The sequence below is a fragment of the Vibrio sp. TBV020 genome (genome assembly GCF_046056895.1).
Taxonomy (GTDB): Bacteria; Pseudomonadota; Gammaproteobacteria; order Enterobacterales; family Vibrionaceae; genus Vibrio.
The window spans coordinates 806,757-922,099 of record NZ_JBEEAQ010000003.1 but is presented as its reverse complement, the minus strand read 5'-3'; the positions used below and the strand labels follow the sequence as shown (position 1 = coordinate 922,099).

Below are 115,343 nucleotides of genomic sequence, written 5' to 3'. Positions count from 1 at the left end.
TTACCACAAAGGTATTCGGGTTACTGACGAAACTTCACTCAACTATGTTATGCAAGCGGCTGGCCAGCTGCAGTTGGCCATTACAGCACAACTCTCGATGAGTTTGAGTAATACCCCTATGGCAGGGACACAACTTAACGTCGTCAGTGGTAATTTTGTTATTTCACAACCTTTAGGCATCGATGATGGTGTCGACTATTGCCACAGTGGTCGTATTCGTCGCATTGACGTAGAAGGCATCAACCGAATGCTCAACCAAGGTTCAATTGTCCTACTTGGCCCGATAGCAAGCTCTGTTACTGGTGAATCGTTCAATCTGTTATCTGAAGAGGTCGCAACTAAGGTAGCGATCAAACTCAAAGCAGACAAACTGATCGGCTTCTGTTCCGAACAAGGGATCATTGATGAAGATGGCAATGCGGTCGCAGAGCTGTTTCCTAAAGATGCAGAGAAAATGCTGTCGAATTTAGAAAGTCAAAGCGACTCTGATGCAGAGAATTCTTCAGGGACATTACGATTCTTACGAGCTGCCACAGCCGCGTGTCGTGCTGGCGTGCCACGTAGTCACCTGATCAGTTACAAAGTGGATGGCGCACTTATCCAAGAGCTGTTCTCACTAGACGGGATTGGTACTCAAGTCGTCGAAGCCAGTGCAGAGCAAGTTCGTGTGGCGGGCATTGATGATATTGGTGGTATCTTGGATCTGATCCGCCCGCTTGAAGAAGATGGCATCTTAGTCCGCCGCTCTCGAGAGCAATTAGAGCAAGAGATTCACCAGTTCACCATCATTGAAAAAGATGGCCTGATCATTGGTTGCGCAGCACTTTATCCTTATTTGGATGAACGAATGGCGGAGATGGCTTGTGTTGCCATTCACCCTGAGTACCGTGACGGAAACCGAGGATTGTTACTTCTTAACCATATGAGACTGCAATCCAAAGCGCAGGGAATTGAACATATCTTTGTATTGACTACCCACAGCCTACATTGGTTTAGAGAGCAAGGCTTCCACGAAATGGATGTGAACTTCTTACCGTCCCACAAACAAAATCTGTACAACTATCAGAGAAAATCCAAAATTCTGGCGCTCCAACTCTAACATCAAGCGTCAACAGGGAGAGTATTTAGGTAAATGTCGTGTCAATTCTTACTCTTAATACAAGCTTGCTGAAAACACCTACATTATTGCCTTTATTTCATATCGACAATTGGTTAAAATTTCAGCTTCCAATTTCGCTCATCATAGCGCGTAATTGGAAGTTAGATAGGATTCACTTTTCCACTGCGCAGGCTGATATCACAGCTTGCTAGGTTGCAAGGATTGCTTGAGGTTACATACAACGTCACTAAGAGCAAACTATCGATGAAAAAAATCATCTGTAACTCAGTACAGAGTTTCTGGGATATGGCTGACAATGAACTCCTAGAAAATCTAGATGTTCATTGTGTCTTTCCCGTCACTGAAGGCCTAAAAGCATTCATCCTCAACTATAAAGAGAAATACCGCATTCGCAGTATCTCATTCTCTTCTGCACTTTAGTTGAACGATAGCCATGGATGGTTATCCACTCACCTGTAATCGCTCAACTAACCCGCTCGCTCGCTCCGTTCGAACTTTTATTCCTCGCTTCATTACTCGATCATCGGCGTAAAAACTCAAACGCTTTTTCGCACGCGTAATACCGGTATAGATTAGTTCACGGGTCAAGATTGGGGTGAAATCTGGCGGTAAGATCATTAACGTGTGTTCAAATTCACTACCTTGAGATTTATGAATCGTCATAGCATAAGCCGTTTCATGCTCTGGGACTCGACTAGGCAATACTGACTTCACGCTCCCATCCGGCAATTCAAAAAATACTTTTAGCCTAGATTCACTTTCAGACTCATCGCGCATACAAATACCAATATCACCATTGTACAGGCCAAGAGCGTGATCGTTACGTGTCACCATTACAGGTCTACCGTGGTACCAAAGCTCATCTTGGGTGTGAATCAACTTCCGTGCTGCTAGTGCCCTTTCAATGCGATGATTTAACCCTTTTACGCCGAAGTCCCCTTCACGTATTGCGCACAACAACCGACAACGAGCAAATTGATCCAATACCGCTTTGGCGCGCTGTGGCTGAGTTTCTGGCTCACCCGTTTTTTCGTTTAGTTGCTGCTCTTCTATGCGTTTAAGGTAATGAGCGTATTCAGTCACTAAGGTCTGAATAAGCTGACTATAGTGCTGGCTATCAATCGGGTACTTACTAATATCAGCAAATTCTTTTTGCCATACCCAGTCGACCTTCTGAGCTAAGCCACTATTTACCGCTTGGGACAGCTGTCCTATGCCGGAGCGAGCATCAAATCGATAACTTTTTCTCAGCATGCATAGGCTATCGGCAATACTTGCCTGACCATTTGCACCATGTACCAAGGTGTCAAAACCTGTCAGTTTCGCAACTTGTGACGCTTGGTTATGACTAAAACCAAACTGATTAAACGAACAGATATCTCCCAACACTGCCCCCGCTTCGACGGATGCCAACTGATCCTTATCACCTAACAAAATAAGCCTAGCTTGACTTGGTAATGCATCAATCAATTTGTACATCATAGGCAAATCGACCATCGACGCTTCATCTACAACCAAGATATCTAGATGCAGAGGGTTTTCGCGGTTATGTCTAAACTCCGCACTATTCGGTATTGCACCTAACAACCTATGTAAGGTACTTGCATCAGTAGGAATACTCTCTTTCAGCTCTGTTGAAACTGGAAGCTGAGCGACTGCTTTACCAATCGACTCTGTCAAACGTGCTGCCGCTTTCCCTGTTGGCGCGACCAGTTTAATGGTTGGCTGACTGCCGTAACCTTGAGCCTGTTCAATTAATGCCGCCAGTAACTTGGTTACTGTGGTCGTTTTACCTGTTCCCGGTCCACCAGAAATCACCGCAAACTTTCGGGTCAGTGCGACAGCCGCCGCCACTTTCTGCCAATTGACGCAAGCAGACAATGGAACCAGCTCATCTAACACGTTTAACTGTTCAATAGTTGTCACCGATACAAGCTTTTGGTCTATGGTAGGCCAATCCAAACTATCTTCCGCAATCACGTCAAGATGGTCACACACCATCCGCTGACGAATTACCGGAGAGCACTCTCCAGAATTACGAGAATCAATCAAAGAATCAAATAGATAGCGATATGTTCTAGCAAACAGATGGTTAAGAAGTTCAGTCAACTTTTGCACTTCATTCGGCTTTAGGATCATAGGTGTCCCAAAGCTATTTAAACGTGCTGCCAATGTCACTTCATAGTGCCAATAACGATGAAGATACAATCGTGCTCCATCAAAAATCAGCGGCTGCGCTTCACCACTTGAACCTACAATCGGAGCACTATCTAACTTAGTTGCCCAGTCCGTCTTCACCAGTACTTCATTAAGCTCCAGTGCTGTATCTCCAAATAGCCCTAGCTTCGCAGGTAAGTCTACAGGCTGACCTTGAGCATCTGTAAGCGGTAAACAAACATGTCCTTTGCCAAGTTCACTACTGACGACACCTGCAATAAATGCCAACGCATCGTCTTGTACCTGCGCATAAATAAAACGCGCAAATTGATAATCTATTTGGCGAATATTGCCTTTTGCAGCAAGTTGTTTAAGCGTATGTAATAGAGAATTTGAAATCGAGACCATTACAGTAACTCCATTTGGCCAGCGTTATTTTGCTTGGTGTCGATGGGCTGTCCATCAATCAATTTGTCCATGTCATCAAGAAAATCAAGACTAGGTTTGGCCGAGAAAATACCATGGTCACTCGCACCATCCATGCCTCTTAGGAAGAGGTAATACACTCCACCAAAATGCTGCTCGTAGTCGTAATTTGCAATACGACTGCGTAAGAAACGGTGTAGAGCAAGTGCATAGATTTGGTATTGAAGGTCATATCGATGATCGGCCATCGCATTGCTAAGCGCCTGCCCATGGTAATAGCTGACCTCATCACCTAAATGGTTCGACTTCCAGTCCAATACATAATATTTACCTTGATGTTCAAACACTAAGTCGATGAAACCTTTCAACATCCCCTGAACTGTGTGAAACCCAAGATCGCCAGCTTTAGCTGATAGTGTGTCGTGTCGCTGAATCACTCGGTTCAAAGCTGGAGCGGCAAGCACTTCAATGGGTAACAAGAACTCCATCTCCACTAAGCGCTGACTTGCTCCTTTTTGATTAAGGCATAATTCCTTGCCATCAAGCGGAGTCGCTAAAACCGTATCAATGAGTCGTTGTAGAACTGGCAACCAGCTCTGTTCCAGTTGCTCACTTTCCAGAAGGCGAATGATGATTTCAGTATTTTCTTCACTACTCGCGCTCTGAGCAAACTCAACCTCTTCAAATAGCGTATGTAAGAAAGTACCTGGTCGGGCACCCCGCGGGAAGGTAAATATCGACTGCTCCGGCTCTACAAGATCGTCTTCATCATGTTCGTCTGATGAGTCAATATCCAAATGCATTAGGTCCGTAAAAGCATCATTACCATGATGAGAGCCCTGTTTAATTAGCCCCGAGTAACTTGTGATACGCCAGTTGCGGTCAATCTGGTTGCTCAACTCTTTCGCGGTGAGTATTTGCAGCTCAGAGTCCATTTGAGTGAAGACTTCTTGTTGTTCTTGTGGCAATGACGATAGTTCAACTGCTTCAAGGCCATCAACATGCTTTTGGATAGCCATGGTCAAATCACTGATGCCAGCTTCTTTACCATCTTGAAGCAAATAGCCCATCGCACTGTGATGAACACCAGTTGGCTCTTTCGTCGAACGACCATTACGCAGCGGTGCAGCGCCAATGAAACAACCATAAACAGCACGTGTTAGTGCCACATATATCAAGCGCAAGTCTTCTGCTAGACGCTCTTTATCAGCTTGCGCCAATGAAGCATCTTGATCTGTAATGTCTAAGATAGTTCGGTCTTGCTCTGCGTCATAATACTTGGCTTCACTCGCTTCTCGATAACTCAACACAAATGGTAAAAAGACAAGATCATACTCAAGCCCCTTAGATTTATGAATCGTAACGATCTGAACGAGATTCCTTTCGGATTCCAAACGTTGGATTTGGTCTTCGCTACCGCCCAGTCCGTTTTCTGCGTCACTTATCGCCTGAGCTAACCAGCGCAATAAGCCATGGTCACTATCAAGTTCTTGGCTAGCCTGTTGCAGCAATTCGCCGATATGCATTAAGTCTGTCAGTGATCGCTCACCACCCTCTTCTTCAAGCAGACGTTCAGCAATATGGCGTTTACTCATCACCGAGCGCAACATAGGCAGTACGCCTCGCTGAGTCCAAAGCTTGCGGTATTCTTTAAACTCATTGATGGCACTTTCCCACTCATTCTCATCGTTATTGAGTTTGTCGAGTGCCCCAGCATCAAGAGCAAACATTTCAGAGGCTAAGCTTGCACGTAAAGCTCGGTCATTTTCAGGGGTTAAGACTGCTTGAAGTAGGCGCTGTAGATCTTGTGCAACCATAGAGGTGAATACACTGTCGCGGTTTGATAGGTAAACACTTGCGATACCTTGTTTCGCCAATGCTTCTTTAACCATACGACCTTCATTACCGGTACGAACTAGTACTGCGATATCACCGGCTTGAATCTGGTGCTTACCTTTCCCGTCTTCGAAAAACGCCTGTTCTTGCTGAGCACTGGTCAACACTTGTTGAATCTGGTCAGCTGTCGCTTTAGACATTGCTTGTAGGTATTCACCTTTCGGAAGTGGCTTATCTTCAGCTTCCTGCAACCAATAAGTCAGTGCCGGTTGCTTTTGGCCCCCCATAGTCCAAATACGTTTTTCTGCGTTTGGGCTGTGGTTTACAGGGTGAAATGGAATATCTTGGTCATAGATAAATGGACTACTCGGTAAGGAAAACACTTGGTTTACCGCAGCTACCATGTCAGCACTTGAACGCCAGTTTGTCCCTAAGGTAAAGTGCGAAGAAACCTGATTACGAGCCTTAATATAGGTAAATATATCTGCGCCACGGAAACCATAAATAGCCTGTTTTGGGTCGCCAATCATAAACAGGCCACACTCAGGGTTATCTAAGTAAATACGACTAAAAATACTGTACTGCAGTGGGTCGGTATCCTGGAATTCGTCGATCATCGCCACCGGGTAAAGCTGACGAATACGCGTCGCTAATAGCTCAGCCTCATCTTGATCGATGGCAGCAGATAAGTTGGTAAGCAGATCATCGAACGATAACCACTGTTTTTGTTGTTTAGCTTTCGCTAGCATCTCTCGGCAATGTTCAATCGCATGAGCAAGAATCGGCGCTTTTAAACTGATAGGTGCCGCTAAGAAATCTTCGATTGCAGTGAATACTTGATGTTGAGGCGCACTGCCTTTCGGTGTTTTATCCGTCAAGACATTCTGAGCGAATTTCTCTAGCTTGTCTGGATAATCATAGCCCGTAGTTTCGGTCGCAGCCCATACAGACACAGCTTCTAGCCATGTTGGTAATGACTTTTTGGTATAGCTACGCTTGTTAATATCAGATTCACTAATCAAAGCTAAAAAGTCATCTTGGTGTTCACGCCATAACGCTTTTAGCTCATCAATTTTAGTTAAATTCTGTTGATGAAGATCCCCTAAACTTCCCGACATCGCTGCGACAGAAAGGCTCAATGGCGCTCCTGTCAGATAACCTGAGACATCGCTTAAGAGATTAGCTGGTGAATTCCAAATTCGACGAACTTCCCCTGCAAGATTAAGCGGTAACGGATAAAAGTTTTTACGCCAGTAGTCCGCCACAATTTGTGCTTTTAAATGGCTTTCATCCGTAACAAACTCATTGTTAAATCGACTGCCCGATTCAAATGCATTCTGCGTGAGCATTCGCTGACAAAAACCATGAATGGTGTAAACCGCAGCTTCATCCATTTGACGTTCAGCTTGAAGGAGGATGTCGGCCGCTTGCTTATGATCGACAACTTCTTCTAACAGTGGCTTTATAACCGGATCACTACTTTGGCCTCGTGCGAACGCTAAACGCGCATCATGAATTCTTGCTCGAATACGATCACGCAGTTCAGCCGTTGCCGCTTCAGTAAAGGTCACAACCAGTATTTGGTCGACCGTCAATGGCACTTGATGCTGAGTTTCAGGACTACCATGCCCCAAAAGCAACCGTAGGTATAAGCCTGCGATAGTAAAGGTTTTTCCGGTTCCCGCAGACGCTTCAATAAGCCTTGCGCCATGTAGGGGAAAAGTCATGGTATTAAGTGGAGTAACCATTGACGTTGTTGTCATAAAATTCTGCCTTTTCGCTGAAAACTTATGGATCCGATAAGGAATAAGTGTGATCCAGACTTAAAAACTGTTGTTATTCATATTTATCCTACAAAAGTTAGGATGTAATGAGATCTTTCTCACGGCAGAAACTGAGTCTAGCCGTTAGTATGCGCGCCATGTGTTGAGCAGCTTTAACGTTGCAACAAACCAAAAGAATCATGGTCCCTCTGACCTGTGGCCGTACAGCGAACGCCCTACACTATAATGATTTACTGGCGGCCACTTATTTTCCTTACTGCTCTGTTTCCAAAGACTTTATTGTAAATCTTCATTGTCTGTCGCTTCTAGGCGTGCGGTTTGCAGCACGAGCGCCGTCATTGTACGTAGCTGTGCGGCTAGCTCATCATTCCAGTTAGGCCAAATTCGGCTAATGTAAGGGTTGTTGCCTTCACCTGTCGCCATAAAGCTATCGTTGAAAGTATCCGCCATTTTCTTTAGAGACTTTTCTTCATCATCAACCCACTTACCACGACTAAAACCCGCTTCAACACAAGCAAGGGCCGTTTTAGGGAAATAAGCTAAGGGTTCAGTCATCCCTTGATAGAACAGTCTTACTAATTCAGAAAGCAGTGAAGTCGCATAGCTTGCATCTGAAATTGGCGGGTAGGCCAAATGCACCACACCCTCTTTCTTATCGTAACCAATCATATGAGTGCGTTTACTTTGCCCCATGGCTGACATCGCTAAATGATCAATCCATGCCGATAAGTAGTCTTGTGAGCGGATTTTCCCGCTGCGATAGCGTATCAACCCTGATTGATAGTGTTGGGTTAACCAACCTGTTAGAAAGATTTTCTTATCCTCACCTAACACATCAAGCGTTAACTTCACCTCTAGGTCATCGCTGGCCGCGCCACAAAGAAATGTGAGTTTATCCACCAGCTCTTCTGCTTGAACTCGGTTTGTTTCAAATTCAATATCGCCAAATGCACCGACAGGAAGTTTACCCTGAGCACGCTGTTCATCGACAAATGCCTTAATGACTGCTTTGGTGTCTTGCTCGTGATCTGCTTGTAGGTGTTGTTTTAATAGGCTGTCGAGCAAGCTATCGCGCATTTGGTAGCTTTCCAAACCGTTGAGAATGAAAGGTTCATCATCTTCCATCACAGGTAGCGGTGGCTCAAACATCACTTTCAAACGACGATTAAAGAAGTACTGGACTGGCAAGCGCCAAAAACGTTGCAGTTCAACAAGATCTAAATCGAGTGGATACGTCGCATCCAATAAGTAGTCTTGTAAGCGTTGATTAAACTCGCCACTCACCTGACCTTGACGATTGGCCGCAGGTAACCACTCCTTGGCATAGCTTGGTGAATCACCTAAAAATGCGCTACTACTGAATGGCACCATAGAGTGGTGTGTCACGAGTTCCTCTAACAAGTGCTTACCAGAATCATCACACGCTAATAGCTCATCACCTTGTAAGCAATAGTTCTGATGGCAATATTCCATAAGCTCAGAGACCAACACTGACGACACTCGCTCAGTGTTATCTTGGATAGAGCGGCCAACATAACTAATGTAAAGAGTTTGCTGAGCAGAAAGAATCGCTTCCAAAAATAGATAGCGGTCATCGTCACGACGGGAACGGTCACCAGGTTTAGTGCGACCATTCATTAAATCAAACCCTTCTGGCGGTACCGAACGTGGATAAACGCCATCATTCATACCGAGCAAACATACCGCCCTAAATGGAATAGAGCGCATTGGCATCAAAGTACAAAAGTTAACCTGTCCAGCAAGAAAACGCTGACTTACCCGAGTGCCAGACAATTTATTTTGCAGATATTGAGCAATAATGGCTGGTGCCAGAGGCTGCTCAAAGGCTGCATCGGATAACTGCTCTTTTAAGTTAGCTAATGTATCTCGAATCGACTTAAGCGCCGCTTCTCCTTCAAGCTCTACCGAGAAAAAGTCATCAAGAAGTAGAGTTAACACTTCCCGCCAATCATCAATAGATTGTGTTTGCACCAATTTTTGACGGTAATCGCTGATAGTTTCAATAAAGTGAGCCAGTTTCCCAGCCAGTTCTGCACCCAAACCTTGCACTTCGTTATAAGGTGCAAGAGTTCCTGTAGAAGATTCAAACAAACCTGCAGACTCAGGCATCGCATAGCCTAGCAACATACGCTCTATACCAAACTGCCAAGTATTCTGTGCCGTTTCAGGTAAATCAAACTCCTGCCCAGTCGAAGGGTTTAGCCCCCAACGAATCCCCGACTCTTCTACCCATTGTTTGGCGAGAATAAATTCATCTTCGGTAAGCGCAAATCGCGTCAATATCGCAGGTGTTTCTAGAAGTTCAAGTAATTCTGAGGCCAAGCAACGAGTATTTGGCAAATTAACCAACTGCATAAAGGCATTAAGTATTGGGCTTTCTTGATCAGCTGTTCGGTCAGAGATTGAATAAGGAATAAAACGCTCACCAGGCGCATTACCAAACACAGCCTGAATGGCAGGGCTATAAGCATTAATATCCGCTACCATCACAATGATGTCGCGTGGTTTTAGGCTAGCGTCAGCATCAAACATTGCCAAAAGTTGATCATGCAACACTTCCACTTCACGCATCGGGCTATGACAAGCGTGCAAGCTGATTGAAGTATCACCAAGCGTAACCACTTGTTTGTGTGAGCTGCTCTCTAATTGATTATCGTCTTGATGCTCTTCTAGGTTGAGAATGTCGGCTTGCAGTTGATGAAGCAGAGAATCGCGTTCTACATCAACAAACGCTTCTATCTCATGAGATTCTAATTGAGATAGTAGGTACATGTTATCGCGACCTAACTTACCCATCGACGCCAATAGGCTATTGCCCACCGCATCAGTATGAAGTTCATCAAGTAGGTTATCTTCCAACGAGCCTTTTAACTGTTCGCTTTCACCTTGTTGTTCTGAATGGTCTTGGTTCCAGACCACATGTTTACGATGCTTCGCTGCAAGACGAGCGAGGAACTTTCTATCTCGAACTTCACCCCAGTAATAACGACATGGGTTGGTGAACATCAAGTGGACATCAATATGCTCACCAATGGCCTTCAGCGCATCCATATAACGTGGTGGCAGTGACGTAATACCAAATACAAATAAGCGCTTCGGAAGATGTTCGAAACTGCTATTGTAGTTTTCTAGAGTATCAATGAAGTGCTCATACAAATTGGCACGATGATAAGGAGATTGACCTAAAGCGAGAGTGTGATCATAGAGTGCTTGCCACAATATAGGTTGCCACGGGTGCTCTTCTTCCAGTTCCATCACTGTTTGCCCAGCTTCCCAAGCGGCTATCCACTCAGGGCGATACACTAAATAACCATCGAAAATATCGGCAATTTTTTCAGATAGTTGATACAGCTTAGAACTGTCTTCATCTTGCTCTAAGTAGCGTTTTAATGGTTCAAACTCTGGCGTATTGAGCATACCAGGTAAGATATGCATTAACTTCCAAGTCATCGACTCTTTGTTAAATGCACTGCGGCTGGGTACATCTGGCAATACTTCAGTAAACATATTCCAAATGAAAGTCGCTGGTAGCGGAAAGTCTATGTTAGCGGCCACCCCAAACTCTTTCGCTAACTCCATTTTTAGCCATTGAGACATGCCTGGGCTTTGCACCAAGATCTGCTCTTTTTCAAATGGGTTTGCTAATGGGTTGAGCCGAACTAGCTCGACAAGTAGAGACTTTAAAACATCTACTTGGTTGGAATGGTAGACAGTAAACAAAATGCACTCACACTATTCTCGCCGTAATTAGGATTGAGATTAGCATAAGTGCACGGTTTTCTTGATAAATATAAGCTTAGAAAAACTCTACAGGTTACGAATTACTCACTAGAGCTCGATGAGGCTGATAGAAATGGAAGTACCGAATCGCAACGTAACTCACCACAATTGTCGCCATCAGTAACTCAAAACCAGCTAACCAATTTACCTGTGTCACATAATCACTAGCGACATTAACACCTTCCATCCAATCAGCAGTTTTAAATAGAGCTGTTGCACTAATCACTAGTGGGAAAGTAAAAGCTGCATAACCTGGGCTAAACGGTAAACGCATCAATTTCAAGAATGCGACATAAATAATCGATGTCATTAGAATCGCAATACCAAATAGCACACCAATAATCACAGGAGATGGTTCTGTGCTCACCGCTAAGTAACCAGCCAAAGACACACTTGCAGGCGCTGCCATAACCGCAATGGTTGGTTTCGCAGCATCAGGTACTTCATGAGTAAAGATCAAGCGATAGATCATCATTGGTAACATGATTAAATAAGAAGCCAAACCAAACCATAAAACAACATCAGCGATCCATTGCAATGCTGGCTCACCTGAGAAAGCCACATCTGCAACAACAATACCGATAGGTGGAACAAACCAACTAGGAACCATATGGTGTAGTTCAAACTCTTTTGCACGGTGATAAAAGAAACTCACAAGAAAAATGACATGTAATACTACCGCTGCTAACCACATTACATTCCCTGCTGTTGAATAAAATTGGCCAACCGAGTTAGAAACGACCATCAACCCCATCGCAAAGGTTGGTACCACGCTACCAACAACTGGATGAGCTAAATCTTTTGCTAATAAGTGACCATGAAATAAAAATTTCACCGCCAAGATAGCTAACAATACACTGCCAATACCTGCTGCAGTCCATTGTGCATAACCGTTAAATGGTGCAACGTTTTCCCAACACCAACCTAAACTGGCAATCCCTAGCGCTAAGCCTGCCATTGGAGTTGGCGCTCCCATTACTTTTGCTTTCGCTGCTTGAATCATAGTTGCCTCACAATCTCTTTAATACAAAGTAAGTTTACGCTTGCTATTCGTTCGATAATATCTAATTATTTAAAACAGTCGTTCAAACTAACTTAACAATCATTATGGCTACCAACATTTCCCTCAAACAGCTCAAAGTCTTTATCACGATTACACAGCACGACACGTTAACGTCAGCTTCAGAAGCTTTGTTTCTTTCTAAGGCAGCCGTCAGCATGGCGTTATCTGAACTGGAAAAACAAATCGGCCACTCTCTGTTTGATCGAGTAAATAATCGTCTCATACTTAATCAAGAGGGACAGAAATTACTACCATTAGCGGATGAACTGATTGCGCGCTCACAAGATATTGAACAACTGTTTGATAACGACCAAGCATTAACGGGGGAGCTTAAGATAGGAGCCAGTGACACAATAGGGAATCAAGTTGCTCCTTACCTTCTTCAAGATTTCCGAGCTGCAACCCAACACAAATCCCAGAGTCTATTTATCTCCAATTCCGCTCTGATTTGTGAAAAGCTGATCGACTATGAGCTCGATCTCGCTTTAATTGAGGGTAAAACATTACACCCTGAGCTTATTTCTACCCAGTTTAGTGAAGACGAAATGTGTATTGTCTGCGCGCCCAGTGAACCACTGGCTAGTTTAGAACGGCTGACTATTGGAGACCTAGAGAATAGCGATTGGATACTTCGCGAGCCTGGTTCCGGTTCAAGAGAGTTTTTCTTGCGTGCCATTGCGCCAAGGATTGAACACTGGCAAGAGTCATTTCAACTGAATACTACTGAAGCGTTGATCAATAGTGTTTCTGCAGGGTTAGGATTAGGCTGTCTTTCTAAACTTTCGGCAGAGCCCGCTATTAATGATGGTCGAGTTATAGAATTGGAACTTCCTCTCGATATGAAGCGACGATTCTGGCTGTTGGTTCACAAAGAGAAATACCAAAGCCCGCTGCTTAAAACATTTATCGAATACTGCCATCAATGGCGTAAAGGCTGACCACTTAGATCCCAGAATCAGTGCTTCACCTAGACTTAACTGCTCAAAAACTGTATAAACAGCCAGTAAATATTTTCAATAATTTGAGTTAGAGGACCAACCATGGCTGTAATCGTCAAGTACGTGGTAGAACGCAACGGAGAAGAGAAAATGACTTTTACCTCTAAAGCGGAAGCTGACGCATATGACAAGATGCTCGATATGGCTGATGAGCTTTTTGAGCTACTAGGTAAAAGTGAACTGCTAGAAGATGAAGGTAAGCAAGAAGACTTAGCTATGTTCCTAGCACAAAACAAAGAAGGAGTGCTTTACGCACTCGGTGCAAAACGTAAACCTGCACCAAAGAAAGCGAAGAAAGTGGAAGCGGTTGAAGATGACGCTGAAGCGCAAGACGACGCTGCGTAATCGGATTCTTACTCAAACTATTCAAACCTCAGCCCAGTGCTGAGGTTTTTCGTTTTTAGAGGAAACAAAACTCGCCATTTTTACCCTAATATCTTGCTCGTAGACTGCTAGAATAATTCATCATCTCCTTAATAGAGTGCCCCTTGATGAAATACCATATTGAAGTCTGCATTGATAATCTCGAGTCCTTACACTTAGCCATTGCTGGTGGTGCTACACGTATCGAGCTTTGCTCGTCTCTCGCACTCGGCGGATTGACCCCAAGCTTTGGTTTCATGAAGAAAGCCGCTCAAATATCAACGATTCCTGTCTATGCAATGATTCGTCCAAGACAAGGCGATTTCCTTTATGATCAAGATGATATCGATGCAATGCTGCTAGACATTGAAGCCGCTGCTGAAGCTGGATTACAGGGTGTCGTATTTGGTGTATTAAGAGCTGATGGTCATATAGATCTACCACTTGCCCAGCAACTGGCTGAGCGAGCAAAACTTTATGGGCTGGGCATCACCTTCCATCGAGCTATTGATCAAAGCAGTGATTGGCAACAAGCCCTAGAGGATGTCATTTCTCTTGGCGCAGAACGTATTTTGACTTCAGGCTTAGCTGCCAATGTAGAACAAGGTATCGAAGTACTAAAAGCCATGGTTGAACTTGCTGATGGCAAAATCTCAATTATGGCTGGCGCCGGACTTACCGCAGAGAATGTGCAAATGATCGTAAATACATCTGGGGTGAGAGAAGTTCACTTATCGGGTAAAACCACTCGTCCGAGCCATATGCAAAACGTGAGTGAAGAAGCAAAAATGGGCAACCAAAACATTGATGACTTCGTCGTTCCTATTACGAGCAGTATCGCAATTGAAAAGGTCGTCAAAGCACTCGGTTAATGTTAAAAAGGAATAAATACAGAAGGTAACGAGCCCTCTGTGGGTTGACTGAGAGTGAAGTGAGATATGGCAAAGGATTTGTTTTACAGCCTAGATTTGAATTTACTGAGAACATTTCTAGTCCTCTCGCAAGAGCTCAATATGCGAAAGGCTTCGCAAAGGCTATTTGTTTCTCAACCTGCAATCAGTCAAGCCCTACAAAAACTTCGCCATCATTTTGATGATGAGTTGTTTGTTAAAGTGCCATCTGGCTTAGAGGCTACCCACTTTGCCAATGAACTAGCAGAGCGCATCACTCCTCATTTAGATGGTTTATCTAATGCGCTAAACGCATCACAACAATTCGATCCAAGCCAATATGATGCGAAAATAAAAATTGCCCTTTCCCCTATGGTGTTGAGCTGTTTGTCTGGCACTTTATTTCATCAATTAAGAGAGCAAGCGCCATTAGCTGAAATCGAGATTGTTGGCTGGACACATTCAACGCTTGATAAGATAGGGAAAGGAGACACTTTAATCGGCGTTAACTACGACCTTGACGCACCGAAAGGCATCTATCTAAACCACCTTATCGATCTGAAAGGTAGAGTTTTTGTACGTCAAGGCCATCCACTAAATAAGCGCATCGCAGAGCCAAAAGACTTTGATGGATATGAGATTGCATCGTTTATTAACCCAGGTTGGAACGATCAGTACAGCGTTGCAGAACAAATAATGAAGTCTCAAGGCTATAGCACTAAGGTCGGTTTTCGTTCTGAAATGATCATTGCTATTATCGATGTCGTTCAACATACCGACATGTTTATGCCTCACTCCAACCTTTTCCCTATTGATCAATATCCCAATTTAAGGGCAATTGACGTCAAGATCGATGAATCCACCAAAACTATGCAGGTCTTTAGCCAATACCATTTGAAAAACCGTAACAACCCGCTTATTCATTGGCTGAACACAGAAATTCAAACGGCTCTTGAACACCAAGCAAACAAAGTCGACTCTATTCTCGCAATCTAATCCATTTAATAAGTAAAGCTTATTATCACTATAAGTAGTTTAGATTAGAACCAAGATTTCTTATTAACCATACTAGCTACCAGCAAATTAATTCAGCAATGGAACACGCTGAGTAGCAATACGCTATGGCTTTGGTGGTTCGCACTCTTTTTTTATTGCCCCTACCTCCAAGTCCTAGCCTATCAGGCAACGGAACTGACTGTTCAACGGTGGCTAATAGCAGTCACTAGAATTTTCTAAGACTTTAGGTAGTGGGTTATGAAAAAATCACTTATCGCATTAATTGTTGCCAGTTCATTTGCATTGGCTGGTTGTTCTTCATCTGGTGGTTCTGATGTCAACGACCGCGACATCGATCCTGAGTGGGGCGTCGTTCCACCACCAGTTCAGCCTCCAGTAGATAACACACCGGATCGCCCTCAACCTGAAACTGATCCAGACTTCGGTGTTGATACAACTCCTGATTGGGGTTTAGCACCTTGGCAGCCCCCTGTTGACGATACTCCCGATTGGGGAGGTGTTGTACCACCACCTGTGCAACCACCAGTTGATGATAACTCTCCAGAGCGCCCTCAACCGGATTTTGGTGACACACCTGACTGGGGTGGAGAAACCGGAGATATCCAAGTTGATCATAACGGTGTTATCCACTTTAACGGAGAGCAATATCAAATTACTGGATACGATGAAATGGATCGCGAGTTTCAATTGGTTGATAAAGACGGCGTAGAGTTTTTTGCTCGCTACGACGAGGGAATGCTAAAAGTCGCGTACAAGGGACAAGTATTTGTCTTCAATGGCCACCGCTTCATCTTTGCTCCAGACTTTGACTTTGGCGTAGATACAACTCCTGATTGGGGGGTCGTGCCACCACCAGTACAACCACCAGTGGATAACACTCCGGATAGGCCTCACCCAGACCTTGGTGATACACCTGATTGGGGAATCCCAAATACTGGGCATACACCTGAGCGACCACAACCTGACTTTGGAGAAACTCCGGACTGGGGAGTCGTGCCTCCTGCAGTTCAACCACCCGTTGACAACGCACCTGACAGACCAGAACCTGACTTTGGCGATACACCTGAATGGGGTATCAGTACAGCCCCAGAAGTCAGCCCTGCGATCAACAACATCGACCGCAATAAAGTACGTGACGCTGTTCGTTCTCGCCTAAACGGTTAACTCTCAATCGAGCCTCTAGAGTTCTAGAGGCTCTTTATCGAAATACATTATGAACAAACTTTCAATAGCTTGCTTAGCAGGACTTTTTAGTCACTCTGCAATGGCAAATATTACCGTATCTATTGAAAAGGACTTCCTAGAACTTGGTGTTTACGCTCCACTTTTTGATGATGCCTACCTGTTCGTTGGCGCTGATACCGATGATTGGTTAGGCGTTGGTGTCGGCTATTACTATGACATCAACCCACAATGGAAATTAGGCGCTTACTATGAGTACGGCTTATACGACGATTGGTTAATGCACGAGGTCGGGGTTGATGGCGTCAAAACATCTAGCCATCAAATCGATCTCTCAGCTACTCACTATTTTGGCCATAGCGCAGCGAAAGTTGGGGTCACCGCTGAACATGTTCGCAACGGATTCACATGGGTAACAGTGGACGATGTCGACAAGTACTCAATCTATTTAAGTGGTTCTCACTACTTTCAGCATGTCTATTTCACCGGAAAATATGAGCATTATTTAGCGATTGATCAGTCCGATATGGAAGACTTTAACCAAGGCCACGCCAATATATGGGAGCTATCTATTGGCTCAATGCACTCACTGTTCAACTTTTACCCCTATGCAAAAGTTAGCGTTTTTGATCCGAATGGTACTTATTACGGTCAGAATAATTCTGACGTCACTTTTTCGATAAACGGAACCTTTTCCTTTAGATAAGAAACGAGTGATAAGTATTAGTTATGAAAGACATAAGAGCTATTGATTAGTTCTTATCAGGCTCGACTCCTACTATACACACATCGGAACAAAGTCATTTCTAGGAAGGAAAGAACATTAACTTTAAGAGAAACGTAAAAATGAAATTAGTTTTCATAACCCTTTTAACTACATCTGTTTTATCTGCGCCTGTTCTAGCAAATAACGAAGGCCATCGAGTAGGTATAGGCTTTAATAAAACATCGATAGAACAAGTCTTAAGCCCATCAATTGACTACTCAACCAGTGGATTCAAACTGGAGTATGGTTATGAGTTTAACCATATTGTCGGTGTAAATATTTCATACAACAAAGGTTCAGGCGACTTCTTACCTTTTATAGATAGCAACAACTCAACCTTTAAGATCGATACAGATATTGGCTACACCTTTAACTTCGATGGTTTTTCAATCAAACCTTACGGGGTTATTGGTTGGGCTAAATTCGACGAAGAACTTAGCGTAGTTGGAGAAAATCTTGGCTCTTGGGATGATTCATCACTCTTTATTGGTACAGGTGTGAGAGGCACGTTTAACGAAAACTTCTATGCCGACTTCCGTGCTGATTTTATTAATCTCAAAGACGAAGGCGACGATATTTTTGTCGACCAGTTTTCGTTCACCGTCGGCTACAAATTCTGATAACCACATCGCCTTGATTTAACTTATACGCCATGGATGGCTATATTTAATCCACTGAGTATCCATGATGAAAAAACACCTTCTTGCACTTGCACTCTTAACTCCCTTTACCGCGTCAGCTTCAGGCTTACATCTTTCACCTGAAATAAAAATGGGACCTTACTTAGGTTCGGGAATATCAGGCGGTGGCTTACAGCTTGGTGTCACTGACGTACTAGGACTTGATGCACTTTACGTCAGCTATTCTCATACATCGGCAGAAATACTACTCGATAAAGATAGACTCAAAACCTATCGAGTTGGTGGGCAGTACCAATTTTTAGATCACCCGATGAAGATGGCACTGCAACTAGAAGGTGGTGTTGTAGAATACGAAGGGAAACGTGACTACGTGTTCTCTAATACAACTCGTTACGAAGAAGGCACAGGTGCAAGTATTTCGGCATCGTGGGTATTATTCATCAACGATAATGTTGGCTTTAGGCTAGGAACGGATTTCAACTATATCGATAAGAGCGATACCTTACTTGAATCGAACTGGTCGGCGACTATATCGTCAGGTATCGTTCTTCATTTTTAACGAAGTGCATCATCTATGCTCTGTTCGCCCAAGTGGCGAACATCTTTACCTTTGACAAAGTAGATGATGTATTCACAAATATTTTGACAGCGATCCCCTACTCTCTCAATTGCGCGCGCAGACCACATCACTTGTAAAATACTTGGAATATTCTTTGGGTCTTCCATCATATAAGTCATTAACTGGCGAATGACCGCTTCATATTCAGCATCAATCTTATCATCCAACTTGTACACCTCAGCGGCAGCGTCAACATCCATACGAGCAAATGCATCAAGCACTTGGTGAAGCATCGCGATAGCTTGACGACAAAGAGGTTCTAGGGATACTTGGAACTGTCGTTCTTGGGAAGATGGGCTTTCGATCGCCACTTCTGCAATCTTAGTAGCCACGTCACCGATGCGCTCTAAATCAGTAATGGTTTTGATGATCGCCATAATCAGACGAAGATCTTTAGCAGTCGGTTGGCGCTTAGCAATAATTCGCGTACACGCCTCGTCAATCGACACTTCCATTGAGTTCACTTTATGATCATCTCGAACAACCTTTCGTGCTAGCTCAATGTCTTCTTTATGTAGTGCTTGCATTGCAAACGACAACTGCTGTTCAACCAATCCACCCATAGTTAATACATGAGTTCGGATCGATTCCAATTCGACATTAAATTGGCCTGAAATATGGCGCCCAAAATTCATAGATAAAGTTAGTCTCTTTTGCTGATTAATAGGAAAAGTCGCACATTAGTTAAGTACCAAACTATCATTGTTCTAAATAGTTGGAACTGTAGCAAGGCAACAAGAAATTTCAGCCCTATGAGCATAGCTCGTCTATGTGATTAGGGGGAAATATCGCAGTTAACGCCGCTACAGCTTCAAATATGAAGAACAAACCTAGCCGTACCTACCAGTAATGTAGTCTTCCGTTTGCTTTTTCAATGGCGAAGTAAAAATAGAATCCGTATCTGAGTACTCGATCAACTTACCCATATGGATAAATGCCGTATGGTCACTCACTCGCGCTGCTTGTTGCATGTTGTGAGTGACAATCACAACGGTATATTTCGTTTTCAGCTCATTGATCAATTCTTCAATGGTCAATGTCGAAATAGGGTCAAGTGCCGACGTTGGTTCATCAAGAAGCAAAACCTCTGGCTCAATCGCAATCGCTCGTGCAATGACCAAACGCTGCTGCTGACCACCAGACAAACCAAACGCATTTTCATGTAAACGATCTTTCACTTCGTCCCAAAGAGCCGAAGCTCGCAGTGAACGTTCCACTGCATCATCTAAAGCACGGCTGTTGTTGACTCCTTGAAGACGTAAACCATAGACCACGTTTTCATAGATAGATTTAGGAAACGGATTCGGCCTTTGAAATACCATTCCAACACGGCGGCGTAAGGTGGCAACGTCAACATCCGGATCGTAGACATTCTTACCGTGCAGCTTAACCTTACCTTTCACACGACAACCTTCGACCAAGTCATTCATGCGATTAATACAGCGAAGTAGAGTTGATTTACCACACCCTGATGGCCCGATAAATGCCGTCACCTGACCTTTAGGAATACGCATAGAAATATCACTTAACGCCTGCGCCGTTTGATAGTGCAGGTTTAGCCCCTCAATAGAGATCGCCGTTAAATCATCACTAAGATTATTAACATCTAATGGAGTTGGATAGCCGAGTGTTTGATTAACAGAAAACATGTTTAATCTTGTCCTAAAGTTCGGTATTTCTCACGCAAGTTGTTACGAATACTAATTGCGGTCAGGTTGAGCCCTATGATGACCGTAACAAGTAAAAGCGACGTTGCGTAAACCAATGGTCGTGCACTTTCGATGTTCGTCGTTTGGAAGCCAACATCGTAGATATGGAAGCCTAAATGCATGAATTTGCGCTCCAAATGCAAAAATGGAAACTGGCTATCCACAGGCAAACTTGAAGCTAGCTTTACCGCACCAACAAGCATTAATGGTGCAACCTCACCGGCGGCGCGCGCAACCGCAAGTATTAATCCGGTAATCATTGCAGGGCTGGCCATCGGCAGTACGATTCGCCACATCGTCTCAAACTGGGTCGCGCCTAATGCCAAAGAGCCATGACGCACTGAACTTGGAATTCGAGTTAAACCCTCTTCGGTTGCAACAATAACCACTGGTAGAGTCAAAACAGCCAACGTCAGCGCAGACCATAACAGACCTGGTGTACCAAAGGTTGGAGCAGGTAAACGCTCTTGGTAGAACAATGAGTCAATTGAACCACCTAAGGTATAGACGAAAAAGCCTAAACCAAATACACCATAAACAATTGAAGGCACACCGGCTAAGTTGATCACTGCAACTCGAATCAAGCGTGTAAAAGCATTGTTTTTAGCGTATTCATGAAGGTAAATAGCCGCAATAACACCCAATGGCATCACAATCACCGACATGATCAATACCATAAGTACGGTGCCAAACATTGCTGGGAAAACGCCCCCTTCTGAGTTCGACTCACGTGGATTATCTGATAAAAACTTCCACGCTTGCTTACTCCAACGAAGGAGCTTGTCACCAACCGACATCTGGTTTGGGTACCATAAGTCTAAAATATGGCTGAGCGGAATGGTGACCTGCTGCCCCGTCATATCCTCGACCAACAAACCTTGATTTGCGAGCTTACTTCGTAGGTTATCTAATCTGGCTTCTACCTGAGCGAGTGCTTCAATGTATTCAGCACTTTTGCTCTCGTAGTAAGACAAAAATTCTGCGTCTAGATTGTCATTCAAACTGCGCTTACGTTTAGCTAGTCTTAATCGTTCCGCTTGCGCGTTAATTACACGAACTTCTTGCTTTATTAGTCGTTCAATTTCATCACGAAGCGTTTGCGCATAGGCAAGCCCGGAGGTGATATCTTGCGTCACTTCACCGCTAATACGACCATCAGGTTGTTGATAGCCAATCGGCTTACCAAAAAAGTCTCCGCCTCGAGTTCGCTCAATCACCGCCCAACCTTCAGGTTTAGTCGGCTGGCTCAAATCAAGTTCTAACAGCGAAACAAAATCCGCAGAGTAAAGATCACGGTTCGCTACTTTGATGTTGACGCGCTTGGCTAGACCTCGCTCTTTGACCTTTTCTGGTAGGTCGATATCCATTTCTCTTAGGTGGGTGATTGGAACATATTCTTGAGAATAGATTTGCCCAATTAGGATGTTTCCCTCTTTTGTCTCCCACTGATAAAGCGGTGCTGGCCAAAAGTAAGAAAGCCCTTTCCAACCGATAAGCAGCAAGAGTCCCAATACGGACAATAGACTGATGCTCACTGCACCGCCTGTTAACCATATCCAAGGAGAACCGGACTTTAACCACTTAAACACGTACAAGATTTCCTAATTCAAAATTAAAGAGAACGATACTTTTCGCGTAAACGCTGGCGAACCCATTCTGCCACCGAGTTAACCGCGAAAGTGAACATCAACAATAACAACGCCGCTAAGAAAAGAATTCGATAATGAGAGCTGCCTACTTCAGATTCCGGCATTTCAACCGCTATCGTCGCCGATAATGTGCGCATACCTTCTAGTATGTTCCAGTCCATTATTGGCGTATTACCCGTCGCCATTAACACAATCATAGTTTCACCAACCGCTCGGCCTAACCCCATCATGATCGCTGAGAAAATCCCCGGACTGGCAGTCAAAAGCACGACATGAGTTAAGGTTTGCCACTGGGTTGCTCCCAAAGCTAATGAACCATCGGATAAGTGTTTAGGCACAGAAAAAATCGCATCTTCTGCGATAGTAAAAATCGTTGGTATAACCGCAAAACCCATCGCAAAGCCGACAACTAGAGCATTTCTTTGGTCAAAATCGATGCCCTTATCGGCCAGGAATACTCTTACATCACCATTGAAGAACCATGCTTCTATGTTTCCACTTTGAGACAAAATGATGATACTTACCACCACCAGCGCAGGCATCAAAATCGCTGCATGCCAGCCATTTGAAAAGCGCCCAGTCCATTGTTTAGGAAGTGCATGCCAACCCATACCCAACAAAATGGTCGAGATTGGCAAAAACATCATCAAGGTTACGATGGCCGCTAAGTGTGTTTCCACAATTGGCGCAAACCAAAGTCCGGCTAAGAAACCGATGATAACAGTCGGCAATGCTTCCATTAATTCAATCGATGGCTTCACTACTCTACGCATCTTAGGAGTCATAAAGTAAGCGGTGTAGATTGCGCCAAATACAGCTATTGGCACAGCAAACAACATAGCAAACGCAGCGGCTTTCAATGTGCCAAATGCAATCGGCACTAAGCTAAATTTGGCTTCGAATTCATCGCTAGCAGACGTCGTCTGCCATACGAATTCAGGCTCGGGGTAACTTTCATACCAGACCTTTTGCCATAATGACGAAGGTGATACCTCAGGATAAGGGTTATCAACCTCTGCAACACTAAGCTCCCCTTTCTTGACGGCTAGCAAATACATTTCGTTTTGAGACATCGCAGCAAGTTGAGGCGCTTTTTTGTAGGCACGCTTAAAGATCACCAACTTTTCGCTAGTCGTATAATGACTTTGAATAGTGCCATTGATGTAGAAACTGTAGAAACCTTTGCGGTAGGTGTCAGGCAGCAGAAACTGTAGCTCTGAAGCAAGCTTGAATTGGCGAATATGAGTTAATGAACACTGACCATCGGCCAGTACATCAAACCACTGCGAGACTAAACCATCTTGGTGAGTCACCAGTACTGAGTACGCACCAGATAAAAGGTCAATATCCGTCACTGCATGTTGAGGCTTACCTTGACTAAGATCGACCACTTCTCGGACTGTAAAAGAGTCATATTGCTTAACTGCAACGATTAAATCAGATCCAGAACGAAGATAGATGGTGTCGCCTTCCGGTGTCACTAATATTTGGTCTACTTGCTCTATTGGTTGCGCAAACTCAAAGTCGTGAATACCACTTTCACTTTGCCAACGGACTCTAACACTGTTGTCTTGGTACCAACCGACAAGGGTGAGTTCTTTCTGACTAGCAAAGGCAAATTGCTTTAAAGAGCGCCCCTCAACATGTAAATCAAAAGGCATGGACATATCGATTAGGTTGGGTGCAAACTCTCGACTTTCTTTAGTTAACACCGAATCCATTCTCGGCTGAACCAGTCGAACCTTACCCTCAGGGCTTGCAAAACCATACCAACCAAACGCACTGAGCGACGGAGCAAACAAGCTATTCGGTTGGGCGATTTGTTCAGTTAAAACAGGTTGTTGACTATTATTAATTAGCGACCAAAAGTCGATCGTGCCATCCGCTGAAATGACGAATGCGTTTTCGCCATATTCATCAATGCCCGCAGCAATTGGCTGAGTCATTGTAACGGGAATACTTCTAACATTAGGTGTGATTTTGGCGTCACTAAACAGTGGCAAAACCATTATAGCTAGGTAGACAAAAATCAGAACCAGCGCAGCTAATACACCAACGCCTCCAGCAGATACTGCAAGCCGAATTAACCGATCTTTGATTAGTCGCTTTCGATCTCGCTCTCGCAATGAGAATTCTGCCTGGGTCATTCTTGTCTCTTACCTATTTTCGTCCAAGGATATAATATTTCTCTTAGATGACAATTATATTACAGTTTACATTAAACAACTGAAAACAATACCAAAAAGTACCAAACTAAGAACCTTAGGCCTTAGTACGCTTTGTGGTTAAGCATATAACTGTGGGAGGTGAACCCCAAATATACAACATGATTCATATCAGTAGGTCATCCATCATCAGACAAAACACAATGGTATTAACCGGCTAGACCTACTTAGTTAAGATACTGATAAAAACCAAGAGCGTGCGTAGCCAGCTTTAACTAAGGTAGATTTATTTGGGATAAGTACTTAAATACGCTTATTAAGCCAATAATAATATAGACGATAGAAAAATAAACTTAACAAAAACAGCTATATTAGCCCACCAAGATTTTTGTATAACTCATAATATGATTTAATATAATCTAGTTTGCTATTTATGTAATTAGACTCAGAGTTAATTAAATCTCGACTAGAATCTAAGACCGTTGAATAATCTGACACACCTTCTTTGTACAACAAATTTGAGTAATAAAATCTTTTTTCATCAAGGTTAAACTTTTTAACATTTTCATTAACAAAATAACTTGAAAACGACATATTAATTATTGAATCATTAACTTCAACTAACGCATTACTTACCACATCACTGTATTTAATATATGCACTTTCTTTTTTTTGGACGTTATAATCGATATTCTTATTTCTTTTCCCAAAGTCAAATATTGGAATATTTAAGCCAACACCGACATTCCACCCCTTTGAGTCTGATGAAAAAAGGTCACCGTATTTATATGATGCTAAAGAAGAAAGAGCCGTAATACTGATAGTTGGAAGCAAGTTAGCCCTTGCTACACCAATATTATAATTAGCTCCAATTAAAGAGTATTCTGAAGCAATAATATCATGACGTCGTTTTATAATACCTTCAGCAGAACCGATATTTACTGTCGGTTCAAGGCTTTCTGTATTAATATAACTTTCAATCTTTCCAGGTGTAATAACTTCCCCCGTTAGATATTCTAACTTATTTATATAACGCATCATTGTCTGTTCTGATTTTTTGATCTGAGTATTGGTCTCAACATATATTATCTTCGATTGAATAAGTTCATATTCACTCAAAGCTTTCTGCTTATATTTACTCTCATTTATATTAAGATTTCTTTTCGCCGAATTAAGTAGCTTCGTGTAAGATTTTATCTTCTCTTGTTCAGCAACTATTGAATAGTAAGTTGAAATTACATCATAAATTATATCCGATGATGCAAACTCTTTGTTATTTAATTCAGAATAATATTCTGACAAACGAGATTTACGTGTGTTATCTAACTTCCCCCAAAAGTCAATTTCAAAGTTATTAATCCCAAAGTCAATACTATAAGAATTACTAATCGTTTCAATACCAAGTGGAGACGTCGAGGTAGGAGTCTTTGATCTAGATGAGTTCCCTGATAAGTTAAAGTTTGGAAGTCGTTCTAGATTAGATATTTCATAAGAAATTTCTAATTCTTTAACTTTACTGTCATAGTATAATATCTCTGAATTGTTAACCTTAGTTGACTCAATCAATACCTTCAAATATTCACTATTAATTTTTGACAGAAGAACTTCTGAGTCTTTTCCTGAGTAAAAATTAACACTACTATCTATGTTGTCATTGTAATACTCGTAACCAATGGAATATTTTTTATTATTTTCACTTACATCTAACTCTGGGACTAAGGTACAACCTGCAGTAAATAGTATAATAAAAATCAATCCTATTTTATTTAAAAATTCCATTTTTCTTTCAACTCCTTTTCAGACAATTGATGTTGAAAATAATTTTCTGCACGATCTAAATAGGCCCAGTGTTCAGGATTTTTCTTAACAACACTCTCAATCACTTCGAAATTCTTAGTAACTGAAATGTCCTTACAACTAATGGTTTCAACATAAACAACTTTATTATCTTCTTTATCACTCGGTAGACTTGTCAAGTAGACCAATTCTAATTTAAATAGTTTTGCTAACTCTAACGCACCAGATGCAATACTGGCCCTCTTATTAAAAAACATGCCATAACCTGGAGTTCCAAAATAAATAGCACCTATACTTGGTGGAAGATCAGGAAAAATAACCAGCTTATATCCTTTTTTAATGAACTTCGCCATTTTTTTTGTAGATGAGACTCTTTCTGATATATCAATCACCACTAAATCTTCACAAAAAACTTTAAGCGACAAAATTGAACGTTTCGTTTGCCTATCATTTAAACTAAGTATTGGTATGATAAATTTTCCATTTCCTTGCGATAACTTAACTATTTTAGCAACTGTCTCCCAATAATTACCTACGTGTAATACTGCAATAGCAGACACATTATTATCAAGAGCATTAATCACTCTCAAGTCTTTATCTATTAAATTGAGCGAATCTATTTGTTTAGAGAGAATTTTTTCATTAGATATCCTATACCAATAACTATATATATCCCTTTGAAGCTTTGATTTGCTCTCTTTTATTGCAATGTTAGAACTAACTTGTTTTGAAAATCCCAAGTTAATTAAGTTATCTTCTACACCTTTAATTCCACCCCGTCTATATTTATCAACAATGAATGTGTAAAGTTTACTTTTCATTAAACAATCGAAACTCAAAATTCGACAAAAAACATGATAAAATAAATCTACAAGAAATATTTTAACTTGATACATGAACTATATTCCCTTTGTTTAACTCATATACTTTATCTGAATAATTACAAATATCCTTATCATGAGTGACAGATATTATCTTACATGACTGCTCTGAGAGAAGTTTCATAATCTGACTCTTCAACTCTTCATCTAGGTGAGATGTTGGTTCATCTAATATTAATAAATCAGGTTCTCTATATAACGCCCTGGCTAGCATCAACCTTTGAACTTGTCCAGATGACAATATAGTTCCACCATGCCCTACTCTAGTATGTAAACCTGCTGGTAAACTTATAACCTCATCATATAGCCCGACTTCCTTAATACATTTTATCACTTTCTCTATATTATAATTAACATCAGACATTGAAACGTTATCACAGATAGAGCCGACCAGAATGTCACTATTTGCAGTGACGAATGAAACTCGACTTCGATAGTTCTCTACACCATATTCTGTTATCTTACTTCCATTAACAAGTAACTCTCCTTTCTTAACTTCATACAAGCTTGAAATAATCCCCATCAAGGTAGACTTACCACATCCTGACTTACCTATTAAAGAGATATGCTCTCCAGGTGAAATTAACAAGCTAACATCTTTCAATATATCATCTTCAAAAGTCCCATAACTAAACGAAATGTTTTTAAGCTCAATTGTATCTATCGACTTTTGCTCACTTAGAGTCATGGAGTTAGTATTTATAAATTCAGGTTCAACAGCTAGAATATCGTCTAATCTATCTAGTTCCACATTAACAATTCTTAGATTCATATATCTATCTATAATCCTAAGAACTGAGTCTAAAAACAAATCCTTATACAATACGAAAGCAAATATATCACCAATTGAATTATCGCCATTTAAAATAGCGATAGCTCCAAAAAAACTAATTGCTAAAGATTGTGTATTAGATATCCCGCTAAAAACCACCGAATTCATTTCTTGGATATAATCAATTCTTGCTCTAGCATCAACGGATTTAGATTGCATTGAACTCCATGAAGAAGCCTTGTTGTTATTATTACCATAAAGCTTGTTAATCTTCATTTCATCCACTATTGATAATAGCGTACTATTTCTTTCAATCTCTCTATCTATTGATTCTTTTTGATATTTCTCTAGCCTTATTACTGATATCAATCTAAATATTATGAATATTGAACATACGAAAAGAGAAAGAAATGCTAACTTCTCATTTATATACGCCATTAGAGCAACAAAAACTAAGGAAAATATCGCATCTCCTATTATATCAGCCCACCCAGCAGTAAATTTCACATGCAATACATCTAAAGCCTGTAGCTTTCTTAGTATTGAAGCTGATGTCCTTTTTTCAAAAAATTCCAAAGGTAATCTAACCATATGCGACACAAAGCTGCTTGAAATATCATTTTCAACAATTTTCCTTATAGAAACATTGAGCTTGTTCCTGACATATTTAAAGGCAGTCAAAATTATGAAAGCCAACCCAAACATGTATATAATTAGATATAAAAGCTCTTTGTCATTTTTAGTTACCACTTCGTCAATTGTAAGCGAAAATAACTTTGGCGCAGCCAAAGAAAATAGATTCACACTCAAAACCAAGAGAAACAGAAGAATAATGTTATTGTAAAGCCAAGAACTATTTTTAAGTAAACTTACAAGAGAGAATGGATTCCTGTATTTTGTAAGTTTATTTTCTAAATTTTCATTATTTAATTTAACCGAATCAACATCATCTATCTCTAATGCAATGCCACTGAAGTAGTATTTCACTTCATCCAAACTATACGTTTTTCTACCCATAGCTGGATCAACAATAGTTATGGAGTCATTATTCACTTTTTCAAGAACAACAAAATGGCTTTTGTTCCAGAAAAGAATAGCAGGTGTATTCAAATCTTTTAATTGTTGGTAGTTACCACTTAAAGCGACAGAATTAATATTAAATTCCCCAAGGATCCTTATCAGTTGATACATCGATAAGCCATCTTTTGATACTTGGTATTTTCGTCTCAATTCAAAAAGACTCGTAGCTCCTCCGCTTGCATTAACTACCATAGCGATACATGCTAACCCACATTCTGAGACTTCATCTTGTAAAATGGGTTTAATCATTTACTTTTTCTCTCCAAAAATCAGGATTACGTTGAACTCCCTTAATTACGGGTAAGAACAACCATTCAATTAAAGATAGTTCAGGACCAGAATATGTTGCACTTATAGTCATTCCATCTCTAAGCCAAGATTTATCAATGTTTTCAAATTCATCAAAATTTGATATTATTGCTCTCACATTAAACATATCATCTCCGTTAGAATTTTTAATTTTTGATGGTGAAACACTTAAGATACTTGCTTTTAATACACCAAATTTTTCATAAGGAAATGCATCTATACGAACAATGACTTCTTTATTAATGCCTAGATAACTCATTGCTTTTGAGTTTGTATATAAATCAGCAAACACTTCATCATTTGAATAGTTAGAAATCGTACCTAGTTGTTCTCCGCTTGCAACAACTTGATTCTCTCTGACAACAGAATAACTAACAACCCCTGATGCTGGAGCATATACATAATAAACCTCACTCTTTTCCAATGAATACTTTCTATCATTTAGCGCCTCTAACTGACGTAAATAATTTGTTTCAGATTCATTTATAGAAGACTTAATTCTATCAATATCCCCTTCGCCACTAATTACTTCTTTTGATTTATTAGCAATTTCAATATGCAATCTATTCTTGTCACTTAAACGTTGTTGTAATGCCATTACAACTTCATTATATGAATCCAAAGATATAGCACCTACTTCGAATAATTTCTTAAACCTATTCTCTTTGCTTGTAATAATATCAATATCTTTCTTTATAAGCTTTAAGCTATCTTTTAATTTATCCACCTCAGATTTAATAATAGATACGTATTCCAGTTTGTCTTCAATCTCTTTTTCTTTGTCACGCTTAAAAATTGAGAAGCTATCACCTTCAGTATCAATAAGATTGTTAATTCCATACAATCTTTGTTGAACTGTACTTGATTCTAAATCACTTGAATAATTAGACGCATTGCTTCTAATCTTAAACAACAAGTCACCTTTAGAAACTTCGCTTCCAATTCTTTTATATACCTCTTCTACAACACCAGAGTCCTCTGAGTAAATCACCAAAGAGTTATTAATTCTAATTTCTCCTTCAACATCAATCTTATCAGCGTAACTACCAGTAAGAAGAATTATAAGAAACAACAAACCAACAATAATTAAAAATATCGACAGAAATTGTTTTTCTTTATTTTTTCTAGGTTTAATACTTCCTATAAACATAACTCACCATAAAAAATGGCATACAAACGTATGCCATTAGTTGATTAAATTAACAAATCACATGCCTTTATTAGAATGGCTGGTAAGTTAGGATTTACTACCGCCAACAATAAGACCAACAATGACAAGAAAGACAACAACACCAGCGATTAGAACACCTGCTCCACCACCACGAACTTCTTTAGTTTGCTCAATATTTAAAGCTTTCATGATTTTTCCTTTTAAATTTATTTTAATGACGTTCTCTTTGCGTTTCAGTTGTATAACTTAAACTTTATGAGTTACGTTTCCATTCAACTTATTATCTAAACTTCAGATTTATAAGTTGCGTCGAAATCTATCACCCCAAAATATTAATAACAATATCATCGACAACAACAAGAATTACCCCAAAACAACATCGGATTAAAGTTACAAAAAAATCAGAAAAACTAACAACCTAGTTAATATCTAAGTATAATTTTCATTAATTAATTGTTTTGAATATACTGACTTTGTATCGAAGACTCGATCGCTTCAGTCCCTCGCAAAGGTAAGATTATGAGTACAGAAAAACTGTATATCGAAAAGGAGCTCAGTTGGCTCTCTTTCAACGAACGTGTCTTACAGGAAGCTGCCGATAAAGGTGTGCCAATCATTGAAAGAATCCGATTTCTTGGCATATTTTCCAATAACTTAGATGAATTCTACAAAGTTAGATTCGCTGATGTGAAACGTAGAATTCTTATCAACCAAGAGCGTGGGCACAACGACAACTCCAAACATCTCCTCACTAAGATGCAAACCAAAGCCCTCAAACTCAATGAGCGGTTTGATGAACTATACAGTGAGTTAATCCGTGATATGGCGCGCCATCGTATTTTTTTGGTTAACGAGCATCAACTAAGTCCATCACAACACAAATGGATAAAAAAGTACTTCCGTAAAAAGCTACTTCCGCACATTACACCCATATTGTTACGAGAAGATATCGATGTACTGCAATTCCTTAAAGATGAATACGCTTATATTGCGGTCGACCTACGTCAAGCAGACCAGAGTCAATACGCACTGATAGAGATCCCCACTGATCACTTACCTCGATTTGTCATGGTCCCAGAGAAAAAAGGTCGGCAAAGAAAAACCATTATTCTGCTCGACAATATTATCCGCTATTGCTTGGATGAGTTGTTTAATGGCTTTTTTGATTACGATAAGCTCAATGGTTACGCCATGAAGATGACCCGAGATGCAGAATATGACCTTAATTACGAGGTGGAACATAGCCTCATCGAGCAAATGTCTGAGGGTGTAAACCAACGCTTGACCGCTATGCCAGTGCGCTTTGTTTATGAACGCGAGATGCCCGAAGCCATGCTTAGCTTCCTGTGCAGCAAGCTAAAAATCTCGCACTATGACAGCCTTATTCCCGGTGGACGCTACCACAACTTTAAAGATTTCATCGATTTTCCCAATGTTGGTAGAGAGTACTTAGAGAACAAACCACTTCCTCCAATGCAGTGCAAAGACTTTATCGGTTATGCCAATAAATTTGAGGCAATCAAAGCACAAGACATTTTGCTCTATTACCCTTACCACACTTTTGAACATATTAGTGAATGGGTACGCCAAGCCTCGTTTGACCCCAAAGTGACCAGCATTAAAATCAATATCTACCGCGTGGCAAAAGGCTCTCGACTGATGAGTTCCTTAATTGATGCCGTACACAATGGCAAGCAAGTGACAGTCGTCGTAGAGCTTCAAGCCCGCTTTGATGAAGAAGCCAATATTGAATGGTCAAAACTATTAACCGAAGCCGGCGTTCACGTCGTGTTTGGTGTCCCTGGGCTAAAAATTCACTCCAAGCTACTGTTAATTAGCCGTCGAGAGAATGAAGAGATCGTCCGTTATGCTCATATTGGTACTGGGAATTTTCACGAGAAGAACGCTCGTATCTATACGGACTTTTCTTTGCTTACAGCCGATCCCGAACTCACACACGAAGTCCGAGGTGTGTTTAATTACATCGAAAACCCTTACCGCCCAATCAAATTCCATCATCTGATCGTCTCACCTCGGAACTCTCGCAAGCAATTGTATCGACTGATTGAAAATGAAATAGCCAATGCACAGCAAGGCCTAGAAGCTGAACTAATACTGAAAGCCAATAATATCGTCGACAAAGGTTTGATCAATAAACTCTACGAAGCGAGTAGCGCCGGGGTAAAAATTAAGATGATTATTCGCGGAATGTGCTCTTTAGTACCTGGAGTGGAAGGCGTCAGTGACAACATTGAAATCATCAGTATTGTGGACCGATTCTTAGAGCACCCTCGTGTCATCATTGCTCACAATAATGGCGAACCACAGGTCTATATATCATCAGCGGATTGGATGACTCGCAACATAGACCATCGAATTGAAGTCGCAACACCTATCCTTGATGAACGCCTTAAACAGCGAATTATTGATATCATCGCAATCCATTTTACCGATACAGTCAAAGCAAGATGGATCGATAAAGAGATGAGCAATCAATACGTTCAGAGTGATACGCAAGATAAAGTCCGCTCACAAGTTGCCATTTACGACTATCTTAAAAACATAGAAAAACAAACCAAGAACCAGAAGCGAAAACACCATGACGCAAACACCTGACATCCGTGATGTCGCCGCAATCGACCTTGGTTCAAACAGTTTCCATATGGTGGTTGCTAAAGTCGTAGACCAAAACCTGCAATTGGTTAGCCGCCATAAGCAAAGAGTGCGATTGGCTTCTGGATTAGATTCACAAAAGAACTTAGATAACGCCGCCATTGAACGAGGCTTAGAGTGTCTGGCTATTTTTGCTGAACGTCTGAACGGTTTTGAACCTCACAATGTACGCATCGCGGCGACACATACTCTTCGACAAGCGAATAACGCCCACATTTTCCTACAACGTGCTCGTGAAGTACTGCCCTTTCCAATCGAAATTATCCCCGGCGTGGAAGAAGCTCGCTTGATTTATCTAGGTGTTGCTCATACTCAACCTCAGTCAAAGTCTAAATTAGTCATTGATATCGGCGGTGGTAGTACCGAGATGATCATTGGACAAGGTTTCGAACCAGAGCTTATCAACAGTAAACAAATGGGCTGTGTCAGCTACACCAAACGCTTTTTTGCCGATGGTAAGCTGTCGCAAAGCAACTTCGCAAAAGCTTCTCTCACTGCTGAACAGAAGCTCGAATCGATCGCTCATCGATACTGTAAAAAAGGCTGGGAAATCGCTTTTGGATCTTCGGGAACAATCAAAGCAATTAGAGAAGTCTTAGTTGGGGTTGGGTATGAGAATGGCGTTATTACCAGCAAACGCCTCGCTAAACTGATAGAAAATTTATGCCAGTGGGAGAGCATAGACGATATTGATTTAGTTGGACTAACGCCAGAAAGAAAACCCGTATTCGCCGCGGGTGTCGCTATTCTTCATGCCATCTTCAAAAGCTTGAACATAGATGAAATGCACTTCTCACAAGGCGCACTGCGTGAAGGGCTGCTGTTCGAAATGGAAGAGAGCTTTAAACGCACCGATATTCGCATGCGAACCACGGAGAACTTGGCGAGCAAACATCTCGTTGACTTAGAACATGCCGCGAAAATAAAAGGACAAGCCAAAGAGTTTTTACAACAAGTACATAAAGAGCTTGAAATAAAAGCCAGCTCACCTTTATTCGACCTACTTGAATGGAGCGCTCTGCTTCACGAGGTAGGCCTAAGTATTAGCCTACAAGCATTCCATCGCCATTCTGCTTACATTCTTCGCCATACCTATATGCCTGGCTTCAATCGAGAGCAGCAGCAAGTATTGGCCATATTGGTACGTTTTCAGCGCAAGGCTTTGAAACTGCATGAAATGGAAGAGTTCACGCTATTCAAGAAAAAACACATTGTGGGGCTAATCCGTATTTTGCGGTTAGCAATACTGGTAAATGGCCAACGCAATGATGAGCCTCTGCCACCACTATCAATAAAGATCGATGGCGATAAGTGGGCACTTACTTCATCAGATAAGGATTGGTTGAAGAACAATAAGTTGCTTCAAGCTGATTTCATAGCTGAGCAAGAGTATTGGCAAAATGCAGGTTGGAGTTTGAACTTTTAAGAAATCAACACCGACCTTTAAAGCTCAACCGTTATTAATCGATAATACCCACTTTTGCTAACTCATTACGTGCAATTTCAGGTGAAATCGGCACATAACCATCTTTTGCAACTAAAGCTTGCCCTTGGTGAGAGAAGATAAAGCGAATGAATTCACGTTCAATCGGGCTAAGCGGTTTAAACGGGTGCTTATTCACATACACGTAGAGATATCGTGATAGTGGGTACTTACCTGATAAGATGTTTTCTTGGCTGGCTTCGATATAGTCATTACCTTGTTTGGCAATCGGCAACAATTTAACCCCTGACACCTGATAACCTACGCCAGAGTATCCAATCGTGTTAATCGCAGAGCTCACCGACTGCACTACCGAAGCAGACCCCGGTTGCTCGTTAACACTATTTTTGAAATCACCACCACACAACGCGTTCTTCTTAAAGTAGCCATAAGTACCAGAAACCGAATTACGGCCAAACAGCTGCATCCCGCGTTTTGCCCACTGGTAATCTAACCCCATATCTGACCATGTGGTGATCGGCTCTGTTGCACCGCACCTTAATGTCGCAGAGAAAATGCTATCAAGTTGAGTAAAATTCAGACCTTTAATAGGGTTATCACGATGGACAAAGATTCCGATAGCATCAATAGCGACTCTAAGCTCAGTAGGCTTATAGCCATGTTCACGCTCGAACGCTTCGATCTCACGGTTACGCATTGGGCGACTCATTGGGCCAAACTGGGCGGTTCTTTCTGTCAATGCAGGAGGTGCTGTCGAAGAGCCCGAGGCTTGGACTTGCCCATTTACACTTGGGTAAAGCTGTTTAAACTCTTCAACCCATAGAGTCGTCATGCCTGCTAAGGTATCAGAACCTACCGTCGTCAGCTCACCGGTAATACCTGCCACCTTGCTGTATTTAGGAAGCATGGTGTTACCTGCCAAACTAGGAGCAGATAACATAATAGACAAGACAAGTGCACCAATGAGTCTTTTCATTAACTCACCACCAAACGTACAGGCAGCGTGAAAGCGAACTTACTACCCACACCTACTTCACTGCTAATTTCTAAGTGAGAGTCATGGTGTGTTAGCGCGTGTTTCACTATCGCTAGGCCAAGACCACTGCCGCCGGTGTCTCTTGAACGTGCTTTATCAACGCGGTAGAAACGCTCTGTTAAACGATGCAAGTGCTGAGGTTCAATACCATCACCACTGTCTTCGACTTCGAGGTGAGCCCCCTGAGCAGATTGATACCAACGAACACGAATATCTGCCCCCGCAGGAGTATATTTCACCGCGTTATAAACTAGGTTTGAGATTGCACTGCGTAGTTGGTCATCATCACCAAGCACACGTAAACTACTATCAACGTCAAAAGAAAGCTTATGCTCTAGGTCGCCACTTAAGCTTGCTGCTTCTTTCTCTAATACTTCTAGCATCGCAGGGACATTGACGACTTCTTCTAGCTCATGCATTGGCGCAGCTTCGATTTTAGACAGCGTCAGTAATTGGTTCACCAAGCTATTCATTCGATTAAGCTGCTCAGTCATCACGCCATGAGCTTTGGTCCACATAGGGCCCACGACCATGTCAGGGTCTTCGGTCATTTCCAAATACCCTTGTAGGACGGTCATCGGAGTACGCAACTCGTGAGAAACGTTAGCAAAGAAGTTACGACGCATACCTTCAAGCTGTTTAAGCTGAGAAACATCACGAACTACCATCAAATGTTCCCCTTCAGTATAAGGAACAATACGCAGCTCTAACATGCGCTCGACATTAAGTGGTGAACGCATTTCTAACGGTTCGGAGAAATCTTGTTTGTTGAGATACTTAATAAAGTCCGGAGTACGAATCAGGTTAGAGATAGGTTGACCGGTATCATCTGGCCACTTAAAACCGAGCAAATATTGAGCCAGTTTGTTACACCAAACAATGTTGCCTTCACTTCGAAAAACCACGACAGCATCAGGAAGAGATTCTGCACCATTACGGAAACGACGAATCAGATTAGTTAGCTCTTTACGCTTTTTACGTTGACGCTGTTGTAGACGGTAGATGCCATTAAACAATGACTCCCAGTTCCCACTACCTGATGGAGGGGTTAGGCGTTTTTCATCCCACAACCAAGTCGAAAGACGCATTTGGTTGTGCAAGTGCCATACAAGCTGCAAAACCGTGGCCGCCAAAAGCAACCACGGCATATATCCGAAGATCCAGCCTACTATCACCCATGGGGTGTAAAAAAAAGCCAGCTCCCAGGCTAGCTTTTTCCAAGTTAACCGTTCTACCACTTACCTCTCCAAATGGTAATACCCAATTACGCCTTAGTTGAGAAACGATAGCCCGCGCCGCGAACTGTCTGGATCAACTTGTCATGACCTGCCGCTTCTAACGCTTTACGTAAGCGACGAATGTGTACATCAACCGTGCGATCTTCTACATAAACGTTAGTACCCCAAACGTTATTTAGTAGTTGTTCACGGCTATAAACTCGCTCTTGGTGAGTCATGAAAAAGTGCAACATCTTAAATTCTGTTGGGCCCATGTCTAAAGGCTCATCATTGGCTGTCACACGATGTGAAACTGGGTCAAGTTTAAGTCCTTGAACATCAATTACGTCTTCTAGGGCTGTTGGTGTTACTCGACGAATTACCGCTTTCAGGCGTGCAACCAGTTCTTTAGGTGAAAAAGGTTTAGTGATGTAGTCATCTGCGCCTACTTCTAAGCCGCGTACTTTATCTTCTTCTTCACCACGAGCCGTTAGCATCACGACAGGAATATTACGCGTCAACTCTTCGCGTTTCATATGCTTGATGAAGTTGATACCGCTACCACCAGGTAACATCCAATCTAGTAGTACTAGATCAGGGAAGGGTTCAGCCAGTTTAGTTACCGCACTGTCGTAATCTTCCGCTTCCACCGCTTGGTAACCTTTTTGTTCAAGCACAAAACACAGCATTTCACGAATTGGTGCTTCGTCTTCAACAACCAGAATCCTTCTAGACATAATTGAATAACCTTATGTTAGTTAAGTTATTTGAGCTTACTCAGCCCTTTGCAACGCTAAGCATTATCACTAGCAATTATGACACTTTTGTGACCTTTGAAAACAAATTTTCATATAACTTTCATCCCACTATTGTGTGTTTGCAGTAAGACAAGACGTGCAAAAGTCTTTATGATTAGCAGCAACTTTAAAGGTATAGAGAAAAAGTATGTGGTTTAAAAACTGTCTGGTTTATCGCTTCAACCGTGAAATTGAATTCAATGCTGACCAACTAGAAAAGCAATTGGCTGAGTTTCGTTTTACACCGTGTGGTAGCCAAGATAAGCAAAAATTTGGCTGGGTTACTGCTATGGGTAAACATGGTGACATGATGACTCACGTATCAGAAAACCGCATTCTGGTTTGTGCGAAGAAAGAAGAAAAAATGCTCCCTGCTTCAGTGATTAAAGAATCATTGAATGCAAAAATCGAAGCGATGGAAGTGCAGGAAGGTCGACCTCTTAAAAAGAAAGAAAAAGACAACCTGAAAGACGACATCGTGATGGATCTTTTACCACGCGCATTTAGCCGTAGCAGCCATACTTACGTGCTGATCCTGCCAAAAGAAGGCTTCATTTTAGTCGATGCTAGCAGCTCGAAAAAAGCAGAAGATGTGTTAGCTCTACTGCGTAAAACGATGGGTAGCCTGCCAGTTGTACCAGCGATTCCTGAAAAGCCAATTGAAACCACGCTAACTGAGTGGGTGAAAACAGGTGAGACACCGGTTGGTATTCAAATGCTTGACGAAGCTGAGCTTAAATCGGTACTTGAAGAAGGCGGCGTGATTCGTTGTAAGAAACAAGAGCTAACAGCCGATGAAATTCGCAGCCACATCGAAGCCGACAAGATGGTGACGAAGCTGGCGATTTGTTGGCAAGAACGCATCGAATGTATTCTGGCTGAAGATGGCAGCATCAAACGTCTGAAGTTCTCTGATGAGCTTAAAGATCAAAACGATGACATCCCACGTGAAGATCAAGCTGCTCGCTTTGACGCAGACTTCTCTCTAATGTGTGGTGAGTTCAGCGCATTCTTACCAAATATTTACGAATGCTTAGGCGGTCTGCCACATCCAAACGCATAAAAAAGCTGTGCCGCGGGACATTTTAGAATGACCTGTGTAGCTATTGTGACAAGTATGCGCAGACATTACTCTGCGCATCATTTCAACTATATAACTCCCCTCTAGCGACTTGGAAAGCAATAGCTATTCTGGTCATTCATACCTTGAACAAATTTCGTGTACATTCTGTTCTGGTCACAAGTCACGTTTTGACGTAAAATTTGCGCCCCCGATCCCATGTGGTGGAATCGGCCTGACTTGAGATCAGATTAAGAGAATTACACATGACTGAGAAAGCATTCGTACCAGAGCTACTGTCACCTGCAGGTAGCCTTAAAAACATGCGTTACGCATTTGCCTACGGCGCAGACGCGGTATACGCAGGCCAACCTCGTTACAGCCTTCGCGTACGTAACAACGAGTTCAACCACGAAAACCTAAAAATCGGTATTGATGAAGCGCATGCTCAAGGCAAAAAGCTTTACGTGGTATGTAACATCCAACCGCACAACTCTAAGCTAAAGACTTTCATCCGCGACCTTAAGCCGGTTGTAGAGATGGGCCCTGACGCTCTAATCATGTCTGACCCAGGTCTGATCATGATGGTTCGCGAAGCATTCCCTGATATGGCTATTCACCTATCAGTTCAAGCGAACGCGGTAAACTGGGCAACAGTTAAGTTCTGGGCTGCAAACGGTGTTGAGCGTGTGATTGTTTCTCGTGAGCTTTCTCTAGAAGAAATCGAAGAGATTCGTGAACACTGTCCTGAAACTGAACTAGAAGTGTTCGTTCACGGTGCTCTATGTATGGCTTATTCTGGCCGTTGCCTACTGTCTGGTTACATCAACAAGCGTGACCCGAACCAAGGTACATGTACTAACGCATGTCGTTGGGAATACAAAGTTGAAGAAGGCAAAGAAAACGACACTGGCGACATCGTAGAGAAGTTTGACCCAACACAAGCGCAAGCAGTTGAAGTTCAAGACGAACGCCCAGAAACGACTATCGGTCGTGGCAAGCCAACTGATGAAGTTGTTCTGCTTTCTGAAGCGCACCGCCCTGAAGAAAAAATGGCGGCTTACGAAGATGAGCACGGCACTTACATCATGAACTCAAAAGATCTGCGCGCTATCCAGCACGTTGAGCGTCTGACTAAGATGGGTGTTCACTCACTGAAGATCGAAGGTCGTACTAAGTCATTCTACTACTGTGCTCGTACTGCTCAGGTTTACCGTAAAGCGATTGATGATGCTGTTGCAGGCAAACCATTTGATGAGAGCCTAATGGGTACACTAGAGAGCCTAGCACACCGTGGTTACACTGAAGGCTTCCTACGTCGTCATACGCACGATGCTTACCAAAACTACGACTACGGTTACTCAGTGTCTGACGCTCAGCAATTTGTTGGTGAATTCACAGGAAAACGCCGTGGTGACCTTGCTGAAGTAGAAGTGAAGAACAAATTTGTTGTTGGTGACAGCCTTGAGCTAATGACACCAAAAGGCAATGTTATCTTCACGCTTGAAGCGATGGAAAACCGTAAGTCAGAAGTTATCGACGACGCAAAAGGAAACGGCCACTTCGTATTCATTCCAGTTCCACAAGATATGGATCTAGAATACGGCCTATTAATGCGTAACTTAAACGATGGTCAGGATACCCGTAACCCAACAGGTAAATAAGCATGGCTTTACTGATCACTGATAAGTGCATTAACTGTGATATGTGTGACCCTGAGTGCCCAAATGGCGCAATTACGATGGGTGACACGATCTTTGAGATCGACCCTGATCTCTGCACTGAGTGTAAAGGCCATTATGAAAAACCAACGTGCCAGTCTGTGTGTCCGATTACGAAATGTATTATCACCGACCCTGACCACGTAGAGACTGATGAAGAGCTGCTAGAGAAGTTCGTCATCATCCAAGGTTTAGCATAATACGACCAGAAAAATGAAACGCCGCTCAATGAGCGGCGTTTTTGTATCTATAACTGATTGATACCATGTTAAATATTGTCTAATAAAAGCTGGCATTGATTAGGCATTATTTTTGGCTTCTTCTTTTTCGGCTTTGTTGATACTACTTTCGGCACACTAGGCTTAGGTTGTGGCTTCCAACTCGCTAATTCCGCGCCACAACCATCCCCTTTTGGCGGTTCAGCTTGTGATTTACAGCTAGTACTATCTGCAGGGCAATTTAGACGTACGTGCATATGATAGTGGTGTCCCCACCATGGCCTAACTTTGCGAAGCCATTCTCTTTCGGAGCTCTGCTCAGTAATACATAGCTTTTCTTTAATGACTGGATGAACAAATATACGTGCAACTTGTTCATCATTGGCTGCCAATTTGACGAGCTCAAAATGACGTAGGTCCCAGTTGTTTTTGAGCAATTGATACTGCTCTAAATTCACTAAACTATGCGGTGTTGGCTTCGCCAGTTCTGAAACCGAAAGTGGTGTATCAGCGAGCTTTAACCAAATGTCGATATCCAATCCAGTTTGATGGCTCGAATGACCCGATGAAAAACGGCCACCTTGCGGCAAAGAAATATCACCGATTAAGATACTCGTATTGAGCTCACGTTGTGACAATTTTGCCAGACGCTCAATAAAGCTGATGGCATTTGGGTGGCCATAGTAGCGAGCTCGCTGACTGCGAATGACTTGATACCCTGTGCCACTTAACGGTAATGAGGCTCCACCAGCCAAGCAGCCGTTAGCATAACTGCCTATCGATTGGGGTAAGCCTGGGGAGGGGCTATCAATTTGTTCCCAAGGGGTAGCAGAGAGATTAGAGACAAACAGTAATGAAACGCACAATAAGAGCGACTGGCACCATCGATAACTTATGTACATCCTTATCTCCCTCATAGAGTCCAATGGCATAGCTCTAACGACTAATAGTGTTCACCATTGTCGTAGTACCCTTTAGCATCTAACGCATTAAAGATAACGGCGACATCAACGTCCTCACCAATGATCCCTCGAACCTGACTAGTAATCGTCGTCGCAACCGCATCCTGAGTTTGTTGACCACGAGCGAACCACAACACCTCGACAAAAGGATAAGCGGCACTTACTTCCCCCTCATGAAAGAAGGTCGAATAAATATACTCAAACGTAAAATCTTCTCGTGGACAATCCATCAATGGTTGAAGTTCATCAATCAGTGACTTAGATAAGGTTTGTACTGTCTGTGGTTCTACCGCTCGAAAACGTAAATGTGGCATAACTTGCTTCCCTATTATTATTTTCATTTATCATAGCAAGTTATCGCTCAATGTCTGTATTCTCTATATCAGTGTGCGATAAGGGATAAGTATTCGTCCAATTTACTAGCGAGAAACAAAGCGTAGAGCAATGACGTCACCATCACTTATTAGCTCTGCATTCCAAAGGGTCGATTGCCAAGTTAAGGTTCTAGGTACTTGTTGCGAGTATCGATTAATAAACCGAACTAACGCTGCATCAACATCGCTACTCGTACTAGTGCTTAGCTGCTTCGCAACATCAAATCGCTCCCCTTCTACCTCTACAACCTGCAAAGAAAAGCCGTCAGCTCTTAGGTTAAGCTGCAGTTGTGAAAACCGATGTACTGAAAACTCAGACATTAGCTCTATTTCCACATGACCACTAGCAACCGTTGCTTGGGCAAAGTAACTGCTTCGATAATAAGCGAGCTTATCGTCACACCACATCAACTCATCACACTCTTGCCATGAGCTCTCGATAGTCTTAGCTAAGCTTATTGGTTGTTCGGTAAGTACAAGTGTATTAGCCGAAAGGTTGAAAGCCAGTAAAGATAAAAGCACACAAGACCAACGCATTATCAATTCCCATATACAACAAAGCCGCTGAATACAGCGGCTTTGATTTAAGTGATCAATAAAATACCTTATGGCATCTCATCAAACTCTGCACCTTCTTTTTCTACTTGAGGTGGCATTAGGTGTTCTTTAGTGATACCCAGTTTCAACGCTAGTGCCGAAGCAACGTAGATTGAAGAGTAAGTACCTACCGTAATACCTAGTAGAAGTGCTGTAGCGAAGCCATGAATCATTGCCCCGCCTTGTGTAAATAGTGCGATAACTACAAACAATGTCGTACCAGAAGTAATCAAAGTACGGCTTAGAGTCTGAGTGATCGAGCTGTTCATGATGTCAGCTGGCTCACCTTTACGCATCTTGCGGAAGTTTTCACGGATACGATCAAATACAACAATAGTATCGTTGAGCGAGTAACCGACTACCGTTAGAAGTGCTGCAACAATCGTTAAGTCCACTTCAATCTGCATCAAAGAGAACACACCAAGCGTGATGATAACGTCATGTGCCAGTGCCATTACCGCACCTGCTGCTAAACGCCACTCAAATCGAACCGATACATAGATCAAGATACAGATTAGAGACACTAGAATCGCAAGGCCGCCCGCTTCAGTAAGCTCGTCACCTACGTTAGGACCCACGAACTCGATACGGCGCATTTCAACGCTTTCACCCGTACCATCTTTGATTGCATTTAAGATCTGGTTACCCAGAGTCTCGCCTGCTACATCATCACGAGGGCGTAGGCGAACCATTACATCACGAGCACTACCGAAGTTCTGTACCGTTGCATCACCAAAGCCTTCCGCTTCAAGTGCACTACGAATATCTTCAAGGTTCGCTGGCTGCTCAAAACCTACTTCAATTAGGGTACCGCCGGTAAAGTCTAGACCCCAGTTCAACCACTTAGTTGATAGAGTAAAGATTGACGCACCAATCATCAAAATAGAGAAAACAAATGCCAGCTTCGACCAACGCATAAAGTCGATCGTATTTTCTGCTTTTAGAATCTGAAACATACTAATTCCTAGCCTTAGATCGACAGTTTGTTGATTCGCTTACCACCGTATGCAAGGTTCACGATACAACGTGTACCTACAATAGCTGTAAACATAGAAGTTAAGATACCGATAGAGAGCGTTACTGCGAAGCCTTTAATTGCACCCGTACCAACAGCAAATAGAATGATTGCTGTGATAAGAGTGGTAATGTTCGCATCGGCAATCGTACTAAATGCGTTCGCGTACCCTTGGTGAATTGCCTGCTGTGGACTGCGCCCATCACGAAGCTCTTCACGGATCCGCTCAAAGATAAGTACGTTTGCATCGACGGCCATACCAACGGTAAGAACGATACCTGCGATACCTGGTAGCGTCATCGTTGCACCTGGAATCATCGACATTACACCAATAATCAGGACAAGGTTTGCCATTAGCGCTACGTTAGCGATCATGCCAAATTTACGGTAGTAAACGAGTGTAAATAGCATTACCGCAACCATACCCCAGATCATCGCTTGGATACCCATATCGATGTTCTGCTGACCCATAGATGGACCAATAGTACGCTCTTCAACAATCGAGATTGGCGCAATTAGAGCACCAGCACGAAGTAGAAGTGCTAGGTTGTGAGCTTCTGCAGCTGAATCAATACCTGTGATGCGGAAATTACGACCTAGCGCAGACTGAATCGTTGCTTGGTTGATAACTTCTTCATGCTTCGTAAGAATCACTCTACCGTCAGGAGTCTTACGGCCGCTGTCTTTGTATTCAGCAAATACCGTTGCCATTAGCTTACCAATGTTCTGGCGAGAGAATGCAGACATCTTGTTACCACCTTCGCTATCTAGCGAGATGTTAACCTGAGGACGACCATATTCATCAACACTTGAGCTTGCATCCGTAATGCTTGAACCACCTAAGATAACGCGCTTTTTAAGCACAACCGGACGACCATCACGATCTTGCTTAATTTCGCTACCAGCTGGCGCACGGCCATTTGCAGCCGCAGCAAGGTCAGCTTTAGAATCCACTTCACGGAACTCTAGCGTTGCAGTCGCACCAAGAATTTCTTTCGCACGAGCGGTATCTTGAACACCCGGCAGCTCTACTACGATACGGCTAGCACCTTGGCGTTGGACTAAAGGTTCAGCAACACCTAGCTCGTTTACACGGTTACGTAGGATAGTGATGTTTTGCTCAACGGCGTAGTTACGAATTTCCGTCAGACGCTGCTCAGTAAAAGTAGCAGTAATAGAGAAACGACCATCTGAATCAGAAGTCGTAAACAGCATGTCTGGGTGGTTATTCTCTAGAACACGTTCAGCATCAGCAAGTTGCTCTGCATTACGCAGAAGAACTTCGACACCTTCTTTGCCAGCAGGGCGAATTGCACGGTAACGAATTTTCTCTTCACGAAGTTCGCTACGGAAAGCTTCTTCTTGCTGACCAACGAGTTTTTCCATTGCAGCGTCCATATCCACTTCCATTAAGAAGTGAACACCACCACGTAGGTCAAGACCTAGCTTCATTGGTGCAGCACCAATTGACTCAAGCCAGTCTGGCGTTGCAGGAGCAAGGTTCAGAGCGACAATCTTGTCTTTGCCAAGCGCTTCGTTGATGACATCACGAGCACTGATTTGCGTGTCAGTGTCGTTAAAACGTACAAGAATAGATCCATTCTCTAGAGCAATGGATTTATGAGATAAGCCCTGTTTATCAAGAGCTTTTGTGACAGAATCCAGCGTTGACATATCTACAGAGGCGCCACGCGCCCCTGTAACTTGAATAGCCGGATCTTCACCGTAGATATTTGGAAGTGCATACAATGCTGCGATAGCGATGGTAAACACCACCATCAGGTACTTCCATATAGGATAGCGGTTTAGCACAGCGAGGATCCTCTAGCTGTTTATAGAGACTTTAGCGTACCTTTTGGTAGCACTGCAGTAACGAAGTCTTTCTTGATAACAACTTCGTTATTTGTGTTCAGCTCGATAGAGATGTAGTCATTGTCTTCAGCGATTTTAGTGATCTTACCTACTAGGCCACCGCTTGTTAGAACTTCATCACCTTTGCCCATTGAGCTCATTAGGTTCTTGTGCTCTTTAACACGCTTAGCTTGTGGACGGTAGATCATGAAGTAGAAGATCACCGCGAACATACCTAGCATGATTAGCATTTCGAAACCGCCGCCTGCTGGTGCGCCTTCAGCTGCTGCGTGAGCTTGAGAAATAAACATTAAAAATATCCTCTATTATTATTTATTAATATCCAAGTTGGGCATTCGCGATTTAGTTTCAAGTCTGAGAGTGACCAATAGAGATCGCTCTCTCAAAAATAGCTTGCGTTTGCCTACTTTATTAGCAAAAGCCTCTGGCATAATGCCAAAGGCTTTAATTCTTAAAATCTGTCGATTACTGCTCTTCTTTCGCTAGTGGCGGTACTTCACGACCACGACGCTCATAGAACTCTTGCACGAACTCATCAAAACGATCTTCATCAATTGCCGTACGAATACTTTCCATTAGGCGTTGGTAGTAACGTAGGTTGTGAATCGTATTTAGACGAGCACCAAGGATTTCGTTACAACGCTCTAGGTGGTGAAGATACGACTTAGAGTAGTTTTGACAAGTGTAACAGTCACAGTGCGGATCTAATGCAGTTGTATCTGTTTTGTGTTTCGCATTACGGATCTTGATCACACCGCCAGTCACAAACAGGTGACCATTACGTGCGTTACGCGTTGGCATTACACAGTCGAACATATCGATACCACGACGAACACCTTCGACTAGGTCTTCTGGCTTACCTACACCCATTAGGTAACGAGGCTTGTCTTCTGGTAGCTGAGGACATGTGTGCTCAAGAATACGGTGCATGTCTTCTTTTGGCTCACCTACTGCTAGGCCGCCGACTGCGTAACCGTCAAAACCGATCTCAGTTAGACCTTTTACAGACACGTCACGTAGATCTTCGTAAACACCACCTTGAACGATACCAAATAGGTTGTTCGGGTTTTCTAGCTTATCGAAGTGATCGCGTGAACGCTGTGCCCAACGTAGTGACATTTCCATCGATTTCTTCGCTTCGTTGTGCGTCGCTGGGTATGGCGTACACTCGTCGAAGATCATTACGATGTCTGAACCTAGGTCTTTTTGAATTTCCATCGACTTTTCAGCGTCCATGAAAATTTTGTCACCGTTTACAGGGTTACGGAAATGTACACCTTGCTCAGTGATAGTACGCATCTTACCTAGGCTAAATACTTGGAAACCGCCTGAATCGGTAAGGATAGGACCTTGCCAGTTCATAAAGTCATGCAGGTCACCATGCATTTTCATTACTTCCTGGCCAGGGCGTAGCCATAGGTGGAAAGTGTTACCTAGAAGAATTTCAGCGCCTGTGCCTTTTACTTCTTCTGGTGTCATACCTTTAACAGTACCGTACGTACCAACTGGCATGAATGCAGGTGTTTGAACTGTGCCACGTTCAAAGGTCAGTTGACCACGACGCGCAACACCGTCTTTTTTCTTAAGATCGAATTTTAACTTCACGAAGCCTCCGGTTGTCAGAGAAACAGTCTGACATTAAGTTCAGAGCTTTAAGCTCTATGAGGAGCGGTCGCCTTCCATGCGAGATACTAACTAGCCTTCTAGTTAGTGTCCTAGCGTACTGCTAGCACTCGTAAACATTTTAGTGTTCAAACCAATTCGCTTGAACATAAGAGATTCCCTACTCGCTAATTCTTCACTCTATGGAATGACAAGCACGTCATTCCTGAATCGAGGCACGAGATGTCAGGAATCTCTATAGTAATTTATGCCGTTTTCTTTTTAATGAACATCGAATCACCATACGAGAAGAAGCGGTACTTATTCTCTACAGCGTGCTTATAAGCATTCATCGTATTCTCATAACCTGAAAAAGCACTCACTAACATAATTAGCGTTGATTCTGGCAGGTGGAAGTTAGTGATTAAACAATCCACTAACTGATATTCATAACCTGGGTAGATGAAGATTTCAGTATCGCCAAAGAAAGGAACAAGCTCTGTGCCCTTTTTCAACGCATCTTGCGCTGCACTTTCTAGAGAGCGCACTGATGTCGTACCTACCGCAATAATTCGGCCACCACGCGCTTTAGTTGCACTGATCGCATCAACCACTTCTTGTGGTACTTCCACGTACTCTGCGTGCATGTGGTGATCGTTAATATCGTCCACTTTTACAGGCTGGAAAGTACCTGCGCCAACGTGCAAAGTCACATACGCAAACTCTGCGCCTTTTGCTTTGATTTTCTCAAGCAGTGGCTCATCAAAGTGCAAACCCGCCGTTGGTGCTGCTACTGCACCTGGTTTTTGGTTATAAACCGTTTGGTAGCGCTCTTTGTCAGAATCCTCGTCTGGGCGGTCAATGTATGGAGGAAGTGGCATGTGGCCAATCTCTTCCAATACCGCAAGAACGTTTTGCTCAGAGTTAAACTTTAACTCGAACAATGCGTCATGACGCGCAACCATTTGTGCAGAAAACTCGTCATTCTCACCAACAAAAATAGTACTGCCTGGTTTTGGTGATTTTGAGCAACGAACGTGAGCTAGAATACTCTTTTCATCCACGACTCGCTCAACCAGTACTTCTAATTTACCACCCGACTCTTTACGACCAAACATACGCGCTGGAATGACTCGTGTATTATTAAATACAACTAAGTCACCTGGCTGTACTTGTTCTAATACGTCGGTAAATGTGCCATCAACTAGCTCACCGGTGTTGCCATCCATTTGTAATAAACGGCTAGCTGTGCGCTCAGGTTGAGGGTAACGAGCAATAAGCTCATCCGGTAAATCAAAGTGAAAATCTGATACTTGCATGTTACTAATCTTTAGTCGTGGTTTCTTATGTCGTGATGGAAGTCGAACTGATTCTGTCACAAACAGACGACGAGTTTTTCGCAGCCGACTAGTATATTGCCCATGCGAGCAATAGCAAGAAAAGAGATGTGAATTATTGTAATTCATGTACTCAATTTTGCTCTCAAGTCTGTTTATTATTTCGCTGAATTATTCGCCAGTTGATTTACCGCAAAAAAGTCATGGTTATAGCAGGAAAAACAGGTTTAGCTCTCAAACTCCATCGACAAAAATTACTATATTTAAGGAGTAAAGAATAATAACTCAGGAGGCAGCCATGATTAAGATAGAAGAAATGATGACGCGTCACCCTCATACGCTTCTTCGCTCTCACAATCTCGCCGATGCAAAAAGCATGATGGAAGCGCTCGACATTCGCCATGTCCCAATTGTCGATGCCAACAAGCATTTACTCGGTGTCGTATCTCAACGTGATGTATTAGCCGCTCAAGAATCTAGCTTGCAGAAGATACCAGAAAATCAATCTTTCACACTCAACACCCCACTTTACGAGGTGATGAAAACCGGCATCATGACTGTTTCACCACAAGCTGGGTTAAAAGAAAGTGCACTCTATATGCAAAAACACAAAGTGGGTTGTTTACCGGTTGTCGAAAAAGGCCATTTGGTCGGCATTATTACTGACAGTGACTTTGTGGCAATCGCGATCAATTTACTGGAGCTTCAAGAAGAGGTTGAACCAGAAGAAGTGGATTAATCCCTTTCCAGACTATTTTCAAGTGCTTATCTGATGAAGATAAGCACCCACCCCGCAGTCACCACCTCACAACTCTTTAACTTCGAACCAAAAAATAAAACAAACATTTTACAAACTGTCATTCTAATTATATTGTGCTCAATAACAACACCCCATTCTGTTTAGAGGTTAGTATGAGGTTTCATGGAGTTCGATTAAGTGTGACTAAAATAGTGATAAGTGCGTTGTTGTATATCGTGAGTATTGCGGCAAATGCAGCACCTGTTGCTATAACAGGGTATAGCGCCCCTGCTGATGGATACTATAGCCAAGGTTCTACGATTGAGTTTGAAGTCAGCTATTCAAGCTTAGTGTTTATCTTTGGTGGCGCTGAGAATGTTTTCATTCCCATTACGGTCGGAGACAAGCAGAGGAAAGCTGTAATGTCTTCAATTGGAGGAGAGAATCATCTCACCTTCAGTTATGTGATCCAAGCGGGTGACGAGGACTTTGACGGTATTTATCATCAAGGTCAAATCATGTTGACCAACGGGGCATATATTGTTTCGTATCCAGCAAACTCAATTCCCGCGAGTCAAAAATTTTCTCGACCTGAAACATTAGATAGAGTCATTGTCGACACAACTGTTCCTGAGTTGAGTTTACTCTCAAGTGTACCCGCCCATACATCTTTATCAGAGCCGACAATACGTATCGAAGCGAGTAAAGCCGGTGCCATAAAAACACTAGGTAATTGTGCTATTAAACACAGCTCTACCGTCTCTCAAGGTATTAACCAGTTAACTCTGACTAATTCAGATGGCAATCCATATCAGGATGGTACCTATAGCGATTGTACTCTTCAGTTAGAAGATGCGTATGGCAATACAAGTTTGATCGTTTCTGTGCCTAAATTTCAAATTGACAGCCAGATCCCAGCGTTTAACACATTCTTGGGTACCGTTGAAGAGAATGCGGTAACACTTGATATTGAGACTTCAAAGGATGCCACTGTCAGTATCGTGGTACTACCAAAGTTTTCTCCTGCACCGAGTGTTAACCAAGTTATCTTAGGCTTAGACGGCAACGGTTCTCCCGCAGAGTACTTTGACCAAGTATCGACTCAAGTATCAACACCAATGCAGTTAGTAATGGGAGGCTTAAACTATCATAGCGAATATGTTCTCTACGGCGCTCTAGTTGATAACTACGATTTAGTCAGCTCTGAACCAAGCTCTATTAATATCACGACTGCCTTAAATTCGAATAACACGTTAACAGCAGCATCTATTGTTAAAGAGCCTGTGCGCCTACCACTTTCAGCGAACATAGAGGCAGACGCTGTTGCTCTATTTGATTTCACCGTTTCCGATATTAACGGTACAGACGGTACTCAGCTGAGCATTGCAGACGTTCGTATCCACAGCTCAGCTAACATTTCAGATTTGGCGAAATTAAGATTTAGCTTGGTTAGTCCTGATGACCCTAGCTATGAAGTGCAAGGAGGAATTCTCGCCGCAGATGGTGGAGCTAGACCATACCCAGAGCAAAAGAGCTACATCCGCTTTGCACAACTGTCAGTCCCAATCCCTGATGGTGGCGACATGACCTTTGTCCTTAAAGCGTATATACCGGATCCAAGCGCTGTTTCACCCAATACCGTTTATGATTTCGCATTACATGGTGGATGGGATATCACGCTATCTGCAGCGCAAACAATGCAAGGCTACGTAAGTAACGGGTCAGGAACCACAATACAATTTCCTGAAGTCGCGCAGCGAACACCGGCCGCATCTTACGACAAAAATCGCTTCCCGAATGTATCTCTGTATACGTCATCCGCTGGCACTGTCATCTTTGGTGGCGACTGCGCCCACTCTGAAACCAGTTCAAACGAGGGTATTGCGAGTTATAAGCTAACTTCGATAAACGAGCCACTTTCAGATGGCCTCTATTCATGTACTGCGCAATTTACAGAAGTGGGTGGCGAGGTTGCTCCTGAAATTACATTGACACCGTTTATTATCGACAATGTTGCTCCAGCCATCATCAACGGACCAAATAGTGTCACTCCCAATATAGAACCTGGAACATCCCACTCCATTCAATACACAGCTGTGGATGAATACACACCATCATCAGATGTCACCTATACCTTGATCTCTCCTCCAACCGCGGGCGATGTCATGGTTAATTCCTCGAAGGTAAACAGTGGAGGAGCTTGGAGCCAACAAAGCATTACTAATGGCGAGGTCACGTATCAACATAATGGTGGCCCAGAACTTTCTGACACTTTCGTTTTCTCGATTGCAGATGAGCTAGGGAATACTACATCCATCCAAACCTATCGCATTAATTTAAATCAAGACAGCGATGGCGATGGGTTACGTGATAAATGGGAAACCGATTTTGGCCTAAACCCTGCCGATCCATCAGATGCGTTCGCCGATCCGGACCGTGACGGGTGCGATAACCTTTGTGAATTTAATGGTGGTACTGATCCACTTGCGGATGAATTTCCACCCGTGTTCGATGATTTAAATAATGACTATCATATCCAAATCAACGCTAACTCGATGTACACCAAAGTGGTCACAAGTACATTGGTTGCGAGTGACGAGGGAGGCCAAGAGGTTACGGTTAAAGGAGCAAACAATAAAGTTCCAGAAACAGGCTCTATTTTGCACTTACGACCGGGCCGATATGTATACGAATATATCGCTCGCGATCCTTCTGGAAATGAAGCGCATGCGATTCAAATCATTGATATTTATCCTGCGATTGAATTGGCAGAGAATGTCGTCACAGCCGAAGGCAATCAGCTTTTTGTTGAAGTAACACTTAACGGTCAATTGCCTTGTCATAACGACTCATGTGAAGTACCACTATCAATTGGAAATTCACCAACAGAAGACAGCGCAGACTTTGGAAGCGATTATGCGATTGATAATTGCAGTGCGGTTACGTCAGAGTCTCTCTCAACTAATGTAACGCTATCTCCGAAAGAAAATGTCTTCACGCTTACACTCAATGTTTGTGAAGATGGAATTGCGGAAACAACTGAGCACTTCACATTGCAATTAGCCGCTGACTCTAACCCATTAAGTAGTGAGGGACTACCAATCAACTTGGGCGGAATGAGTACGCAGAAGTTCACGATTACAGAGCAAAATCTACCTCCTGCTATCACCATCAGCGCGTTTGATGGCGAAGGTAACATGAAGCAGAGCTTTGAGGCAGGCAGTCAACTAAACATTGAAGCTCAGTATTCCGACCCAAATAGAGATACAACTTACACCGAGTGGCAACTTCCTGATGAACTGTTCGGTTTAGAACCATCGTCGGACCAGGCGAGCAGTTCAATCAGTTTTGCAGCATCGGACCTTGAGCCTGGCGACTACTCTTTTACGGTCAAAGTTGGCGATCATGAATACCAAACTGAAACGTCGATTATGATTAACATCATGGCTGAAAATGTCTCGATGGATCCGACTAAAGATAGCGACGGTGACGGCATTATGGATGATCAGGAAGGTATGCTCGATGCTGACCAAGATGGTGTTCCTGACTACCTCGATCACAGTGAATCGGCCCAAAATCAAATGGCTCAGGACGTTATGGATGACACCAAATACAATATGGAGTCCATGACAGGTACACAGCTAAAATTAGGTAACTCGGCTAAGTCTCAGAGTAACTCAGGCCCATTACTTAACGATGAAGATCTTGAAAATCTAGGAATCCCTCAGCCTGACGGCGTAACAGTGGGAGGTGTGTTCGATTTTGAAATTCATCAACTCAACACTGAAGGTCAATCGACTAGCCTAGTGATTCCACTACGCGAAGCGATGATAGAAGGTGGCCAATACACGAAATTCAAGCCAGATACAGGCTGGGTTGTGTTCGTAGAAGATGAGCACAATTACATATCGGGTGCTATTGGCTACGAAGGCTACTGCCCTCCGCCATCAAGTTCAGAGTTTTTGGAAAGCGATGGCATTACTCCTCGCCCTCTGCAAGCAGGAGATTGGTGCCTCAAAATCACGATTCAAGATGGTGGCCCAAATGATGATGATGGCCTAGCAAACAAGAGCATCGTGGATCCTGGCGGTATCGTTGTACACAACTATGTGCCGCCGCCTTCAACGCCTGACAATGGAACACCTCCAACATCCACGCTACCATCAAACGGTGGTTCTGGTGGCACACTTCCATTGAGCACCCTATTCGGGCTTTTAGCATTGATATTTCTAAGACGCAAAGACCACTAAAAGTACAAAGCCTTGGCACACGCCAAGGCTTTTTGTTTTCACGAAGTTAGATACTCACCTGTCCCTTTAAAAACTCTCTCTTTTCTAAATCAGACTCTTACATCACACTGTTTGCCTTCCATGTGATTTTGGCTGCATAAGGAGCTATCTACCACTACACTTAATTACAAAACTATAAATACAATTACTTATGACGTTGGTTCAGTTCAATCATTCAATCCACCAACAGGGATATTGGTATGAGCCTAAAAAAACTATTAACTCTAGGTTTTGGAGTGATCCTAGGATTAATTTTGATCATTTCTGTCGTCGCCTCACTTCGTTTTTATCAATCCAGTGACGGGTTTAACACCTACCGTGGCTTAGCCCTAACCAGCGTTTCTACCGGTAGAATTCAAGCTAACATTCTCGAAGCTCGTTTAGCCGCGCTCAAATACGTAAAGAACCATGACCAAGCCAATATCGCAGAGCTCAACAAGCGCATTACCCTTGCTATTGAGTTAATAGAGGAAGTATTAAATTCCCACCTTGACGATGAACACAAGTCTGATTTTATTGCGATAGAAAACCAGTTAAGCCAATATCAACAAGGGTTTAATCAGGTCATCCAATTGGTGAATCAACGTAATCAGTTGGTCAATAATCAGCTCGACCCTGCAGGGTTGGCGATGAGAAAGTCTGTCTCCAACATAATGAATCAAGCTGCTACAGAGGATGATCTTGATGTAGCCGTTAACGCTGGTACGCTTCAACAACATCTATTGCTAGCACGCCTTTACGCTTCCAAGTTTCTCACCAGTAACTCTCAAAGTGACTCCGATAGAGCCATGGAAGAGTTCGCATTACTCGAAAACTTAGCCAATAATGTCGACAATCAATTGGTTACAAGTGAACAAATCGCCTACTTCGAATCCTTTAAATCAGCCTTTGAACAGTATCGTTCAACATTTGATCAGGTGGTTCAAACCATCAACTCACGCAACCAGATCATCTCAGGTACACTCGATGTTATGGGAGCCTCTGCTGCTCGAACCATTGAAGAAATAAAACTCGCGACGAAAGACAAACAAGATTCTGTCGGCCCTGAAATGGTCGAACGCTTTGCCAGTGCACAGGTCATCTTAATTGTTCTTTCATTCATTGTGATAGTCAGTGCATTGGGTATTGCAGTTGCCATCTATCGCAGCGTTCTGAAAGTGGTGGGTGGCGAACCTAGCCAAATCCAAGAAGTCGTGGCAGAAGTCGCCTCAGGAGATCTCTCCACTCATATCAAAACATCAGGCAATGAAACTGGCATTTACGCCAACATCTTGCAGATGCGTACTGAACTACGCAGAATCATCGATGGGTTCCACCAAATCTCAGACAATGTCTCTTCTTCTTCGGTTTCACTCACCAGCATCATGAGTGAGACGGAAAATAATGCTCAGCAAGAACTCAGTCAGGTTGAACAAATCGCCACAGCAATCAATGAGTTGTCGAGTACCGCCTCCGAAGTCAGCCAAAATGCAGCTAACGCAGAGAACGCTGCCAGTGATGCAACGAATAATGTAGTTGAAGGTGGACGCCTATTAGATGCTTCCGATGAAGTCTCACGTAAAGTCGATAGCTCAATTGACGAAACTTCTAAGATCGTCAATCAATTACAAGAATACTCCGTTGAAATTGGTACTGTAGTTGAAGTGATCAACTCCATTTCAGAACAGACCAACCTGCTTGCGCTCAATGCTGCCATCGAGGCTGCTCGTGCTGGTGAACAAGGTAGAGGGTTTGCTGTCGTCGCTGATGAGGTCCGTTCTTTAGCAGCCAAAACTCAGCAATCGACGGTTGATATCCAAGAGATTATTTCTCGCTTACAAGCTCAAGCAAAAGATGCAAATCAATACATGCAGTCTAATTTAGCCTTAGCGGAAGATTCGCGTAAATACAGTGAGCAGCTTCGTGCTGCATTCTCTTCAATTACCGAGTCGGTTTCTCTCATTTCAGATATGAATACGCATGTGGCCACGGCTTCTGAAGAACAATCAGGAGTGACACAAGACATTTCACAAAATGTCTCTCACGCTTTTGATTTAGTGAATAAAAACGTGTCTGGTATAGAAGAGAGCAAACGAGCGAGTGATGAGTTATCGAGCCTTGCCGAAAAACAAAAAGAACTATTAAGCTTCTTTAAACTGTAAATAAAAAAGAGCGGCTAAAGCCGCTCAAAAGCATGTCAACGTTTATGCCTAAACAGAATATCCATACCCAAATATTAGTGAGTTCAGTCCTGCTCGATGAACTCACTAATTGTGGTACTAATGGCTAGGGATTCTTAGAATTGGTCTTCTTCAGTAGAACCTGTCAGTGCAGTTACTGATGAGTTACCACCTTGAATCGTATTGGTCATCTTATCGAAGTAACCTGTACCCACTTCTTGTTGGTGAGCAACGAACGTATATCCTTTCTCCGCAGCTTGGAACTCAGGGCGCTGTACTTTCTCAACATAGTGGCGCATACCCTCACCCTTCGCGTAGTCATGAGCAAGTTCGAACATGTTAAACCACATGTTGTGGATACCCGCTAGCGTGATGAACTGGTATTTGTAGCCCATATCCGATAGCTCTTGTTGGAATTTAGCGATGGTTTCAGAATCTAAATTCTTCTCCCAGTTGAATGATGGTGAACAGTTGTATGCTAGTAGCTGACCTGGGTACTCAGCGTGGATTGCTTCAGCGAACTTACGCGCCTCTTCTAGACATGGAGTTGCTGTTTCACACCAGATAAGGTCAGCGTATGGAGCATAAGCTAGACCACGAGCGATAGCTTGGTCGATACCTGCACGAACGCGGTAGAAACCTTCTTGTGTACGTTCACCTTCGATGAAGTCCGCATCGTATGAATCACAATCAGACGTAATCAAGTCAGCTGCGTTCGCATCAGTACGTGCAATAACAAGAGTCGTTGTACCAGAAACGTCGGCCGCAAGACGAGCTGCCACGAGTTTTTGAACCGCTTCTTGGGTTGGTACTAGAACTTTACCGCCCATGTGGCCACATTTCTTCACTGAAGCTAATTGGTCTTCAAAGTGAACGCCAGCTGCGCCAGCATCAATCATCGACTTCATGAGTTCGTAAGCGTTTAATACACCACCAAAGCCTGCTTCCGCGTCCGCAACGATTGGTAGGAAGTAATCAATACCACCTTCATCGGCTGGCGACTTGCCATTTGACCACTGAATTTGGTCAGCACGGCGGAATGAGTTATTGATGCGCTTAACCACTGACGGTACCGAATCTACAGGGTAGAGTGATTGGTCAGGGTACATAGTTGATGCAGTGTTGTTATCTGCCGCTACCTGCCAGCCTGATAGGTAAATCGCTTCGATACCCGCTTTCGCTTGCTGAACAGCCTGACCACCCGTTAGAGCACCAAGACAGTTAACATAGCCTTTTTTCGCATCACCGTTGACCAGTGACCATAGCTTGTCAGCACCACGTTGGGCGATGGTGTTAGCAGGCACCATTGAGCCACGTAGTTCTACCACTTCTTCAGCTGTGTAAGGACGCTTAACGTTCTTCCAGCGTGGGTTAGTTGCCCAGTCTTTTTCCAGAGCTTCGATTTGTTGGCGGCGAGTTAAGTTAGTCATTGGTCTATCCCTCTTTTGATTTGCGCTTCTAATATGTTGAAAACACAGGCGCTGTTTTTTCCTTGTTCTTTGGCAGTACATCCTTCTCTGCCGCAAACGATTCACGTTATTGTTGAGTTGTTATTGGTTTACTTAATCCAAGTAGTCGTAACCTGGAATAGTTAAGAAATTGGTCAGCTCATCACTGGTGGTCAGTTTCGCCATCAGTACTGCGGCTTCATCAAAGCGTCCAGATTCAAAGCGCTCTTGCCCTACTTCTTCTTTGACGACTTTGATTTCTTCAGCTAGATATTGCTCGAATAATTCTTTCGTTACGGTTTGCCCGTTATCAAGCGCTTTGCCATGCTGAATCCATTGCCAGATAGAAGCACGAGAGATTTCAGCGGTCGCCGCGTCTTCCATCAAGCCATAGATAGGCACACAGCCGTTACCTGAGATCCATGCTTCGATGTATTGCAGAGCAACACGGATGTTATGACGCATACCTTGCTCAGTAATTGCTCCATCACAAGGGGCAAGTAAGTCTTCTGCCGTCACTGGTGCATCTTGATGACGTGATACATTGAGTTGGTTAGTACGCTCTCCTAATGCCAAGTCAAACACCGCTAGAGCAGTATCTGCTAAGCCTGGGTGAGCAACCCAAGTGCCATCATGTCCGTTGTTCGCTTCTAACGACTTATCGTTATGGACTTTATCGAGCACTTGCTGATTGGTTTGTGGGTCTTTCGCAGGGATGAAGGCGGCCATACCTCCCATTGCGAAAGCACCACGCTTGTGACAAGTACGAACAAGCAAACGCGAGTAAGCATTCAGGAACGGCTTATCCATTGTCACCACCTGACGATCCGGCAGCACGCGATCAGGGTGTTTTTTCAAGGTTTTGATGTAGCTGAAGATGTAATCCCAACGACCACAATTCAGGCCAACAATATGCTCTTTGAGTGAAAACAGAATTTCATCCATCTCAAATACAGCAGGTAAGGTTTCAATCAGCACCGTCGCTTTGATCGTGCCTGTATCAAGACCGAAATAGTCTTCAGTAAAGTGGAACACTTGGCTCCACCATTGTGCTTCTTTATGAGACTGCAATTTAGGAATATAAAAGTAAGGGCCGCTGCCTTTTCTCAACAAATTGGCGTAGTTGTTGTAAAAGTAAAGCGCAAAGTCAAACAGCGCCCCTGGAATAATCTGACCGTTATACGTTACGTGCTTTTCTTTTAGGTGTAGGCCACGAACTCGGCAGATTAGAACCGCTGGATCTTCCTCCAGCTTATAGTGCTTACCATTAACCGGATTGGTATAGTTGATGTCACCGTTAACTGCGTCGCGCAAGTTAATTTGGCCATCAAGCACCTTACTCCAAGCGGGTGCCATTGAATCTTCAAAATCCGCCATGAATACTTTCACATTGGCATTAAGTGCATTAATCACCATTTTACGGTCTGTCGGACCTGTGATTTCTACGCGGCGATCTTGTAGATCTTGTGGAATTCCTTGGATCTTCCAGCTTCCTTCACGGATATCTTGCGTATCCTTGAGGAAATCCGGCAGTTCACCAGCATCGATCTTTGCTTGCTTCTCTTCTCGAGTAGACAGCAATTGCTCAACCTGACTAGCGAACTTATCACACAGTAGAGACAAAAAAGTTTGGGCTTCAACAGGGAAAATCGCTTGGTGCTCTGGCGAAAGGGTACCAGTGACACTAAGCATGCCTTCGGTTAGTAGGGTTTCTTGGGCTTCTACTGTTGTTTTTTCTCTATCTGGTGTATTAGCAAGCATAGTTTCTTCCTCTATGAACCTTTCGATACATCTATCGAACGTTACCTTAATTACATTTGTAACTATCAAACAACAACCAAACATCCTTACTGATTGTTACCTGACTAGGTTTTTTGTTTTGTTGCCACTTAGACTGACTGACTAGAACAAGCATTTCAATCTAGACATAAGTCTTACTGGGCTTACATTTAAGCTATACCAAACATGGGTAGAGTAAAAGACCTAAAGTAAACAAAACGTTAAATTCAAAGTTTTGTTCCGTGAGGTGCAAGCTATTGATTTTGATCACCAAAACGTAACCACTTACGTAATTTAATTACAGTAAAATTGGCAGTGTAAAAACGTTTCAAACAGGCGTTTGATTCATTTCAACAAGAGAAAAACCTAAGCAGGACTGGGCTTAACCGCGATATGCAACCAAACAATTAAACAAAGAGAAAATGCTGAGTTGTAAAATTCACACTGTGAAATTTCACAATTTAATGAAATCTTCATTAAGATTTCGTTGTGAAATTTTACAAGTTAAAGTTGACCAGCAGAATAAAATGCTAAAAAGCACACTAAAGTCAGTGTGCTTTTTATGGAGTTAGGAAGAAAGTGGACTACTACTTACCGCTAAAGTAGCTCTGAAACAACATCTGCTAATTGATCAAATGTACTCACACGGGATGAACTTGGTCGCCAAACTAGACCTATGTGTCGGTGAGCCTGCTGCCCTGGAGCATCAACAACGACTAAGTTTTGGTTTTCAATTAACCCATGGTCAATCGCCATTTGCGGAATAAAGGTGGTCCCCATACCGTTCGCCACCATTTGAACTAAGGTGTGTAAACTGGTGGCAGAGAATGGGTTGATCTTCTCTTTATCTGTTAGCTTACATGCTGAAACGGCGTGTTCCGTTAAACAGTGCTCTTTCTCTAATAAGAAGACGAACTCATTAGGCAAGTCTGCATACTTAATTGGCGTTTGAATCGCATCAGCCTGATTCTGACTAATGATCATTCTAAATGGGTCATTGCCAACAATACGGCTATCCATGCCATCAATATCGACAGGTAGAGCTAAGATCAATACATCAAGTTCACCATGGCGTAGTGCTGCCAAAAGGTTGGTAGTGGTATCTTCTCTTAATAGTAAGTTCAGTTGAGGGAAGCGCTGGTTTACTTCTTGGACTAAGTCACACAGCAAGAAAGGTGCAATAGTCGGAATACAGCCAACGCGTAGCTGCCCTTCCATCTCATCCCCTTGGCACAAACGCCCAAGCTCAACCAAGTCTTGCCCTTTTGCTAGTAGCTCACGTCCTTGCTGTACAACCAGCTCACCCGCTTGAGTAAAAACCAACGGGCTTTTCTTATCTTTCTTTTCATATAGAGGACAACCAATCAACTCTTCGAGGTTTTGGATACCTTTACTTAAGGTCGATTGACTAACAAAACACTTTTCAGCCGCTTCACTAAAGTGGCGAGTTTCATGAAGAGTGATGAGATAATGTAATTGCTTGAGGCTAGGCCACTTATTCATAGATATATCGATATAATCTGACTGGATATTGACCAAGTTAATAAAAAACAGCTTATCGCTTTTTTCGATTAACTTAATCTATTTAATTCGCTTTTTTACATACTACAATTTGTACTATAGTTTGTCGCGTACAAACACGGACCAAACCAATCATACTTATCTTGGTTTGGAACTAACCATATATTTTAGGAGCAAAAAAATGGTACTAGTAGGTCGTCAAGCCCCAGATTTTACTGCTGCAGCTGTTCTAGGTAACGGTGAGATCGTTGATAACTTCAACTTTGCAGAGTTCACTAAAGGTAAGAAAGCAGTAGTTTTCTTCTACCCACTAGATTTCACTTTCGTTTGCCCATCAGAGCTAATCGCTTTTGACAACCGTCTAGCTGACTTCCAAGCTAAAGGTGTTGAAGTAATCGGTGTTTCTATCGATTCTCAGTTCTCTCACAACGCATGGCGTAACACTGCTATCGAAGATGGCGGTATCGGTCAAGTTAAGTACCCACTAGTTGCTGACGTTAAGCACGAAATCTGTAAAGCTTACGACGTTGAGCACCCAGAAGCAGGTGTTGCTTTCCGTGGTTCTTTCCTAATCGACGAAGAAGGTACTGTACGTCACCAAGTAGTTAACGACCTACCACTAGGCCGTAACATCGATGAAATGCTACGCATGGTTGACGCTCTAAACTTCCACCAGAAGAATGGTGAAGTATGTCCTGCACAGTGGGAAGAAGGTAAAGCAGGTATGGACGCATCTCCAAAAGGTGTTGCAGCGTTCCTATCTGAGCACGCAGAAGACCTAAACAAGTAATAACTTGTTGAACATACCCTCGCTCAACGGGTGTGTTGGTTGGTAAATATAAAGCTATAAAAGCACTTAGCGCAAAAAGCGCAGCGCCAATCAGTTCTAAGTAAAGTCTTAATCGAAACCCAAAGCATTGCTTTGGGTTTTCTTTTTGTGCAAATAGTTGCCCTCGCCTTAGCTTCTACTCGTAAATACTAACTCTTTGAATTGACGATATAACCACACAGATAAATAGGCTGTTTTTTATTCAGTCTTACTTTAGTATCTAAGCTGCACGGATAGCAACGTTGCATATGCCGTCTTTATTAAGGGAATAATATGAAAGAACTGATCATTCACACCATTACCGTTTTCATGGGCTTTTTTGCGATTATGAATCCTATCGCGAATACACCAATCTTTCTTGGCCTAACAAATGGCAACGACCGAGAGACAACTAAGTCAGTAGCCTTTCGCTCAGTGCTGATCGCATTCTTCATCGTATCGATTTTTGCCATTTCAGGAAAAGTCATCTTCGACCTCTTTGGTATTACTCTTTACGCACTACGAATTACCGGTGGGATACTGGTCTTCCTCATTGGTTTTCATATGCTGCAAGGCGATTCGACCCACAGCACGACAAAAGAGAAGGTGAACTCAGACGCTCAAAAAGATGCCGCGTTAAGTATCGCTGTCTCACCGTTAGCAATGCCAATTTTGGCTGGACCAGGCACTATAGCCACCGCGATGAATTTTGCTACGACCGGTGGACTTTATGAAACCATCATTACCATTATTGCTTTCGGTCTATTGTGCGCACTAACCTACGTTCTTTTTGTTTTTGGTGAACGATTTGTCAAAGCAGTCGGACCAAGTGCCTTAAATGTCATTACTCGAATGATGGGATTAATTCTTGCTGTGATAGGAATGCAAATGCTCATCGAAGGTGTAGAACAAGCGTACAAAGCCCTATTTATCTAGCTTTTCAGGCTGATAGCAAACACAAACTAAAGAAATGCCAACATTTCTTAACAGACAAACATATCTCTAAAGAGACAAAAAATATCGGCTTACAGACTTTATCTAGTTCTACTCTTTAAAGTCGAATCACCTCTCTTTATGATGACTCTAACGTAATTTAAGAGGGCAACGACGCTCTCTCACTGAATTTAAACATGGAGATTCAACATGGCTTACTTTTCTCTAGCCTTTGGTACGGCAACTAAAAACCGTGACGGAAAAATCATCGAAGCATTTTTCCCAAACCCAGTTCTAAATCCAGCTGATGCTCTTGTAGAAGCTGTAGCAAAAGTTGCAGGTTACGAGCAAGGTAACCAAGCTATCGAAATCTCTGCAGCGCAAAGTGCTGAACTTGCGAGTGCTTTCGAAGCAAACGGCGACGCTGCGAATGCCTCTTTCGCAGCAAAAGCAGCTGAATCAACACAACCACTTGTTCTAGTAGTTCTAGCTACAGACGAGAAACCAGCTTCTGTGGCTGAAGGCTTCCTAAAACTACAACTAATTTCTAACCGTCTAGTTCAACCACACGGTACTGTTCTTGACGGTATCTTTGGTCTACTACACAACATCGCATGGACAAACGAAGGTCCAATCGATCTACCTGAGCTTGCTGATCGTCAAATCGAAGCACGCCTAGCTGGTCGCGCACTGTCTGTAGATTGCGTAGACAAGTTCCCTAAAATGGTTGATTACGTGGTTCCAACTGGCGTACGTATTGCCGATACATCACGCGTTCGTCTTGGTGCTCACGTAGGCGAAGGCACAACAGTTATGCACGAAGGCTTCATTAACTTCAACGCTGGTACTACTGGTGTAAGCATGGTTGAGGGCCGTATCTCTGCAGGTGTTGTGGTTGGCAATGGCTCAGACATCGGTGGTGGTGCATCAATCATGGGTACGCTATCAGGTGGTGGTACTGTTGTCGTTTCTATCGGTGAAAACTCACTACTAGGTGCGAACGCAGGTCTTGGCTTCCCACTGGGTGACCGTTGTACTGTAGAGTCAGGTCTTTACGTTACCGCTGGCTCTAAAGTTCGTATGATTGCTGAAGGCAAAGAAGTTGAAGTAGTTAAAGCTCGTGACCTTGCAGGCGTTTCAGATCTTCTATTCCGTCGCAACTCAGTGACAGGTCAAATTGAATGTCTTGCAAACAAGTCAGCAGTTGAGCTGAACTCTGAACTGCACAGCAACAACTAAAGTAAAGCAATTCTTTTAAGGCTGACATGAAAGTGTCAGTCTTTTTTGTTGTTCATTTTTCGTGGTGGACAACAATCCGCCAATTTAGCATCCCCTTCACACTTCGCGCCACCAACTCATCATACCAGTTGTCATATCCATTATTCGGCGTTAGTTTAGCCACTCTTCATTTCCTCTTGGAACTATCGCGTTCGTCTAAGTTTCTTTTTTGTTCTAAAAGATGCGTTATTTAACAAACTGAGCGGGTTTGATTAACAATTTTATGCTCAAACGCTCACTTTTAATGTTCGTTTATTTTCGAAGTCGCCTAAATATGCACAATATCACCGTGCTAGATAAGCACAAACGACAAAGGACTATAAACATGACAACGAACAAACAACCTACTCTCTTGGGTGAATGCTTGGCCGAATTTATCGGCACTGGGCTACTCATCTTTTTCGGCGTTGGCTGCGTGGCGGCTCTGGTATTAACTGGAGCAACATTTGGACAATGGGAAATCAGTATAATGTGGGGCTTTGGCGTCGCCATCGCTATTTACTGTACTGCAGGTGTGTCTGGTGCGCACATCAACCCCGCGGTTACTATTGCTTTGGCAGCGTTCCATGGGTTCGACAAAGCGAAAGTCGTTCCTTACATTATTTCTCAGCTGTTAGGCGCGTTTTGTTCTGCAGCCCTTGTTTATGCTCTATACAGCAATTTGTTTACTGATTACGAAATCGCACATGGCTTTGCTCGTGACAGCAAAGATGCCCTGGCAACAGCAGGTATTTTCTCAACTTACCCACACGCTTCACTCTCTTTCTTCGGCGCTTTTGCTGTGGAATTTGTGATTACCGCTGTACTAATGTTTGTTATTTTGGCTCTAGGTGATGAAAGCAATGGAGCTTCTCGCGGAGCAATGAACCCACTGCTGATCGGTATTCTTATTGCCGTAATCGGTGGTTCATTAGGCCCGTTAACAGGTTTTGCTATGAACCCAGCTCGTGACTTTGGCCCTAAATTATTCGCTTACTTTGCAGGTTGGGAGTACGCACTTACCGGCGCTAAAGATATTCCATATTTCATCGTCCCTATCCTGGCTCCTATTGCTGGTGCATGTTTTGGTGGTTGGCTATACCCGAAAGCGATTGCTGCTTACCTACCTCAACAAGGTCAAGGATGTACGATTCCAAACCAATGCGAACAAGAAGACGAAGCTCAAGAAGCTCGCGCATAACTTTTCAACCCTGTATTAACTAAAATAGAAATAACGAAACTAAAAGGATTCTTACCATGACTGAGCAAAAATACATTGTTGCCCTAGACCAAGGCACAACAAGCTCTCGCGCCGTAATCCTAGACCACGATGCTAATATCGTTAGCGTAGCGCAGCGTGAATTCACACAAATTTATCCTAAAGCAGGCTGGGTTGAGCACGATCCTCTTGAAATCTGGGCAACACAAAGCTCAACACTGGTTGAAGCACTTGGAAAATCAGGTATCCGCAGTGATCAATTAGCAGGCATTGGTATCACTAACCAACGTGAGACTACGGTTGTATGGAATAAAGAAACCGGCAAGCCTGTTTACAACGCGATTGTTTGGCAATGTCGCCGTACTGCTGATATATGTGAAGACTTAAAAGAGCGTGGCCTTGAAGACTACGTTCGTGATAACACGGGGTTAGTGTTAGACCCTTACTTCTCGGGTACGAAAGTAAAATGGATTCTTGATAACGTTGAAGGCGCAAGAGAAGACGCTGAAGCGGGCAAGTTGTTATTTGGTACTGTCGATACTTGGTTGGTTTGGAAGATGACTCAAGGCCGTGTACATGTGACTGATTACACCAACGCATCACGTACTATGCTGTTCAACATCAACGACCTTTGCTGGGATCAGAAAATGCTGGATGAACTGGGAATTCCAGCGTCAATGATGCCAGAAGTGAAACGTTCTTCTGAAGTTTACGGCCAAACGAACATTGGTGGTAAGGGTGGTACTCGTATCCCTATTGCTGGTATTGCCGGTGACCAACAAGCAGCGCTTTACGGCCAGATGTGTGTCGAAGCTGGGCAGGCGAAAAACACTTACGGCACAGGTTGTTTCTTATTAATGAACACTGGCGAAGAAAAAGTAACCTCTAAAAATGGACTACTCACAACGCTAGCATGTGGCCCGCAAGGTGAACCTGCTTACGCACTAGAAGGTGCAGTGTTTATGGGTGGTGCTTCTATTCAGTGGCTACGCGATGAAATGAAGCTATTGGCCGATGCGAAAGATTCCGAGTACTTTGCAACGAAAGTGGATTCTTCAAATGGCGTTTATGTTGTTCCAGCGTTTACAGGCCTAGGCGCACCGTACTGGGATGCATATGCTCGAGGCACTATTGTTGGTCTAACTCGTGGCGTTAACTCTAACCATATTATCCGAGCTACGCTGGAAGGTATCGCTTACCAAACTCGTGATGTGCTTGACGCAATGCAAGCAGATTCGGGCATTAAGTTAGCTAACTTGCGCGTTGATGGTGGTGCAGTTGCAAATAACTTCTTAATGCAATTCCAGTCAGATGTATTGGATACGGAAGTTCACCGCCCTGAAGTAACCGAAGTGACCGCTTTGGGTGCTGCTTACCTCGCGGGTTTAGCAGTAGGTTACTGGAACAATATCGACGAGTTGCAAGGTAAAGCAGTATTGGATCGTACTTTCGTTCCTCACCACGACGAAGAAAAACGAAACCGTCGCTACAAAGGTTGGAAGCGTGCAGTTAAATGTGCTCAGACTTGGGCTGAGATGCACAACGAAGAAGATTAACCTCTCGTTCACTTAAGCAACTAAGGGCGCAATTTCTGCGCCCTTTTTGCGTCTTAGCCCCTATTCCTTATGACTTCCTCTTCTCTCTATGCGCAAATTCGAGCACAATAGCGGCAGTAAAATTATCGAGTAGAGCTTTCGAAATAGCTAAATTCGAAACCGACTATCCTCGATCAGGGAGTAATGAGTGAAACAAATACCAAGACACCAGCAAATTGTTGAGCTGGTTCAGAAGCAGGGCTACGTCAGCACGGAAGAACTGGTAGAAAAGTTTAACGTTAGCCCACAAACAATCCGACGAGATCTCAATGAGCTCGCTGACGACAACAAAATTCGTCGTTATCACGGCGGTGCTACCATTCCATTGAGCTCTGAGAATACGAGCTACACAACTCGCAAATCAATGAACTTTAATGAGAAAGACGTAATCGCAGAAGAGTTAGTGAAGCATATTCCCGATGGCGCAACTTTGTTTATTGATATCGGTACCACCCCGGAAGCCGTTGCGCGTGCGCTCAACACAAGTCATAAACAATTACGCGTGGTGACTAACAATATTAACGTTGCCAGCATTTTGCTTCCAAACCCAGAATTTAAAGTCATTTTGGCTGGCGGTGAAGTTCGCAACCGTGATGGTGGCATTGTCGGTGAAGCTACGCTCGATTTTGTTAAACAGTTCCGTTTGGACTTTGGCATTTTAGGTATCAGTGGCATTGATTTTGACGGCTCATTGCTCGACTTTGATTATCACGAAGTTAGAGTTAAACAGGCAATCATAGAAAACAGCCGTAGTGTGTTCTTAGCCGTTGACCACACTAAGTTTGGCCGTAACGCGATGGTTAAGCTCGGTAATATTTCTCAGCTTCACATGTTATTTACCAACCAAGAGCCGCCAAAAGAAATTCAAACCATTCTCAAAGAGCATTCTATTCCACTCGAAGTCGTGAGCAATACGGCCAGCGAATAATCTCAACTTGCACTACATTCGAAACCTCCTACATTTAATAGGAGGTTTTTTTATGCCTAAATCACACTAAACGCTCATAAACGAAAATAAAAGATGATCACAAACGAAAGCTGAGTTACGATTACTTTATGTTCCAAAATGCTCGTTCGCTCACCAAGAGGTCAAATTTATGAGTATCCAACACAACACGACTGCATCAAATGAGTCTGACATTCTCGACTTGATCGTTATCGGTGGTGGCATTAATGGCGCCGGCATCGCAGCAGATGCTGCAGGTCGTGGTCTTTCAATCGGTTTGTATGAAGCTAATGACTTTGCTTCTGCAACATCATCAGCGAGCTCAAAGTTAATTCATGGCGGGCTTCGTTATCTTGAACACTATGAGTTTCGCTTAGTTTCTGAAGCACTCGCAGAGCGTGAAGTATTACTAAGAAAAGCCCCGCATGTTGCTAGACCAATGCGTTTTCGTTTACCCCATCGCCCATTTTTACGCCCAGCTTGGATGATTCGCTGTGGCCTATTCCTTTATGATAATTTGGGGAAACGCACCACCTTACCAGCAAGCAAGGGAGTGGATTTATCTAAATCTGGCTTGTTGAAACCAGAAATGAAGAAAGGCTTCGAATACTCAGACTGCTGGGTGGATGACGCTCGACTAGTACTATTAAACGTACTCGCCGCAAAAGAGAATAACGCTGAGGTACGCAATTACTGCCGAGTAGAAAGCGCACACAGAGAAAATGGTATCTGGCGGGTAACCGTGCATGACATCATGACTGACCAACGCTTTGAACGAAAAGCGAAGGCTCTGGTTAACGCAGCAGGTCCATGGGTTAAGCAGTTCTTCGATGATGGCTTAGAGCAGGACTCACCGCGTAATATTCGTTTGATCAAAGGCTCGCATATAGTAGTCCCAAGAATCCACGATGAACCACAAGCTTACATCTTGCAAAATAAAGACAATCGTATCGTATTTATGATCCCTTACCTCGATCAATTCTCGATCATTGGTACTACGGATGTTGAGTACAAAGGGGATCCTAGAGAGGTCACGATTGAAGATGATGAAGTGGATTACTTGATTGATATCGTCAACCAACACTTTGTCCATCAGCTGAAACGTGATGATGTGGTCTGGACATACAGCGGTGTACGTCCATTGTGTGATGATGAGTCTGATTCACCGCAAGCGATCACTCGTGACTACACCTTGGAACTGGACGCAGAGCTTGATCAAGCTCCTCTACTTTCGGTATTTGGCGGTAAGCTCACCACCTATCGAAAACTGGGTGAAGCAGCCCTGAAAAAGCTCGAACCTTTTATGTCAAACATGGGTAGCCCATGGACAGCGAACCAAACGCTGCCTGGAGGTAATTTTAGCTGTAGCCGAGAGCAATTGGCTCAAACAATCAAAGCAAAATACTCATGGTTACCTGAAGCGTTAATCCTACGCTATGTCACTCAGTTTGGTACCTATACGTGGAAACTTTTGGAAGGTAAAACAAGCTTAGCTGATATGGGCGAGCATTTTTCACAAGGCGCTCAAGGTGTCTACCAGCTTGAAATTGATTATTTGATGAACCAAGAATTTGCCGTCACAACGGAAGACATCTTATGGCGACGTACCAAACTGGGTTTGTATCTAAGCAAAGATGAGCAACAAGCTATTGCTGACTATATTCAACAGTCACTACAACGCAAAGTAGTGACGATAAATGAAGTGAATAAAGCAGGATAACCTCATAAACAAACAAGGCTTGGCATCATTGCCAAGCCTTTTTATTTCTACTTAAAGAATCGATTATCCCGGATGACCATCAACTCGTGCTTTAATCAACATAGTGCCAAACCTTGCGATGTATAAAGCAAATGCTAATACCCACAACAGTCCACTGACATTTACCACTTCAATCAAGTATTGAGGGAAGAACGCAGCACCGATACTACGTACAATCGCAGCTAAAACAATCGCCCCAAATGCAATGCTCATATTAGGGCCTTGATAGATTGCACGACCCGTATGCCCCATTGTCACTCGAGCAATCATCGCTAAAATCACACCACCAATCGCACCAATAGCAAATAAATGCAGCATATTGTGGCTCACAAATGGGTTAGTCAATAAACCACGCAATAACAAGCTGACTGGAATACACAAATATGTCGCGTGCAATGACCAAACCAATGGCTCGCTTAACGTTCGCCATGGCTGCCAGCGCATCACTCTCACTAAATGAGCAAGACCTGAAATCACCATTAAAGGCTGGCCTAGCTCAGCAAATGTCATAGGGAAAAAGCTTAGAATAAACAACCCTGCTAAGGGCAGATTCGCAGCCCAATCCAACCACACAATCGGCTGAGGCTTATCAAAATTGAAGCGTCGTGCAGTGAAAAATGGAATCACACGGCTACCCATAATCGATAGCAACATAGTGAACCACCATAACATCGCATGCCAAACCGCAGAAGATGGGAAGGGAGGCATGCCTTTAATCGTTGCGTAACTAGCAAAGTTTGCTGCGATAGCCAATACAAACAACGGGACAAAAAATAGGTTGCGCCAACCCTTTGCTTTCACTACTCGCTGACCGATTTCATAAGCGGTAAAAGCAAGGAATAAAGCTTCGATTGAGGAAATTAGCCAAAGTGGTGCGGGAGTCCAAAATAGCACTCGTGGTATCACCCATAGCATTACCAAAATAGCTAACCTATGGTGTTTAGTCCCATTGATGCCCGTCCAATTTTGCACTGCCGTCAGTACAAACCCTGCAACGATCGCCATTGCAAAACCAAACAACATTTCATGAACGTGCCACCACAGCGCTGGAACACGTAATGCCGACGGCTGACCCGTTTGGAACATCCACACCCATAACGCTATAGCGATAACCGCATAAGCCGAACCCAGTAAGAAAAATGGTCTAAAACCTAAACGCAGCACTGGTGGAATGGCTTCTTCAACTTTTTTGTCAGTAATATTGAGCACTGAACAACTCCTAGTGGAAATCACAATCTTGTAAACTAAATTGACTATCGCAAGATATGTTCCAACTTTTCAAATCCCAATAAACCTAGCGCTTCCGACATATTGAACCTTTTTTGAGTCATAGTGACACACATTAAATTGGTCATATTGACTTCTTTATGTCTAAGTTATGAGTTTATTTTCACGCCAAAGATGTTAGCTTAGATTACAAAGGCAAAACTTAACTAGGAGGGATGAATGACGCACTACATTTTTGGCTATGGAAGCTTAATGAATTCAGCTTCTCGACGCTTGACTGGGCAAACATCGCAAGCAGAGCCTGCTACAGTAACTGGCCTAAAACGTTATTGGGGCAAAGTGGATGATAGCTATATCCTTTCTCCCCTAGTAGTCGATAAAGGACATGGAAAGGTCAACGGTGTTTTGTTGGCAGTCAGTGACAAAGGCTTAGAAGAGTTTGATGTTCGTGAGCGTGGTTATCATCGTATTCTAATCGAATCTAACGACATTAAATCATTAGTCCAGTTTGATCAAAATGATAGAGTCTGGGTGTACGTAAAAGATAGTCCTGAACCACCGTGTTCTCTTAGCCCGATCATGCAGACTTACGTCGACACTGTACTAGCGGGTTGCTTGGAAATTTCAGAACAATTTGCCAAAGAGTTTATAGAACATACTATTGGTTGGCACTTCCCATTAGAGAATGACCGTCATCAACCAAAATACGGTAATTTAGCTGGAGTAAAACCAGAGCACCACAATACGATCGATGCTCTGGTGGCTGAAGCAAGATCCTGAAAAAACTCAGCCGAATAGAGAACTAACTAAACAATTCGAACCCCAGCAGGCATCGAACGCTCTGGGGTCAACAGTACACTTTCCGATTCATCATCTGTTTCCGCACAAAGCAGCATGCACTCTGATGTCTCACCGCGCATTTTCGCTTTAGCAAGATTACACAGAACCACCACTTCCCTACCCATGAGTTCTTCTTCTGTGTAGTACGGCACAAGACTGGTTACCGTTTGCAATGTTTTTTCACCAACATCGATTTGCACAATGTAAAGCTTGTCAGCATTTTGATGACGAGCTACCTCAATAATTTTTCCCGTGCGCATTTCCAGTTTAGCGAAGTCAGTATAAGCGATCGTTTCCATGATAAACCTCAGAGCTTTTAATTTGGTAAAAGTTTACTAAAAGACAACGTTTACACTACCACCAAAAGCCGTTATTACAAGTGGTAAAGATCTCATTTTAATAATCAACAACGCAATCAGATTGCGTTATTTACACACTCAGGGTTAAATAGCCTAAGTAAAGTTTATTGAGGCCTAATATGGCGACTATCAAAGATGTTGCGAGGGAAGCTGGTGTCTCTATTGCAACAGTATCTAGAGTGATCAACAAATCACCAAAAGCCAGCAAAGCATCGGTCGAGTCTGTAACAAAAGCAATGGCCGAGTTAGGTTATCGACCAAATGCTGCAGCCAAAGCGCTCGTAAGCCAAAGTAGTAATACCGTTGGCGTTCTTGTCGGCGATGTTTCCGATCCCTTCTTCGGTACACTAGTTAAAGCGGTTGATAATGTTGCCCATGAAAGCGGCAAACATATTCTCATTGGCAATGGTTACCACAGTGCAGAGCAAGAGCGTCAAGCGATCGAGCTACTGATAAACAACCGTTGTGAAGCTCTAGTTATCCACTCAAAAGGTCTATCTGATGAAGAACTAATAAAATATGCCAAAGAGGTAAAAGGGCTAGTTTTTATCAATCGACACATTCCTGAAATGGCGGAGCGCTGTATTTCACTCGATAACTACAAAGGCGCTTACCTAGCAACTGAATATTTGATTCGCCATGGCCACAGCAAAATTGCTTGTGTCGCATCTGCACATAATATCGAAGACTCAAAACAACGTATTGAAGGCTATTTAGCAGCACTGCGCGATAACAATATTGAACTGCCAAGTAGCTACATCGAATATGGCGAACCAGACAGTGATGGTGGTGAGACCGCCATGACGAACCTACTAACAAAGTCAGTCGATATCACCGGAGTAGTTGCCTACAACGACTATATGGCCGCTGGAGCACTCTCTGTATTGGATGAAAATGGGCTTACTGTGCCCGATCAGGTTTCTATGATGGGTTTCGATGATGGGCTAATTGCGCGCTATGTGAATCCACGTTTAACCACCATACGCTACCCTATTGCAATGATGGCTGAGCGTGCAGCTCGCCTAGCTTTAGATTTAGCAAGACAAGAAAAGTCTGCAGGTGACGCTATGGTATTTACCCCAACTCTGGTCAGACGTAACTCCGTCGAAAAAGTGTCAAGTTAAACAAAAAAGGCATCGTTTACTTAACGATGCCTTTTTTATTATCTACGCTCGACTTATGCGACACCGTGTCCTTTTGAAGCAACCCAAATTCGGTACCACTGCTCTTGAGTCAAAGTAAGTTCAAGTGCTCCAACTGCTGTTTTAACACGCTCAATATTACCACTACCTAGAATCGGTACTGGTTTCGCTGGCATCTTCATTACCCAAGCAAAAATCACTTGGTCAATAGACGCTGCGCCAATTTCTTCTGCAATATCCTTCAGCGTTTCACGCAAGCGAGTCATTTGTTCACCGTTGTCAGTAAAGATGCCGCCACCAGCAAGACACGACCACGCCATAGGTTGAACGCGTTGCTGCTGAAGCTGATCCAATGTGCCATCTTCGGTAACCTGAAGGTTCACTGGGTTAATCTCAACTTGGTTAGTGATCAGAGGCGTATCTAGGCGAGACTGAAGTAGATCAAACTGAGAAGTCGTAAAGTTAGAGACACCAAAATGCTTCACTTTGCCTGCGGCTTTCAAAGTCGCGAAAGCTTCCGCCGCTTCATCCGCATCCATCAGAAGATCTGGGCGGTGCAGAAGTAGCACATCAAGATGATCTGTTTTTAGGCGAGATAGAGACTCATCAACCGACGCTAAAATAGCTGCTTTGCTACTGTCATAGTGGTTAACTTGTTTACCTTCTCCGCGATAGATACCACATTTAGACACGATCTCAATTTGGTCTCGCAGGCTAGGGTCCAATGACAATACATCACCGAACATACGTTCACACGCTGATTCTGGGCCGTATACAGGAGCGTGGTCAACAGTCGTAATCCCAAGCTCGATATGTTGTTTTACAAAAGCATGCTGCTGCTGAGTCGTCATGTTCCACTCAGCCATACGCCAGTAGCCTTGAATCATTGGTGAAAACACTGAATGTGATTTCTGCATCGTCTATACCCCTATTTTGTATCACTGCTCGTGCAATGTTCTAAGTTCAGTATACTTAGACTCTGTAGGGGGATTAAATAGCTTCTCATGAAAAGATAATTCGATATAGCAAACAATCAATGGAATTTAATTTCTTATACGGAAAGATATAATGAGGTTATATTGCGCCTTCATGAGTGATTGTTATGCATAAAATGCACAAACGTTTTGAACGCTACGCTCTGTTTAGCGAAGTGGCTAATCAGCTGAGTTTTTCCAAAGCAGCCGATAACTTGGGGATCTCACGCAGCTATCTGTCATCGCAGATCAATCAACTGGAACAAGAGCTTTCGACGAGCTTATTGATACGCTCGACTCGCAGTGTGAGACTTACCGCCGCAGGTGAAAAAATCCTCGCCAAAATGCACGGAATCAACGCTTCGATCCTGGAACTAGAAAAAGATCTCGACCATACCAAAACAGAAGTCAGTGGATTACTACGTATTACTGCCCCAACAATTTTCAGTCATCGATTCCTCATCGATATTTGTCGCGACTTTCAAACTTTACACCCTCATATCGAATTTGATCTCGATATCGGTTACCACCGCGAAGACTTAGCAAAAAGTCATTTCGATCTCGCCATTCGTGCCACCAATACACCGCCAGATAATATGGTGGCCAAGAAGCTGATGCCTTATCAGCACGTTTGCTGCGCCTCACCTGACTACCTAAAGAGAAATGGAACACCACAAGTGCCCAGTGATCTTACCAAGCATAACTGTATGTCTGACCCGAACCTAAGGCGCTGGCAATTTTCTAAAGACAATAATATTGAGCAAATCAACACCCATGGTGACATGCTGATCAGTGATAACCTTCTTTTGATGGCTGCAGCTGAGAAAGGCAAAGGGATCATAAAGATGCCTTGTTACCTAGTTGAGCCAGCCCTCGAAAGTGGTCACTTGGTTCGCTTACTAGACGATTATTTCATCGCAGAAAGTTATATTTACCTCATCTACCCACCTCAACTGCGAAGCAGCACTAAGCTCTCTGCCTTTACTGATTTTGTGCTCAAATGGTTCGAAGAAACTACCAACAAAATTGAATAAACGGCTATAAATTTTGTTCACTCCAGACATAAAAAAACCACTTCCAATTACTTGGAAGTGGTGTCGGATAATCGACGAAATGTTTGCAAATGAGTATGGACAGTAAATTACTACGCCGTTTCAGCGACTTTTGCTGGTGATGGGTTGCGGATTAGGAAATCAAACGCACCTAAGCTTGCTTTCGCGCCTTCACCCATCGCGATGATGATCTGCTTGTAAGGAACGGTTGTTACGTCACCTGCGGCAAACACACCTTTCATCGTTGTTGCACCGTGCGCATCAATTTCAATCTCACCGCGCGGTGATAGCTCAACCTTAGTGCCTTTTAACCATTCGCTATTTGGCATTAGACCGATTTGAACAAAGATACCCGCCAGTTCAATCTGCTTCAGTTCACCACTATTACGGTCTTTGTACTCTAGACCCGTTACTCGGTTTCCATCACCCAGCACTTGTGTGGTTTGTGCCATTTTGATGATTTCGATGTTTGGTGTTGCGTTCGCTTTGTCGATAAGCACTTGGTCAGCGCGAAGCGTGTCAGCAAACTCGAGTACCGTTACATGCTCAACAATACCTGCTAGGTCGATTGCCGCTTCGATGCCTGAGTTACCACCACCGATTACGGCTGTTTTCTTACCTTTGAACAGTGGACCATCACAGTGTGGGCAGTATGCGACGCCTTTGTTGCGGTACTCTTGCTCACCAGGGACGTTCATTTCACGCCAGCGTGCACCTGTACTAGTGATTACCGTGCGAGCTTTTAGTACTGCGCCGCTCTCTAGTTCAACGTGGATGTAACCATCTTCTGTTTCTTCTGCATCGATGATGTTAGCTGCTCGCTGCTCGGGCATCACTTCAACACCGTACTCTTTTACGTGCTCTTCTAGGCTTGCTACTAGTTTAGGACCCGTAGTCGCTTTCACTGAGATGAAGTTTTCAATCGCCATGGTGTCCATCACCTGACCACCAAATCGGTCTGCAACCACACCAGTACGAATGCCTTTACGTGCTGCGTAGATTGCTGCTGAAGAACCAGCAGGACCACCACCAACAACCAGTACATCAAATGGCGCTTGTTCGTTTAGGCTTGCTGCTTTCTTCTCTGCTGCGCCTGAGTCCACTTTGTTTAGGATTTCAGCCAGAGACATACGGCCTTGACCAAATAGCTCACCGTTGATGAAGACGCTTGGTACCGCCATGATGTCGCGAGACTTCACTTCGTCTTGGAACGCTGCACCATCAATCATGGTCGTTTTGATTAGCGGGTTGATTGCCGACATCATGTTGAACGCCTGAACCACCTCTGGACAGTTCTGACACGATAGTGAGATAAAGATTTCAACGTTTAGCTCACTGTTTAGTTCTTTAATTTGATCGATAACATCTGCTTCAAGCTTGATAGGGTGGCCACCACTGTGAAGCAGAGCCAGCACTAGAGACGTAAATTCATGACCCATTGGTAGACCAGCAAAGCCGATTGCTGTGCCTTTCTCTTGGTTTACAACCTGCATGATTGGCTTGCGTGCACTTGCGTTGTCGTCACGAGTCACTTCAATCTTATCGGTCAGTGACGCGATGTCGTTTGCTAGAGCTTCAAGCTTGGTTGCGGCTTCGCTGCTGTCTAGGCTCAGTACAAGCTGTACATTTGTTTTTAGGTTTTCTAGGTATGCTTTTAGCTGCTGCTTCATTGCTTGGTCTAACATAATCGTGCCCTTTCCCAATTCTTGTCTTAATTCTTTGTGTTGCGCTCTTTTGCGCTGATGGGGTTAGTTTGCCCCGAGCACTAAAATTGGTAAATTCGAACGTTTCTATCAGTTCGGTAGGCAAAACCTATTAGCAAAACAATGAGAACAAGCAATGAAATTCAATCAGTCTGAAAGCCAACGACTGACAAGCTTAAATACCTTCTGATCAAAATCCAGTTCCACTTGAACACCAATCGGGGTAACGAGCATAGGGTGAGTATGACAACTGTCGAAGCCATATAAGATAGGGATGTCTTTACCATTGAGCACTTCAATAAGAACATCTAAAGGGGAGCGCCCCGTTCCCTTATCATCAAACAGCTCATGTTTACCAAGCACAATCGCGCTTACTTTATCAAACACCCCACACGCTAAGAGATGAGCAAATGAACGCTCTACTGAATCAATCCCCTTTAATGAATCTTCAATCAGTAAAATATCACCTTGTTTAATCTCTGGCATATACGGGCTGCCCCAGATTCCAGCCATTGTGTTGAGATTTCCTCCTACAAGACGGCCGGTATAGCGACCGCGACCAATGAACTGCCATTGATTGTTAAAAATAGGCTTAGCGCAATTTTGTGTTTCCCAATCGTGCTTTATATCTGTCCAAACGGCAGGCATTGAGTAGCAGTACGAGTTCTGCGGTTCAGTCAGTAATGCAAAAAAGGAAGCGAATGTCTCGTCTACTAACGGAGGGAATTCGCCAAACGACGCGACCAAAGCAGGGCCATAAAAAGTGACGAGGCCAGTCTGCTGATAAATGCCGAGCAGCAGCGCTGTCACATCCGAGTAACCAATAATGATTTTCGGATCTCGTTTAAGCGCATCGTAATCAATATAAGGTAATAAGGCATTGCTGTTACTACCTCCGATCGTCGACATAATGCATCGAACACCCGGATCACGAATCAGTTGGTTCAGCTCTTCTGCTCTGTCCTTTATTGAGCCAGAGCGATAGCAGTCAGTTTGCCCAGTTAACGAACCTTCAACCAACTGAAAACCTTTTGATGTTAGATACTCTTTTGCACGAGTAAAACGCTTAGGTGCGAACACAGTCGCTGGCGAAGAGGGAGAGAAAAAGCCAATCTTATCGCCGACTTTTAGCGCCTTTGGGAACATCATATCTCGAACTCCTTATCTAGATATGCAACAAACTATATATTCTGGTTTTATATCACAGCTACAAAGCCGCCACCACCTCTTATAAATCAATAAGATAAAAAGGTTCCAAGCACAAAAAAGCCACACCGAAATACGATGTGGCTTTAAGGGTTTAGGCGGTACATCGAGCCCTTTAGGAGCGCGGACTCAATGTACCTTTAACATGTTCTAATCAGTGATTAGATTTTACCGACTAGGTCTAGAGATGGTGCTAGAGTCTCTTCACCTTCTTTCCATTTAGCAGGGCAAACTTCACCTGGGTTGTTTGCTACGTACTGTGCTGCTTTCACTTTGCGTAATAGGTCTTCTGCGTCACGGCCAATACCTTCAGCAGTGATTTCCATTGCTTGGATAACGCCTTCTGGGTCGATTAGGAACGTTGCGCGGTCTGCAAGACCTTGACCTTCACGCATTACGTTGAAGTTGTTAGTGATAGTGCCCGTTTGGTCACCTACCATGAAGTACTCGATAGTACCAATCTTGTCTGAAGTGTCGTGCCACGCTTTGTGTGAGAAGTGCGTGTCAGTTGATACTGAGTAAACTTCTACGCCACGAGATTGAAGCTCTGCATATTTTTCTTGTAGGTCTACAAGTTCAGTAGGACATACGAAAGTGAAGTCAGCAGGGTAGAAGAAGAACACTGCCCACTTACCTTTTACGTCTTGCTCAGTGATCTCTACGAATTCGCCGTTTTTGAATGCCGTTGCGTTGAATGGTTTGATTTCTGTGTTGATCATGATTTTACTCTCTTTCTAATTTAGTGTTTGTGAACGCTGCCTTGCGTCGATGGAGTTATATTGCCCCGAACCACTTAATAGGTAAATTTGAACGTTTCTATTGCTCTGATAGGAAAAGGCTATCAATTAAAATAGGCAAAACTTATCGTGAGATTCAAACAGGCTTATGAGCAACGAAAGAGAGTTTGAATATGGCGATTTGCTTATCGTTCAGATAAAGTGAGAACCATTCTATTCAGCAGCCCTACTTTGACGATTCATGCTTTGCGTCCCGCTAAACAGCTTTGTTCATCGTGTCTATGACAAAACTCAGTTCATCGAGTTAGCGAGTCGGCACCAGTGTCAGTTAAAAAGAATCCGTCGTTCTCGACATTGGCAACTCAGTGGTGAAGAGCACGCTCTACGCGCTCTTAAGTCTGCGCTGGTAGATGAAAGGTCTTTGTGGATAGTCAAAGCGATTGATAAAGCCCTACCCCTACCTGTCATAGATCTATCTAGTATGATTGCCGCCTCACCCAACATGACCGTCAAACAGTTAGTCAGCTTATCGGGCTGTAGTTTGTCTGAAGCCAGAATGGCCTTGGATGAATTCGAAGATTTATAGTAGAAGGATCACTATTCGACTTTGCTGAATCAATAAAAAAGCCAGCTTGATTGCTGGTTTTATCCTTAGAATCAGAATGTTATCTGATAGGTCGTTTTGTAACGATACTCTTGGTTGGGCTCAAGAATACAGCTTGGTTGCTGCCATTCAGGGTGATTCGGTGAGTCTGGCAAAAACTGTGTTTCGAGCGCAATCCCTGCATAGTCAGCGTAATCTTCGCCATTTCTAGCGGGCGTGCCTGCTAACCAATTTCCCGTATAAAGTTGCATTGCGGGCTTATCCGTTAATACGCTCACAGCAACTTTCTCATCCTGACTCACTAAACGAGCAATAGGCACAGTCACATCACGGTTTGGTTCAAACCAATAACTGTGATCGTAGCCTTTTGCTGATTGCTGCTGCTCATCCACTAAGAAATCCTGATTGACCTCTTTAGCAACACGAAAGTCGAATCCAGTATTATCAACATTTTCTAGTTTGCCGAGCGGAATCCCAACATCCGTTGTTGGCAGATAATAATCAGCTTTAATTTGCAGTTGGTGATCTCTAGCGTCGTACGTACCATCAGCGCCGTTCAGGTTGAAATAGGCATGATTAGTTAGATTGATTGGTGTCGCTTTGTCAGTATGTGCGGCGTATTCAATATCAAATCTGCCATCGTCACTAAGCTGGTAGATAACTGAGACATCAAGATTCCCAGGAAAGCCTTGCTCTCCATCAGCAGAATGTAAGCTAAATATCACCTTGTTCGCACTTTGCTCAACAATATTCCAGCGTACTTTATCAAAGCCTGTTACACCGCCATGTAGGCAGTTACCAGCTTGGTTCGTGACCAATTGATAGTCACTACCATCAATGTGAAAACGACCATTGGCAATGCGGTTTGCATAACGACCAACTGTTACCCCCATGTAACTTTGTTGGCACTCGAAATCAGTCATGGACCCTACACCCAAAACCACTTCACGATGCTCCCCACACGCCAAAGGTAGTCGACAACTGAGCCAAGTCGCTCCGATGTCCATCAACACAATGCTAACCCCCGCTGCATTGGTCAATTCCACAAGCTGAGCAGACTTACCGTCATAGGCCGGCTGCTCAGTCATTGTTTGAAAAAGAGGATGAGTCATGATTGATTACTCCACCAGACCTGCACCATCTTTTGCTTGGCAGACATAAATGGACTCTTTAAGTCCTGTCGCTGCCTGATATTTACTTTCAATCGCCGCTTTAACTTGGTCGACAAGTGCTGGCGGCATAACGGAAACAATACATCCACCAAATCCGCCACCAGTCATACGCACTCCGCCTTGCTCGCCGATCTCTTCTTTTACGATCTCTACTAGAGTATCGATTTCAGATACGGTAATTTCAAAGTCATCACGCATCGAGGCATGCGACTCAGCCATCAGCTCACCCATACGCTTCATATCGTGATTTCGTAACGCTTCTGCGGCCTCAAGAGTACGATCGTTTTCTGTGATGACGTGGCGAGCACGCTTAGCGACCAGTTCATCAAGCTCATTTACTTTAGTATTGAACTGCTCAATAGTCACATCACGCAATGCTTTTACACCAAAGATGCGAGCTGCTTCTTCACATTGCTCACGTCGAGTGTTGTATTCACTGTCCACTAAGCCGCGTTTTTTATTGGAGTTGATGATAACAACAGCCATATCCTCAGGCATGGATACAGCCGTCGTTTCCAAACTACGACAATCAAGCAACATCGCGTGGTTTTCTTGGCCTTCCGCTGAAATCATTTGGTCCATAATCCCGCAATTACAACCCACAAATTCGTTCTCAGCTTGCTGACCATTAAGTGCGATTTCTGCTTGAGAGATATCAAGGTTGTAAAGGACTTTAAATGTCTGACCAATAACCACTTCTAGCGCCGCAGAAGAGCTTAGTCCAGCTCCTTGAGGTACATTACCGCTCACTGAAATGTCGGCACCTTTGAACTCATAGCCACGACCAATTAAGCATTTCACTACGCCTCGAATGTAGTTAGACCACATCTTATCTTGCTGAAAAGTGATCTCTTGCGTGATGTCGAACTCATCGGTTTCATTGCCATAATCAACAGAAACAACACGTACGATATTGTCATCACGTTTAGCTGCCGCCACCATAGTCTGATAGTTAATGGCACACGGTAGGACAAAACCATCGTTGTAATCAGTATGTTCACCGATTAGGTTTACACGACCAGGTGCTTGAACAAAATGGCTTGGTGCATAGCCTAGTACTTGCTCAAAAGAGTTTTTTACTGCTTGGATTAAGTCAGACATAGTCAAATCTCACGTTCAAAATTGATTTCAGTTCCTAACCTATTCAGGCATTGGCTAGGATTGTTGTTATTCAGTCGTTTTACGGCTGTTCTTTGTAGTGCACATCGCTCACATCACGTAGACGTTGAGCTGCTTGCTCTGCCGTTAAATCACGCTGGCTTTCCGCTAACATTTCATAACCCACCATAAATTTGCGTACTGATGCGCTACGTAATAGCGGCGGGTAGAAAAGCGCGTGAAGTTGCCAATGTTCTATATCTGTACCTTGCTCAAAGAAAGGTGCGTAATGCCACCCCATTGAATACGGGAAAGAACATTGGAAAAGGTTGTCATAACGACTGGTGAGTTTCTTGATTGCGATAGCCAAATCGTCACGCTGCGCTTCGGTGAGTTCACTCATGCGGCGGATATGTGTTTTTGGCAATAGCATGGTTTCGAAAGGCCATGCCGCCCAATATGGTACTACCGCAATCCAATGCTCTGTTTCAACAACGGTGCGTGAACCATCTTTCATTTCTGCCTGAACATAATCGACAAGCAGATTAGAACCTTGCTGCTCAAAATATTCTTTCAGCAACTTTTCTTTCCGCTCAATTTCATTCGGTAAGAAACTGTTCGCCCAAATTTGTCCATGTGGATGTGGTTGAGAACACCCCATGGTTTCACCCTTGTTCTCAAAGGCTTGTACCCAAAGGTAGTCTTTGCCGAGTCCTTCGATCTGGTCGTTCCAAGTATCAATCACACCACGAATCTTGTTCACTGGTAGCTCTGGAAGAGTTTTGCTGTGATCCGGCGAGAAACAGATAACACGGCTTAGACCACGAACACCCTGAGTTTTAAACAGTGGGTTATCTGATTCTGGCGCATCTGGTGAATCAGGCATTAAGGCCGCGAAGTCATTGCTGAAAACATAGGTGCCTTTATAGTCTGGGTTTTCATCACCAGAAATACGAGTATTGGTCGGGCACAAGAAACATTCTTTGTCGTAGGCTGGCAACTCAGCAGTAGACGGCTTTTCATCTTGGCCACTCCAAGGGCGCTTTGCTCGATGAGGTGACACAAGAATCCACTGTCCTGTTAGAGGGTTATAGCGGCGATGTGGGTGATCGACTGGATTAAACTCAATATTCGACATCTTACTTACTCAACTTATAAAATTTCTTTCTACATTCATCGATAAAATAGCCGTTACAGCGAGGCTTCAATTATGCAGGGGAATAACCATTTGGATTGCTTGACTGCCACTTCCACGTATCAGCGGTCATCTGATCGACGCTGCGCATAGCCTTCCAACCTAAATCACGTTCTGCTTTGTCTGTACTTGCCCAGCACTCTGCAATGTCACCAGGGCGACGTGGACAAATTTCATAAGGGACAGGTTTGCCACACGCTTTAGCAAAAGCATCAACCATTTCAACGACGCTAGAGCCTTTCCCTGTTCCTAAGTTATAAATATGAAGGCCCGATTGTTCACCGACTGCTTTGAGCGCTGCAATGTGACCATCAGCTAGGTCCATGACATGAATGTAATCTCGTACTCCAGTACCATCAGGTGTTGGATAGTCATCACCAAAAACAGAGAGCTTTTCACGACGTCCGACAGCAACTTGAGCAATAAAAGGCATGAGGTTGTTTGGAATGCCTTGAGGGTCCTCGCCCATCGTGCCTGAAGGGTGAGCGCCAACCGGATTAAAGTAACGTAATAAGGTAATGCTCCAATCGTTTTCAGCGTTGAACAGATCGCTCAAGCACTCTTCCACCATATATTTACTACGGCCGTAAGGATTGGTTGTTTCACCTGTAGGCGAGTCCTCTGTGATAGGCACAATTTCAGGATCGCCATACACCGTCGCGGAAGAACTGAAAACGATACTTTTAACACCCGCTTTACGCATTGAACGTGCCAGTACTAAAGTACCGTTCACGTTGTTATCGTAATATTCCAATGGCTTTTCAACCGATTCGCCAACAGCTTTCAAGCCCGCAAAATGAATCACGGCTTTAATATCGTGATGACTAAACACCTCATCTAAGAATGCTTCGTTACGAATATCGCCTAAGTGAAATGAAGGTTTGGTCCCTGTTAGTGCTTCGATACGGTCCAATACAGCTTCGTTGGCATTACATAAGTTATCTACGATGATCGGTTCCATTCCCGCCTCGATCATCTGTACGCAGGTATGACTGCCGATGTATCCCATTCCACCTGTAACAAGAACTTTCACTATTCGATCTCCATTTAATAAGCATTACTGCGATCATTTCGCCACACTCTTCAATGATGAAAAGTCTATCAGCCAAAACAGGATGAGATCCGTGATCCATTTCTCGTTATGTAAACGTTTCCACAAAATTGATACTTAAATTAACCTTAGGGCCAGTAAGCGAGCCTAATTTAGTAAAATGAGTCTACTATCATCATCTTCCGGTTATAACTCAACCGCTTCACTCTACAATGGAGTGAAAACAGGCATACAGATTAAGGTTTTTACTAAAAATTTGTGAATAGTGCGTGGGATTGATTACAATGAAGGGCAATAAAACATACCCCGTTTTAGAGCACGTATAGGGATATAAAAGTAGATGGCAACACTTAAAGATATTGCAGGCGAAGCCGGCGTCTCTTTGGCAACGGTATCACGAGTACTGAATGACGATCCGACTCTTAGCGTAAAAGAAGAAACCAAGCATAGAATCCTAGAGATTGCCGAAAAGCTCGAATACAAGACCAGTAGTTCAAAGAAAGCGACCTTAGCACGTAAACAGAATCACCACTTCCTTGCTCTTTACAATTACAAGCAAGAAGCGGAAGTCAATGACCCGTACTACCTATCGATCCGTCATGGCATAGAAACTCAATGTGACAAGCTAGGCATTGAACTGACTAATTGCTACGACAGTGATATTCAACTAGATAGCAATAAGATCACGGGTGTCCTTTTAGTCGGAAGAAGCAACTCAAAAACACTCGCTGAAATTAAAAAACTGACCGATAACATTTGTTATGTCGACTTTAGTGACAACGATTCACTCTATGACTCAGTTGACATTGACCTTGCCAAAATCAGCAAAGAAATCACTGACTTTTTCATTAAGCAAGGCTACCAGCGTATTGGATTTATTGGTGGTCAGGATGCGCCAAACACACCTGACATTCGCGAGGTCGCATTTTCTGAATATGGCCAATTAAAAGGCGTAGTTGCAAAAGATGACATTTACCGCGGCGAATTTACTAGCTCATCCGGCTATAAACTCGCAAAGGAAATGCTCAGCAAACCTAACTACCCGAACGCTCTATTTATCGCTTCTGACTCAATTGCGATTGGCGTACTCCGCGCGATTCATGAACACGGTTTAAATATTCCACAAGATATCTCTCTGATTAGCGTCAATGATATTCCAACCGCGAAGTTTACGTTCCCGTCGCTTTCAACAGTAAGAATTCACTCAGAAATGATGGGAATTCAAGGGGTTAATCTCTTAGTAGAAAAGTCTCGTGACGGACGCGCCTTACCTCTTAAGGTATATGTTCCAAGCCAACTGAAGCTACGGGACACCACACAATGACTGAAGAACAGCTACTTAAAGAACTAAGACACAGCAATTGTTTAGACTTAGTAAAACTTTACCAAGCCAATCCAGATCGCTCTTTCTACGAGTTAATTGAGGAGCTGTATCAACTCCGTCAACAGCATGAGCTAACAACGCGCATCTCACCATTAGTGTCTGAAATTGAGTCACTCACCAGTGAACTTGATAATAAACCAATCACACAAGCTCAATTCGCTGAAATCGTTCAACGTCTCGACCTAAATCAACGAGCGCATAAAATGAGTCGTTATATTCTTACCCAAGATAATCATTCTGCGTTTGCAAAGCCTGTCGATATCGTGATGTTTGGTGACTCTATTACCGAATGGGGACCATGGCATGACGCCCTACCCAACTTCACTTTGGCCAATAGAGGCTTAGCCGGAGATACAACTGAGGGCATGATTCGCCGACTCCCAACGACTAAGGTGTGCCAGCCCAAATTAGTGTGTGTCATGGCGGGAATCAACGACCTGTCCCAAGGCTATACCGTCGATCAGGTTATCAAGAACTACCGTCAGATGTTGGATTATTGGCAAGGAGAAAAGATTGAGGTTTGGGTTCAGTCTACCCTATATGTCGGCGAACGTATTGCAACCCTCAATCCACTCGTCACCGAATTGAATCAACAGTTGAGTCTGTTGTGTAAACAAAGAGTATTACGTTTCATCGACCTCAACCAATACCTATGCCCGGAGCACTATCTCCCCCTCAACTGTAGCTGCGATGATTTGCACTTAAATTCAATCGCTTACAAGAAATGGTTGGATACTCTCGCGCCATTACTTGAGCAAAGATTCAATTAAACTTCCAGTAAAAATAACAATAAAGCACTGATTTTCAGTGCTTTATTTGTATCTAGTATCCGATAACACCCCTCCCTATTCTCTTCCTAATTTCACAAAACGGCATTCTTTTATCCAGATCACACCTTTCACTTGTTCACTCAATCAAAGCGTGATCGAGTTAAAGTAAAACGTTTTCACTAATTTTATTTAGTAAAACTTTTACTAATATATTTCCCAGATGCTCATTGAGCTGCATTTTGATTAGAACGTCGGCATCGCTAGCCGAGGGAGAATAAACGTGAACAACTGGGAAAACTTCCTTCACCTACATGAGAACCGTATGGCACCACGTGCTTACTTCTTCTCATACGACTCAGTTAAGACAGCCCAAACTTTTCAGCGTGAGCTAAGTAGCCACTTTATGCTGTTAAGCGGTCAATGGAACTTCAACTACTTCACCAACCCTATTTTGGTTCCTGAAGAGTTTTATTCACAAAAAATGGAACAGTGGGGCCAAATTACGGTTCCAAACATGTGGCAAATGGAAGGCCACGGCGACCTTCAGTACACAGATGAAGGTTTCCCATTCCCAATTGATGTTCCGTTTGTGCCAACGGATAACCCAACTGGTGCTTACCAACGAACTTTCACTCTCGGTGAAAACTGGAACGATAAGCAGACCATCATCAAATTCGACGGTGTTGAGACTTACTTTGAAGTGTATGTAAACGGAGAGTACGTTGGCTTCAGTAAAGGTAGCCGCCTTACTGCTGAGTTCGATATTTCTAAGTTTGTTCAGCAAGGCGATAACCTGCTTTCTATCCGCGTAATGCAGTGGGCTGATTCTACTTACATCGAAGACCAAGATATGTGGTGGACTGCGGGCATCTTCCGTGACGTTTACCTAGTGGGTAAAGAGCAAGTTCACGTTCAAGATCTGGCTGTTCGTACCGATTTTGCTGACGACTACGTTGCTGCAACACTGTCTTGCCAAGTTGAACTGGAAAACCTATCAACAATGCAAGCCTCTGGTTACGCTCTTGAATACGCACTTATCGATCAAGGTCAGGTTGTTGCAAAAGGCTCATGTGACAACTTGACCGTCGACAACAATGCGCAAACAAACTTTGCAATTGAAATGGCAAACCCAATTCACTGGACCGCTGAAAACCCATACCTTTACCAACTTGTCTTAACTTTAAAGGACAACCTTGGCAATGTGCTTGAAATCATCCCACAACGTGTTGGCTTCCGTGACATCAAAGTCCGTGACGGTTTGTTCTACATTAACAACCAATACGTAATGTTACACGGGGTAAACCGCCACGATAACGATCACCTAAAAGGTCGCGCAGTGGGTATGGATCGCGTTGAAAAAGACATCGTGCTAATGAAACAGCACAATATCAACTCTGTCCGTACTGCTCACTACCCAAATGATCCTCGCTTCTACGAGCTATGTGATATCTACGGCCTATTCGTAATGGCTGAGACAGATGTAGAAACCCACGGCTTTGCTAACGTAGGCGATCTGGACCGCATCACTAATGATGCAGCATGGGAAGCCGTATTTGTCGACCGTGCAGAACGTCATGTTCACGCTCAGAAAAACCACCCTTCAATCATCATGTGGTCATTGGGTAATGAAAGTGGTCACGGCTGCAATATCCGCTCTATGTACGATGCAACCAAAGCTATCGACGACACGCGTTTGGTGCACTATGAAGAAGACCGTGATGCGGAAGTGGTTGATGTTATCTCTACCATGTACTCACGCGCTCAACTGATGAATTACTTTGGTGAGTTCCCGCACGAGAAACCACGCATCATCTGTGAATATGCTCATGCAATGGGTAACGGTCCTGGTGGTTTAACGGAGTACCAAAATGTGTTCTACAAACACGACCACATTCAAGGCCATTACGTTTGGGAATGGTGTGACCACGGCATTCTAGCACGTGATGAAAAAGGCGAGACATTCTACAAGTATGGTGGTGACTACGGTGACTACCCGAACAACTACAACTTCTGTATGGATGGTCTAGTCTACCCAGATCAAACACCTGGTCCAGGTTTAAAAGAATACAAGCAAGTGATTGCACCAGTGAAGATTCGTGCGGTTGACGAGCAAGCTGGTAAGTTCCTAGTTGAGAACAAACTGTGGTTCACAGACCTAAGTGACTACACCATCACGGCAGATATTCGCGCTGAAGGTGAGACACTACGTAGCGTTCAGTTCAAAGTCGAAAACCTAGCGGCAAACTCAGAGCGTGAAATTGAAATCGCAATCCCTGAGCTTGATGAACGTGAAGTATTTATTAACTTCACTGTACGTAAAGACTCTCGCACTCTGTACAGCGCAGCGAACCACGACATCGCAATTTACCAGTACCAACTAAAACAAAGCACTGCCACTGAAAAGGCATTTGTAAATCGCAACGCGACTGAACTTAATATTGAAGAGAGCCGCCTTGCCTACCTTATTAAAGGTAACAACTTCGCGCTGAACTTCTCGAAAGTAAACGGCAAGCTAACCTCATGGCTAGTCAATGGCGAAGAACTTATTAAGTCTGAGCCTAAACTAAACTTCTTCAAGCCGATGATCGATAACCATAAGCAAGAACATGATGGTTACTGGGAGCCTGCACACCTGCAAATCATGCAAGAGCACTTCCGTACACTCGACGTTGAGCAAGTGGATGGCAAAATCGAAATCACCACCACCAGCATTATTGCGCCACCAGTATTTGATTTCGGTATGCGTTGTGAATATCGCTACCAAATCAATGCCGAAGGCCAACTGAATATCGAATTAAGCGGTGAACGCTACGGTGACTATCCACACGTGATACCAGTTATTGGTTTAGACCTAGGTATCAACGGTGATTTTGACCAAGTTAAATACTACGGTCGCGGCCCAGAAGAGAACTACCAAGACAGTAAACAGGCAAACATGATCGATGTTTACCAAAGCACAGTTGCTGACATGTTCGAAAACTACCCATTCCCGCAAAACAACGGCAACCGTCAGCACGTTCGCTGGGCAGCTCTGACCAACCGTAACGGTACGGGTCTATTAGTGAAACCTCAACAGGAACTGAACTTCAGCGCATGGTTCTACACCAACCAAAATCTACACGAAGCTCAACACACTATTGAGTTAGAGAAGAGTGGCTACATCACCCTAAACCTTGACCACAAACTAATGGGGCTGGGCTCAAACTCTTGGGGTAGTGAAGTGCTCGACTCTTACCGTGTATACATGGACGAGTTCCGTTACGGCTTAACCTTGATGCCACTACAAGCAGGTGACTGCAATGCCCAAGCATTGGCAGCGCATGACTTTGGCAACGCGTTCTTTACAACTTCAACATCAGCAAACGAGGCATAACCCATGATCGTGTTAGAGAGCTTAGAGCAGTTCAAAGTAGTTTACCGCGATGGTCGTAAATGGAATCGCTGTGTAGAAGCCATTGAGAATATTGGCAATATCAAAGGTGGCGTCATGCACTCCATCGGTGATTCACTCGCTTACATGATTGAAGACGGCATTGCCCGCAATACAGAAACCTTTGAAGGCCACCGCCGCTACTTCGATGTGCACTACTACCTTGAAGGCCGCGAAACGGTTGAGTTTGCAGACAAATCTCAGCTAGAGCTGGTTGAAGGCTACCGTGATGAAACCGACCGTGAATACCTAATTGGTAACGGTGAAAAACGCGAACTTTGTGAAGGCCAAGTCGCTATCTTCGACAACAGCAAGGCCTACCGTTTCCATGGCGACAACCGAGTCCGCAAGGTTGTGCTTAAGGTCACAATTGAAGACGGTTATTTCTTAAACAAATAACACATCTATCAGTTACCAGATAAAATACGGGCCGGACATAAGGATCTGGCCCATCGAAATAAAAAGCTTCAATACACAGTTTGAAGCAACCATATTCAGTGAAACCGGAGGACATTATGTCTGAATCTGTACGCGGTAAGTTAGGCAAATTCGCCCTACTATCCATGACGTTTGCGGCGGTATTTAACGTTCGTAACATCGTCAATAACAACATCGAACTGGGCTTAAGCTCGGCACCCATCTTTTTGTTAGCAACCCTTGTCTACTTTATCCCGTTCGTATTTATCATCGCAGAGTTCGTATCTGCGAATAAAAACTCAGAATCTGGTATGTACGACTGGTTAAAAAAACCACTAGGTACTAAGGCTGCTTACCTTGGTTCATTCCTATACTGGTTTGTTAACCTATTCTGGTTTGTATCTCTACTGCCAAACGTAATTGCCTACGCATCTTACGCTATGCTGGGTTACGAGTACGCCTTCTCTCCTATGGTGACGTCTGCTATTTCAATTGTTCTGTTTGCTGCAGCAACTCACATCTCGACTAAAGGTGCATCTTGGTTGGGCAAAATATCTGAGATCGTTGCTTACGGTGTATTCGCTCTATTCGCAATCTACGTTATAGGCGCATTCATGGCACTAGGTGGTAACCATGAGCCTGTACAACCAATCACACTAGAAGCAATGACCCCGACTATTAACTGGGCAACACTAGGTATTATGTGTTGGATCTTCCAAGCTGCCGGCGGTGCGGAAACAGCAGCGGCATACCTAAACGATGTTAAAGGCGGCCACAAGTCATTCATCAAGGTAATCATCGGCGCAGGTATCGCTATCGGCTCTATGTACGCACTTGGTTCACTACTAGTAAACGTATTCGTTGCTCGTGAAGACCTAACGTACGCTGGTGGTATGGTTGAAATCTTCACTGGTATGGCTCAGTACTTCAACATCTCTGAAGGTTTAGTCGGTCGCTTTGTCGGTATCGTACTATTCGTTGCGATGTTTGGCTCTATGATGATGTGGACAGCTGCACCAGTTAAAATTCACTTCTCTGAAATTCCAAAAGGCGTTTACGGCGAGAAGACAACTGAGCTTAACGAACACGGCGTTCCAGTTCGTGCGGCATGGTGGCAGTTTGCGTTCGTATTCGTAATGCTAATTGTGAATGGCTTCGGTTCTGAATCTGTACAAGAGATGATGAACACTGCAATCAACCTGACAGCCGGTACAGCAATGCTTCCACCAATCTTCATCATGGCTGCGTACTTCGTATTCCGTCTGAAGCATGATGACACGCCACGTGATTTCCGCATGGGCACACGTAAGCAAGGTATGGGTGTAGTATCTGTTCTAATCACTATCTTCGTGGTAAGTATGACAGCATCAGCATTCCCAACAGGTGTTGACCTGGTTCAAGCCTTCTTCATCAACGTATTTATGACAGCTGTATTCTCTGGCCTAGCGTGGTGGTGGATCTCTCGCTTTGAGAAGAAGCAAGCACTGAAAGAGACTCAAGCACCAGAAGCTAAACCAGCAACTCAAGCTTAAGTTACTCATTCCCTCTATGACCAATTGGGCACTTCTATAGTGCCCTTTTTTACGTCTAAATCTCTCAATAATAAATAAGTAAAGTTTTACTAAATTAAGATCACACTTTTACCCAACCATTATTACTCAACAGTATGTAGAGCGATAAAATAGCCTCAACAAATATGAGGTCTGCCATTAAAGGAACCCGAAATGACCCTACGTAAAACACTTCTAGCTCTTGCTGTCGGCTCTAGCCTCGCACTCGCAGGTTGTAGCTCTACCCAACACTCAGATCATGATCTACAAGCCAATGAGTTTAAAAATATCATCGACCGCACTGGTTCTCCTGAATACATGCGTGACTACGATTTTGATGACCATCAGCGCTTTAATCCATTTTTTGACAACGGTGCATGGCACGGTCACCTGTTACCTGATGGTCCTGAAGGTATGGGGGGATTTCCAGGTACCGCACTGCTTACTGAAGAATACATCAACTTTATGGCCAACAACTTTGACCGCCTGAGCGTGTTCAAACAAGGTCAAAAAGTTGAGTTTGAAATGGAGGCTTACAGTCTTCCTGGGGCATTGGTACAAACACTCACAGCAGACGATGTGACGGTAGAAATGACACTACGATTTGCAACAAATCGTACCTCGCTACTTGAAACTAAGATTACTTCCGATGAACCACTTAAGTTAGTGTGGGATGGCGAACTGCTTGAAAAATACCATGCAAAAGAAGGCACAGCACAATCCGATAAGACCATCGACCAAGCTTACCCAGACTATAATCGCAAACTAGTTGCGACTGACGACGGCATAACAGTTACGTTTGGTAAAGTCAGAGCGACTTGGTCACTACTGACCTCTGGCGATTCAGAATACCAGATCCATAAATCGATCCCGACAGACACAAAGATCGACGGCCATACGTTTACTTCAACCGCGAACGTTGAAAGCTCAACGACCTTCTACACCACTTATTCTCACGTATTGACCGCAGAAGAAAACCAAGCAGAGCAAGTGAAAATTGCTGATGTTCTGGCCAACCCACACAAATACTTACAAGCCTCAGAGCAACGCTGGGAAACATATCTCGAGCGTGGCTTGACTAATCCCAACGCCACACCCGCTCAAGAACGCGTTGCAGTAAAAGCAATGGAGACCCTCAATGGTAACTGGCGCGGTGTAGCCGGCGCGATGAAGTTTGATTCGGTCACCCCATCTGTTACTGCTCGTTGGTTCTCAGGCAACCAAACATGGCCTTGGGATACCTGGAAACAAGCCTATGCGATGGCACACTTCAACCCTGAGGTTGCCAAAGATAATATTCGCGCGATGTTTGCGTACCAAATTCAAGCAGATGATGCCGTGCGTCCTTGGGATGAAGGTTACGTACCAGATCTACTAGCATACAACTTAAGTCCAGAACGCGGTAGCGACGGTGGCAACTGGAACGAGCGTAATACAAAACCAAGTCTTGCGGCCTGGTCAGTGATGGAGGTGTATAAAACCACGGGTGATAAGGCGTGGCTAGAGGAGATGTACCCTAAGCTGGTTGCCTATCATAACTGGTGGCTTCGTAACCGTGACCATAATGGTAATGGTGTTCCTGAATACGGCGCAGCGCGTGACAAAGCCCACAATACACCGAGTGGCCAAATGCTGTTTACCGTTAAACGTGGCGAGTCAGAACAAACGTTTTCTGGCCTTGAACAGTACAACGAGATCATCAAAAACGGTCACTACGATCATATTGAGATTCCAGCCCAAACCGCAGCTTCATGGGAATCAGGCCGTGATGATGCCGCTGTCTTTGGTTTCATTGATGCAGACCAGCTAGAGCAGTATGTTGCCAATGGTGGAAAACGCAGCGATTGGGATGTAGCCTTTGCCCAAAATCGCTCACAAAATGGCACTCTACTTGGTTATTCATTGATGCAAGAGTCTGTCGATCAGGCAAGCTATATGTTTAGTGACAACCAATATCTTGCTGAAATGGCGACTATTCTTGGTAAAGATGAAGAAGCAAAAGCGTTTACAGAGAAAGCTGACAAACTGGCGAACTACATCAACACCTGTATGTTCGATGAAAGCACTGGTTTCTTCTATGACATCCGTATCGAAAGTAAACCACTGGCTAATGGCTGTGCGGGTAAACCAATCGTAGAACGTGGTAAAGGCCCTGAAGGTTGGTCGCCACTATTCAACGGTGCGGCGACTCAAGAACATGCTGACGCCGTGGTCAAAGTGATGAAAGACACTCAAGAGTTTAACTCATACGTGCCACTGGGTACGGCTGCACTTTCAAGCCCAGCCTTTGGTCCAGACATCTACTGGCGTGGCCGTGTATGGGTAGACCAACTTTACTTTGGCCTAAAAGGCATGGAAAAGTACGGTTACCGAGATGAAGCTGTAGAAATGGCCACGAACTTCTTCAACCATGCCGACGGCTTGGTTCAAGATGGTCCTATCCGTGAAAACTACAACCCACTCACCGGTGCACAACAAGGCGCGCCTAACTTCTCATGGAGTGCGGCTCACCTATACATGCTGTACAACGACTTCTTTACTGATAGCGAGTAACTTTACTCATTCAGACATGATCACAAACAAAGGGCTAAGTCTACGCTTAGCCCTTATTGCTAGTTATTTTCAACTTCTGTGATGCTGATTAACATACATGACTCTGGGTCTAAAATCGGCAAACTCAATCCAAGTGTCATTAACCATTCACCTGTCACTATTAACTGCCCCTCATCCCACCAACTTTCACTGGTTTTCATCAATTGCTTACTCGACTGCGGATAATCCACCAGCGTCACTTTATAACAAGCTGAACGGTCGAGGTTTTCGAGCAGTAGTGGTTCTGGTAACGCATAATCTGGCATCGCCAACTGACACACAGTTACTACCGATTGTTGAGCTTTTGTCACCCCATAGGCCAAACGTGTTTTATCACTAGAATCAAGGTAGAAACTCTGCCCAGAATGAAGCAGTTCTCGGTACTGTTTATGCAGAGCGATATACTTAGCAAACGCCTGTTTCTCATCCTCAGTCTCTTTCACCGGATCAAGCTCCACACCCATATGACCATTTAATGCCGTTAAGCCTCGCAAGTTAATATCATGCGTTCTTCGAGTAGTATGGCTATGATATGGCCCAATATGTGCTCCCATCACTTCTGGCGGGAAAAAGATCCCCATGTGTTTTTGGATGGTCTGACGCTCTAATGCGTCGTTACAGTCGGATGTCCAAAAGCGATAAGTGCGTTTTAATATTTCATAATCAACACGACCACCACCGGAAGAGCAGGACTCAATCTCGACGTTAGGATGCGCAGCAACCAACTTGTCGATTAGGCGATACAGCGCCAGTGTTTGCCCATGAACGGAACCTCGTCCTTGATGAGTAGGTTGGACGAGCTCGCGGTTCATATCCCACTTTACATAACCAATATTGTTCTCTGCCAGTAACGTATCTAAGCAGTGATACAGATAATCAAAGCAGTCTGAGTTTTGTAGATTTAAGACATATTGGTATCGTCCTGTTGGTTGCTCATACCCTTCGGCAGCGAGTAACCAGTCTGGATGTTCTCGGAAAAGGTCAGAGTCAGGGTTAACCATTTCAGGCTCGACCCAAATGCCAAATTCCATACCCAATGAGTTAACATGGTCAATTATAGGTTGTAGACCATTCGGGTATTTAGCGGTATCCAACGACCAGTCGCCCAAGGACGATTTATCATCGTTACGTCCTTTAAACCAGCCATCATCAATAATAAAACGCTCTACACCGATCGCCGCAGCCTGTGTCGCCATTTGGCATATATACTCGGGATCATGGTCAAAATAGATCCCCTCCCAAGTATTGAGATGAACGGGCCTTACTTTTCGTGAGTCAAACGACAACACTTGCTCTCGCACATAGCGATGGAAAGTCTGACGAATACCATTAATACCTTTTGGACTATAGGTAGCTAAAAGCTCTGGCGTGGTATAGCACTTACCTTGAGCAAGTATCACTTCACCGGGAATCAGCCACTCTCCCGCTTGCAGTAAACGTCTACCATCACTTTTTACATCAGCGCGCCATTGATGGTTACCACTCCAAGCAAGATGGAAACCCCAAACTTCTCCCTGTTGCTCACTAAAATTGGAGCTACCCAGCAGGCAACCAGGGAAATATTCATGAGAGGTACGGCCTCGGCGGTTCTCAACTACCCACGAACCATGCTCAATCGTCTGGCGGTGCGCTTGGAACTCTCGGCTCCAACGACCATGATAACTCTCAAGCTCTTGTGCCCGACGTGGTACTGGCAAGGTCAAAGCAAGTTTGTTTAACGTATATTCCTGCTTCGCTAAATTGGTCAACGTGATTTGCTTGCTGAGCGTCCCTGACAAATCTAAATTCAAACGTATCAACAGTGACAGCTGAGCCGTACCATCTTGACACAGTATTTCAACTTGATTGCCTTGTTGGGTATGCGAAAGGTATTCAAGCCTTGGCATACTTGCTAGCCCATTACGATGGCCTTCAATCCCCGACGACCCGAAACTGCCCCGTCCGAGTTCAGGACACAAAGTTAAAGGAACATCATGATCCAAACGCGCCTGCGGAACTGCTCTGCGCTGACTTAGTTCCAATTGTTCAAACTGATTCGACTTGAGTTCGGCAATACGCTTTCCCCAATAGAGTAGCTCTGGCGCTGGAAACAATTTGATAATCACAGAGACAGTGTGACTGTGAAGCTGAATAAATTGGCTCATCAATTGACTCCTACACATTGAAACTTAAGGTAACTTGATAGCGATAACGTCGCTCACTCAACTGATACTCTTTATGCACACTTGGTGTCCAAGAGTCATCGCCACCGACGCCCATATGGAAGCCATCGATACGAACAAAGATTGCGTCTTGTTTGGTCAATTCATTAGTGTGTTTTGCTGCCGCCAGATTAGACTGACTAAACTCACTGACCGCAAAATGGAAGTCCCCTTTAATGGTCAACTCACCAACCTGAGCCTCACTCACATCACAACGCAACCCGTTATCTGATGGGAAAATGTAGTTGGTGTGCATTTGCTGAACCGAAGATTGGTAACGACCAATATGAGCCGAATCTTTTCTGTCTGGGTAGTTTTCATGAGGACCTCGACCAAACCAACTGACTGGCTCTCGATGGTCATGCCTATCATGATCAAAAAGCGCCACTTCAAGACCAATACGCGGCAATGGTGACAGTCCATGAGCTAACTCCACATCAACATCAACCGATACTTCACCATCTTGACTAATCAGGTAACTCCATGTGGACACAAGTAAGGTCGCTCCTGCTTGTAGGTATGCTAAACGACACTCAACTTTGAGACCATTCTTGTGTTCAAACCACTCAAAATCAATCGCTTCACGCTTCAGGTTTGCTAGGTCAATCCCTTGCCAACGGGCAAACCATGAGTTGGGGTCGAGCTTATCTGCCTCACTGGTTCCAATATCATTATCTAGCGGGGCTCGGTAGAAATTGTCCAGAATCGGTTGTGATAGCTTTTCATTGTCGTTAACCAACCAGCTTGAGATAGCGCCAATTGTCTTATCGAATTCAATAGCAAAAAGATCACTGTAGACCAAAAGCTTTTCAGGGCTATCAGAAACATTAGCTTTCCACTGCTCCTTGGTATTTGGCAAAACAATATGCGGCTGTACTTTCAATTCAAACTGCTCACTTGCTGTCACATGCCCAGCCTTTGCCCATAACGTATTTTTGTTCAGGACAACTTCGATATTAAGATGGTAGCGAGCACCGACTTTCTTTCTTGGGGTACTGTTTTCGATACGAAATTCAACGCTGTTTTGACTCTCCACTAGCAACTCAACCACACCAAAATCAATCGCATTGCCATCTTCTAATAGAGTCCAATGAAAAGACTCCCCTTCACTCGAGGTAAACAAGTTTTCACTAGTGACCTTTACCGTTAAAGGTGACTGTTCAATCAACTCAAATTGATAATACTGCTGCGCTTTTTTCACTTCATACAGCCCTGGATGGGGCGAACGATCAGGAAAAACTAATCCATTAATACAGAACTGACGATCGTTAATCTCATCACCAAAGTCGCCGCCGTATGCCCAGAAGTGCTCTCCTTGCTCATCAACTTTGCTCAGCCCTTGATCGACCCAATCCCAAATGAAGCCACCTTGTAGCCTTGGGTTATCTCGAAATGCTCGCCAGTAGTTGGTGAAGCTACCTAAGCTATTTCCCATCGCATGTGCGTACTCGCATAGAATTAATGGTCGCTGCTCATTGGGTAAAGCGATAGACTTTTTGATACCCACACGAGGGGTCACCTCAGGTTGATGCGCCACCACAGGCAAGTCCCAATCGACACGTGCGTACATAGGGCAAATAATATCGGTCGCAGCCGTCATTGCACCGCCCCCCTCGTATTGAATCGGCCTTGATGGATCTCTCTGTTTGACCCATTGATACATTGCATGATGATTATTACCAATGCCTGACTCATTCCCTAATGACCAAATGATTACTGAGGAGTGGTTTTTGTCGCGCTCAACCAATCGTGTCATTCGGCGCATGTAAGCATTTAACCACTCACTGTCATCAGACAATCGACACATAGGAAACTGACCATGAGTTTCAATGTTAGCTTCATCCACTAGGTACAAGCCATACTCATCACAAAGCTGATACCAAAGTGGATGATTGGGATAATGGGCAGTACGTACTGCATTGAAGTTATTCTGTTTGAGTAGTTTGATGTCGCCAATCATGCCTTCGCGAGTCATCACATGGCCCAACTCAGGGTGATGTTCATGGCGGTTCACACCACGAATCAAAAGAGGTTGCCCATTCAATTTGAGTTGCCCTTGGCTAATCTCCACCTGTCGAAAACCCACAGAGTAAGCTTCACAATCGAGCAGTTCGCTTTGATCATCAATCACGCTCACGACTACGCGATATAAGTACGGGGATTCAGCACTCCACTTTTTCGGCTCTGATACAGCTATATTGTGATTGACCTTATCGCACCAAGCTCCCTTTTCATCGACAAACTCAATGCCAGGTTGTGCGAGCTGTTCTGCGATGAGTTTCTGCTCACTATCATAAAGTGCAACTTTCACCTGGTAAGGTAAATTCTTTTTCGAAAGCGTAGTGGTAACATTCAAGTGGGCATCTCGATAACTGCTATCGAGAAGAGTCGTCACCTCAACATCGCGGATATGGATACAAGGCTTACTCGTCAATGTGACATCGCGAAAAATACCACTGAGCCACCACATGTCTTGATCTTCTAGGTAAGAGCCATCACTCCAACGCAGTACCATCACAGTTAGCTGATTTTCTCCCTCACGAAGTGTTTTGCTCAAATCAAATTCCGCCGCAAGTCTGGAATCCTGTGAGTAACCAACCCATGAACCATTGCACCATAAATGGAAAGCGCTATTCACCCCATCAAAGGTTATTGTTGTCTGTTGACCGTTAGGGAAGTAATCAAAGCTCAGGCGATAGACGCCAGTCGGATTCTCATTGGGCACCATGGGAGGTGTATCCGCAAAGGGGTACTTCACATTGGTATAGATTGGCTTATCAAAGCCTTGGCATTGCCAGTTACTTGGTACCTCAATCGTACTCCAATTGCTGTCATCAAAACTTTCACGAATACACTCTTCTGGCACAGACTCTGGTCTATCAAATAAGGAGAATTGCCAACAACCATTGAGACAAAGTTGGTTATTCGACTCAGTTTGATGTAAAGCAGAGTGCTCACTATGGTAAGCATGAAGAGGAGCATGAGCTGACAGCACATTATGGTGGACCACATGTTGGCTTTCCCACTCGCGCGCCGCCATGATTTGGGCAAAAGTTCTCATCACAGCACCTTTATTGATTAGGCTTTGCAGTAAAGAGAGCGCACCTTCCGCCTAGATTTAGGAGTAAGTTGCGCTCTGAAAGGATACCAATCTTTATCTTTCCAACTACGTAATGACTCTTACTGACAAAGATCGGTAGTTCATATTACTTAAACGTACGTTGACGCACTTTCTCTAGTTTTTTCAGAATCTTATCGATACGTTCAGGCTTAACCATAAACTCTTGGAACCCTTTCATACCTTCTTTAGCCATTGCAGGATCGGTATCACGATCGTAGAACTGAGCAGTACCTTGTGCTTCAGCAAGCATAGTTACGCCTTTGTTCAAGAATGGGTCGTTTGCGGCTTTAGCTTTGTTGTTCGTTGGAATCTGTAGGATAGACTCGTTAATCAACTGCTGAATTTCAGCCTGAGCGACGAATTCTAAGAAGCGACGTGCATCTTCTTTATTTTTCGCTTTAGCAGGAATATGGATGGTATCCATTGGTGCATCTTCTGCCATTGGAACTGCAGGATCGATCACTGGGAATTGGAAGAAGCCCATCTTATCTTTGATATCTTCAGGGAAGTTAGGCGTGATGAAGTTACCAATGAGATACATTGCTGCCTTGCCGTTGTATAGGAATGGCTGCGCTTCTTGCCATGAATAAGATGCGTGGTTATCGAGGAAGTAACCTGGTTCAACAAGCTCCGCCCAGTTAGCAAACGTCTTCTTCACACGATCATCGGTATAAGGGATTTTGCCGTCCATAAGATCAATGTGAAAACCTAGACCATTGGTACGTAAGTTAATGTAATCAAACCAACCCGCTGCAGTCCAAAGATACTTAGTACCGATGGTAAACGGTGCCACGTTGTTCTCTTTAAGTGTTGCGGATGCAGATTTCAACTCTTCCCATGTTTTTGGCTCAGCGATCCCGTATTTATCAAACAAGTCTTTGCGGTAGTAAACACCCCATTGGTAGTAAGTGTAAGGCACACCATATTGCTTGCCATTAACCGTCATCGCAGGTGCTGCTGCTGCAAAATCTTGGGTCATATTCTGTTCAGCCCAAATATCGCTTACATCTTCCAGTAAACCACGATCAACGAACGTTTTCATTCGGTTACCCGCATACCAGAAAACCACATCCGGTGGTGATGTCACCAACCAGTTACGTATCGTTGTTTTGTACGCTTCTTTATCGTAGAGGTTGTATTCAACAGTAATATCAGGGTTAGCCGCCTCAAAGCGTTTTACAATTTCTTGCCAAGCCGCTTTCGGCGCAGGGTCAGCTTGGTCAGAGTTAATAACCAAAGTGCCAGCCCAAGCTGAGGTAGACAGAGTTGCCCCGAGAATTGCGGAAGCAGCAAGATGTTTCACGTATTTCATATTCAGGTCCTTGTTTGTGAGCATCGGCTCATGGGTCCAATTGTTGTTTTTATAAACTTACCTAAAAGAGCGAGTCAGCACGGGAGCAGTATGGCTGACTCACTGAAAATTAACCTTTTGTCGCACCAAGCGTTAAGCCTGCAATGAAGTGACGCTGCATCGTGAAGAACAACACCACCGGAGGAATTGCCGCAACGATGGCACCCGCCGAGATAAACTGCCATGACGCCAACCACTGACCTTTCAGTGAACTCAGGCCTGCAGTCACAGGGCGAACTTCATCACTTTGAACAAGCACTAATGCCCAGAAATAGTCATTCCAGATGAAAGTGAAGACCAATACCGACAACGCAGCTAGTGCAGGGCGAACCAAAGGCAACACGACATGCCAGAAAATCTTCCATTCTGTGACACCTTCCACTCGAGCAGCCTCAATCAACGCATCAGGAATACCAACAATGAAGTTACGCATAAAGAGCGTACAGAAGCCGGCTTGGAAAGCGACATGGAAAAAGATAAGTGCCCAGTGTGAGTCGTATAAGCCAAAGCTAATCGTTAGGTCACGAACAGGAATCATCAAGATCTGAAACGGGACAAAGTTACCAGCGATAAACATCGCAAAAATCCAAATATTGGCTTTAAACTTGTACTTAGCGAGCGCAAATCCTGCCAATGTTGATAGGGCAACTGCACCGGCCACTGCTGGTAGAGTAATCAGTAAGCTATTGATTAAGTACTCACCCATGGAGGTTGACGTGAATACTTGGGTGTAGTTTTCAATAAACTTAAATTCTGTCGGCCATCCCCAGTAGTTACCTGTGTTGATATCTTCAATACCACGTACAGAAGTCATCATCACTGCGATCAATGGTAGCAGCCACATCACAATGGAAATTGGCAACGCAACTCGGTAGCTGATGTTGGCAAAGCGTCCTGCTTTTTGAATCGGTTGTGGGTACATTATTTTTCACTCCTCAACATACGCCATAAGAAGTAAGCGATATACACATCCATGATGAGGAACAACACAACAGACACTGAAGCGCCATAGCCCATACGGTAGTTAAAAATTGATTCTTCATACATTTGGTAGGCAAGTACGGTTGAACTGCCCCACGGGCCACCAGCCGTCATGGTTGCAACTAGGTCAAAGGAACGCAGCGCACCGATCACCGTCACGACGATGGCAATGAAAGTGGCAGGTCTTAGCTGAGGGATAACGACATACCAAAGCATGCGCCATTTCTTTGCACCATCAAGTCGAGCAGCTTCAATTTGCTCAGGGTCAAGGTTATTTAAGCCTGTGAGATACAAGATCATGCAGTATGAAATTTGTGGCCATAAACCTGCCGCAATAATCCCATACGTGACGTAGTCTTCATCAGCAAGAATAGAGATAGGGTCAGCGCCAAACGCGCCAAGCAGCATATTGAATAGGCCAAATGAAGGGTCATAAAACCAAGCAAACACTAAACCGACAACCACTTGAGAAATAACAAATGGGAAGAAGAATAGAGATTTAACAACTCGAATGCCTTTGACCTGTTGGTTAAGAAAAAGCGCAATCGCCAAACCAATTGGCGGGGCCAACATAAAGAAGACTAACCAGAGGGTATTGTTCTTTAATGATGTGTAGAACGCCTCTGAATCAAACAGCTCACGATAGTTGTCCAACCCCACCCACGTTTTCTCGCCGAGGCCATCCCACTCAAAGAAACTCAGCCAAATACTGTCTAGTATTGGATAAATCACATAAATAGAAAAAATGGCCATGGCAGGAGCTAGAAATAGCCATGGTGAGAGCTTTGCGCTTACCCGAGCTTTTCGTCTCGCTGAGGGTAGACGGTTTTCTGGGTATATCGTTTTCACAGATTGCTCCATTTTGTGTGACTCCTTGTCACATCCTTCAGATTTATATAATCCAACCCACTTTTAAAAAAGTAGACGAAAACAGGCCGAAAGATGAAGTTTTGTCTAATCTATGTTCACATATTAATAATCCTGATGATTTAATACACTCTAACAAATCAATTTTGTAAACGTTTCCACAAAACTGGGGAATTTTCGTTAATTAACCATGATCGGGATCAACTATTGAATTACAACTGGTAACAAAATCATCTCAAACGCGTATGTTTTATGGACAAAGCGAAATCAAGAGTTATCAATCGAACATATTTCGCTCATGAAATGAGTTTTTCGCCATGTGGCAAGGAGTAAATATGGCTGACATCAGCTTAAAGCAGGTCATCAAACGTTACGGTGACGTACAAACTATTCACGGTGTTGATTTAGAAATAGAGAATGGTGAGTTTGTGGTTTTTGTCGGCCCGTCTGGCTGTGGCAAATCAACGCTATTACGACTTGTTGCTGGCCTTGAAGAAATAAGTGATGGAGAGATCCACATCGATCAACAACTGGTTAATGATGTCGACCCTGCTGAACGCGGCGTTGCGATGGTCTTTCAATCTTACGCTCTCTACCCGCATATGACGGTTGAAGAGAACATGGGATTTGGCCTGAAAATGAATGGACACCCGAAAGAGCTTATCGAAAAACAAGTCCATAGCGCTGCGAAAACACTCCAACTTGACCATTTATTGAAGCGTAAACCCAAAGAGCTCTCTGGCGGCCAGCGTCAACGTGTAGCGATTGGCCGTGCCATTGTTCGAAACCCAAAAGTATTCCTGTTTGATGAGCCTCTTTCCAACTTAGATGCTGAACTTCGTGTCGATATGCGCCTCCAAATCGCCAAGTTACATCAAGATCTGCAAAACACAATGATCTACGTAACACACGACCAAGTTGAAGCCATGACATTAGCTGACAAGATAGTTGTGCTTCGTGATGGCCGCGTTGAACAAGTTGGTTCTCCGCTTGAACTGTATCACCGCCCTCAAAATGAATTTGTTGCAGGTTTTATTGGCTCTCCTAAAATGAACTTCATTCCTACTAAGGTGGAAGTCTCCAGCGATCAGACACTCACAGTCGTCAGTGAAGATGGCACCCTATTCTCACTCCCTGCGGTTAAGCAACCACTTCCATCAGGTTCAGAAATTACACTCGGTATTCGTCCCGAGCATCTAGAAATTGGCCTGTCGAGTGATGTGCAATTTGAGTTTCAGAGTGAAGTTGTCGAGCGATTGGGCAACAGCACTTATATGTTTGGTCAAGCATGTGGAGTAGACGGCTTTAAAGTTCACCTTCCAGGCGATCAGGAAGTGACAAAATTCCAGAAAATGTCACTCAGTTGCAAAGCGTCGGACTGTCACTTATTTGATAGTGATGGATTGAGAGTCGGGTAAACCACTGTTTGAAAAATTCAGAAAGCTGTCAAATGGCAGCTTTTTTTATTGTTTCAAGGGCGTGCTCTGAAAACTCTCCTAAACTAGATAAAGGTCAATATAAACAGATAGATGCTGTATGAAGGAAAACCCCTCTCCATTCGCTGCTTTACTCATACTCAGCTTACTTGGACTGCTTGTGTTTTCGTTCAACTTATTTATTCCTCGTCATGAACCTTTTCTACTCTACGACAGCAAGCGATTATTTATCATTTTGATCTTATCGCTATCCATGCTTCTTTGCTGTTTTTCTAAACAAACCTCAATTGCAATTCATTATGAATACAAGCACCTTCAAACTCACAACCGCATTCTGTTGATTACTTTTTTAGTGTTCACATTATTGGCAACTGCTTTCGGAAAGTATCAACCCGCCGCAACACTTCAGCTGCTATATATGCTGGGTCTTTTTATTCTAGCCGTGCAACTTAAACAAACCATATACTCGCAAAAGCTAAGAGTTTTGCAGTATTTGATGTGGATGAGTGTGTTTCTAATGCTCAGTGTTTTTGCTGGTTACTGGACTTGGTTAGCTCATGGGTTGCCAGTCAATATTCATTCGATGTTTGGTTTTGTCAACGCACGCTTTATCAACCAAATACATGTTTGGTTGGTCATCCCTATCGCCTATTTAGCGCTGATTAAACTGCGTAGAAAGCAACGTTCTTGGCCAGAGCGACTGCTATTAGTTTTGTGCTTCACCGTTATCGTCGCCACAGACGCCAGAGGCGAGGCTATATCAGTCATTGGAGCCTTTGTATTACTAATGGTGATTAATCACTCAAATCGCCATTTTTGGTGGCGGCTACTGTGGCAAAGTACAATTGCGGGTATTACTCTCAAATTGCTGATTCTATCTCCTATGCCTAGCTTTATTCTAGGTATTCCAGCAGAGTGGCACACTATCCGAACAGGCAGCTCTGGCCGAGTTCAAATTTGGCTCGAAACCTGGGAGATGAGCACATTCTGGGGACACGGTGCCGATGCATTTGTTTGTGACAGCGAAGTATTTGGCCGACCACATAACTTTCTATTGAACATACTCGTTCACTGGGGAGTTATACCTGCTATCGCTTTTATTGGCGCCGGTTTTTCTATTCTTTACCAACTACCTAAAGTCCAAAAACTGTCCACGTTAGTATTTGGCGTATCACTGTTGTCTGGGTTGGCTTATAGTTTAGTATCCGGCGTTTTAGACTCACCACTCAGTCAATTACTCGCGGTTATCTCGTTCGCACTTTACTGGGCTCATATCGCCCAAAGGATACCAAAAAATAGACAAATCCTCCCATTAGGCTTACCTCATCGCGTTACATTATGTGTGCTCTCTATTCTCATATTGAGTGCCATCAATTATCGAAGTTACCAGCGATTTGCCAATTATCCAACGTTAGAACAGGGGGATGTTCCCAAAACACAATTCTGGCTAGGTTATAACTGTATCGAAACTCCATTGAAGCCTTGAGTCACTACTTAACGATGGCGGAAACTAGACTGCGCAGCCAACGGTTCTTTTCTTCATATTGATGAGCTTTGAATGAGAGTAAGCGAATATCAAAATCAGGAATCTCGATTGGAGAAGCCACCGCTTTTAAGCCGTGAGTATACGCTTCCATTTCCGCAAAACGTTTAGGTACAAGGCACACCAGTTGACGTCCTAACAATAAGCGGCGAATAGTCAGGAAGTTACGTGAAGCAACCCCAACTCGACGCTCTTCGCCCAGTTTAGCTAACCTATTGTCTACTTGCGTTTGCAGACTACCATCAGGGCTTACCAGAGCGTGCTCAACAGAAACGAACGATTCAATGGTCATAGGCTCACTAACTTGAACGACAGTAGGGTCAAATAAGCATAGGTGTTGTTCAGTATAAAGGTGCTCGGATAAAAAACGACGATTGAGGCTTTCAATACTACCAATAACAACATCAAGAGATTCAGACTCTGCGATATCAACGTAATTACTTCGATTGACGTTGTAAAAGCTGACTTGAGAGCTTGGTGATTGCAACTTAATTGCATCATAAATCAAGGGAGCAAACAGTTGCTCGGCATAGTCCGTAAGACCAATTTTCCAGACTTCAGAATAAGTACTCGGTGAGAAATGTTTCTTCACCAACAGCTCATTTTTAATATTAGCCAGCAGTTGATCGATGATGGGAGCAATGTCTTGAGCGTGCTGAGTAGGTTCCATTTTTGTTCCTACTCGCTCGAACAACGGATCATCAAATAAAGTTCGCATTCTCTGCAAGGTATGGCTCATCGCAGACTGACTGACAAAACAGCGCTCTGCTGCAAGGCTAACACTATTCACCTGATAAAGGGCTTGAAACGCCACCAGCAAATTAAGGTCTATCCCTTTCCAATTAAACTCTTTCACCACCCATCCCATTTGATTCATAATATATATTAAGACTATCAATTTGAGTCATTTTAGTTCATTCATTACAGTATTGGCAGTATTTGTTAATCGAGTAACGTGACCATGTTGTCCATTTTTAAAACCTTTTTTCTGCTAGGCTGGATAAGCTTTGGTGGCCCTGCAGCGCATATTGGCTACTTTCGTAATACTTTTGTTGAGAAGCTCAAGTGGCTTGATGACAAGGAGTACGCCCAAATTGTCGCTTTGAGTCAGTTCTTACCGGGACCTGGCTCCAGTCAGGTTGGGTTTGCCGTAGGCTATAAACGTGCAGGCCTACCAGGTGCATGCATGGCATTCTTGGGGTTCACACTGCCATCAGTACTAATCATGCTGGCACTGGCTATTTTAAGTAGCCAAGTTACCGAGAGCACACTATTCCAAAACGTTGTCCATGGATTGAAACTATTGGCCGTGGTTGTCGTGGCGGACGCTGCATTGGGAATGTATAAGAACTTCTGTAAAGAAAAGCTTTCGGTTAGCTTGTGTCTAATAACGGCAGTCGCGTTGTTGGTAGCGCCGAGCATTTCTACTCAAATCTTTGTTTTACTCGCAGCTGCGGCCGTTGGTATGAAATTTCTTGGCACATCAGAGCAAAACTATGACGGAAAGTTTGAGCCATCTATTTTGCCTTTAGCCCTATTTGGACTGCTATTGGTCGGCTTACCTTTCGCTGCTACAGCACTACCTGCTCTCGGTCTATTTAACGACTTCTTCCAAGCTGGTAGTTTAGTCTTCGGTGGCGGTCATGTTGTTCTGCCATTACTTCAAAACATTGTTGGTGACCAACTAAGTCAAGATGCGTTCCTAACCGGTTATGCTGCCGCGCAAGCAGTACCTGGCCCTATGTTTACTTTTGCTACTTATATCGGCTATGAGCTTATGCCTCAATCACCAATTGTTGGAGCATTGGTCGCAACTATCGCTGTATTTTTACCTGGTTTCTTGTTGCTGCTAGGGGTACTAAAGAACTGGCAATCACTGGCAAAAAATCCGAAGGTATCAGGGGCAGTCAATGGCGTTAATGCTGCGGTAGTAGGCTTACTTGTCGCAGCACTATATCAACCGGTGTTCACCAGTGCAGTAATGAGCGCTTGGGACATTTCATTTGTTCTAATTGGCTTCTATCTGCTGAAACATCAAAAACTGCCAATTGTTTGGATGGTCGCGCTCTTTATGACGGTTGGTGCTCTGAGTGGTTACCTAGTTTAACGTCAAGCTAGTGTCAAAATTAAAAAGGGAGAATCATATTCTCCCTTTTTGCTATTAATTGTCAGAGACTTCTCCCTCTCTCACTAACGCTAACGCTCTTTCTAAGTTTTCGTTCGCCACTTTGTAGTAGGTACTTTTGGTATCAATCGCTTGTTGAAGATAAGGAATGGCTTGATCTGGCTTGCCTTGCAGAATTAAGAAGTACCCAACATTGTTCAGGGCTTCCGGTTTATCCATGTGACGCGAAAATACATTGATTGCTCGAGTAATTTCCCCTTTCGCCAAATAGATCAAAGCAAGGTTGTTAAGCGCTTTGTCATTGCTAGAATCTTTATCGAGTGCTTCTAGAGTAAATCTCTGCGCTTTTCGGTAATCACCTGACATATAAAACGAATAGCCAACATTGGTTAGCGTCTTAGATGAGTTCGGTTCGATATTTAATGACTGTTTATAGAAGGCCTGTGCAAGTGAGTGATCTTTTTCCAGATCTGCGATCACCCCCATCCCCATATAAGCGAATTCAGGCGAGTTGGCATCACTCTTTAATTCAGCAACATCTTTGGACGTTTTAAGGTCTTTACTGACTAGTGTTTCGCTGCTACCAAAGCGAATTTGATCCGCATTGATTGCTCGTAAGAAATAGCTTTTACCTTGATTGATGTCGCCATTTTTACTGTAAATGGACCCTAGCTGTTCTAACACTTGAACATTATTTGGGTTTTCTTCGAGCGCTAGACTATAGGCTTTATCAGCCAAAGGAAGATTATTACGTGACTGGTGGATTCGGCCAATGTTATACAAAGAACGATCTCTAAACTGCCCATTTTCAAATGAGAGTGAGCGAATATACTCATATAGGGCTAAGTCGACATTACCTGCTCCGAGTGCCGTGTCACCTCGCATTATGGCTTCTTTTTCGGTTTTAGCAGGCTCTTCCGAAGAGAGCGTATCTATCGGCTTGCCATCGTATAAGGAGGTATCAAGACTTGGTTCTTGCGATGCACAGGCAGCCAATAACAGTGCAGTAAGAGTGATGGTGGCAACTTTAAATCCTTTCATAACCTGTCCTTAATTTCCCATCGTCGAGGTGAATAGCAACATAGAGGGCCCAATCGCAACGATAAAGAAACAAGGCCAAATAAAGATCAACAGTGGGAATATCATTTTTGTTGGAATCTTCGCTGCAATTTCTTCAATTTCCTGATTGCGTTTGTCTCGATAATCTTCGGTATATTCACGCAGTGTTTGTGACAAGCTGCCACCAATACGAGAGGCATGGGCTAACATCGTCACTAGGCCCGCAATCTCTGATAAGCCGGTCCGCTTGATGAGATCATTAAATGCATCCGACATCTCGACACCTGCATTGATTTTGACGCAAACCGTATCTAACTCATCAGCGAAGTCAGGGTGCGAAATCGTCAGTTCATCGGCAACTCGTCTAAGTGCTGCGTTAAAACCAAGCCCTGATTCCGTACAAACCACCAGCAAATCTAGCGCATCAGGTATCCCGCTACGAATTCGTGACTGTCTTTTATCCACCATCATACTCAAAACAACATTCGGGCTATAAAGACCAAAAGCGATACTGGCGATCATTGCTACGTTACGCATCGACATTTCGGGAGCAAAAAAGTAAATGCTCGCCGCCATTAAAAAGCCGACCACCAGAGCAACCCCTTTCATTGCATAGAAAAAGGTTAGAGCACTCGCGTCATGATAGCCCGCATGCATTAGCTTTTCTCTAATGCTCTCACTTTCCTTCGAGTTAGGTGTTTTCATCGCAGGCGCTAACGACTCTAAAGATTTCTCTAGGCGACTACCTTTTTTCAGCGTATCTGCGCGAGTTGAGTCCTTTAGGCGAGCAAGACGATTCTTCAACGGCGATTTAGAGCTGATGAGAAGTAATGAAAACGTGAAGCAGAGCAGAACTGTCGCAATCATGATAATGACTAGAAAGAACGTCTGTTCCTCAATTTCAAAAGATGAGATTAGATCGAATATTGATTCCATATCACACCTCGAAGTTGATAATTTTTCGGATCCATAATGAACCAATAAATAGACTCACAATCCCACCACTGACAATTTTCATTCCTCTAGGGTCGGTATAAAGAGGTTCCACATAGCCCGGGTTAATGACGCTAAGAAAGAGAAAAAGAATGAAAGGTGATAACACCAAAATCCAGGCAGATAGACGACTTTCAGCAGAGAGCGTTTTGATTTTTCGCTGCAATTTAAAACGTGAACGTAGCACTTTAGAGACTTTTTCTAAATTCTCAGAAAGGTTACCCCCCGTTTCCTTTTGCAAAATCACCGCACTTGAAAATGCGAGCATAGATACGGTCGGGGTGCGCTCTGCCATCTGCATAATGGCCATTCTCATGTCATAACCATAATTAAGAAGGTTAAACGTATTTTTAAACTCAACGCCGATAGGCGCTGGCATCTCTAACCCAACCTCATTGAATGCTTGGGTCACAGGTTGGCCAGCTTGTAACATCCGACGCATGATATCTAGCGCTTCAGGTAACTGCTCTTCAAACGCAGACAGTCGGTCTGAGATCTTCTTACCTAACCAGAAATACAAGCAGACCCATACACCGGCGATCGCTGCTAAACCAACATAAAAAGGCTGGCCAATTAATAGTGCAATTAGAAAACCACTAACAGACAAACTGCTTGTGACGAGCAAAGTTTGCGTTAAGCTCCAATCATAGCCAGACAACTCGATCATTTTTTTCAGTGACGAGAACGCATTGATTTTGACTAACCTTCTATCCCATGGGGTGAGACTTTTTAAATAGTGTTCTTGCAGCAATGAGCGAGCTTCTTCATCAAGCTTTGACTGAGATTCTTTCAGTCGTTCTGATAGCTCTTTGTGTTTGGCTTTACTACCAGCGGCAGGAAGAATTAACGCCTGAGAAATAAACACCACGGCGAAAAAGAGTAAAATAAAAAAGAGCGTCGCATCCTGCTGCATAACCTCCTCCTTTATGAGATTGACTCATTGAAAATGTCGAACGGCAAAGGCAGACCTTTTTTCGATAACTGGTCATGACATTGAGGCACCACTCCAGTCGCCGTAAAATGACCCAATACATTCCCCTCTTCATCCATTCCTTTACGGTGAAACTTAAAGATTTCGGACATCGTAATGATTTCGCCTTCCATGCCATTGATCTCACAAATACTCACCATTCTCCGCTTACCATCTTCTTGACGCTCCATCTGTACAACCAAATGGATAGCTGAGGCGATTTGCGAGCGAAGGTTTTTAGCACTCATATTCCAGCCTGCCATGGCAAACATGTTCTCAACCCTAGACAGAGCGTCACGCGGCGTATTAGCGTGAATCGTAGCCAGAGATCCATCATGACCAGTATTCATCGCGGCTAACATATCGACCGCTTCTGCGCCACGCACCTCCCCAAGAACAATTCGATCGGGCCTCATACGCAGCGAGTTTTTGACTAGATCTCGCTGAGTGATCTCCCCTTTTCCTTCCAAATTGGCGGGACGCGTTTCTAGTCTCACCACATGAGGCTGCTGGAGTTGCAATTCTGCCGAGTCTTCTATGGTGACAATGCGATCATCTGCAGGAATAAAGTTAGAGAAAATATTAAGCGTGGTGGTTTTACCGGAGCCAGTACCACCTGAAATAAGGACATTCATTGCTCCAGTGACAGCTGCTTCAACGAACTTAGCCATTTCAGGAGAAAGAGAGTTAAAGTTAAGTAAGTTATCCATATTTAACTTCTCAACCGCGAAACGACGAATTGAGACGGAAGAACCATCGAGTGCGAGCGGTGGAATGATCGCATTAACACGAGAACCATCAGCTAGGCGAGCATCTACCATAGGTGAAGCTTCATCAATACGGCGACCAACCTGACTAACAATTCGGTCTATGATATTTCTTAAATGCCTTTCATCGAGAAACGTATATGGGGTCAGTTCAAGCTTACCTCGCCGTTCGACGAACACATGCTTAGGACCGTTAACCAGAATATCCGACACTGTTGCATCATTAAGTAATGGCTCCAAAGGCCCCAAACCAAAGACCTCATCTTCAATTTGTTGGATAACCCGTTTGCGTCCTTCTGCACTCAATGCATGGGTTTGGTCATCAGCCATTAATTGTACTATCGCATCATGCAGCTCTTTCTTCGCTCTTTCATTCTCTAAACTTGCCAAGAGCCCCAAGTCTAAGGTTTCGAGAAGGCGCTGATGGTAATAGTGCTTTACTGACAGCTCTAACTCTAATTGCTTCTTCGCTTCTTCAACTGCATGCCCTTTGGCTTCAGCCTCTAACCGTTTACGTTCTTGAAAAGATTCCGCACCTTCTTTTGAAATTTGAACTTCTGAGGACGAGGCATCAATGACAGAAGCAGACTGTTGCTGCACTTGTTCCTGTTCAGCTTCAGCGACTTTCTGTTGCAGCTCTGGGTTTATATTTTTCCTTTTGAAGAACATGAAAGATCCCTTATTTATTCGTACTCGCTACGAGAACATTCTTTTAAACCAACCTTTTTTCTCTTCAGGTTCTGGCATCAAAGAATTCGCTAAATTCTGTACTGATTTCGACATCGAACTACTCTTCTTAGCTTGAATGTACGGACGCCCTAAGTTGGCACTTTCAATTGCGACTTTAAACTCATTTGGAACTGTGTGAACTTGGAGACTTCCGACTGTATCCTGAATGTCTTTCAATTTAATGGATTGACGTTTTTCGTAACGATTCACAATCACTTCCATTTGCTCTTTCGTAATACCAAATTCAAATGTAAGTGCCTTGAGAATTTGGGTGGTATTTTTTACCGCAACCAAGTTTTGTTGAGTCACTAAAAAGACTTTCGTTGCAGGAGAGATGACTGAGCCGAATTGACGATCCAATCCACGTGATAGATCAATAATGACCAATGGATATCGCTCACGTAATACAGGAATCAGTTTGCTTAGCTGACCCACTTTTTCGAAATTTTCATGGCTGTTTTCTCTTTTGAATCCGAGAATATGTAAACCTGATTCATGCTTAGTCACAAGGCTACCAAGGGACACATCATCAAGATCTGCTACATTAGCTATTGCATCAGCAATACCATAAGTACATTGGACATTAAGGTAGTCTTCAATCACCCCAAATTGCATATCGAGGTCAACCAGTAACACTTCATCTGGTTGATTTTTTGCCAAAGTAATTGCGGTATTGAGCGCAATCAGCGATGCACCCGCTCCCCCTTTGGTGTTCATAAATACGATAAGATCACCTAGGTTACGAGTCGCCACTTTCTCTTCAGCAATATTCCGCAACAACGGTACGAGTTCATCTAACACCGCTTTATCTGATATAAAGTCTACCGCCCCAATACGCAGCGCGATCTTTAACGCACCATTATCATTTTCATTACCAAAGACGATCAGTGACGCTTCGTGAGCAGGTTCATGTGACTCAGGCGCTTCATATTGCTGTAGCTCGACAATCTTCTGCGCCCAATTCGGCCCCGTCTCAACGAAAATCAAATCAGGCGGTGAGAAATGGGCTAAATTGGCTACAACTAAGCCATGAAATGAAATCATCTCAAAGTTCACGCTCTGACATTTAGACAACTCATGGCTAATGTGGAGGTGGAATGCATCAGATGAATAAAACACCCAAATTGTTAAATTGGTCTTCAGTCTAATAGGACTATCTCCATTTGGCGTTAACTTAACCGCTTCTCCCATATACTTGCTCCTAGCAATCCATGCTAATCGAGTTAAGGACACTAATGGCCTAAATAGTCTTCACATTAAGACTCTGAACGCAGACCTTCCAACTTTTGAAGCCCTTTACATACAATCACACGATTAATTTTTTATTTGCTATTTTTTGATATTATTAATTGTAGGAAACACCTAGCAATCTGTCAGAACTACACACTGACATTACTGCCCAAACTGTTCCAAAATCTGGCTATCCGAACCAGCAAGATCTGAAGTTTCCTTGCCCGTATAAGTCTGATAAACGCCTTCCATACGTTCACCGCTCCCTGAAGGAACAACACCTAGATTTTCAATCGTCGCATTAGGGTTATATGTTTGCTCCATTTGCAACTTTGCTACATGAGAACCGAGCTGTTCTGCGTTACTTACACACCCTGCCAATAACAGCGACAGGCTGGTAAAGACGACTAATCCAATTCCGTTATTCATACTGCCTCCTTACAAGCTGTGTCCAAATGTGCCTTCAGTACCACCTTTTGAATTGTCAACAAATGCGCCGACTTCCTCTTCAGGTTTCTGTTCACTCGCAGGGGCGATATAGGCGCCACGTCCCAATAGATAGTATTCAAAATCATTTGGTTCAACGAATGACTCTGTTGGTAGCGTAATGCGTCTTCGATCGATTGGTTTGGCTAGACGAGGTGTAACCAAAATGACGAGTTCGGTTTCACCGGAAATGTATTCTTGGCTATTGAACATTTGGCCTAGCACTGGAATGTCGCTAAAGCCAGGCATCTCTTCAACCACATCTCGCACTGACTCACTGAGCAGGCCTGCAATACCAATAGTTTGTCCATCCGCTAGTTCCAGAGTTGAAGAAGCACTACGACGAGTGATCGGTGGTATAACATAAGTGCCGTTAGTGCCCCCAGGGCTTAAAGTTAGCGTGGTAGAAGTCGCCAGTTCACTGACATCAACCGCCAGATTTAAATTGATTTTCTTGTCCGATAACACAGTGGGGATGAACTTCAAACCAACGCCATACTCTTTGTATTCTATAGTAATACCATCCTCATCAGGGACTGGAATAGGAAACTCACCACCCGCTAAAAACTCTGCTTTTGCACCACTTAGGGCAGTAAGGTTGGGTTCGGCAAGTACTTTGGCGGTACCATTTTGTTTTGCGATATCCAGCGCAAATGTAAACAGAGTATTGCTATCGATAAAGGTACCCAGTAAACCTGTACTTTCGACACCTGGCGCATTAAAGATAGGACCAATCACACCACCAACATCATCTATCACACCACCAGCAGAGGTCCCCCCCCAATTAAACTCCCCACCACTGGTTTGAAAGAAGTGGAAATTCGCATCAAACTTTCGCACTAGACTGCGCTGTACTTCGGCAACCGTCACTTCAAGCATGACTTGTTGTGCTCCTCCAATCGTCAATAGGTTAATAACACCGGTATTATTTACCTGTTCACTGAGCGATTCATTTTCTTTATCAACTTCTTCACCCGCTGAGTAGGTTTCTGCAACTCGTAGAGCAATATTCATGGTCGATTGCGAACTCACTTGACCACTAAGAATCAAACGATTTTGAGCACTATGGACTTGTATTTCTTCATCTGGCAGAAATTCATAAAGCTTGGCTTTGAGGCTATTTAAATCATGGGTAACTTCAATATTGATTGATTCGATTAATTGCCCACGGCTGTTCCAGGCCATAAGATTGGTTGAACCGAGCTTCTTACCAATTAAGAAAACTTCATCCGATTTCAACATCACAATATCAAGTACTTCTGGGTCACCAAGCGATACGCGCTTCGCTTTACCAGCTAAAGTTACATGGGTCGATTTATGATGCGGCACTTTCACTATCTTTCCGGATTGCGTTGAAGCAAAAGTAATACCACTACTTAACAGCAAAATAATCATTGCAGATATTATATTTCTCATAGCTCACCTCAATCCTTGACTCGGATATTGCTAGACTGAGTGCCCTTGATAATTGTGACACTTGGGGCGACATACCGTTTAACAACTTTCTCTTCTTCATGCGGGTTTCTAAGCGTGAGCTGAATATCTCCTCGACTTTGCGCCGAAAGCAGTTTTTCCGCTTCTCTAGGACTGACTTCAAGAGTAACCGCACGCACGATAACGGGTTTGTTTTCTTTTGTTCTTGCAGTTTGATCGACTGCCAACACTTTAATCTCTTTTAGCACGGTCACTGTCGATGCTGAATTCTGGCCGTATTTGATAGTGTTGAGAATATCGACCTTGTTACCGGGTAATAGAAAACCAGCGACCCCGATAACATCATTAACTCGAATGGTAACAGCACGCTTGTTCTCTGGAATCAGCGAAGCCAACGTTGACCCCTCTCCGGATACCGACAAACGATTAGGGTGAATAATCTCTCCAGGATAAATGGTAGTCGCAGCAACTTGACCGATAAGTTCTTCTGCTTGAGTAAACTGAGATTCACCGCGCCAATCTTTTTCAAGTAGCTTACTCTCTATGTACTGTTCCTCTATAACGCTACCTGCGAGGATTTCTTGCGCTGCAACAATCACAGGCTCACGCTCTACCACTTCAACCTCTGTCTGGGGTTGCAGTTGCCTATCCATCCATTGTTTGGCAAAGAAAACAGCACCCAAACCAAATACAATTGAGAGCAATAATAATAATATGACTTGATTCCGACTCATCGAGCTCCTCCTCCCTTGCCATCAGCAGTAAAGTACACTTCCCACGCTCGGCTCACTATTTCAGGAGAGATAACTGGCTCAACTTCTTCAAATACAATGATATCTCGGCTGATCCCTACAATGTCTTTTGGAAGACAAGGATAAAAGCCCACGTCATGCTGACGATGTAAGTCAAATAAAGTATCGAAACATCCCTCTGCGAGGGATAAGTTTTTGGAATTAGAAATGATGTTCCAGAGA

90 protein-coding genes (2 of these 90 cut by a window edge) are annotated in these 115,343 nt (G+C 43.6%); 38 read left to right on the top strand and 52 right to left on the bottom strand.

The features are described from left to right. Positions 1-1,099: the 3' portion of an amino-acid N-acetyltransferase gene (argA, locus tag AAFX28_RS12180; protein ID WP_408687988.1), read on the top strand. The gene continues 239 nt to the left of window position 1, outside the view; 1,099 of the gene's 1,338 nt are visible here — the last part of the coding sequence; its start codon lies off the left edge, out of view; the stop codon is at positions 1,097-1,099. A gap of 264 nt (positions 1,100-1,363) precedes the next feature. Further along, on the top strand, positions 1,364-1,540 hold the full coding sequence (locus tag AAFX28_RS12175) for a hypothetical protein (protein ID WP_004413096.1): 177 nt from the start codon (positions 1,364-1,366) through the stop codon (positions 1,538-1,540). Positions 1,541-1,561: 21 nt separating this feature from the next. On the opposite strand, the gene recD is transcribed toward AAFX28_RS12175, so the two are convergent. From recD to AAFX28_RS12155, 4 genes are all read right to left on the bottom strand, one after another. After that, positions 1,562-3,685, bottom strand: a complete 2,124-nt coding sequence (recD, locus tag AAFX28_RS12170; protein WP_408687986.1) for an exodeoxyribonuclease V subunit alpha — start codon at positions 3,683-3,685, stop codon at positions 1,562-1,564. After that, entirely contained in the window at positions 3,685-7,302 is a 3,618-nt protein-coding gene (gene recB / locus AAFX28_RS12165; RefSeq protein WP_408687984.1) for an exodeoxyribonuclease V subunit beta, read from the bottom strand. The genes recD and recB overlap by 1 nt, the downstream gene beginning before the upstream one ends. Before the next feature lie 297 nt (positions 7,303-7,599). Further along, entirely contained in the window at positions 7,600-11,064 is a 3,465-nt protein-coding gene (gene recC / locus AAFX28_RS12160) for an exodeoxyribonuclease V subunit gamma (RefSeq protein ID WP_408687982.1), read from the bottom strand. 94 nt (positions 11,065-11,158) lie between these two features. After that, the gene (locus AAFX28_RS12155; protein WP_408687980.1) at positions 11,159-12,127 is read right to left on the bottom strand and encodes a TDT family transporter; all 969 of its coding nucleotides are present in this window, start codon (positions 12,125-12,127) and stop codon (positions 11,159-11,161) included. A gap of 104 nt (positions 12,128-12,231) precedes the next feature. On the opposite strand from AAFX28_RS12155, the gene AAFX28_RS12150 reads away from it, so the two are divergent. The 8 genes from AAFX28_RS12150 to AAFX28_RS12115 all read left to right on the top strand — a co-directional run bounded on the left by AAFX28_RS12150 (position 12,232) and on the right by AAFX28_RS12115 (position 18,603). Continuing rightward, entirely contained in the window at positions 12,232-13,125 is an 894-nt protein-coding gene (locus AAFX28_RS12150) for a LysR family transcriptional regulator (RefSeq protein WP_408687978.1), read from the top strand. Between the two features lie 102 nt (positions 13,126-13,227). Continuing rightward, entirely contained in the window at positions 13,228-13,530 is a 303-nt protein-coding gene (locus AAFX28_RS12145; protein ID WP_408687976.1) for a YebG family protein, read from the top strand. Between the two features lie 146 nt (positions 13,531-13,676). Further along, positions 13,677-14,420 carry a copper homeostasis protein CutC gene (locus tag AAFX28_RS12140; protein ID WP_408687974.1) on the top strand — a complete coding sequence of 248 codons (744 nt, stop codon included), beginning with the start codon at positions 13,677-13,679 and terminating at the stop codon, positions 14,418-14,420. Between the two features lie 66 nt (positions 14,421-14,486). Beyond that, positions 14,487-15,434, top strand: a complete 948-nt coding sequence (locus AAFX28_RS12135) for a LysR family transcriptional regulator (protein WP_408687972.1) — start codon at positions 14,487-14,489, stop codon at positions 15,432-15,434. 258 nt (positions 15,435-15,692) lie between these two features. Further along, positions 15,693-16,619: a hypothetical protein gene (locus tag AAFX28_RS12130; RefSeq protein ID WP_408687970.1), complete on the top strand. Its 927-nt coding sequence runs from the start codon at positions 15,693-15,695 to the stop codon at positions 16,617-16,619. Between the two features lie 49 nt (positions 16,620-16,668). Then, the gene (locus AAFX28_RS12125) at positions 16,669-17,343 is read left to right on the top strand and encodes a hypothetical protein (RefSeq protein ID WP_408687968.1); all 675 of its coding nucleotides are present in this window, start codon (positions 16,669-16,671) and stop codon (positions 17,341-17,343) included. Positions 17,344-17,483: 140 nt separating this feature from the next. Then, a complete protein-coding gene (locus AAFX28_RS12120) occupies positions 17,484-18,023 on the top strand; it encodes a porin family protein (RefSeq protein ID WP_408687966.1) in 540 nt (179 codons plus the stop codon). Between the two features lie 67 nt (positions 18,024-18,090). Continuing rightward, on the top strand, positions 18,091-18,603 hold the full coding sequence (locus AAFX28_RS12115; protein WP_408690865.1) for a hypothetical protein: 513 nt from the start codon (positions 18,091-18,093) through the stop codon (positions 18,601-18,603). Here the strand turns inward: AAFX28_RS12115 and phoU are convergent. The 9 genes from phoU to AAFX28_RS12070 form a co-directional block, all read right to left on the bottom strand. Next, positions 18,600-19,298 (bottom strand): phosphate signaling complex protein PhoU, encoded by a 699-nt coding sequence (gene phoU, locus AAFX28_RS12110; protein WP_408687964.1) that lies wholly within the window; start codon positions 19,296-19,298, stop codon positions 18,600-18,602. The genes AAFX28_RS12115 and phoU overlap by 4 nt on opposite strands. A gap of 195 nt (positions 19,299-19,493) precedes the next feature. Beyond that, the gene (gene pstB, locus AAFX28_RS12105) at positions 19,494-20,312 is read right to left on the bottom strand and encodes a phosphate ABC transporter ATP-binding protein PstB (RefSeq protein WP_408687962.1); all 819 of its coding nucleotides are present in this window, start codon (positions 20,310-20,312) and stop codon (positions 19,494-19,496) included. A 2-nt stretch (positions 20,313-20,314) separates the two neighbouring features. Then, complete coding sequence (pstA, locus tag AAFX28_RS12100) at positions 20,315-21,961, bottom strand: phosphate ABC transporter permease PstA (protein WP_408687960.1); 1,647 nt, start codon at positions 21,959-21,961, stop codon at positions 20,315-20,317. Between the two features lie 23 nt (positions 21,962-21,984). Next, positions 21,985-24,168: an ABC transporter permease subunit gene (locus AAFX28_RS12095; RefSeq protein ID WP_408687959.1), complete on the bottom strand. Its 2,184-nt coding sequence runs from the start codon at positions 24,166-24,168 to the stop codon at positions 21,985-21,987. A gap of 384 nt (positions 24,169-24,552) precedes the next feature. Next, positions 24,553-25,965 carry a TolC family protein gene (locus tag AAFX28_RS12090; protein ID WP_408687958.1) on the bottom strand — a complete coding sequence of 471 codons (1,413 nt, stop codon included), beginning with the start codon at positions 25,963-25,965 and terminating at the stop codon, positions 24,553-24,555. Further along, positions 25,953-26,879 carry a hypothetical protein gene (locus tag AAFX28_RS12085; protein ID WP_408687956.1) on the bottom strand — a complete coding sequence of 309 codons (927 nt, stop codon included), beginning with the start codon at positions 26,877-26,879 and terminating at the stop codon, positions 25,953-25,955. The genes AAFX28_RS12090 and AAFX28_RS12085 overlap by 13 nt, the downstream gene beginning before the upstream one ends. Further along, positions 26,866-28,965, bottom strand: coding sequence for a peptidase domain-containing ABC transporter (locus AAFX28_RS12080; protein WP_408687955.1), 2,100 nt, complete (start codon positions 28,963-28,965; stop codon positions 26,866-26,868). The genes AAFX28_RS12085 and AAFX28_RS12080 overlap by 14 nt, the downstream gene beginning before the upstream one ends. Next, the gene (locus AAFX28_RS12075; RefSeq protein WP_408687953.1) at positions 28,958-30,175 is read right to left on the bottom strand and encodes an HlyD family secretion protein; all 1,218 of its coding nucleotides are present in this window, start codon (positions 30,173-30,175) and stop codon (positions 28,958-28,960) included. The genes AAFX28_RS12080 and AAFX28_RS12075 overlap by 8 nt, the downstream gene beginning before the upstream one ends. Positions 30,176-30,262: 87 nt before the next feature. Next, positions 30,263-30,385 (bottom strand): hypothetical protein, encoded by a 123-nt coding sequence (locus AAFX28_RS12070; RefSeq protein ID WP_408687951.1) that lies wholly within the window; start codon positions 30,383-30,385, stop codon positions 30,263-30,265. A 330-nt stretch (positions 30,386-30,715) separates the two neighbouring features. Here AAFX28_RS12070 and ppk1 point away from each other — a divergent pair, with 330 nt between their 5' ends. Then, positions 30,716-32,812 (top strand): polyphosphate kinase 1, encoded by a 2,097-nt coding sequence (ppk1, locus tag AAFX28_RS12065; RefSeq protein WP_408687949.1) that lies wholly within the window; start codon positions 30,716-30,718, stop codon positions 32,810-32,812. Further along, positions 32,796-34,295 (top strand): exopolyphosphatase, encoded by a 1,500-nt coding sequence (ppx, locus tag AAFX28_RS12060; protein ID WP_408687948.1) that lies wholly within the window; start codon positions 32,796-32,798, stop codon positions 34,293-34,295. The genes ppk1 and ppx overlap by 17 nt, the downstream gene beginning before the upstream one ends. A 34-nt stretch (positions 34,296-34,329) precedes the next feature. Here ppx and AAFX28_RS12055 read toward each other — a convergent pair whose 3' ends face one another. The 3 genes from AAFX28_RS12055 to phoB are packed head-to-tail and all read right to left on the bottom strand — an operon-like array spanning position 34,330 to position 37,303. Further along, positions 34,330-35,253 carry a PstS family phosphate ABC transporter substrate-binding protein gene (locus AAFX28_RS12055; protein ID WP_408690864.1) on the bottom strand — a complete coding sequence of 308 codons (924 nt, stop codon included), beginning with the start codon at positions 35,251-35,253 and terminating at the stop codon, positions 34,330-34,332. Positions 35,254-35,288: 35 nt separating this feature from the next. Further along, on the bottom strand, positions 35,289-36,587 hold the full coding sequence (gene phoR / locus AAFX28_RS12050) for a phosphate regulon sensor histidine kinase PhoR (RefSeq protein WP_408687946.1): 1,299 nt from the start codon (positions 36,585-36,587) through the stop codon (positions 35,289-35,291). Positions 36,588-36,613: 26 nt separating this feature from the next. Beyond that, positions 36,614-37,303: a phosphate regulon transcriptional regulator PhoB gene (gene phoB / locus AAFX28_RS12045; RefSeq protein WP_004413075.1), complete on the bottom strand. Its 690-nt coding sequence runs from the start codon at positions 37,301-37,303 to the stop codon at positions 36,614-36,616. Positions 37,304-37,511: 208 nt separating this feature from the next. Between phoB and rdgC the strand changes: the two genes are divergently transcribed. The 3 genes from rdgC (at position 37,512) to AAFX28_RS12030 (ending at position 40,344) form a co-directional block, all read left to right on the top strand. Then, on the top strand, positions 37,512-38,426 hold the full coding sequence (rdgC, locus tag AAFX28_RS12040; RefSeq protein ID WP_408687944.1) for a recombination-associated protein RdgC: 915 nt from the start codon (positions 37,512-37,514) through the stop codon (positions 38,424-38,426). Between the two features lie 263 nt (positions 38,427-38,689). Further along, positions 38,690-40,087: a tRNA 5-hydroxyuridine modification protein YegQ gene (gene yegQ / locus AAFX28_RS12035; RefSeq protein ID WP_408687942.1), complete on the top strand. Its 1,398-nt coding sequence runs from the start codon at positions 38,690-38,692 to the stop codon at positions 40,085-40,087. A gap of 2 nt (positions 40,088-40,089) precedes the next feature. Next, a complete protein-coding gene (locus AAFX28_RS12030) occupies positions 40,090-40,344 on the top strand; it encodes a YfhL family 4Fe-4S dicluster ferredoxin (RefSeq protein ID WP_126574606.1) in 255 nt (84 codons plus the stop codon). Positions 40,345-40,412: 68 nt separating this feature from the next. Here the strand turns inward: AAFX28_RS12030 and mepA are convergent, their stop codons facing one another. The 8 genes from mepA to queA all read right to left on the bottom strand — a co-directional run bounded on the left by mepA (position 40,413) and on the right by queA (position 48,103). Continuing rightward, the gene (gene mepA, locus AAFX28_RS12025) at positions 40,413-41,264 is read right to left on the bottom strand and encodes a penicillin-insensitive murein endopeptidase (RefSeq protein ID WP_408687940.1); all 852 of its coding nucleotides are present in this window, start codon (positions 41,262-41,264) and stop codon (positions 40,413-40,415) included. 41 nt (positions 41,265-41,305) lie between these two features. Next, positions 41,306-41,638: a DUF1904 domain-containing protein gene (locus tag AAFX28_RS12020; protein ID WP_408687939.1), complete on the bottom strand. Its 333-nt coding sequence runs from the start codon at positions 41,636-41,638 to the stop codon at positions 41,306-41,308. Between the two features lie 105 nt (positions 41,639-41,743). Continuing rightward, complete coding sequence (locus AAFX28_RS12015) at positions 41,744-42,235, bottom strand: hypothetical protein (protein WP_408687938.1); 492 nt, start codon at positions 42,233-42,235, stop codon at positions 41,744-41,746. Between the two features lie 68 nt (positions 42,236-42,303). Further along, the gene (gene secF / locus AAFX28_RS12010) at positions 42,304-43,251 is read right to left on the bottom strand and encodes a protein translocase subunit SecF (protein ID WP_408687936.1); all 948 of its coding nucleotides are present in this window, start codon (positions 43,249-43,251) and stop codon (positions 42,304-42,306) included. Between the two features lie 14 nt (positions 43,252-43,265). Next, positions 43,266-45,122, bottom strand: coding sequence for a protein translocase subunit SecD (gene secD / locus AAFX28_RS12005; protein ID WP_408687934.1), 1,857 nt, complete (start codon positions 45,120-45,122; stop codon positions 43,266-43,268). 20 nt (positions 45,123-45,142) lie between these two features. After that, complete coding sequence (gene yajC, locus AAFX28_RS12000) at positions 45,143-45,472, bottom strand: preprotein translocase subunit YajC (RefSeq protein ID WP_134835677.1); 330 nt, start codon at positions 45,470-45,472, stop codon at positions 45,143-45,145. A 175-nt stretch (positions 45,473-45,647) separates the two neighbouring features. Further along, the gene (tgt, locus tag AAFX28_RS11995) at positions 45,648-46,787 is read right to left on the bottom strand and encodes a tRNA guanosine(34) transglycosylase Tgt (RefSeq protein ID WP_408687932.1); all 1,140 of its coding nucleotides are present in this window, start codon (positions 46,785-46,787) and stop codon (positions 45,648-45,650) included. Positions 46,788-47,050: 263 nt separating this feature from the next. Continuing rightward, positions 47,051-48,103, bottom strand: coding sequence for a tRNA preQ1(34) S-adenosylmethionine ribosyltransferase-isomerase QueA (queA, locus tag AAFX28_RS11990; RefSeq protein WP_408687931.1), 1,053 nt, complete (start codon positions 48,101-48,103; stop codon positions 47,051-47,053). Between the two features lie 316 nt (positions 48,104-48,419). On the opposite strand from queA, the gene AAFX28_RS11985 reads away from it, so the two are divergent. The 3 genes from AAFX28_RS11985 (at position 48,420) to AAFX28_RS11975 (ending at position 55,290) form a co-directional block, all read left to right on the top strand. Continuing rightward, positions 48,420-48,860, top strand: a complete 441-nt coding sequence (locus AAFX28_RS11985) for a CBS domain-containing protein (RefSeq protein ID WP_408687930.1) — start codon at positions 48,420-48,422, stop codon at positions 48,858-48,860. A 200-nt stretch (positions 48,861-49,060) separates the two neighbouring features. Continuing rightward, a complete protein-coding gene (locus tag AAFX28_RS11980) occupies positions 49,061-53,110 on the top strand; it encodes a cadherin-like domain-containing protein (RefSeq protein WP_408687928.1) in 4,050 nt (1,349 codons plus the stop codon). A gap of 239 nt (positions 53,111-53,349) precedes the next feature. Further along, entirely contained in the window at positions 53,350-55,290 is a 1,941-nt protein-coding gene (locus AAFX28_RS11975) for a methyl-accepting chemotaxis protein (protein ID WP_408687926.1), read from the top strand. 134 nt (positions 55,291-55,424) lie between these two features. On the opposite strand, the gene aceA is transcribed toward AAFX28_RS11975, so the two are convergent. The 3 genes from aceA to AAFX28_RS11960 all read right to left on the bottom strand — a co-directional run bounded on the left by aceA (position 55,425) and on the right by AAFX28_RS11960 (position 60,038). Then, positions 55,425-56,738, bottom strand: coding sequence for an isocitrate lyase (aceA, locus tag AAFX28_RS11970; protein WP_408687924.1), 1,314 nt, complete (start codon positions 56,736-56,738; stop codon positions 55,425-55,427). 132 nt (positions 56,739-56,870) lie between these two features. Then, the gene (gene aceB / locus AAFX28_RS11965; RefSeq protein WP_408687923.1) at positions 56,871-58,517 is read right to left on the bottom strand and encodes a malate synthase A; all 1,647 of its coding nucleotides are present in this window, start codon (positions 58,515-58,517) and stop codon (positions 56,871-56,873) included. Between the two features lie 615 nt (positions 58,518-59,132). After that, entirely contained in the window at positions 59,133-60,038 is a 906-nt protein-coding gene (locus AAFX28_RS11960) for a hydrogen peroxide-inducible genes activator (protein WP_408687921.1), read from the bottom strand. Between the two features lie 199 nt (positions 60,039-60,237). Between AAFX28_RS11960 and AAFX28_RS11955 the strand changes: the two genes are divergently transcribed. The 7 genes from AAFX28_RS11955 to glpD all read left to right on the top strand — a co-directional run bounded on the left by AAFX28_RS11955 (position 60,238) and on the right by glpD (position 68,534). Further along, positions 60,238-60,846 carry a peroxiredoxin gene (locus AAFX28_RS11955; RefSeq protein WP_408687919.1) on the top strand — a complete coding sequence of 203 codons (609 nt, stop codon included), beginning with the start codon at positions 60,238-60,240 and terminating at the stop codon, positions 60,844-60,846. Between the two features lie 312 nt (positions 60,847-61,158). Further along, positions 61,159-61,800 carry a MarC family protein gene (locus AAFX28_RS11950; protein ID WP_408687918.1) on the top strand — a complete coding sequence of 214 codons (642 nt, stop codon included), beginning with the start codon at positions 61,159-61,161 and terminating at the stop codon, positions 61,798-61,800. Between the two features lie 207 nt (positions 61,801-62,007). Then, entirely contained in the window at positions 62,008-63,036 is a 1,029-nt protein-coding gene (gene dapD / locus AAFX28_RS11945) for a 2,3,4,5-tetrahydropyridine-2,6-dicarboxylate N-succinyltransferase (RefSeq protein ID WP_408687917.1), read from the top strand. Between the two features lie 364 nt (positions 63,037-63,400). Then, positions 63,401-64,255, top strand: a complete 855-nt coding sequence (locus tag AAFX28_RS11940) for an MIP/aquaporin family protein (protein ID WP_408687916.1) — start codon at positions 63,401-63,403, stop codon at positions 64,253-64,255. Positions 64,256-64,311: 56 nt separating this feature from the next. Beyond that, a complete protein-coding gene (gene glpK, locus AAFX28_RS11935; RefSeq protein WP_408687914.1) occupies positions 64,312-65,829 on the top strand; it encodes a glycerol kinase GlpK in 1,518 nt (505 codons plus the stop codon). Between the two features lie 187 nt (positions 65,830-66,016). Further along, positions 66,017-66,796, top strand: coding sequence for a DeoR/GlpR family transcriptional regulator (locus AAFX28_RS11930; RefSeq protein ID WP_408687913.1), 780 nt, complete (start codon positions 66,017-66,019; stop codon positions 66,794-66,796). Positions 66,797-66,965: 169 nt separating this feature from the next. After that, complete coding sequence (gene glpD, locus AAFX28_RS11925; protein WP_408687911.1) at positions 66,966-68,534, top strand: glycerol-3-phosphate dehydrogenase; 1,569 nt, start codon at positions 66,966-66,968, stop codon at positions 68,532-68,534. 63 nt (positions 68,535-68,597) lie between these two features. Here glpD and AAFX28_RS11920 read toward each other — a convergent pair whose 3' ends face one another. Then, the gene (locus tag AAFX28_RS11920) at positions 68,598-69,782 is read right to left on the bottom strand and encodes an NnrS family protein (protein ID WP_408687909.1); all 1,185 of its coding nucleotides are present in this window, start codon (positions 69,780-69,782) and stop codon (positions 68,598-68,600) included. Positions 69,783-70,019: 237 nt separating this feature from the next. On the opposite strand from AAFX28_RS11920, the gene AAFX28_RS11915 reads away from it, so the two are divergent. Beyond that, entirely contained in the window at positions 70,020-70,580 is a 561-nt protein-coding gene (locus tag AAFX28_RS11915) for a gamma-glutamylcyclotransferase family protein (RefSeq protein WP_408687908.1), read from the top strand. A 26-nt stretch (positions 70,581-70,606) separates the two neighbouring features. Here AAFX28_RS11915 and AAFX28_RS11910 read toward each other — a convergent pair whose 3' ends face one another. Continuing rightward, positions 70,607-70,939 (bottom strand): tRNA-binding protein, encoded by a 333-nt coding sequence (locus AAFX28_RS11910; protein WP_408687906.1) that lies wholly within the window; start codon positions 70,937-70,939, stop codon positions 70,607-70,609. A 179-nt stretch (positions 70,940-71,118) separates the two neighbouring features. Between AAFX28_RS11910 and AAFX28_RS11905 the strand changes: the two genes are divergently transcribed. Beyond that, a complete protein-coding gene (locus tag AAFX28_RS11905; protein WP_408687905.1) occupies positions 71,119-72,123 on the top strand; it encodes a substrate-binding domain-containing protein in 1,005 nt (334 codons plus the stop codon). A gap of 53 nt (positions 72,124-72,176) precedes the next feature. On the opposite strand, the gene AAFX28_RS11900 is transcribed toward AAFX28_RS11905, so the two are convergent. Continuing rightward, positions 72,177-73,058 (bottom strand): aldo/keto reductase family oxidoreductase, encoded by an 882-nt coding sequence (locus AAFX28_RS11900; RefSeq protein ID WP_408687904.1) that lies wholly within the window; start codon positions 73,056-73,058, stop codon positions 72,177-72,179. Between the two features lie 185 nt (positions 73,059-73,243). Between AAFX28_RS11900 and AAFX28_RS11895 the strand changes: the two genes are divergently transcribed. Next, positions 73,244-74,149 (top strand): LysR substrate-binding domain-containing protein, encoded by a 906-nt coding sequence (locus AAFX28_RS11895; protein WP_408687902.1) that lies wholly within the window; start codon positions 73,244-73,246, stop codon positions 74,147-74,149. 110 nt (positions 74,150-74,259) lie between these two features. Here AAFX28_RS11895 and ahpF read toward each other — a convergent pair whose 3' ends face one another. From ahpF to ahpC, 3 genes are all read right to left on the bottom strand, one after another. Continuing rightward, positions 74,260-75,852, bottom strand: a complete 1,593-nt coding sequence (gene ahpF / locus AAFX28_RS11890; protein ID WP_408687900.1) for an alkyl hydroperoxide reductase subunit F — start codon at positions 75,850-75,852, stop codon at positions 74,260-74,262. A gap of 165 nt (positions 75,853-76,017) precedes the next feature. Next, positions 76,018-77,019, bottom strand: coding sequence for a S66 peptidase family protein (locus tag AAFX28_RS11885; protein WP_408687899.1), 1,002 nt, complete (start codon positions 77,017-77,019; stop codon positions 76,018-76,020). A gap of 218 nt (positions 77,020-77,237) precedes the next feature. Next, on the bottom strand, positions 77,238-77,795 hold the full coding sequence (gene ahpC / locus AAFX28_RS11880; RefSeq protein WP_032553653.1) for an alkyl hydroperoxide reductase subunit C: 558 nt from the start codon (positions 77,793-77,795) through the stop codon (positions 77,238-77,240). 259 nt (positions 77,796-78,054) lie between these two features. Between ahpC and AAFX28_RS11875 the strand changes: the two genes are divergently transcribed. Beyond that, the gene (locus AAFX28_RS11875; RefSeq protein ID WP_408687897.1) at positions 78,055-78,399 is read left to right on the top strand and encodes a ribosome recycling factor family protein; all 345 of its coding nucleotides are present in this window, start codon (positions 78,055-78,057) and stop codon (positions 78,397-78,399) included. Positions 78,400-78,470: 71 nt separating this feature from the next. Here AAFX28_RS11875 and galM read toward each other — a convergent pair whose 3' ends face one another. The 4 genes from galM to galE all read right to left on the bottom strand — a co-directional run bounded on the left by galM (position 78,471) and on the right by galE (position 82,915). Then, positions 78,471-79,529, bottom strand: a complete 1,059-nt coding sequence (gene galM, locus AAFX28_RS11870; RefSeq protein WP_408687896.1) for a galactose-1-epimerase — start codon at positions 79,527-79,529, stop codon at positions 78,471-78,473. 6 nt (positions 79,530-79,535) lie between these two features. After that, complete coding sequence (gene galK / locus AAFX28_RS11865; protein ID WP_408687894.1) at positions 79,536-80,690, bottom strand: galactokinase; 1,155 nt, start codon at positions 80,688-80,690, stop codon at positions 79,536-79,538. Between the two features lie 79 nt (positions 80,691-80,769). After that, entirely contained in the window at positions 80,770-81,825 is a 1,056-nt protein-coding gene (locus AAFX28_RS11860; RefSeq protein WP_408687893.1) for a UDP-glucose--hexose-1-phosphate uridylyltransferase, read from the bottom strand. A gap of 70 nt (positions 81,826-81,895) precedes the next feature. Beyond that, complete coding sequence (gene galE, locus AAFX28_RS11855) at positions 81,896-82,915, bottom strand: UDP-glucose 4-epimerase GalE (RefSeq protein WP_408687892.1); 1,020 nt, start codon at positions 82,913-82,915, stop codon at positions 81,896-81,898. A gap of 358 nt (positions 82,916-83,273) precedes the next feature. Between galE and ebgR the strand changes: the two genes are divergently transcribed. The 6 genes from ebgR to ygjK all read left to right on the top strand — a co-directional run bounded on the left by ebgR (position 83,274) and on the right by ygjK (position 93,037). After that, a complete protein-coding gene (gene ebgR / locus AAFX28_RS11850) occupies positions 83,274-84,257 on the top strand; it encodes a transcriptional regulator EbgR (protein ID WP_408687891.1) in 984 nt (327 codons plus the stop codon). Then, on the top strand, positions 84,254-85,087 hold the full coding sequence (locus tag AAFX28_RS11845; protein ID WP_408687889.1) for an SGNH/GDSL hydrolase family protein: 834 nt from the start codon (positions 84,254-84,256) through the stop codon (positions 85,085-85,087). Before ebgR ends, AAFX28_RS11845 begins: the two co-directional genes overlap by 4 nt. A 280-nt stretch (positions 85,088-85,367) precedes the next feature. Then, complete coding sequence (gene ebgA / locus AAFX28_RS11840; RefSeq protein ID WP_408687887.1) at positions 85,368-88,460, top strand: beta-galactosidase subunit alpha; 3,093 nt, start codon at positions 85,368-85,370, stop codon at positions 88,458-88,460. 3 nt (positions 88,461-88,463) lie between these two features. Beyond that, complete coding sequence (locus AAFX28_RS11835) at positions 88,464-88,916, top strand: beta-galactosidase subunit beta (protein ID WP_408687885.1); 453 nt, start codon at positions 88,464-88,466, stop codon at positions 88,914-88,916. A gap of 116 nt (positions 88,917-89,032) precedes the next feature. After that, positions 89,033-90,466, top strand: coding sequence for an amino acid permease (locus AAFX28_RS11830; protein ID WP_408687883.1), 1,434 nt, complete (start codon positions 89,033-89,035; stop codon positions 90,464-90,466). Positions 90,467-90,658: 192 nt separating this feature from the next. After that, a complete protein-coding gene (ygjK, locus tag AAFX28_RS11825; RefSeq protein ID WP_408687882.1) occupies positions 90,659-93,037 on the top strand; it encodes an alpha-glucosidase in 2,379 nt (792 codons plus the stop codon). Positions 93,038-93,096: 59 nt separating this feature from the next. Here the strand turns inward: ygjK and AAFX28_RS11820 are convergent, their stop codons facing one another. From AAFX28_RS11820 to AAFX28_RS11800, 5 genes are all read right to left on the bottom strand, one after another. Next, positions 93,097-95,220, bottom strand: a complete 2,124-nt coding sequence (locus tag AAFX28_RS11820; protein WP_408687880.1) for an alpha-galactosidase — start codon at positions 95,218-95,220, stop codon at positions 93,097-93,099. 10 nt (positions 95,221-95,230) lie between these two features. Further along, positions 95,231-98,338 (bottom strand): beta-galactosidase, encoded by a 3,108-nt coding sequence (locus tag AAFX28_RS11815; RefSeq protein ID WP_408687879.1) that lies wholly within the window; start codon positions 98,336-98,338, stop codon positions 95,231-95,233. 145 nt (positions 98,339-98,483) lie between these two features. Beyond that, entirely contained in the window at positions 98,484-99,710 is a 1,227-nt protein-coding gene (locus AAFX28_RS11810; protein ID WP_408687877.1) for an ABC transporter substrate-binding protein, read from the bottom strand. A gap of 109 nt (positions 99,711-99,819) precedes the next feature. Then, positions 99,820-100,671 (bottom strand): carbohydrate ABC transporter permease, encoded by an 852-nt coding sequence (locus tag AAFX28_RS11805; RefSeq protein ID WP_408687875.1) that lies wholly within the window; start codon positions 100,669-100,671, stop codon positions 99,820-99,822. Then, complete coding sequence (locus tag AAFX28_RS11800) at positions 100,671-101,591, bottom strand: carbohydrate ABC transporter permease (protein WP_408687874.1); 921 nt, start codon at positions 101,589-101,591, stop codon at positions 100,671-100,673. Before AAFX28_RS11800 ends, AAFX28_RS11805 begins: the two co-directional genes overlap by 1 nt. Before the next feature lie 341 nt (positions 101,592-101,932). On the opposite strand from AAFX28_RS11800, the gene AAFX28_RS11795 reads away from it, so the two are divergent. Continuing rightward, positions 101,933-103,015 (top strand): ABC transporter ATP-binding protein, encoded by a 1,083-nt coding sequence (locus AAFX28_RS11795; RefSeq protein WP_408687872.1) that lies wholly within the window; start codon positions 101,933-101,935, stop codon positions 103,013-103,015. 118 nt (positions 103,016-103,133) lie between these two features. After that, positions 103,134-104,519 (top strand): O-antigen ligase family protein, encoded by a 1,386-nt coding sequence (locus tag AAFX28_RS11790; RefSeq protein WP_408687870.1) that lies wholly within the window; start codon positions 103,134-103,136, stop codon positions 104,517-104,519. Between the two features lie 4 nt (positions 104,520-104,523). Here AAFX28_RS11790 and AAFX28_RS11785 read toward each other — a convergent pair whose 3' ends face one another. Next, a complete protein-coding gene (locus AAFX28_RS11785) occupies positions 104,524-105,432 on the bottom strand; it encodes a LysR family transcriptional regulator (RefSeq protein WP_408687868.1) in 909 nt (302 codons plus the stop codon). A 105-nt stretch (positions 105,433-105,537) separates the two neighbouring features. Between AAFX28_RS11785 and chrA the strand changes: the two genes are divergently transcribed. After that, positions 105,538-106,683 (top strand): chromate efflux transporter, encoded by a 1,146-nt coding sequence (chrA, locus tag AAFX28_RS11780; protein ID WP_408687866.1) that lies wholly within the window; start codon positions 105,538-105,540, stop codon positions 106,681-106,683. Between the two features lie 54 nt (positions 106,684-106,737). Here the strand turns inward: chrA and AAFX28_RS11775 are convergent, their stop codons facing one another. From AAFX28_RS11775 to AAFX28_RS11735, 9 genes are all read right to left on the bottom strand, one after another. Continuing rightward, positions 106,738-107,742, bottom strand: a complete 1,005-nt coding sequence (locus tag AAFX28_RS11775) for a tetratricopeptide repeat protein (RefSeq protein WP_408687865.1) — start codon at positions 107,740-107,742, stop codon at positions 106,738-106,740. A 9-nt stretch (positions 107,743-107,751) separates the two neighbouring features. Next, positions 107,752-108,696 carry a type II secretion system F family protein gene (locus AAFX28_RS11770; protein ID WP_408687864.1) on the bottom strand — a complete coding sequence of 315 codons (945 nt, stop codon included), beginning with the start codon at positions 108,694-108,696 and terminating at the stop codon, positions 107,752-107,754. A gap of 1 nt (position 108,697) precedes the next feature. After that, positions 108,698-109,666, bottom strand: a complete 969-nt coding sequence (locus tag AAFX28_RS11765; RefSeq protein WP_408687863.1) for a type II secretion system F family protein — start codon at positions 109,664-109,666, stop codon at positions 108,698-108,700. Positions 109,667-109,677: 11 nt separating this feature from the next. Further along, positions 109,678-111,159: a CpaF family protein gene (locus AAFX28_RS11760; RefSeq protein ID WP_408687861.1), complete on the bottom strand. Its 1,482-nt coding sequence runs from the start codon at positions 111,157-111,159 to the stop codon at positions 109,678-109,680. A gap of 27 nt (positions 111,160-111,186) precedes the next feature. Next, entirely contained in the window at positions 111,187-112,410 is a 1,224-nt protein-coding gene (locus AAFX28_RS11755) for a CpaE family protein (protein WP_408687859.1), read from the bottom strand. Positions 112,411-112,611: 201 nt separating this feature from the next. Further along, positions 112,612-112,878, bottom strand: a complete 267-nt coding sequence (locus AAFX28_RS11750) for a hypothetical protein (protein ID WP_408687857.1) — start codon at positions 112,876-112,878, stop codon at positions 112,612-112,614. Between the two features lie 9 nt (positions 112,879-112,887). After that, entirely contained in the window at positions 112,888-114,330 is a 1,443-nt protein-coding gene (locus AAFX28_RS11745; protein ID WP_408690863.1) for a type II and III secretion system protein family protein, read from the bottom strand. A gap of 29 nt (positions 114,331-114,359) precedes the next feature. Next, complete coding sequence (cpaB, locus tag AAFX28_RS11740; RefSeq protein ID WP_408687856.1) at positions 114,360-115,103, bottom strand: Flp pilus assembly protein CpaB; 744 nt, start codon at positions 115,101-115,103, stop codon at positions 114,360-114,362. Further along, positions 115,100-115,343, bottom strand: partial view of an AAA family ATPase gene (locus AAFX28_RS11735; protein WP_408687854.1) — the 3' end only. It continues 1,103 nt past the right edge of the window; only the last 244 of its 1,347 coding nucleotides appear in the window; its start codon lies off the right edge, out of view; its stop codon occupies positions 115,100-115,102. Before AAFX28_RS11735 ends, cpaB begins: the two co-directional genes overlap by 4 nt.

What these genes read in the sequence shown, in the direction of transcription:
- AAFX28_RS11810 (WP_408687877.1), bottom strand. Translation starts at nt 99,710, where the DNA reads ATGAAATACGTGAAACATCTTGCTGCTTCCGCAATTCTCGGGGCAACT.
- yajC (WP_134835677.1), bottom strand. Translation starts at nt 45,472, where the DNA reads ATGTTTATTTCTCAAGCTCACGCAGCAGCTGAAGGCGCACCAGCAGGC.
- galM (WP_408687896.1), bottom strand. Translation starts at nt 79,529, where the DNA reads ATGACTCATCCTCTTTTTCAAACAATGACTGAGCAGCCGGCCTATGAC.
- AAFX28_RS12150 (WP_408687978.1), top strand. Translation starts at nt 12,232, where the DNA reads ATGGCTACCAACATTTCCCTCAAACAGCTCAAAGTCTTTATCACGATT.
- AAFX28_RS11795 (WP_408687872.1), top strand. Translation starts at nt 101,933, where the DNA reads ATGGCTGACATCAGCTTAAAGCAGGTCATCAAACGTTACGGTGACGTA.
- AAFX28_RS11940 (WP_408687916.1), top strand. Translation starts at nt 63,401, where the DNA reads ATGACAACGAACAAACAACCTACTCTCTTGGGTGAATGCTTGGCCGAA.
- AAFX28_RS11800 (WP_408687874.1), bottom strand. Translation starts at nt 101,591, where the DNA reads ATGGAGCAATCTGTGAAAACGATATACCCAGAAAACCGTCTACCCTCA.
- AAFX28_RS11805 (WP_408687875.1), bottom strand. Translation starts at nt 100,671, where the DNA reads ATGTACCCACAACCGATTCAAAAAGCAGGACGCTTTGCCAACATCAGC.
- AAFX28_RS12070 (WP_408687951.1), bottom strand. Translation starts at nt 30,385, where the DNA reads ATGAAAGCTTTAAATATTGAGCAAACTAAAGAAGTTCGTGGTGGTGGA.
- AAFX28_RS11790 (WP_408687870.1), top strand. Translation starts at nt 103,134, where the DNA reads ATGAAGGAAAACCCCTCTCCATTCGCTGCTTTACTCATACTCAGCTTA.
- glpK (WP_408687914.1), top strand. Translation starts at nt 64,312, where the DNA reads ATGACTGAGCAAAAATACATTGTTGCCCTAGACCAAGGCACAACAAGC.
- AAFX28_RS12095 (WP_408687959.1), bottom strand. Translation starts at nt 24,168, where the DNA reads ATGACCCAGGCAGAATTCTCATTGCGAGAGCGAGATCGAAAGCGACTA.
- AAFX28_RS12140 (WP_408687974.1), top strand. Translation starts at nt 13,677, where the DNA reads ATGAAATACCATATTGAAGTCTGCATTGATAATCTCGAGTCCTTACAC.
- AAFX28_RS11755 (WP_408687859.1), bottom strand. Translation starts at nt 112,410, where the DNA reads ATGGGAGAAGCGGTTAAGTTAACGCCAAATGGAGATAGTCCTATTAGA.
- AAFX28_RS11955 (WP_408687919.1), top strand. Translation starts at nt 60,238, where the DNA reads ATGGTACTAGTAGGTCGTCAAGCCCCAGATTTTACTGCTGCAGCTGTT.
- AAFX28_RS11750 (WP_408687857.1), bottom strand. Translation starts at nt 112,878, where the DNA reads ATGAATAACGGAATTGGATTAGTCGTCTTTACCAGCCTGTCGCTGTTA.
- dapD (WP_408687917.1), top strand. Translation starts at nt 62,008, where the DNA reads ATGGCTTACTTTTCTCTAGCCTTTGGTACGGCAACTAAAAACCGTGAC.
- AAFX28_RS11765 (WP_408687863.1), bottom strand. Translation starts at nt 109,666, where the DNA reads ATGCAGCAGGATGCGACGCTCTTTTTTATTTTACTCTTTTTCGCCGTG.
- ahpF (WP_408687900.1), bottom strand. Translation starts at nt 75,852, where the DNA reads ATGTTAGACCAAGCAATGAAGCAGCAGCTAAAAGCATACCTAGAAAAC.
- phoU (WP_408687964.1), bottom strand. Translation starts at nt 19,298, where the DNA reads ATGAATTTTGGGCGCCATATTTCAGGCCAATTTAATGTCGAATTGGAA.
- AAFX28_RS12055 (WP_408690864.1), bottom strand. Translation starts at nt 35,253, where the DNA reads ATGTTATCTGCTCCTAGTTTGGCAGGTAACACCATGCTTCCTAAATAC.
- galK (WP_408687894.1), bottom strand. Translation starts at nt 80,690, where the DNA reads ATGTCTGACTTAATCCAAGCAGTAAAAAACTCTTTTGAGCAAGTACTA.
- AAFX28_RS11875 (WP_408687897.1), top strand. Translation starts at nt 78,055, where the DNA reads ATGCTTTGCGTCCCGCTAAACAGCTTTGTTCATCGTGTCTATGACAAA.
- AAFX28_RS12155 (WP_408687980.1), bottom strand. Translation starts at nt 12,127, where the DNA reads ATGATTCAAGCAGCGAAAGCAAAAGTAATGGGAGCGCCAACTCCAATG.
- recB (WP_408687984.1), bottom strand. Translation starts at nt 7,302, where the DNA reads ATGACAACAACGTCAATGGTTACTCCACTTAATACCATGACTTTTCCC.
- queA (WP_408687931.1), bottom strand. Translation starts at nt 48,103, where the DNA reads ATGCAAGTATCAGATTTTCACTTTGATTTACCGGATGAGCTTATTGCT.
- aceB (WP_408687923.1), bottom strand. Translation starts at nt 58,517, where the DNA reads ATGCTTGCTAATACACCAGATAGAGAAAAAACAACAGTAGAAGCCCAA.
- mepA (WP_408687940.1), bottom strand. Translation starts at nt 41,264, where the DNA reads ATGTACATAAGTTATCGATGGTGCCAGTCGCTCTTATTGTGCGTTTCA.
- glpD (WP_408687911.1), top strand. Translation starts at nt 66,966, where the DNA reads ATGAGTATCCAACACAACACGACTGCATCAAATGAGTCTGACATTCTC.
- AAFX28_RS12175 (WP_004413096.1), top strand. Translation starts at nt 1,364, where the DNA reads ATGAAAAAAATCATCTGTAACTCAGTACAGAGTTTCTGGGATATGGCT.
- AAFX28_RS11775 (WP_408687865.1), bottom strand. Translation starts at nt 107,742, where the DNA reads ATGAAAGGATTTAAAGTTGCCACCATCACTCTTACTGCACTGTTATTG.
- aceA (WP_408687924.1), bottom strand. Translation starts at nt 56,738, where the DNA reads ATGACTAACTTAACTCGCCGCCAACAAATCGAAGCTCTGGAAAAAGAC.
- AAFX28_RS11815 (WP_408687879.1), bottom strand. Translation starts at nt 98,338, where the DNA reads ATGAGAACTTTTGCCCAAATCATGGCGGCGCGCGAGTGGGAAAGCCAA.
- AAFX28_RS11860 (WP_408687893.1), bottom strand. Translation starts at nt 81,825, where the DNA reads ATGTCGAATATTGAGTTTAATCCAGTCGATCACCCACATCGCCGCTAT.
- AAFX28_RS12115 (WP_408690865.1), top strand. Translation starts at nt 18,091, where the DNA reads ATGAAAAAACACCTTCTTGCACTTGCACTCTTAACTCCCTTTACCGCG.
- AAFX28_RS12020 (WP_408687939.1), bottom strand. Translation starts at nt 41,638, where the DNA reads ATGCCACATTTACGTTTTCGAGCGGTAGAACCACAGACAGTACAAACC.
- phoB (WP_004413075.1), bottom strand. Translation starts at nt 37,303, where the DNA reads ATGTCTAGAAGGATTCTGGTTGTTGAAGACGAAGCACCAATTCGTGAA.
- AAFX28_RS12075 (WP_408687953.1), bottom strand. Translation starts at nt 30,175, where the DNA reads ATGTTTATAGGAAGTATTAAACCTAGAAAAAATAAAGAAAAACAATTT.
- AAFX28_RS11900 (WP_408687904.1), bottom strand. Translation starts at nt 73,058, where the DNA reads ATGCAGAAATCACATTCAGTGTTTTCACCAATGATTCAAGGCTACTGG.
- ebgR (WP_408687891.1), top strand. Translation starts at nt 83,274, where the DNA reads ATGGCAACACTTAAAGATATTGCAGGCGAAGCCGGCGTCTCTTTGGCA.
- AAFX28_RS11760 (WP_408687861.1), bottom strand. Translation starts at nt 111,159, where the DNA reads ATGTTCTTCAAAAGGAAAAATATAAACCCAGAGCTGCAACAGAAAGTC.
- AAFX28_RS11745 (WP_408690863.1), bottom strand. Translation starts at nt 114,330, where the DNA reads ATGATTATTTTGCTGTTAAGTAGTGGTATTACTTTTGCTTCAACGCAA.
- AAFX28_RS11910 (WP_408687906.1), bottom strand. Translation starts at nt 70,939, where the DNA reads ATGGAAACGATCGCTTATACTGACTTCGCTAAACTGGAAATGCGCACG.
- AAFX28_RS11770 (WP_408687864.1), bottom strand. Translation starts at nt 108,696, where the DNA reads ATGGAATCAATATTCGATCTAATCTCATCTTTTGAAATTGAGGAACAG.
- AAFX28_RS11845 (WP_408687889.1), top strand. Translation starts at nt 84,254, where the DNA reads ATGACTGAAGAACAGCTACTTAAAGAACTAAGACACAGCAATTGTTTA.
- AAFX28_RS12030 (WP_126574606.1), top strand. Translation starts at nt 40,090, where the DNA reads ATGGCTTTACTGATCACTGATAAGTGCATTAACTGTGATATGTGTGAC.
- yegQ (WP_408687942.1), top strand. Translation starts at nt 38,690, where the DNA reads ATGACTGAGAAAGCATTCGTACCAGAGCTACTGTCACCTGCAGGTAGC.
- AAFX28_RS12135 (WP_408687972.1), top strand. Translation starts at nt 14,487, where the DNA reads ATGGCAAAGGATTTGTTTTACAGCCTAGATTTGAATTTACTGAGAACA.
- AAFX28_RS12015 (WP_408687938.1), bottom strand. Translation starts at nt 42,235, where the DNA reads ATGCGTTGGTCTTGTGTGCTTTTATCTTTACTGGCTTTCAACCTTTCG.
- AAFX28_RS12080 (WP_408687955.1), bottom strand. Translation starts at nt 28,965, where the DNA reads ATGATTAAACCCATTTTACAAGATGAAGTCTCAGAATGTGGGTTAGCA.
- AAFX28_RS12085 (WP_408687956.1), bottom strand. Translation starts at nt 26,879, where the DNA reads ATGTATCAAGTTAAAATATTTCTTGTAGATTTATTTTATCATGTTTTT.
- AAFX28_RS11985 (WP_408687930.1), top strand. Translation starts at nt 48,420, where the DNA reads ATGATTAAGATAGAAGAAATGATGACGCGTCACCCTCATACGCTTCTT.
- AAFX28_RS11915 (WP_408687908.1), top strand. Translation starts at nt 70,020, where the DNA reads ATGACGCACTACATTTTTGGCTATGGAAGCTTAATGAATTCAGCTTCT.
- ppk1 (WP_408687949.1), top strand. Translation starts at nt 30,716, where the DNA reads ATGAGTACAGAAAAACTGTATATCGAAAAGGAGCTCAGTTGGCTCTCT.
- recD (WP_408687986.1), bottom strand. Translation starts at nt 3,685, where the DNA reads ATGGTCTCGATTTCAAATTCTCTATTACATACGCTTAAACAACTTGCT.
- AAFX28_RS12120 (WP_408687966.1), top strand. Translation starts at nt 17,484, where the DNA reads ATGAAATTAGTTTTCATAACCCTTTTAACTACATCTGTTTTATCTGCG.
- rdgC (WP_408687944.1), top strand. Translation starts at nt 37,512, where the DNA reads ATGTGGTTTAAAAACTGTCTGGTTTATCGCTTCAACCGTGAAATTGAA.
- secF (WP_408687936.1), bottom strand. Translation starts at nt 43,251, where the DNA reads ATGTTTCAGATTCTAAAAGCAGAAAATACGATCGACTTTATGCGTTGG.
- AAFX28_RS11905 (WP_408687905.1), top strand. Translation starts at nt 71,119, where the DNA reads ATGGCGACTATCAAAGATGTTGCGAGGGAAGCTGGTGTCTCTATTGCA.
- AAFX28_RS11835 (WP_408687885.1), top strand. Translation starts at nt 88,464, where the DNA reads ATGATCGTGTTAGAGAGCTTAGAGCAGTTCAAAGTAGTTTACCGCGAT.
- AAFX28_RS12145 (WP_408687976.1), top strand. Translation starts at nt 13,228, where the DNA reads ATGGCTGTAATCGTCAAGTACGTGGTAGAACGCAACGGAGAAGAGAAA.
- AAFX28_RS11975 (WP_408687926.1), top strand. Translation starts at nt 53,350, where the DNA reads ATGAGCCTAAAAAAACTATTAACTCTAGGTTTTGGAGTGATCCTAGGA.
- chrA (WP_408687866.1), top strand. Translation starts at nt 105,538, where the DNA reads ATGTTGTCCATTTTTAAAACCTTTTTTCTGCTAGGCTGGATAAGCTTT.
- ahpC (WP_032553653.1), bottom strand. Translation starts at nt 77,795, where the DNA reads ATGATCAACACAGAAATCAAACCATTCAACGCAACGGCATTCAAAAAC.
- pstB (WP_408687962.1), bottom strand. Translation starts at nt 20,312, where the DNA reads ATGTTTTCTGTTAATCAAACACTCGGCTATCCAACTCCATTAGATGTT.
- AAFX28_RS12130 (WP_408687970.1), top strand. Translation starts at nt 15,693, where the DNA reads ATGAAAAAATCACTTATCGCATTAATTGTTGCCAGTTCATTTGCATTG.
- AAFX28_RS11960 (WP_408687921.1), bottom strand. Translation starts at nt 60,038, where the DNA reads ATGAATAAGTGGCCTAGCCTCAAGCAATTACATTATCTCATCACTCTT.
- AAFX28_RS11950 (WP_408687918.1), top strand. Translation starts at nt 61,159, where the DNA reads ATGAAAGAACTGATCATTCACACCATTACCGTTTTCATGGGCTTTTTT.
- ppx (WP_408687948.1), top strand. Translation starts at nt 32,796, where the DNA reads ATGACGCAAACACCTGACATCCGTGATGTCGCCGCAATCGACCTTGGT.
- ygjK (WP_408687882.1), top strand. Translation starts at nt 90,659, where the DNA reads ATGACCCTACGTAAAACACTTCTAGCTCTTGCTGTCGGCTCTAGCCTC.
- cpaB (WP_408687856.1), bottom strand. Translation starts at nt 115,103, where the DNA reads ATGAGTCGGAATCAAGTCATATTATTATTATTGCTCTCAATTGTATTT.
- AAFX28_RS11895 (WP_408687902.1), top strand. Translation starts at nt 73,244, where the DNA reads ATGCATAAAATGCACAAACGTTTTGAACGCTACGCTCTGTTTAGCGAA.
- AAFX28_RS12090 (WP_408687958.1), bottom strand. Translation starts at nt 25,965, where the DNA reads ATGGAATTTTTAAATAAAATAGGATTGATTTTTATTATACTATTTACT.
- AAFX28_RS11820 (WP_408687880.1), bottom strand. Translation starts at nt 95,220, where the DNA reads ATGAGCCAATTTATTCAGCTTCACAGTCACACTGTCTCTGTGATTATC.
- AAFX28_RS11885 (WP_408687899.1), bottom strand. Translation starts at nt 77,019, where the DNA reads ATGATGTTCCCAAAGGCGCTAAAAGTCGGCGATAAGATTGGCTTTTTC.
- AAFX28_RS12125 (WP_408687968.1), top strand. Translation starts at nt 16,669, where the DNA reads ATGAACAAACTTTCAATAGCTTGCTTAGCAGGACTTTTTAGTCACTCT.
- AAFX28_RS11830 (WP_408687883.1), top strand. Translation starts at nt 89,033, where the DNA reads ATGTCTGAATCTGTACGCGGTAAGTTAGGCAAATTCGCCCTACTATCC.